Origin of the sequence: Virgibacillus oceani (assembly GCF_041521345.1) — a bacterium.
In the GTDB taxonomy this organism is placed as follows: domain Bacteria; phylum Bacillota; class Bacilli; order Bacillales; family Amphibacillaceae; genus Virgibacillus_N; species Virgibacillus_N oceani_A.
In genome coordinates this window covers 1-90,587 of the sequence record NZ_JBGOHB010000019.1, presented here as the reverse complement: position 1 = coordinate 90,587, position 90,587 = coordinate 1, and the positions used below count along the sequence as shown (strand labels likewise).

At 39.6% G+C, this 90,587-nt stretch carries 101 protein-coding genes; 19 read left to right on the top strand and 82 right to left on the bottom strand.

Annotated features, from left to right (window positions below; all coding sequences use genetic code 11):
• Positions 1 to 208: 208 nt before the first annotated feature.
• Entirely contained in the window at positions 209 to 784 is a 576-nt protein-coding gene (locus ACDX78_RS14725; RefSeq protein ID WP_486028915.1) for a superoxide dismutase family protein, read from the bottom strand.
• A gap of 89 nt (positions 785 to 873) precedes the next feature.
• Positions 874 to 1,059 carry a hypothetical protein gene (locus ACDX78_RS14720; RefSeq protein ID WP_486028914.1) on the bottom strand — a complete coding sequence of 62 codons (186 nt, stop codon included), beginning with the start codon at positions 1,057 to 1,059 and terminating at the stop codon, positions 874 to 876.
• 202 nt (positions 1,060 to 1,261) lie between these two features.
• Between ACDX78_RS14720 and kapB the strand changes: the two genes are divergently transcribed.
• Complete coding sequence (gene kapB, locus ACDX78_RS14715) at positions 1,262 to 1,654, top strand: kinase-associated lipoprotein KapB (protein WP_486028913.1); 393 nt, start codon at positions 1,262 to 1,264, stop codon at positions 1,652 to 1,654.
• A gap of 208 nt (positions 1,655 to 1,862) precedes the next feature.
• Here the strand turns inward: kapB and ACDX78_RS14710 are convergent, their stop codons facing one another.
• Complete coding sequence (locus ACDX78_RS14710) at positions 1,863 to 2,045, bottom strand: hypothetical protein (RefSeq protein WP_486028912.1); 183 nt, start codon at positions 2,043 to 2,045, stop codon at positions 1,863 to 1,865.
• 135 nt (positions 2,046 to 2,180) lie between these two features.
• A complete protein-coding gene (locus ACDX78_RS14705) occupies positions 2,181 to 2,444 on the bottom strand; it encodes a phosphocarrier protein HPr (RefSeq protein ID WP_486028911.1) in 264 nt (87 codons plus the stop codon).
• Between the two features lie 206 nt (positions 2,445 to 2,650).
• Between ACDX78_RS14705 and deoD the strand changes: the two genes are divergently transcribed.
• From deoD to ACDX78_RS14690, 3 genes are all read left to right on the top strand, one after another.
• Entirely contained in the window at positions 2,651 to 3,358 is a 708-nt protein-coding gene (deoD, locus tag ACDX78_RS14700; protein WP_486028910.1) for a purine-nucleoside phosphorylase, read from the top strand.
• A gap of 524 nt (positions 3,359 to 3,882) precedes the next feature.
• Entirely contained in the window at positions 3,883 to 4,470 is a 588-nt protein-coding gene (locus ACDX78_RS14695) for a biotin transporter BioY (RefSeq protein ID WP_486028909.1), read from the top strand.
• Between the two features lie 138 nt (positions 4,471 to 4,608).
• Positions 4,609 to 5,082, top strand: coding sequence for a divergent PAP2 family protein (locus tag ACDX78_RS14690; RefSeq protein WP_486028908.1), 474 nt, complete (start codon positions 4,609 to 4,611; stop codon positions 5,080 to 5,082).
• Positions 5,083 to 5,138: 56 nt separating this feature from the next.
• Here the strand turns inward: ACDX78_RS14690 and ACDX78_RS14685 are convergent, their stop codons facing one another.
• From ACDX78_RS14685 to ACDX78_RS14675, 3 genes are all read right to left on the bottom strand, one after another.
• Positions 5,139 to 5,831 carry a 3D domain-containing protein gene (locus tag ACDX78_RS14685; RefSeq protein WP_486028907.1) on the bottom strand — a complete coding sequence of 231 codons (693 nt, stop codon included), beginning with the start codon at positions 5,829 to 5,831 and terminating at the stop codon, positions 5,139 to 5,141.
• Between the two features lie 60 nt (positions 5,832 to 5,891).
• Positions 5,892 to 6,203: a YuiB family protein gene (locus ACDX78_RS14680; protein ID WP_486028906.1), complete on the bottom strand. Its 312-nt coding sequence runs from the start codon at positions 6,201 to 6,203 to the stop codon at positions 5,892 to 5,894.
• Positions 6,204 to 6,311: 108 nt separating this feature from the next.
• On the bottom strand, positions 6,312 to 7,529 hold the full coding sequence (locus ACDX78_RS14675; protein ID WP_486028905.1) for an NAD(P)/FAD-dependent oxidoreductase: 1,218 nt from the start codon (positions 7,527 to 7,529) through the stop codon (positions 6,312 to 6,314).
• 361 nt (positions 7,530 to 7,890) lie between these two features.
• Here ACDX78_RS14675 and ACDX78_RS14670 point away from each other — a divergent pair, with 361 nt between their 5' ends.
• Positions 7,891 to 8,877: an NAD(P)/FAD-dependent oxidoreductase gene (locus ACDX78_RS14670; protein ID WP_486028904.1), complete on the top strand. Its 987-nt coding sequence runs from the start codon at positions 7,891 to 7,893 to the stop codon at positions 8,875 to 8,877.
• Between the two features lie 300 nt (positions 8,878 to 9,177).
• Here ACDX78_RS14670 and ACDX78_RS14665 read toward each other — a convergent pair whose 3' ends face one another.
• A complete protein-coding gene (locus ACDX78_RS14665) occupies positions 9,178 to 9,597 on the bottom strand; it encodes a GlcG/HbpS family heme-binding protein (RefSeq protein WP_486028903.1) in 420 nt (139 codons plus the stop codon).
• A gap of 210 nt (positions 9,598 to 9,807) precedes the next feature.
• On the opposite strand from ACDX78_RS14665, the gene ACDX78_RS14660 reads away from it, so the two are divergent.
• On the top strand, positions 9,808 to 10,074 hold the full coding sequence (locus ACDX78_RS14660; RefSeq protein ID WP_486028902.1) for a hypothetical protein: 267 nt from the start codon (positions 9,808 to 9,810) through the stop codon (positions 10,072 to 10,074).
• A gap of 16 nt (positions 10,075 to 10,090) precedes the next feature.
• Here the strand turns inward: ACDX78_RS14660 and ACDX78_RS14655 are convergent, their stop codons facing one another.
• The 3 genes from ACDX78_RS14655 to ACDX78_RS14645 form a co-directional block, all read right to left on the bottom strand.
• Complete coding sequence (locus ACDX78_RS14655) at positions 10,091 to 10,621, bottom strand: Crp/Fnr family transcriptional regulator (protein WP_486028901.1); 531 nt, start codon at positions 10,619 to 10,621, stop codon at positions 10,091 to 10,093.
• A 41-nt stretch (positions 10,622 to 10,662) separates the two neighbouring features.
• Positions 10,663 to 10,785 (bottom strand): hypothetical protein, encoded by a 123-nt coding sequence (locus ACDX78_RS14650; RefSeq protein WP_486028900.1) that lies wholly within the window; start codon positions 10,783 to 10,785, stop codon positions 10,663 to 10,665.
• A 77-nt stretch (positions 10,786 to 10,862) separates the two neighbouring features.
• Positions 10,863 to 11,219 (bottom strand): HesB/IscA family protein, encoded by a 357-nt coding sequence (locus ACDX78_RS14645; protein WP_486028899.1) that lies wholly within the window; start codon positions 11,217 to 11,219, stop codon positions 10,863 to 10,865.
• A gap of 394 nt (positions 11,220 to 11,613) precedes the next feature.
• Here ACDX78_RS14645 and ACDX78_RS14640 point away from each other — a divergent pair, with 394 nt between their 5' ends.
• Positions 11,614 to 11,838: a NifU family protein gene (locus tag ACDX78_RS14640; protein ID WP_486028898.1), complete on the top strand. Its 225-nt coding sequence runs from the start codon at positions 11,614 to 11,616 to the stop codon at positions 11,836 to 11,838.
• A 67-nt stretch (positions 11,839 to 11,905) separates the two neighbouring features.
• Here ACDX78_RS14640 and ACDX78_RS14635 read toward each other — a convergent pair whose 3' ends face one another.
• Together ACDX78_RS14635 and ACDX78_RS14630 are read right to left on the bottom strand one after the other, a co-directional pair.
• Positions 11,906 to 12,874 carry a 2-hydroxyacid dehydrogenase gene (locus tag ACDX78_RS14635; RefSeq protein ID WP_486028897.1) on the bottom strand — a complete coding sequence of 323 codons (969 nt, stop codon included), beginning with the start codon at positions 12,872 to 12,874 and terminating at the stop codon, positions 11,906 to 11,908.
• A gap of 26 nt (positions 12,875 to 12,900) precedes the next feature.
• A complete protein-coding gene (locus tag ACDX78_RS14630; RefSeq protein ID WP_486028896.1) occupies positions 12,901 to 13,872 on the bottom strand; it encodes a protein kinase family protein in 972 nt (323 codons plus the stop codon).
• An 83-nt stretch (positions 13,873 to 13,955) separates the two neighbouring features.
• Between ACDX78_RS14630 and ACDX78_RS14625 the strand changes: the two genes are divergently transcribed.
• Together ACDX78_RS14625 and ACDX78_RS14620 are read left to right on the top strand one after the other, a co-directional pair.
• Positions 13,956 to 14,468: a phosphatidylglycerophosphatase A family protein gene (locus ACDX78_RS14625; RefSeq protein ID WP_486028895.1), complete on the top strand. Its 513-nt coding sequence runs from the start codon at positions 13,956 to 13,958 to the stop codon at positions 14,466 to 14,468.
• A 154-nt stretch (positions 14,469 to 14,622) separates the two neighbouring features.
• The gene (locus tag ACDX78_RS14620; protein ID WP_486028894.1) at positions 14,623 to 14,763 is read left to right on the top strand and encodes a hypothetical protein; all 141 of its coding nucleotides are present in this window, start codon (positions 14,623 to 14,625) and stop codon (positions 14,761 to 14,763) included.
• 262 nt (positions 14,764 to 15,025) lie between these two features.
• On the opposite strand, the gene ACDX78_RS14615 is transcribed toward ACDX78_RS14620, so the two are convergent.
• The 3 genes from ACDX78_RS14615 to ACDX78_RS14605 are packed head-to-tail and all read right to left on the bottom strand — an operon-like array spanning position 15,026 to position 16,934.
• Complete coding sequence (locus ACDX78_RS14615; RefSeq protein WP_486028893.1) at positions 15,026 to 15,799, bottom strand: TIGR01457 family HAD-type hydrolase; 774 nt, start codon at positions 15,797 to 15,799, stop codon at positions 15,026 to 15,028.
• Between the two features lie 44 nt (positions 15,800 to 15,843).
• Complete coding sequence (locus ACDX78_RS14610; RefSeq protein ID WP_486028892.1) at positions 15,844 to 16,482, bottom strand: helix-turn-helix transcriptional regulator; 639 nt, start codon at positions 16,480 to 16,482, stop codon at positions 15,844 to 15,846.
• Positions 16,483 to 16,493: 11 nt separating this feature from the next.
• Positions 16,494 to 16,934, bottom strand: a complete 441-nt coding sequence (locus ACDX78_RS14605; RefSeq protein ID WP_486028891.1) for a DUF86 domain-containing protein — start codon at positions 16,932 to 16,934, stop codon at positions 16,494 to 16,496.
• Positions 16,935 to 17,045: 111 nt separating this feature from the next.
• Between ACDX78_RS14605 and ACDX78_RS14600 the strand changes: the two genes are divergently transcribed.
• Positions 17,046 to 18,494 (top strand): amidase, encoded by a 1,449-nt coding sequence (locus ACDX78_RS14600; RefSeq protein WP_486028890.1) that lies wholly within the window; start codon positions 17,046 to 17,048, stop codon positions 18,492 to 18,494.
• A gap of 67 nt (positions 18,495 to 18,561) precedes the next feature.
• Positions 18,562 to 18,858, top strand: coding sequence for a hypothetical protein (locus ACDX78_RS14595; protein WP_486028889.1), 297 nt, complete (start codon positions 18,562 to 18,564; stop codon positions 18,856 to 18,858).
• Positions 18,859 to 19,030: 172 nt separating this feature from the next.
• On the opposite strand, the gene ACDX78_RS14590 is transcribed toward ACDX78_RS14595, so the two are convergent.
• Entirely contained in the window at positions 19,031 to 19,303 is a 273-nt protein-coding gene (locus ACDX78_RS14590) for a YutD family protein (protein WP_486028888.1), read from the bottom strand.
• Between the two features lie 433 nt (positions 19,304 to 19,736).
• On the opposite strand from ACDX78_RS14590, the gene ACDX78_RS14585 reads away from it, so the two are divergent.
• The gene (locus ACDX78_RS14585) at positions 19,737 to 20,291 is read left to right on the top strand and encodes a YhcN/YlaJ family sporulation lipoprotein (protein WP_486028887.1); all 555 of its coding nucleotides are present in this window, start codon (positions 19,737 to 19,739) and stop codon (positions 20,289 to 20,291) included.
• 178 nt (positions 20,292 to 20,469) lie between these two features.
• Positions 20,470 to 21,447, top strand: coding sequence for a M23 family metallopeptidase (locus ACDX78_RS14580; RefSeq protein WP_486028886.1), 978 nt, complete (start codon positions 20,470 to 20,472; stop codon positions 21,445 to 21,447).
• A 55-nt stretch (positions 21,448 to 21,502) separates the two neighbouring features.
• On the opposite strand, the gene ACDX78_RS14575 is transcribed toward ACDX78_RS14580, so the two are convergent.
• The 14 genes from ACDX78_RS14575 to ACDX78_RS14510 form a co-directional block, all read right to left on the bottom strand.
• Positions 21,503 to 22,858: a sodium-dependent transporter gene (locus tag ACDX78_RS14575; RefSeq protein ID WP_486028885.1), complete on the bottom strand. Its 1,356-nt coding sequence runs from the start codon at positions 22,856 to 22,858 to the stop codon at positions 21,503 to 21,505.
• Between the two features lie 755 nt (positions 22,859 to 23,613).
• Positions 23,614 to 24,414 carry a sporulation protein YunB gene (gene yunB / locus ACDX78_RS14570; RefSeq protein WP_486028884.1) on the bottom strand — a complete coding sequence of 267 codons (801 nt, stop codon included), beginning with the start codon at positions 24,412 to 24,414 and terminating at the stop codon, positions 23,614 to 23,616.
• Between the two features lie 243 nt (positions 24,415 to 24,657).
• Positions 24,658 to 24,960: a YunC family protein gene (locus ACDX78_RS14565; protein ID WP_486028883.1), complete on the bottom strand. Its 303-nt coding sequence runs from the start codon at positions 24,958 to 24,960 to the stop codon at positions 24,658 to 24,660.
• Between the two features lie 85 nt (positions 24,961 to 25,045).
• Positions 25,046 to 26,443, bottom strand: a complete 1,398-nt coding sequence (locus tag ACDX78_RS14560; RefSeq protein ID WP_486028882.1) for a bifunctional metallophosphatase/5'-nucleotidase — start codon at positions 26,441 to 26,443, stop codon at positions 25,046 to 25,048.
• A gap of 12 nt (positions 26,444 to 26,455) precedes the next feature.
• Positions 26,456 to 27,271: a sulfite exporter TauE/SafE family protein gene (locus tag ACDX78_RS14555; RefSeq protein ID WP_486028881.1), complete on the bottom strand. Its 816-nt coding sequence runs from the start codon at positions 27,269 to 27,271 to the stop codon at positions 26,456 to 26,458.
• A gap of 422 nt (positions 27,272 to 27,693) precedes the next feature.
• Positions 27,694 to 27,978 (bottom strand): nucleotidyltransferase substrate binding protein, encoded by a 285-nt coding sequence (locus tag ACDX78_RS14550; protein ID WP_486028916.1) that lies wholly within the window; start codon positions 27,976 to 27,978, stop codon positions 27,694 to 27,696.
• Between the two features lie 445 nt (positions 27,979 to 28,423).
• Positions 28,424 to 29,821, bottom strand: coding sequence for a Fe-S cluster assembly protein SufB (gene sufB / locus ACDX78_RS14545; RefSeq protein ID WP_486028880.1), 1,398 nt, complete (start codon positions 29,819 to 29,821; stop codon positions 28,424 to 28,426).
• Between the two features lie 42 nt (positions 29,822 to 29,863).
• Positions 29,864 to 30,295, bottom strand: a complete 432-nt coding sequence (gene sufU / locus ACDX78_RS14540) for a Fe-S cluster assembly sulfur transfer protein SufU (RefSeq protein ID WP_486028879.1) — start codon at positions 30,293 to 30,295, stop codon at positions 29,864 to 29,866.
• Entirely contained in the window at positions 30,285 to 31,505 is a 1,221-nt protein-coding gene (locus ACDX78_RS14535) for a cysteine desulfurase (protein WP_486028878.1), read from the bottom strand. Before ACDX78_RS14535 ends, sufU begins: the two co-directional genes overlap by 11 nt.
• Positions 31,505 to 32,812: a Fe-S cluster assembly protein SufD gene (gene sufD / locus ACDX78_RS14530; RefSeq protein WP_486028877.1), complete on the bottom strand. Its 1,308-nt coding sequence runs from the start codon at positions 32,810 to 32,812 to the stop codon at positions 31,505 to 31,507. Before sufD ends, ACDX78_RS14535 begins: the two co-directional genes overlap by 1 nt.
• Positions 32,813 to 32,828: 16 nt before the next feature.
• Entirely contained in the window at positions 32,829 to 33,614 is a 786-nt protein-coding gene (gene sufC, locus ACDX78_RS14525; RefSeq protein ID WP_486028876.1) for a Fe-S cluster assembly ATPase SufC, read from the bottom strand.
• A 186-nt stretch (positions 33,615 to 33,800) separates the two neighbouring features.
• A complete protein-coding gene (gene uvrA, locus ACDX78_RS14520; protein ID WP_486028875.1) occupies positions 33,801 to 36,677 on the bottom strand; it encodes an excinuclease ABC subunit UvrA in 2,877 nt (958 codons plus the stop codon).
• 6 nt (positions 36,678 to 36,683) lie between these two features.
• On the bottom strand, positions 36,684 to 38,666 hold the full coding sequence (gene uvrB, locus ACDX78_RS14515) for an excinuclease ABC subunit UvrB (protein WP_486028874.1): 1,983 nt from the start codon (positions 38,664 to 38,666) through the stop codon (positions 36,684 to 36,686).
• Between the two features lie 243 nt (positions 38,667 to 38,909).
• Positions 38,910 to 40,013, bottom strand: coding sequence for an MGDG synthase family glycosyltransferase (locus tag ACDX78_RS14510; protein WP_486028873.1), 1,104 nt, complete (start codon positions 40,011 to 40,013; stop codon positions 38,910 to 38,912).
• 82 nt (positions 40,014 to 40,095) lie between these two features.
• On the opposite strand from ACDX78_RS14510, the gene ACDX78_RS14505 reads away from it, so the two are divergent.
• Positions 40,096 to 40,962: a metallophosphoesterase gene (locus ACDX78_RS14505; RefSeq protein ID WP_486028872.1), complete on the top strand. Its 867-nt coding sequence runs from the start codon at positions 40,096 to 40,098 to the stop codon at positions 40,960 to 40,962.
• Here the strand turns inward: ACDX78_RS14505 and ACDX78_RS14500 are convergent.
• The 28 genes from ACDX78_RS14500 to ACDX78_RS14365 all read right to left on the bottom strand — a co-directional run bounded on the left by ACDX78_RS14500 (position 40,959) and on the right by ACDX78_RS14365 (position 68,345).
• On the bottom strand, positions 40,959 to 41,510 hold the full coding sequence (locus ACDX78_RS14500) for a YkoP family protein (RefSeq protein WP_486028871.1): 552 nt from the start codon (positions 41,508 to 41,510) through the stop codon (positions 40,959 to 40,961). The genes ACDX78_RS14505 and ACDX78_RS14500 overlap by 4 nt on opposite strands.
• Positions 41,511 to 42,120: 610 nt before the next feature.
• Positions 42,121 to 43,341 (bottom strand): PDZ domain-containing protein, encoded by a 1,221-nt coding sequence (locus ACDX78_RS14495; protein WP_486028870.1) that lies wholly within the window; start codon positions 43,339 to 43,341, stop codon positions 42,121 to 42,123.
• Between the two features lie 122 nt (positions 43,342 to 43,463).
• On the bottom strand, positions 43,464 to 44,927 hold the full coding sequence (locus ACDX78_RS14490; protein ID WP_486028869.1) for a S41 family peptidase: 1,464 nt from the start codon (positions 44,925 to 44,927) through the stop codon (positions 43,464 to 43,466).
• 273 nt (positions 44,928 to 45,200) lie between these two features.
• On the bottom strand, positions 45,201 to 46,703 hold the full coding sequence (locus ACDX78_RS14485; RefSeq protein WP_486028868.1) for a murein hydrolase activator EnvC family protein: 1,503 nt from the start codon (positions 46,701 to 46,703) through the stop codon (positions 45,201 to 45,203).
• A gap of 144 nt (positions 46,704 to 46,847) precedes the next feature.
• Positions 46,848 to 47,744: a permease-like cell division protein FtsX gene (gene ftsX / locus ACDX78_RS14480; RefSeq protein ID WP_486028867.1), complete on the bottom strand. Its 897-nt coding sequence runs from the start codon at positions 47,742 to 47,744 to the stop codon at positions 46,848 to 46,850.
• A complete protein-coding gene (gene ftsE / locus ACDX78_RS14475) occupies positions 47,734 to 48,420 on the bottom strand; it encodes a cell division ATP-binding protein FtsE (protein ID WP_486028866.1) in 687 nt (228 codons plus the stop codon). Before ftsE ends, ftsX begins: the two co-directional genes overlap by 11 nt.
• Before the next feature lie 479 nt (positions 48,421 to 48,899).
• Complete coding sequence (gene cccB / locus ACDX78_RS14470; protein WP_486028865.1) at positions 48,900 to 49,274, bottom strand: cytochrome c551; 375 nt, start codon at positions 49,272 to 49,274, stop codon at positions 48,900 to 48,902.
• A 542-nt stretch (positions 49,275 to 49,816) separates the two neighbouring features.
• Positions 49,817 to 50,918 (bottom strand): peptide chain release factor 2 gene (gene prfB, locus ACDX78_RS14465; protein WP_486028864.1). Its coding sequence is split into 2 segments (ribosomal slippage): positions 49,817 to 50,845 and positions 50,847 to 50,918, totalling 1,101 coding nucleotides; the frame shifts between segments, so codons are not numbered across the junction.
• A 261-nt stretch (positions 50,919 to 51,179) separates the two neighbouring features.
• Positions 51,180 to 53,693, bottom strand: a complete 2,514-nt coding sequence (gene secA / locus ACDX78_RS14460) for a preprotein translocase subunit SecA (protein ID WP_486028863.1) — start codon at positions 53,691 to 53,693, stop codon at positions 51,180 to 51,182.
• Between the two features lie 253 nt (positions 53,694 to 53,946).
• On the bottom strand, positions 53,947 to 54,126 hold the full coding sequence (locus ACDX78_RS14455; RefSeq protein WP_486028862.1) for a hypothetical protein: 180 nt from the start codon (positions 54,124 to 54,126) through the stop codon (positions 53,947 to 53,949).
• A gap of 302 nt (positions 54,127 to 54,428) precedes the next feature.
• Positions 54,429 to 54,986, bottom strand: coding sequence for a ribosome hibernation-promoting factor, HPF/YfiA family (gene hpf, locus ACDX78_RS14450; protein ID WP_486028861.1), 558 nt, complete (start codon positions 54,984 to 54,986; stop codon positions 54,429 to 54,431).
• A 181-nt stretch (positions 54,987 to 55,167) separates the two neighbouring features.
• Positions 55,168 to 55,581, bottom strand: a complete 414-nt coding sequence (locus ACDX78_RS14445; protein WP_486028860.1) for a flagellar protein FliT — start codon at positions 55,579 to 55,581, stop codon at positions 55,168 to 55,170.
• Entirely contained in the window at positions 55,521 to 55,922 is a 402-nt protein-coding gene (gene fliS / locus ACDX78_RS14440) for a flagellar export chaperone FliS (RefSeq protein ID WP_486028859.1), read from the bottom strand. Before fliS ends, ACDX78_RS14445 begins: the two co-directional genes overlap by 61 nt.
• A gap of 50 nt (positions 55,923 to 55,972) precedes the next feature.
• Positions 55,973 to 57,454, bottom strand: coding sequence for a flagellar hook-associated protein 2 (locus ACDX78_RS14435; protein ID WP_486028858.1), 1,482 nt, complete (start codon positions 57,452 to 57,454; stop codon positions 55,973 to 55,975).
• Between the two features lie 13 nt (positions 57,455 to 57,467).
• Positions 57,468 to 57,818, bottom strand: a complete 351-nt coding sequence (gene flaG, locus ACDX78_RS14430; protein ID WP_486028857.1) for a flagellar protein FlaG — start codon at positions 57,816 to 57,818, stop codon at positions 57,468 to 57,470.
• Positions 57,819 to 57,978: 160 nt separating this feature from the next.
• Positions 57,979 to 58,209 carry a carbon storage regulator CsrA gene (gene csrA, locus ACDX78_RS14425; protein WP_486028856.1) on the bottom strand — a complete coding sequence of 77 codons (231 nt, stop codon included), beginning with the start codon at positions 58,207 to 58,209 and terminating at the stop codon, positions 57,979 to 57,981.
• Between the two features lie 2 nt (positions 58,210 to 58,211).
• Positions 58,212 to 58,661 (bottom strand): flagellar assembly protein FliW, encoded by a 450-nt coding sequence (fliW, locus tag ACDX78_RS14420; RefSeq protein ID WP_486028855.1) that lies wholly within the window; start codon positions 58,659 to 58,661, stop codon positions 58,212 to 58,214.
• Positions 58,662 to 58,676: 15 nt separating this feature from the next.
• Positions 58,677 to 59,240, bottom strand: coding sequence for a DUF6470 family protein (locus tag ACDX78_RS14415; protein ID WP_486028854.1), 564 nt, complete (start codon positions 59,238 to 59,240; stop codon positions 58,677 to 58,679).
• 79 nt (positions 59,241 to 59,319) lie between these two features.
• Positions 59,320 to 60,216 (bottom strand): flagellar hook-associated protein FlgL, encoded by an 897-nt coding sequence (gene flgL / locus ACDX78_RS14410; RefSeq protein ID WP_486028853.1) that lies wholly within the window; start codon positions 60,214 to 60,216, stop codon positions 59,320 to 59,322.
• A gap of 5 nt (positions 60,217 to 60,221) precedes the next feature.
• Positions 60,222 to 61,703 (bottom strand): flagellar hook-associated protein FlgK, encoded by a 1,482-nt coding sequence (flgK, locus tag ACDX78_RS14405; RefSeq protein WP_486028852.1) that lies wholly within the window; start codon positions 61,701 to 61,703, stop codon positions 60,222 to 60,224.
• Between the two features lie 250 nt (positions 61,704 to 61,953).
• Entirely contained in the window at positions 61,954 to 62,442 is a 489-nt protein-coding gene (locus ACDX78_RS14400) for a flagellar protein FlgN (protein ID WP_486028851.1), read from the bottom strand.
• A 16-nt stretch (positions 62,443 to 62,458) separates the two neighbouring features.
• The gene (gene flgM / locus ACDX78_RS14395; protein ID WP_486028850.1) at positions 62,459 to 62,719 is read right to left on the bottom strand and encodes a flagellar biosynthesis anti-sigma factor FlgM; all 261 of its coding nucleotides are present in this window, start codon (positions 62,717 to 62,719) and stop codon (positions 62,459 to 62,461) included.
• Positions 62,720 to 62,789: 70 nt separating this feature from the next.
• Positions 62,790 to 63,188: a TIGR03826 family flagellar region protein gene (locus ACDX78_RS14390; RefSeq protein WP_486028849.1), complete on the bottom strand. Its 399-nt coding sequence runs from the start codon at positions 63,186 to 63,188 to the stop codon at positions 62,790 to 62,792.
• Between the two features lie 32 nt (positions 63,189 to 63,220).
• Positions 63,221 to 63,895 (bottom strand): ComF family protein, encoded by a 675-nt coding sequence (locus ACDX78_RS14385; protein ID WP_486028848.1) that lies wholly within the window; start codon positions 63,893 to 63,895, stop codon positions 63,221 to 63,223.
• Between the two features lies 1 nt (position 63,896).
• Positions 63,897 to 65,306: an ATP-dependent helicase ComFA gene (locus tag ACDX78_RS14380; protein WP_486028847.1), complete on the bottom strand. Its 1,410-nt coding sequence runs from the start codon at positions 65,304 to 65,306 to the stop codon at positions 63,897 to 63,899.
• 88 nt (positions 65,307 to 65,394) lie between these two features.
• A complete protein-coding gene (locus ACDX78_RS14375) occupies positions 65,395 to 66,237 on the bottom strand; it encodes a DegV family protein (RefSeq protein WP_486028846.1) in 843 nt (280 codons plus the stop codon).
• A gap of 159 nt (positions 66,238 to 66,396) precedes the next feature.
• Positions 66,397 to 67,086, bottom strand: coding sequence for a response regulator (locus tag ACDX78_RS14370; protein WP_486028845.1), 690 nt, complete (start codon positions 67,084 to 67,086; stop codon positions 66,397 to 66,399).
• Positions 67,087 to 67,205: 119 nt separating this feature from the next.
• Complete coding sequence (locus ACDX78_RS14365) at positions 67,206 to 68,345, bottom strand: sensor histidine kinase (protein WP_486028844.1); 1,140 nt, start codon at positions 68,343 to 68,345, stop codon at positions 67,206 to 67,208.
• A 140-nt stretch (positions 68,346 to 68,485) separates the two neighbouring features.
• Here ACDX78_RS14365 and ACDX78_RS14360 point away from each other — a divergent pair, with 140 nt between their 5' ends.
• Positions 68,486 to 69,118, top strand: a complete 633-nt coding sequence (locus ACDX78_RS14360) for a YigZ family protein (RefSeq protein ID WP_486028843.1) — start codon at positions 68,486 to 68,488, stop codon at positions 69,116 to 69,118.
• 883 nt (positions 69,119 to 70,001) lie between these two features.
• Here the strand turns inward: ACDX78_RS14360 and ACDX78_RS14355 are convergent.
• From ACDX78_RS14355 to ACDX78_RS14280, 16 genes are all read right to left on the bottom strand, one after another.
• Complete coding sequence (locus tag ACDX78_RS14355; RefSeq protein WP_486028842.1) at positions 70,002 to 70,418, bottom strand: hypothetical protein; 417 nt, start codon at positions 70,416 to 70,418, stop codon at positions 70,002 to 70,004.
• 278 nt (positions 70,419 to 70,696) lie between these two features.
• The gene (locus ACDX78_RS14350; protein ID WP_486028841.1) at positions 70,697 to 71,095 is read right to left on the bottom strand and encodes a hypothetical protein; all 399 of its coding nucleotides are present in this window, start codon (positions 71,093 to 71,095) and stop codon (positions 70,697 to 70,699) included.
• Between the two features lie 29 nt (positions 71,096 to 71,124).
• The gene (locus ACDX78_RS14345; RefSeq protein WP_486028840.1) at positions 71,125 to 71,391 is read right to left on the bottom strand and encodes a hypothetical protein; all 267 of its coding nucleotides are present in this window, start codon (positions 71,389 to 71,391) and stop codon (positions 71,125 to 71,127) included.
• Complete coding sequence (locus ACDX78_RS14340) at positions 71,384 to 71,551, bottom strand: hypothetical protein (protein WP_486028839.1); 168 nt, start codon at positions 71,549 to 71,551, stop codon at positions 71,384 to 71,386. The genes ACDX78_RS14345 and ACDX78_RS14340 overlap by 8 nt, the downstream gene beginning before the upstream one ends.
• 108 nt (positions 71,552 to 71,659) lie before the next feature.
• The gene (gene nagB, locus ACDX78_RS14335) at positions 71,660 to 72,388 is read right to left on the bottom strand and encodes a glucosamine-6-phosphate deaminase (protein ID WP_486028838.1); all 729 of its coding nucleotides are present in this window, start codon (positions 72,386 to 72,388) and stop codon (positions 71,660 to 71,662) included.
• 250 nt (positions 72,389 to 72,638) lie between these two features.
• Positions 72,639 to 72,935, bottom strand: a complete 297-nt coding sequence (locus ACDX78_RS14330) for a hypothetical protein (protein ID WP_486028837.1) — start codon at positions 72,933 to 72,935, stop codon at positions 72,639 to 72,641.
• A 343-nt stretch (positions 72,936 to 73,278) separates the two neighbouring features.
• The gene (locus tag ACDX78_RS14325; protein WP_486028836.1) at positions 73,279 to 73,542 is read right to left on the bottom strand and encodes a hypothetical protein; all 264 of its coding nucleotides are present in this window, start codon (positions 73,540 to 73,542) and stop codon (positions 73,279 to 73,281) included.
• A gap of 127 nt (positions 73,543 to 73,669) precedes the next feature.
• The gene (locus ACDX78_RS14320; RefSeq protein WP_486028835.1) at positions 73,670 to 73,807 is read right to left on the bottom strand and encodes a hypothetical protein; all 138 of its coding nucleotides are present in this window, start codon (positions 73,805 to 73,807) and stop codon (positions 73,670 to 73,672) included.
• 193 nt (positions 73,808 to 74,000) lie between these two features.
• Entirely contained in the window at positions 74,001 to 74,402 is a 402-nt protein-coding gene (locus tag ACDX78_RS14315) for a VanZ family protein (RefSeq protein WP_486028834.1), read from the bottom strand.
• Between the two features lie 165 nt (positions 74,403 to 74,567).
• The gene (locus ACDX78_RS14310) at positions 74,568 to 74,900 is read right to left on the bottom strand and encodes a helix-turn-helix domain-containing protein (protein WP_486028833.1); all 333 of its coding nucleotides are present in this window, start codon (positions 74,898 to 74,900) and stop codon (positions 74,568 to 74,570) included.
• Positions 74,901 to 74,970: 70 nt separating this feature from the next.
• Complete coding sequence (locus ACDX78_RS14305; RefSeq protein WP_486028832.1) at positions 74,971 to 75,105, bottom strand: anti-repressor SinI family protein; 135 nt, start codon at positions 75,103 to 75,105, stop codon at positions 74,971 to 74,973.
• Between the two features lie 233 nt (positions 75,106 to 75,338).
• Positions 75,339 to 76,001: a hypothetical protein gene (locus ACDX78_RS14300; RefSeq protein ID WP_486028831.1), complete on the bottom strand. Its 663-nt coding sequence runs from the start codon at positions 75,999 to 76,001 to the stop codon at positions 75,339 to 75,341.
• A 29-nt stretch (positions 76,002 to 76,030) separates the two neighbouring features.
• Positions 76,031 to 76,597: a signal peptidase I SipW gene (gene sipW, locus ACDX78_RS14295; protein WP_486028830.1), complete on the bottom strand. Its 567-nt coding sequence runs from the start codon at positions 76,595 to 76,597 to the stop codon at positions 76,031 to 76,033.
• Positions 76,594 to 77,319 carry an amyloid fiber anchoring/assembly protein TapA gene (gene tapA / locus ACDX78_RS14290; RefSeq protein ID WP_486028829.1) on the bottom strand — a complete coding sequence of 242 codons (726 nt, stop codon included), beginning with the start codon at positions 77,317 to 77,319 and terminating at the stop codon, positions 76,594 to 76,596. The genes sipW and tapA overlap by 4 nt, the downstream gene beginning before the upstream one ends.
• Before the next feature lie 225 nt (positions 77,320 to 77,544).
• Positions 77,545 to 78,105 (bottom strand): TasA family protein, encoded by a 561-nt coding sequence (locus tag ACDX78_RS14285; RefSeq protein WP_486028828.1) that lies wholly within the window; start codon positions 78,103 to 78,105, stop codon positions 77,545 to 77,547.
• 79 nt (positions 78,106 to 78,184) lie between these two features.
• Entirely contained in the window at positions 78,185 to 78,868 is a 684-nt protein-coding gene (locus ACDX78_RS14280) for a TasA family protein (protein WP_486028827.1), read from the bottom strand.
• A 509-nt stretch (positions 78,869 to 79,377) separates the two neighbouring features.
• On the opposite strand from ACDX78_RS14280, the gene ACDX78_RS14275 reads away from it, so the two are divergent.
• The 3 genes from ACDX78_RS14275 to ACDX78_RS14265 all read left to right on the top strand — a co-directional run bounded on the left by ACDX78_RS14275 (position 79,378) and on the right by ACDX78_RS14265 (position 83,528).
• Positions 79,378 to 79,959 (top strand): class D sortase, encoded by a 582-nt coding sequence (locus ACDX78_RS14275; protein WP_486028826.1) that lies wholly within the window; start codon positions 79,378 to 79,380, stop codon positions 79,957 to 79,959.
• Positions 79,960 to 80,222: 263 nt separating this feature from the next.
• On the top strand, positions 80,223 to 81,161 hold the full coding sequence (locus ACDX78_RS14270; protein ID WP_486028825.1) for an LCP family glycopolymer transferase: 939 nt from the start codon (positions 80,223 to 80,225) through the stop codon (positions 81,159 to 81,161).
• Positions 81,162 to 81,503: 342 nt separating this feature from the next.
• Entirely contained in the window at positions 81,504 to 83,528 is a 2,025-nt protein-coding gene (locus ACDX78_RS14265; protein WP_486028824.1) for a penicillin-binding transpeptidase domain-containing protein, read from the top strand.
• 150 nt (positions 83,529 to 83,678) lie between these two features.
• On the opposite strand, the gene ACDX78_RS14260 is transcribed toward ACDX78_RS14265, so the two are convergent.
• Entirely contained in the window at positions 83,679 to 84,113 is a 435-nt protein-coding gene (locus tag ACDX78_RS14260) for an IDEAL domain-containing protein (protein WP_486028823.1), read from the bottom strand.
• Between the two features lie 310 nt (positions 84,114 to 84,423).
• Here ACDX78_RS14260 and ACDX78_RS14255 point away from each other — a divergent pair, with 310 nt between their 5' ends.
• Complete coding sequence (locus tag ACDX78_RS14255) at positions 84,424 to 85,554, top strand: CAP domain-containing protein (RefSeq protein ID WP_486028822.1); 1,131 nt, start codon at positions 84,424 to 84,426, stop codon at positions 85,552 to 85,554.
• Positions 85,555 to 85,653: 99 nt separating this feature from the next.
• Here the strand turns inward: ACDX78_RS14255 and ACDX78_RS14250 are convergent, their stop codons facing one another.
• The 6 genes from ACDX78_RS14250 to ACDX78_RS14225 all read right to left on the bottom strand — a co-directional run bounded on the left by ACDX78_RS14250 (position 85,654) and on the right by ACDX78_RS14225 (position 89,537).
• A complete protein-coding gene (locus ACDX78_RS14250) occupies positions 85,654 to 87,126 on the bottom strand; it encodes a protein adenylyltransferase SelO (RefSeq protein ID WP_486028821.1) in 1,473 nt (490 codons plus the stop codon).
• A gap of 362 nt (positions 87,127 to 87,488) precedes the next feature.
• Positions 87,489 to 87,692 carry a cation transporting ATPase C-terminal domain-containing protein gene (locus ACDX78_RS14245; protein WP_486028820.1) on the bottom strand — a complete coding sequence of 68 codons (204 nt, stop codon included), beginning with the start codon at positions 87,690 to 87,692 and terminating at the stop codon, positions 87,489 to 87,491.
• Positions 87,693 to 87,841: 149 nt separating this feature from the next.
• A complete protein-coding gene (locus ACDX78_RS14240; protein WP_486028819.1) occupies positions 87,842 to 88,057 on the bottom strand; it encodes a hypothetical protein in 216 nt (71 codons plus the stop codon).
• Entirely contained in the window at positions 88,005 to 88,205 is a 201-nt protein-coding gene (locus ACDX78_RS14235) for a hypothetical protein (RefSeq protein WP_486028818.1), read from the bottom strand. Before ACDX78_RS14235 ends, ACDX78_RS14240 begins: the two co-directional genes overlap by 53 nt.
• Positions 88,202 to 88,372, bottom strand: a complete 171-nt coding sequence (locus ACDX78_RS14230; RefSeq protein WP_486028817.1) for a hypothetical protein — start codon at positions 88,370 to 88,372, stop codon at positions 88,202 to 88,204. The genes ACDX78_RS14235 and ACDX78_RS14230 overlap by 4 nt, the downstream gene beginning before the upstream one ends.
• A gap of 118 nt (positions 88,373 to 88,490) precedes the next feature.
• Positions 88,491 to 89,537 carry a hypothetical protein gene (locus ACDX78_RS14225; protein WP_486028816.1) on the bottom strand — a complete coding sequence of 349 codons (1,047 nt, stop codon included), beginning with the start codon at positions 89,535 to 89,537 and terminating at the stop codon, positions 88,491 to 88,493.
• Between the last annotated feature and the right edge of the window lie 1,050 nt (positions 89,538 to 90,587).

The following is a 90,587-nucleotide window of genomic DNA, read 5'->3' as shown; positions in this document are numbered from 1 at the left end:
CTTTAGTCTAATTGTAAATAAATCCCAAATGGATGGAGCCACCTTTGATTGGGTATTTACTTTTTTGGCTCTAATCCAGAAAGTGATAAAAACAGAAAATTAAATCAATATTTATGCAACGCTAGTGGTAATCTGTATTTAAGTTTTTACCTTGCATTATGATGGAATTCATCCACAGTCACATTTATCGAAAAATGCAAAGTATTCTTTATTCTTCCTGATCCTCATTAAACTGTGTCGGGTCTGTCGGCGTATCATCGGCCTCCTCTGCATCAGGATCAGTCAAAATTTCACCACAGATAATCCGCTCGCCTGCATTACCGCCAGGCTGGCTGACACCATCATCCTGGCCAGCGTGGATAACCAAAGAGCTTCCCTCTTCGGATAAAATGGAGTTCTTTCCATCCAGCATCGTTGCTTCGGCAAGCTTTAATTCAGCCTCTACAAGTCCTTCGTCATCTGCTTCAATATTTGGCAAATCACCAAGGTGGGGCCCATCCGGATGCATTAATCCATGCTCATTCCCTTCCGGATTCAAATGATTCCCGGCACTTGTAAAGTCTGGCGACTCACAGGTTGGGTTTTCATGTACATGTATTCCATGAAATCCCGGCTCCAATCCTTCCAGTTCAAGTTCTATTTGAACCCCGTCTTCCTGCTCCGATAAATTGGCAGTACCGACCATATCACCAGATGTATTATACATTTCAACCGTTCTTGAGGATAGGTCACCCGTCTGGCAGGAAGCCAGGAAAAGAACAATAAGGAAAAATACAAAACGCATAATTCTTTCTCCTTTTCATAACTTTTCCTGTTAGTATTTACAAATAAAGAAATGCTAATCAACAAAACCTCTTTATTTAAGAGGTTTTGTTAGTGTCGATCTTCAGCTTCACTGATGCGCTGGCTATACTTTTCATTAAATTTCTCTTCATCTTTTTTGGATTTTTTATATATAAGATACATTGCTATCCCTGCTAAAATTATAAAGACGATTAGCGCAATAACCGCTGGAATATATTCTGATTTATCTTCAGGGAAATAGAGAAAAGGCATCATATTACGTTCACATCCTTCATTGGATATTATATCAGAGATTGTAATTATTCTAAACCAATGAAGATAAGTTCACTAATCTGTTACATTTTTTTAAATTAGGGACCCTGGCACAATAAATGGAGTAATCATTTTTGTTTACTGTTGTATTTTATTCGCTAATCTGCTGTATTTTTGGCACAATTAGGATAAGGAGGTTGCTATTATGGCAGAGGTAAGTATTGGCGAAATCGTACGCGCACATTATAATTCAGGCACATATATAGGTGAGGTAAAAGAAGATAGAGGGGAACGCTATTTGATCGAAGTCCTAGCTGTTTATAAACATCCGATGCAGGGTGATATTCATAACCCCGGTGAAGTGAAAGGGGTATTTTTCCATGAAAGAAAAGCACTGGCCCATCATGAAAAAATGAATGTCAAAAAACCGGCAGTACATCCTTTTGACGAGGTGATTCCGGAATACGGTACATCCTTGAAACAGGCTGTACAGGTATATAGAGAAAAGCTGGAGGCAAAGGAATCGGAATTTAATCAGGCAGCACTTCAAAAGCTAGAAGGACTGGAAGAAAATATTTATAAGAAAAAATACTATTAATCCTATTCGAATTCGCTTATGAAATAATATTTCATGAGTGAATTTTGTATTTTCAGCATAAACAAGAGAGCTAATAACAGAGTCGCGATCGACAATGATTTATATATAAACTATTTTTATACTGAGCCAATCTTGAAGGTCCCTAGAAGCTCCCCCTATATTTATAATCTTTCTCATAAAAATTTTCTAAACAGTCTCCCACTTGCTACTAATGCAGCCACTTACCCACTTTGCCGGCTCCCCCATTATTAGCATGGGTTCCTTCATCCTGCATTTTTTGTAATTCCCTATCCAGTTTTAATTTCGCATAAAGTTCTTTGATGATATCTTCCGTAGTTACATTATTTGGCATATCTTTTATTAACCTAATTACTTCTTCTTTCGTTCTCAACCTATCACGACCTTCTGCAAATTATTTAAGTTGAAAATATCGAACAGTTTAATTAACCTTCATTTGACTTACCGCATACAAAAAAAGAAGTATAAGAAATCTTCATTCATTTCCATACTTCTTTAAGCAATTTGCTTATTCACCGAGGTGTTCTTTAATAACGCTATCTATCCCTGTCATTGCTTCCTCTTCATCTCCGCCGTTTGCTGTTATTTTCACTTCAGCCCCTTTAGGAATTCCAAGAGACATAACACCCATGATGGATTTAAGATTTACGGTCTTTTCATTATATATTAACTCTATTTCGGCTTCATATTGACCTGCTTTATTTACAAGCAATGTTGCAGGACGTGCATGTACGCCAGTGTCTGCAGTAATTTGGTACGTTTGTTCTTTCATTGAAATCGCATCCTTTTCCATATTTTAACCTTATTTCAACTTTGTAATAGAATTAGTGAATAACTGAACTATACCTATTATATACAATAATCCCCTATTTTTAAAATAATAAGAGTTGATTTCCTCCATTCCATGACCACTCTATGTAATCGTTTGTTTTTGGCCACGCCTTATGATAACTTAATTTTAAAAAGGAGGAATAAATTGTGAGTGTACATATTGGTGCAAAAGAAGGAGAAATTGCGGATAAAATATTACTCCCTGGTGACCCGCTGCGGGCAAAATTCATTGCGGAAAACTTTTTAGAAGGCGTGTCTCAATACAACAATGTACGCGGCATGCTTGGGTATACGGGAACATATAAAGGAGAACGTGTGTCTGTTCAAGGGACGGGAATGGGAGTTCCATCGATTTCCATTTATGTAAATGAATTAATCCAAAGCTATGATGTAAAAAAACTAATTCGTGTAGGAACCTGTGGTGCAATTCAGAAGGATGTGCGTGTTCGCGATGTCATCCTAGCTCAGGGTTCTACAACTGATTCACAAATGAACCGGCTGATTTTCGGTAACATTGATTATGCTCCATTGGCAGATTTTGATTTATTGAAATCTGCTCATGACGCAGGTACGGAAAAAGGGCTTAATCTTAGAGTGGGTAATGTTTTCACCAGCGATACGTTTTATCGTGATAATGCGAAAGAGGTAAATGAATTATTGGCTAAATATAATGTTTTGGCAGTGGAAATGGAAACCACAGCACTTTATACACTCGCTCAGAAATTTGATCGCCAAGCTTTGTCCATTCTCACCGTTTCCGATCATATTTTAACCGGAGAAGAAACAACCGCGGAAGAAAGACAGACGACATTTAACGAAATGATGGAAATTGCGTTGGAAGCTGCTGTGAAATAACTTTCATGTGAGGCTAATCAGATCATAGCCTCACCTTTTTTATTTATAAAAATCAATATATGTTAACTTGGTTACCGTGATAGCTAAGTTAGGTTCAGATGCTATATCTACCTTCCAGGCTATTAAAAAATAATAGCGAAGTTTGCTGTAAACAGTTTTTTGATACATCATTTTCGATTTTTAAGCTTTTCATGTACCATTAACTAAATTTACGATACATCATTTCCAACTTTTAAGACTTTCATGTACCATTAACAAATTTAATGATACATCATTTCCAACTTTTAAGACTTTCATACTACCATTAACTAAATTTACGATACATCATTCTCGTTTTGGGATTTTAATGTACCATAGACGAATCCGAGAATGTGACGAATGAACCACACGCACTGTCCGGGAATATTTTGTACCCTACTTGTTTTTGTCTCTTCATTTCAACCCCTCGTTGTCAACCTAATTAAATTTAGGTTGACAACCGCCTGACTTCCCTATATTATCATCACAAAGGGGAGAAAATGGAGATGAGAAAATTACGTGCAATTGATTTAACCTATGGGGCAGTATTTGTTTGTTTGATGGCCATTGGGGCAAATATTACCGTTTGGTTTCCGTTTTTGGCTGTGCCAATTGGCGGGGCGAGTGTGCCGCTATCACTACAGACCTTCTTTGCTATTTTAGCAGGATTGATGCTCGGAAGAAGACTGGGTACCATTTCGATGATTACATACATACTAGTTGGTTTTGCAGGGGTACCAGTTTTCTCTGGGCTGATAGGTGGTCCTATGGCATTTGCCATGCCTACTGGAGGCTTTATCATATCATTTGTCTTTAGTGCTTTTATTACTGGCTGGATTGCGGAGAAAAATAAAAGGGAGAATTTTTCCTTTTATTTAGGAGCCTCAGCAATTGGACTGATTATCAACTATGGTATCGGTGTAACCTATATGTATTTTGCCATGAATCTGTGGCTGGAATTGCCGATTACCTATGGATTGGCATGGGCAAGTATGACTCCATTCCTTATAAAAGATGCAGCACTGGCCAGTCTCGCTGCTATGTTTATGGTAGGTGCAGCCAAGCGAATTTCAGCAAGCTTATCCCGGGCTTGATTTGTATAAAGTACCGAAGCAGGACTCACACACACCTTATTTTGAATATTTTTCGTAATACCGCACGGGCATGCTTTTCCCGCTCAATTATGGTAAAATAACCTTAAAATAATACTCAGCAGGAAGGGTGTGCACACTATGGAGATTTTCCTCAATTACCCACTATGGGCTGCACTATCAGCTATCGTATTTGCCCAGGTAATCAAAATTCCGTTACGATTGGCCGTTACAAAAGAATTCAAGCCTGAATTGGCCTTTAGTACCGGCGGCATGCCCAGCAGTCACTCAGCAGCTGTAGCAGCGCTTTCCACAGCAGTTGGTATTATGGAAGGTGTCACCTCCACCATGTTTGGTATATCTGTCGTTTTTGCCATTATTATTATGTTTGATGCCTCTGGTGTGAGGAGACAAGCAGGGGAGCAGGCGATTGTCCTAAACCAACTGCAGAAGGATTTTCAAATGCTTGTAGAAACATCAAAAGACTGGAATAAAAAAGAAGAAAAAGAAATCAGGGAGGATTTGAAAGAACTGCTCGGCCATCAGCCGATTGAAGTATTCTTCGGCGGCTTGACGGGCATTGCCATTGCCTTCTTATTGTATCCTTTATATTAAACAAAAAACCCCGGGATTGTCTTTAAGAGCAATCACCGGGATTTTTCATCATATCATTAATATTCTTCAAACATCTGCTGTCTGAATACTTGCATGGATTCATCCTCATTTAATGTAAGTAAATCATCGTCTGTTAAACTTCCATCGCCCATTTCCACGATATAAACGTCAAGTTCTCTTTTACCCCATTCGGAAAATACATCCTCTACGGTTTCATAATACAAATCAATTTTTTCCCCTGTAATGGCACTGCCTTTATCAGCAACCACGCCATAACCATAATCGGGAATATACATTACCGTACCTATAGGATAAATATCCAAATCAGCTGCTATAGTAGAATACAAGTCTCTGGTAACTTGTACACCGGAAAAAGTAATGCCATATAGTGGATGGTCCGATGTTTTCCCGGTTGATTCCACTCCAGCGGTATATCCAGTGGCAATAACATTTGCACTTGGATACTCCTCCATTGCAATTGCTTCCTCCAGTGTTTGCGGGCCTTCAATATCTTCACTGGAAATTAATTTTTTATCTTCTTCCATATGATTTAGTCTTTTTTCCTCTAATGCTATATGTCTACGCGTTTCCTGTTCATCGGACAGGGCAAGCGTCCCAAGTGAATTCCCTTGTGCCCACGCTTTGATATGTGTAATTGGCACGTTGGAAATAGATGATAATGTTACAAAAAGAGCAGCTGAAATTAACATCACCATCGTTGTTCTTTGAATAAAATTCCTTAATTTCATGTAAACACCTCACTGGATGTCATCATACCCTTTATAAGAGAATTTTATTCATAAAACTAGTTAAAACATGCGATAACCGCTTCTCCGTAGTAGTTTAATAACAATTCCGGATACAATTGCACCAACTAAACCTGAAGCTAGAATGATCCAATCGATTGCTGTAATTTCAGCGATTCTGGAAAAAGCTGTCTGTGCAGAAGAAATTGGACTGGTAAAATATACCGATACAGGCAAATCATCTATAATCAGCAGCACAACGACCGGATATAAAAAAGCCATAAGCCAAGTGGTTCTTAAAAGCATATTTAAAATAAATGCAATACCAAAGAAAATAACAAAATAAAGTAAAACAGATACAAATAATTGGATCAATGATGAAACTCCTCTCCACTACATACAGCTTTCATTTTAAATTGAAAAAAAGAAAAAAGCAAAGACAAGTTCTTGCCTCTGCCTATTTTTTCTCGATAAAGCAAAATCTCAATAAAAAATATTGAACTTACCGTTTTTCATGAGGAGGTTTACCCCACCCAGCTTGAATAAATATCGATTGTCAATCATCTTTTTCATAAATGTTGCTTTCCAGCCAAGCAGTTTTTGATTATTTTGGAAAACACCAATGGCGTCATTATTCCCTAAAGAAGCAACCGTGCCGGCATTTTTCGGTGTGAATGCTTCCAAATCTTCATCATGTACAATTGCTTTTACATTATCTGCTGCTGTTGCGGCCTGCTGAATCGCCATTTGTGCAGTAGGAGGATATGGTTTTCCACTTTTTACATTTTTAATTAAAGCACAATCCCCAATCACAAACACATCATCATATTCAGGTGTGCGCAAGTCATGACGTACTTCAACTTTTCCGCGGTTTGTTTCCATGCCGGATTCTTCCACAATGGAATTGGCACGAACTCCGGCAGTCCAGATAGCAGTCATGGTTGGCAGCTCGAATTCGTTTCCGTCCCGTTCATAAACAATGCTTGCTGATTTACATGCTATTAATTTCGCACCAGTGATGAATTCTACCCCTCGTGCTTCCAATGAATTCATCGCATACTCGGCGAGAAATGGGTCAAAATCAGGTAAAATAGAATGCGCTGCTTCAATATTTATAATCCGCACCAAATTTTTATCTATATCATATTCCTCGCACATTTCAGGAATACGGTTAGCCAGCTCACCTAAAAATTCCACACCTGTGAAACCGCCCCCGCCAACGACAATATTCAGACGAGCCTGATTTGCTTTATTTTCATTATGAAACATGGCAAAATTATAATTCAAATGCTCTCTGATCAGTCTTGCGCTGTTTATATTATCAATCGTAAATGCATGTTCTTTTAACCCAGGAATACCAAAAGTGGCAGCTTCAAATCCCAAGCCGACAACCAGAATATCATATGCTAGTTCAGTAGATTCAAGTTTTACTTTCTTCTCATCCGGTTTTATCGATATGACTTTGTCCAGGACAAAATTTATTTTACTCAAATTAATAATATTCCGGATGGGAATTCTCGTCTGGTCATGATGCAAGGTTCCTGCAGCATTTTCATGCAGCCATGTTGTCTGGTAGTGATAATCATTCATATTAACAAGCGTTATATTCGCATCATTTATATTTAAGGTTTTTTGTAGTTTTACAGTTGTCATTATACCGCCATAGCCAGCACCCAAAATGACAATATTTGGCTTATTCATGATGGCACCACTTTCGTTTTAGTTAATTAATTGGATTTAGTTATATCCAACAGCTCTCGCGTAGTTATGCATTAGTATATTTTGAGTATCTTTTAGTGGGTGAGCATTTATTGCAGACCCAATTCTTTTCAGTGGAACGAGAACTTTTCGCATTCCCTGAAATTGTAATAAAAAGATTATGTTTTTGTTATCTTATTGTAACATACCCAAAAACCATCATAGCTTTTTCAAGGTGATTTTTCAACCCCTAATTCCAAAACTTGAATATTACTCGCGAATTGCATTATTATTCATTTATCGACTTAATGTGGTACGATAAAAGAGGTTGTCTTTTAACACTCAGATTGACGGGGGTAATTCCATGGACGAAAAAATATATGACGTCACCATTATTGGCGCGGGTCCGGCAGGCTTATTTACAGCCTTTTACGGAGGAATGCGCCAAGCAAGTGTGAAGATTATTGAAAGCTTACCGCATACCGGCGGGCAATTAACCGCCCTGTATCCGGAGAAAGATATATATGATGTTGCAGGATTTCCGAAAGTGCGAGCACAGGATTTGGTTGATAATCTGGAGGAACAGGCTAATATGTTTGATTCGACAATTGTGCTTGGTCAGGCCATTGAAAAAGTGGAACGGCTGGAAGATGGTACATTTAAATTGACTTCAAATACAGATGAGACCCATTTCACCAAGACAATCATTATAACAGCAGGAAACGGAGCATTTCAGCCGCGCCGGCTTGGCATTGACGGATGTGATCAATTTGAAGGCATTAATCTTCATTACCATGTAAATGATATGAATCGCTATAAGGACCAGAATATTGTCCTCTTGGGCGGAGGTGACTCTGCTGTCGACTGGGCGCTAATGCTTGAGCCTATCGCTAAACAAGTAACCCTTGTTCACCGCAGGGATAAATTCCGGGCACATGAGCATAGTGTGGAAAAACTGATGCATTCCTCGGTGGATGTGTTAACACCCTATGCACCAATAGATATAGTCGCCAGTGATAAAATTGACCAAATCATTCTGGAAGAGGTTAAAGGAGATAAAAAAATAGAGTTGGATGTGGATTCCGTTCTATGTAACTATGGATTTGTCTCTAAACTGGGACCAATTAAGGACTGGGGCCTGGAGATTGAGAAGAACAGCATCGTAGTTAATACGAAAATGGAAACAAACATCCCGGGCATTTACGCAGCCGGCGATATTTCTACATTCGAAGGCAAGGTAAAACTAATCGCCACCGGCTTTGGCGAAGGTCCAACAGCCATTAATAATGCCAAACAGTATATTGATCCAAAAGCAAGACTACAGCCGAAGCATTCAACCGCAATGTTTTAGGGGCACGAGAACAGGAGATGCAGAGACAACTCTTTACGATGAGACGAGTATTTAGCACAGTCCCAGGTTCCTTGTCCCAATCTTTTTAGAGAGGCAGCGCAAATCAAGTTCTGCCTCATTTTTTGTATCATATACCTATTACAATAAAATTCATCATCCGAGGTTCTCTAGTAATGGAATTGCCTATAAAAGGGGACTATTTTCTATTAGCAAGTTCAGTTTTCACTAAAATTCGTACGGTCAAGTTTTCGAATAGTAATATGTGTCCAAAATACATCTTTAATCAGCCAATTACAGTTCTTAATTTGATTTTAATTGTTCAAAAACATCTACTGCCGCCTGTGCTACTTGAATATCATTATCTACAGTACTTCCACTAACCCCAACTCCGCCTATAACCTGATCGTTCATTTCCAGCGGAATGCCTCCTCCGAAGATAACTATTCTCCCATTATTCGTTGTGTTTAACCCATATAATTCAGCATGAGGAACAGTAGCTTCTGCTAATTCTTCCGTTGGCATTTTTAATGCAACTGAAGTCCAGGCTTTATTATGGGCGATATCAATGCTGGCCAGCCATGCATCATCCATACGATGTATTGCGATTAGATTTCCTCCTTCATCTACGACGGATATGACCATGGAAACACCAATGTTTTTTGCTTCTTGCTCAGCACCTTTAATAAGTCGTTTCGCTAATTTAAGTTTCATTTTTCCCATCATATGATTCCTCCTTTTCAGAAAGCTTGGCAGAAGCGCACTTTGCTTCCTGCTATGACAATCGATAATTTAGTTCTAAACACCGTTGCCAACAATTCCTTTCTGTGCATGTGATAGAACATAGCAAAGTTCATAAGAAGCTTTGCCGATACTTCCATTGTATGCAGTCAATTATGAAAAATTATCAAACTTTATTAAGAAAGGAAGATTATGTATGACAAAACATGCGGTTCTAAGAGAATACTAAAAGGTATTATTTGGCGAAGTATGTGGGTGGTGTTGTATGGACTTAAACAACATGATAAAGGCAGTTATGATGGGGATATGTACCACTTGCCCTACATTCACAAAAACTATCGAATGCTGGAAAAGCGGGAAGAACTAACAATAGAAAAGGAATGGATTTGCCAAGGAAAAGGAAGAACATCCTTCTTATCGACAAATCCACTCATACGCATCCGCAAGCTTTTGAAATAGTGAACCGCCAGTTCGGTTAACCCGTAGCTAATTCGGAAATTGATTCCCTATCCAATATTTTTATATTCCAATGGCCTTTTAGCTCAATCCAGCCATTTGTCTGGAAATTGGAAGGCCTTCTGCTGATCGTTTCCTGGGCGGTACCCAGATATGAGGCAAGATCTTTTTTTCTCATCGCAAGGACAATTTCTGGAGATTCTTTTTCACCCGCAAGCCTTAATAAATGGCTAATTGTTCTCATTTCTACATCCTTGGAACTGAGCTGACCGACAAGCCTTTCTGTATCATCCAGCCGGTTGCTGAACTGCTCCAGAATTTTCACGGCAATAGAGTTATGGGTTCGCATCAACCCCTGCATATCATCCCGGTAAATTGCACAGATTTGCGTCTTCTCCATCGCCTCTGCATAGGTCTTTTCTGTATACAAGAGAAGTTCTCCCATAGATTCACCAGGTTCCACAATACGAAGAAAGAGCTGCTCTTTACCTGACTCAAACAGCTGGTAATTTTTCACTCTCCCCAGATGAACAATATAGAGATATTCCAAAGGATAACCATCACTAAAGATGATTTCTCCCTTTTTAAAATTTAAATGTCTGCAACAATTTCAAGCATTTCCTCTGTATCCAATTGATAAAAAAATGGAACTTTCGCTACACATAATTCTTTGCTGTCTATTAATTGTTTATGGCGATCGGAAATTTCACTCATGTGTTTCCTCCTGTATGAACTCTACAAAAATATATAAGAAAAGCTGGAACGTTTTTTTCCGCTCCAGCTTTACATCCTTAACAATCTCCTGGCGCACCCACTTTATCCTTTGTCCGGAATGAAGATCCACACCCGCAGGATACGATGGCATTCGGGTTGTCTATACTAAACCCGCCACCCATCATGTTTTGTTTGAAATCTATTTTTGTACCTTCAATAATGGGTATATCCTGGTTGGTTAATACGATAGGGATGTCATTGATCTCATCCAAAGTTTCCAGCTCATTGTTAAATTCATACTCAAAACCTAATTTATAAGATAACCCACTGCAGCCGCCACCTTCAATACCAAAGCGCAGGCGAGCGCCTTCAGATTCATCCTTCATCATTTCCTGGATTTGCTTGCTTGCATCATCCGTAATAGTAATGGTCATGACAAGATCCCTCCTATTTATAGTTTATTTAGCTGTTCAGAATAAGTATATTAATACTATTAGTATACTAATATCATCCTATTCATTCAAGCCATTGAATTTTAAGTCAGAAAAAAACGCCGCAACCTCATACGTGTGTCAGCTGCATGGTCATATAAACTTTGAAAACGCTAGGCTCTAAATATAATTATTACCCAGTTTATTCATTTCCGTGAAAATTTTTCCATACCTCTTCTATAAAAGGACCCACTTTTAAAATATTGGTTTCAATTATTTTACAAAACCTTTATGAAAAGTTAAAATAAATGTAATTGAATTAGAAAAAGTGCTTAAATGGATGGATTTTTATTAGCATTCGTTTTATAATAAGACATAAGAAAGGAGAAGATGGATGATGCAAGAGCAAGTACAAGAAGTATTAAACAAGCTGCGCCCATTCTTACTTCGTGATGGTGGAGATGTGGAACTAGTCGATGTTGATGAAGACGGCATTGTGCTTCTTCGTCTGATGGGGGCTTGCGGGAACTGCCCAAGTTCAACCATTACATTAAAAGCCGGAATTGAACGAGCCTTGATGACTGAAGTTCCGGGAGTTTCTGAAATTGAACAGGTATTCTAATAACATATAATATATAGTGAGGCTGACTGTAAGAATAGCTTACGTCAGCCTCATTTCATTTCGACCTTTAATCCTTTACCGGTGTCTTTGCACCGTTCCCGGAAAAAAATCCATCGATATTTTCCAGACAAAGCTTCAGCATGGCTGATCTTGTTTCCTCCGTTGCGGAGCCAATATGTGGCATACAGACGATTTCTTCGTGCTGCATAAAAGGATGATCCGCTGATATTGGCTCATTTTCAAATACATCAAGTCCAGCACCTCTTATTTGCTTATCTTTAATTGCTTCTGCCAGCTCTGTTTCATTCACTACCCCGCCACGGGAAATATTGACGAAAATAGCGGAGCTTTTCATTTTTTGAAATGCTGCTGCATTAAACATCTTTTTTGTTTCGTCTGTCATCGGTAATACGGAAATGACAAAATCCGCTTCTTTGAGCAGCGTATCGAATGCTGCATATTCCGCCCCCAACTCCTGCTCAGCATCAGGCTTTCGTGACCGGTTATAATACATAACAGACATGCCAAAGCCTTTTGCGCGTCTGGCAATCGCTTGCCCGATCCTTCCCATTCCCGCGATGCCCATTGTTTTATGATGAACATCTGTCCCGGCGAGTAAATAGGGTGACCAATTTTTCCATTGATCCTTTTTGATATTCTGGTTTGCCTCAATCATTCTTCTCGCTGTTGTCATCAATAAAGCAAGTCCCATATCAGCCGTTGTCTCAGTAAGCACATCCGGGGTATTTGTAACCGTAACTCCATATTTCTTTGCTGCGGGAATATCAATGTTATCATAGCCCACCGCCATATTGGCTGCCATTTTTAAATTCGGTGCACCCTGAAGCAAATCTTCATCAATTTTATCCGTTAATACGCATAACAAACCTTCCGCCTGGCTGGCTTCTTTTTTCAAAATTTCTCTTGGAACAGCCTCCTCTTCTTTTTCCCAAAGATGAAAATCAAACTGCTCCTTATATGGTCCCAATAAGTGATCCGGAATTTTTCTCGTAATATAAATACGTGGTTTTCCCATAACCCGGCCTCCATTCAAATATGCTTTTACAGCCAGTGTACCACAGGTATGTTTAATGCTTCATTCTCTAGCCCTGCATCATTGAAAAAGGTCCGCAGTGTTTTTTCATATTTATCCTGATGTTCAATAAGATGGTTAAAATGTGTATATCTTTTTTCATTATCTGCTATTGCAGGAGCATAAACGGCATCAAAGAAATGAATGGGAAAAAGCAGTCTGGCATATAACAAACGCCAGCTGAATACAGACAGCGAACGGACAGACTGATAGTCTTGCAAAAATTGATATATTTTTTCTTTGCTTACATTATGTGTTATGCTGTAACGTATCCATTCAGCCAAATCTCTCACCGGATGATCATACACAAGGTCATGTGTCCAGATAAATGGCTGATGCAGCTGGTTAACATATCTGCTGAAAGCGATTGTTCCTTCGTCTGATTCATGGAACCGATAATCCTTTTCACTTTCCTGGAGAAACTGAATGGCATTTTCGCTTACACCGATAATATATGGTAGACTATCCATAATCAGCAAGTTTAATGGCGTTGGGTTTTCTGTGGCTTCTTCTTCCGCCCTATGTTCAAATTGTGTTAATTTGCTAATCCACAATTGTTTCCATTGTCCATAGCTGGAAACATATTGTGGCTGATACTGATACTTGCTGCCTGTTTCATGAAAATAAGCAAGTGTTTCACCCGCTGAAGCTTCGGAATCTCGGGAATACTGATTAGCCCGGATGACCATATAATTTCTTTCCTGATGGGTGGTAAACCAGTCTCCATGGATATTTTGAATGGGAACTGTCGTCTGGTCAAATTGATTTTCTGTTAGATAGTAGGCTAATGCGGCCTGTTCCATGTATATCATTTCCCTATTATCTGCCGGGATGATAAAATAAATATATTCTGATTGTTTGTATCCCTCTTTTCCATAAATCTGCCGCTTATCCTCTGTCTGAATCTCATAATGGGTCAAAAGCATATGTTGAAAAGGCAAAATGGATTCCCCCTTTTTATCACATTACTAAATATATGAGTAATTATGTATATTTTAACTAAATATTTTAAGGAGATGAGTATATGGAGGAAAACACAAAACAAAATGAATTGGAACAAAAAGCAAGAAAATGGTTAACGGACCGCGGAGTAAGCATGAATGATATTGCGGAGCTCGTTTATTACCTGCAATCCAAATACCATGATGACTTAAAAATGGAAGACTGCAGATATAATGTGGAACGTGTCCTTACTAAAAGAGAAGTGCAAAATGCCATTCTTACAGGCATCCAGCTGGATGTGCTGGCAGAGCAGAAAAAACTGGATCAGCCATTGCAGAAAACGATCGATACGGATGAAAGTCTGTATGGCATCGATGAAGTAATCGCATTATCCATTGTAAATGTATACGGTTCTATTGGGATGACCAATTATGGCTATATTGATAAACAGAAACCTGGAATTCTGGAACGGTTAAATGATAAATCAACCGGTGAAGTGCACACGTTCCTGGATGATATTGTCGGAGCCATTGCAGCAGCAGCTTCAAGCAGGCTAGCTCATGCGACTGCGGATGATGCATTGTTGGATGATTAGTCTGCAGGCTAGATAAGAAGGGGTAATAGGAAAAAGATATGCTCCTAAATTTTGAGAGCATGTCTTTTTTATTGAAGCGGTAATTTTTCATACTTGTTGAAAAATTTTATGATATAATAGAATTATCCCCCGATAAGAAAGGGGGTGAGTAGATGTGGTAGAGGTTTTAGCCCTGATTACGACTGCGGTAAACTTGGCTATAGCCGTTATTAATTTAACGGTTGTCCTTTCATCAAAGCGTAAACAGGAAAAGGACTTTCATTCTGATGCTGACAGAAGAAAGTCCAAAGACTAAGGCTTGGAGAGGATTAATTTCCTCTCCACCATATTCTACGCTTATTATATAATGAATATGCAAAATAAGCAAGAAATGAGGTAATATTATGGTATGGATTGCCTTAATTATTTCACTTATTACTTTAGGAATTTCACTATATACACTTAGTTTGGTGCTAAAAAAAGATTAAATGGATGACATACGCTGATAAAGGGATATCTATTTAAAGCTTAATTTGCTTTCTCAGTTTCCCTTATCCTTTGGATGCAAGCCCTTCGTTTTAAATCAACGCCATCCACTCCCGCAAACTCTCAATTTTATATGTTGGCTTTACTTCCAGGCCAGGTAGCTCCTCCACCGTAGTTACCCCGGTGAACACCATAATCGTATCCATTCCCGCATTGATTCCTGCGCGAATATCCGTATCATAATTATCACCGATCATAGCTATACCTTCCTTATCTAAAGCAAGCTTGCTTACAGCCGCTTTCATAATAATTAATTCCGGTTTTCCAATAATAACCGGCGCTGCCCCTGTACTTACAGAAACGACAGAAACCAGCGACCCATTCCCCGGCAAAAGCCCTCTTTCCGTCGGGATGGCTTTATCGCTGTTTGTTGCGATGAATTTTGCACCTTTACGAATGGCCAGACAGGCTTTTGCGAATTTTTCATACGTTACATTCCTGTCAATCCCCATAACTACAAAATCACAATCATCTGTTTCTGTAATTACAAGTCCTTCATTTTCCAATGCCTCATGAAGTCCTTCTTCCCCAATAACATAACAGCTAGCTCCTTTTTTCAGCCCACTCAAATAGATTGCTGTCGCTACAGCAGAAGTGACAACTTGTTCGGGAGTCGATCGAACGCCCATGTTATTCAATTTTAGTGAAATATCCTCCTGCGTCCTGGAAGAATTATTAGTCACAAACACAAAGGGTATCCCTTTTTTATGTAGTGTATTCACAAATTCTTTCGCTGTTTCGATAGGCTCATTGCCCCGGTACATCGTTCCATCCAAATCTATTAAATATCCATTATATGTTTTCAAATTAAATCTCTCTCCTTAAAGTCTTAAAAAAACCAAAAGTAACATCAATGTGTTCCTTCTGGCTTTTTAATGACCCATCTGCAGAAATTATGCCCCTTTGTTATACATGTTTGGGAAACAACTTCACTCGTGTCAAATACTTCTTCAAATACCTTTTTTTCATTTGCGCAAACCTGATTGTAGGCAGAAGCGATATTTGATATGGGGCAATTATAATTGGTGAAAATATAGTCGCCATCATCAAAGGTTTCAATCTCCACCATGTACCCCTTTTCATTTTGGATACCGGCTACCTTGTTGACTTTTTCTTCAAAGCTCTCTTGCCCAACTGTTCTTTCCATTTCTTCCTGCTCTCTTTCCATTCGCTTGGATAAAAGAGCCTCCACTGCCTCTTTCCCCTGCAGCTCCTCCAGATCATGCAAAAGCTCAACCGGCAGCTGTTCGTATTGGTTGGGAAATGTGCCGTGTCCTTTCCCGGTAAGCTCATACGTATGATGCGGCCGCCCCAACTTTTGTTTGACGGTATTCTTCTTGATAAATCCCTGCTGCTCCAGTTCGTGTATATGTTTTCTTACGGCAATTTCCGATATAGTGAAGCCTTCCATAATTTCACCAATCGTAGAAACGCCGTCTTTTTTTAAGATATTTAGCAGTTTTTGCTTTGTGGAAGTCATTTTTTTCATTCTGCTCACCTTCAGTTTTCTTTTGAAAATGCATTTGCCACACCGAGCTCGTTATTCAAATATGTACGTATATGCGTGCTGAATATTTCCAATACGGCTTGATGTTCTATAAGTGTATTTTTCAAAAGCTCATGGTCAGCCGCTGTATAGTCATTCACAATGTGCTTCCTTAATTGAATAAGACGTTTGTAAGCCGCTTCTTCCCTTTCAGGCAACACTTTTTCATCAAGTAAAATATCAATGATATCCTCATAACTTCCCGGGTCACGCATAATAAAGCCGTCTATCATCATATTACCAACGTCAAGAATGCTCTCGATTAATACATGTACAGCTCTTTCCAGACTTAATTTATCAAAAAATGATGTAAAGGATTTTTCTTTTACTTCCTGTAAAATCTCTTCCATATATAAAAGTGTATTTTCTATTTTACTTCGGTCTACAAAATACATATTGCATACCCCCAAACTCTCTCTAGTACCATCATACCATATCTTTCATGTGTTTTTGAAGGTTTCGTGGTATAGTTTAGAAAAAAGAAACAATTACAGAGGGGAGCAATAATGATGGTTACAAAAACAATCACTAAAAACGATGTACTCGCAATGGATGCAATCGGTATTGCAGCCTTAATTAAAGAAGGAAAAATATCAGTTTATGAAGCTGTATCCATTTATATCAAACATATTAAAAGCGTGAACCCTTCCCTGAATGCCATGGTGGAAACACGTTTTCAGGATGCTTTAAAAGAAGCAGAGGAAAAAGATACGGAGCTTGAAAACAATAAAGAAATCACCGCCCCTTTATATGGCGTGCCGATCAGCATAAAAGAATCTTTCCATGTTGCTTCCATGAAAACAACCGGTGGTCTAGTACATCGGCATGATCTGATTTCCCGGAAGGATGCAGCAGCTGTTACCCTGTTAAAAGCGGCGGGAGCGATTGTTTTAGGAAAAACAAATACACCTGCTTTATGTTTTTGCCAGGAGACAGAAAATAAATTATATGGCAGAACAAACAATCCTTGGGGTGTAAATCGGACTGCCGGTGGTTCCAGCGGCGGGGAAGGCGCACTGCTTGCTGTTGGCGGAGCTGCTGCAGGGCTTGGCTCAGATATTGGCGGTTCCATCCGATTCCCTAGTCACTTTAACGGTATTGTTGGTTTCAAACCGGGAATGGATAGTGTTTCGACAGACGGGCATTTTCCACAGGCAGGCAATGACCTGCAACAAAGAATGCTGACCATTGGACCAATGGGCAAATCTGTTCGCGATATGGAAATCCTTTACGGGCTTCTGTCATCACGGAACAGTTCGAACAGCACATTAAAAAACTTCAAAATCGACATTTTACCAGGTAATATTAATTATCCTTTATCTGATAAAACGAAGGAAAAGCTAGATGACATCAATGATTTTTTAGCGGGTTCCTTTCTGACAAACCGGCGTATGCCTCCCTGTTTTGAAGACAGTGCTTTACTATGGCAGGAAATGATGTCCAGTGATGGCAGTAAGCTAGTCGAAAAGGAAGCCTTTAACAATGATCGGTCCAGTGTACTTAAAGCATTTACAAAAGAAAAAATAACACAAAAAACTTCTATTCATCCTTATTTATCCTGGGCTATTCTTGGATCCAAGCTGTTCAAGCCATCCAAAAGCAGAATGCAGGAAATAAAGCGTATACTTGAAAAAGGAGACCTGGAAATTCAGGATTATTTACAAAACCGTCTACTCATTTTCCCAGTTTACCATACTGGCGCCCTGGCGCATGGAAAGGTATTTCAGGAAATTTTCTCCATACGAAAAACATTTATGCAGTTTATGCCATATGCGGCCTATGCAAATGTATGGGGACTGCCTTCTTTAACCCTTCCTGTTGGCCGTGATGAAAATAATATGCCAATTTCCATTCAACTGATGGGTAACATTGGAAACGAAGATGCGCTCTTTCGTCTGGGTAAAATGCTGGAAAGAAAATTCCGTGGCTATGTGCGTTGTAATACGTGGGATTAACACCTGTTAGTGGTCTTATATATTTTTCTCTTCTGGGTAAGCTATTGGGAGAAAGGGTGTGCAAGCAATGTCACGCAGAAATGTGAAAAAATTCTCTGATTTTTCCAATGTGCATAATCAAAAAAACTACCTGATCCCTGAAGAGTTTCCGGAAGGCTCCTTTGGCTCTCCCATTGATCAGGAAGAAGCTGTATATAGTAAATCTACCCCATGGGAAAAAGGACAGCGCCGGGAAAGCTCGTTTGTTTATCCGTATAAGGAAATGCACGAAGACCTCCCACGTCAAACACCCGGAGCACATGTTATCCATGATGAACCCGGAGATGTCCATCCGCAGCATGAAGAGTTTGAAGGAGAGCAGTAGTTGCTCTCTTTTAAATCTCTATATATGATATGAATTCAGAAAATGAAATCAGCTAATTTGCCGATTTGCGACTGTGGTACAGTGGTTCCTCGTGCCACCATAAAGGTCTCTTGTAACCTGGCTTCTTGCCTCTGATTTCTGAAAAGACGAGGCTGCAGCTAATTTTTTTGATTTATGCTTTTTTCTTAATTACAAAATAAGCACAGCCGAAATTACAGTATTCATATAAATAATCATCCAAAGTACTAATTTTGCCATCGATCGGTGCTTTTTTTTGGTCATCACGGTAAAATCCTTTAAGGCGTAATTGATCATAGCCCCAATCCCCAACGATATAATCATATTTTTCCAGCACTTCGGAATAACGTTCCTCAATCGCTTCTTTCTGAAAACCATCTTTTATATTTTCGATTAATTCATAATGTTTTCCCTGTAATTCAATCATGCTTGTCACCCCCACCTTGCTGTATCTAGTTTACCATATACCTGCTTCATCAACCAAAATTTATTTTCCGGCGTTATTGTGTGGCATCTGCGAACAAGATGAAACTAGAAAAGGCATATAGGTTAGGGCAATTTTCCTGTTATGTCATTTAGTGAACAGATTGACAACCTTGAGAACGCCGCTCGGATACGTCATGGAGCGAATAATGCAGATTGCCGACCTCGAGAACACGGCTCGAAAATATGAAATGACGCATCAGACAAAGCACCTCTGGTACATCTTGGAACGAAAAATAAATAGCACCCTGCCTTAGACACCTGCTTTGCCATGCATTTTACTAAAGCTCTATTCTATTATGCACCTAAATTTCCGTATGAATTATACCGAAAAACATAAACTAACCAAGAAAATACTTCGAAAAAGGATGAAATATATGAAAAAAATAATGATAGCGTTATTTATTATGCTATTGGTCATGACAGGCTGTGATACAACAAATAATACACTGAATGAAAGGGAGCAGCGTGCCAATGAACTAAACCCGGATAGAGAAGAACTTCAGAATCCAGGAGATCAGGAGATAAACGACCAATTGGGCTATGTTCATTATACACAAGAGCAATTTGAACAAAACGAGGATGAAGATCAAATTGTGACGATGGACAGAAATGAAATGGCCAGTATGATTACACGAATCATCCTTCGTAATGAAGCATTTGATCAAGTCGCTACACTGGTTGCCGATGATGAAGTTTTAATCGCATATGAAATTGGTGATGGAACAGATGAAAATAATGCAGCTGAAATTGCCAGGAAAACAGCAGAGTCAGTTATGCCACGATACTTTGATATTGTTGTATCTGATAATCCTTCACTTATTCCCGATATACAAAGTCTGCATATTTCTAGAACGAGTCATCCGAACTACCAGAATACAATCGACAAGTTAATGGAGGAAATGAAAACATCTCCACAGGGTGAAGATTAATGGCATAGGAAATTTACTTTTTCACCCGCAAGAGGAGTTACTTTACTACCAACGAAAGAACTATTCCTCCTATAGTTCTTTCTTTTACCTCTATTTCATGGTATAAAATGTAAGTTATAAACCGCCTTGATTTACAAAGACTACGTATTGTTACACAACAATTAAAGGGTGAATCAAATTGAATCCTAAATACCATATATTCATTTATGCTATCTTGCTGCTTGTGTGCCTTTCATACACTACTTCCTCTGAAAAAGCAATTGCTGAGGAAAGTGATGATTCAATCCACGAAGAACGAATGGCTTTATTTAAAAAGACAGAAGCATTAACACAAATTCCATGGTATTATTTTGCTGCTATTGAGAATTATGAACGAAATATTAATAAAGAAGCAGACGAAGAACAAGTGATAAACATAGAATTTGAGCCTGAAGATTGGTTTGGGGCAGGAAACAGCTCCATGCTGACTGAAGCGCATGCCATTACCGTTCATAATGGCATCGGAAAAGACGGTACAGGTAACGGGCATGCCGATCCTGATGACCCGGAAGATGCATTGTACACGATGGCTCATATTTTACTCGAGTACGGCAATACAAAAGATGAAATTAAAATTGCGTTATGGAATTATTATAAAAGGGATTTGACCGTACAGACGATCATGAACACGGCAAAGGTTTTTGATAAGTTTCAGGATATAAATTTAACTGATCGTTCTTTCCCGCTGGCAACAGAATATAACTACACTTACAATAATAACTGGGGAGACCGGCGCGGCTTTGGCGGTCTGCGCATCCATGAAGGATCAGATATTTTTGCTGATTATGGCACCCCGGTTAAGTCCACAACTTACGGTGTCATTGAAATGATGGGCTGGAATTTATACGGCGGATGGCGGATTGGCATTCGCGATATTTTCAATATTTATCATTACTACGCGCATATGAGCGGGTATGAGGAGGATATTGAAATGGGACAAGTGGTAAAACCCGGCGACGTCCTTGGCAGTGTCGGATCCACCGGTTACGGCCCGCCTGGAACATCAGGGAAATTCCCGCCGCATCTGCATTATGGCATGTATAAAGATAATGGACATACCGACTTCTCCTTTGATCCATATCCATATTTGCAGAGATGGGAACGCATGGAAAAATAAAAGGAAGAGGCCGCATATCAATGTGGCACTCTTCCTTTTTTTATATTTTCCAGTCCTACGCTTCGACTCCGAAAAGATTTGCAAGTAAAATAATGATAATCATGATCGGTGCAACGTATCTAATCAGAAAGAGCCACATTTTTCCAAGCCCTGGATTTTTAAAGTCTGCTGTTTCAAAAGCTTCTTTCGCTTTCCAGCCCCAACCAACAAAGAGGACGACGATTAATCCGCCAATCGGCAAGAAATAGCTGTCTGTAAGAACATCAACAAAATCAAGGAACGGCAGACCGGCGATAAGGAAGTCACCGAGTGGCCCACCTTGACTTAAAGCAGATGGAATACCAAACAGCGTGATTAGACCACCTACGATAAGGACCGCTTTTTTCCTCGTCATATTCACTTGCCGCATCGCAAAGGACACACTAACTTCTGACAGTGAAATAGCAGATGATAAAGCAGCGATAAAGACAAGGAAGAAGAAAAATATCGCAAAGAATGTTCCTCCAGCAGCCATCTGGTTAAACACTTCCGGCAGTACAACAAACACCAAACCGGGTCCTTGGGCAGTATCCATACCTATGCTGAATACAGCTGTGAAAATTACGATACCAACTACAATGGCAAACAGCGTATCCAAAAGAACAATTCTGGTTGCAGTCCCTGGCAAACGATTCCCTGTATCTTTTGAAAGGTAGCCACCATAAGTGACCATGATACCCATCCCGAGAGATAGCGTGAAGAACGCCTGCCCAATGGCCGCTAAATAAAGAGAAGGATCGCCTAACGAACTCCAGTCAGGAACGAACAAAAATGATAATCCCTCTCCGGCACCATCCAATGTTAATCCATATCCAGCCAGTATCACTAGTATAACAGCAAGTAATGGCATAAAGATTTTACTGCTGAGTTCGATCCCTTTTTTAACTCCAAAATATAAAACGCCAACAATGATAGCCATAACGATTATCTGCCAAATTACCGGGAGAAAATTATGACCGATGAAGCCCCCGAAATATTCTTCAACGCCACCTGCTTCCACTTGCTGGATACTTCCTGTCAAATAACTGAACAGATAGTACAAAACCCAGCCAGCAATAACGGCATAAAATGATACGATTAAAAAAGATGTTATAACACCTAACCAGCCGCCAATAACCCATGGCTTAGAACGCGTTGTTTTAGCAAAAGATCCAACTGCATCCAACTGCCCACGTTTACCAATCGAAAACTCCGCGATCATTGTAGGAATACCAATAATTAAAATACAGATCACATAAACGAGTAAAAATGAAGCGCCTCCATACTCTCCCGTAATATAAGGAAAACGCCAGATGTTACCAAGACCGACAGCCGAGCCGACAGCAGCCAAAATGAAACCGCTACGTGTTCCCCATTGCTCTCTAGCTTGCATCTCAAAAACCCCCTGAAAAACAAAATTTTAAATATAATTTCAATTAAAGCATGGTCAAACATCAATCAAACACAAAAAACATCCAGGAAAATATTTATAATCCTGTAATTTCCTTTCTCAAAATACAACCGCTTTCAGTTAAATAAAACTCACTATTATTCTCTATAAATTACATTTGAATATCAGACCTCCCTCTTTTCTCCCTTCTCATAACTTATATGTATGTCTTGCTATAAAACGGGATTACAAAATTTACTTTTTTCAGATATTTGATTTTATTATAACTTGAGTTTTCTTTGTTGTCAAAGAATATTCAAGTTTAAAACAACATTCCTATTCTTTCTAAAATGAATAGTATTATAATTATGATTACTAATTTACAGGCTGACTCTCCTTTATCTTTATACTTATACGATTTCTGCTTGCCTATGAAATAATTCTCACGAAAACATCATTTATTGTTTCCCTGCATTGCTTATTTTGATTATTTACAAAATAATCAAATAAATAAGCAGCAATATATTAGTAGGATATACAGTTAATTGCCATTATTGTTACCTGTACTTTGCAAACAATAAAGACAATGACTTAAAATAATCCGCCATTGTCTTTACGTTCAATCCATACTTAAAAAGTACCTAAATAACAAATGTAGATTATGACGAGACCTCTTTAAACTTCTATCGTTTTCTGGCTGCCAGTTTTATTTTCACGTCGACGCATCAATTTAATAAAACTCATAAAATTACGTAACCTTAATCATTTTGCAAATCATCATTCTCATCATCCCCAAATTCATCACTCGGGATGGCTATTGACGGGTCATCTCCATTACCACTATAAAAATCCGGCACATCCCCCATTATTGCCCCACCATCAACGTAAATTTCCGTGTGCACTGTCGTTACCTCAGTTGTAAATGGGACTACAATCTGAACATCCGATTCCACATGAACATACAGTGACACCCATGAGCCATTAATGCCAAGCGGCTCTGTATCACGCACAATATTTGTCCGAACGTTTCCTACCAGTTCCAGATTCACCGGAATCCTTGGACCTAAATTAGCCAGTACCGTATTGCCGGTGACCTGACCTAATGGTATTTCAACTAACGTGGGATCCTGCATTGCCCTATCCTCTGCTCCTTCACCATAATCATAAGGTTCATGAAGAGAATAATCATATGAAATTGGATCGCCACGATTAACGTTTAGCAAAAACTCCTCAACACGGTCTGTTGCTACCCTGTTAATTTCACTAACGATAGCTGGATTATGGTTATATGTCGCAACATTTCCTTCCGCATTATACGTAATATCCAATACTTCTGTAAAATCATAGCCTTCAGCAAAACGCACAGCATGATTAATCGCTCGTGTAGCAATTTCGTCAACTTTAGTCTCGGCAATCTCTATTAAAACTGGCTTAATTCCATAATCAACTATCCAAATACTCAGCCCGCTGAATATGCCAAATAATATTACTGTAATAATAAAAATACCTTTCCCTGGAGGTGATGCAAATTTCTTACGGTAGCGTTTCTTTCTTATCAATCTAAACCCCCCCTTAAAACAAAAGTATGCTTGTTTTAAAAGGGGTAGAAGAGAAATTTTAATTTGTTGTTACTGGAACATTCGGATCTCCTTTAATGAGAATATAATCTACAATCGGCTTTAGTTTGTCATCATTCCGCGCAATATACCCCCTTCTTTATTTAGGGCTTTTTAATGTTTCCCCAACCAAATATATTACTTGTTATCCATCTATAAAAGCCTCCCATAAAGGAAGGCATCATCTCAAGCTATTTTCAAAAGTGCATCTTTTCCTATCATTCCCGTTTCCCAGCCAAAGGCTTTTGAAGCTTCCGTTACTTTCTCCAACGGGGCGTATAATAAATCATCAATGGTTCGCACGCCTGATGCTCTGCCCGCAATCACATTCCGATCTTTCAGCTTGTCATTTAACACATCCACATCAAGTGCCGCACACATAATGTAGCCGACTTCATTTGAAATCATTAGTAAATTGGTTTTTGGAAGTTCTACCCGAATGGCTGTAAAATGCATTCCTTCGACTTCCAGTGGATTTACCGTTAACATGAATCCAATGCCTCCTTCAATCTGTACATTAATAATGTATGCATTTGAAAAAGGCAGCGTCACAGCTGAATGCACGGAGATCCGATTAACCTGAAAAGGATCGACGCAATGTATCTGCCAGCAGATCCCGCAAAAACTCAGGCAAAATATATTGCTTTGTTTCCGATTTGGCTATTTCCGGCAGCAGCCGGCCAAAGGTGAATGTATCCGCAGTTGCAACCGAATACATGGCATCCGGATCCAATGCTTTATTGTGAAATAACACGTTTTCCACATGTTCCTCCCCATCTTCATGCACTGACGTTTCCACCGTTAACCCGGAAAATATCATTCTCCCCAGCACTTCACCACGAAAGCCAAAGCCCTTTAATTTTAATTCCGTAAATGACTTGGCAAGTGAACCGCGAACAACTTCCAGCAGCTCGTCCCCTTTTAATTCGACGACACAGGGATTAATCGGATGCGGACAGATCCGGTGAATATCAGAATACGTAATATCACCCATCGGAAATTCATCGAGCAAAAGCCCAGCGTTAAGCATGGTTACGTCTGTTTCCGTCCATTTTTTTAATGTATGGGTCAGCTCCTGCATGATTTTCGTTTTTTTAAACCAACCTACTTCTATGGGAGATGCCGTATGAACGACCACTTCCCCCAAAATTTCTGCCGCCCTGTCATTCAGCTGCTGCAGGCTTTGCTCCGTTCTCAAATCCTTTGCCAAATGAGTAACATCGGTAGCATATGCTTCTTTATTTACCAATTGTTTTTTCTCATGATCCCATGTCAAAATTACTTCTCCCACGTAGGAACAATGCTTCCCCGCAGCCGTGATGATCGTGTTATTGACCTGCTCCCCTGTCCGCAGTAAATGATGGGTATGCCCCCCGATAATCACATCAATTTCCGGGAATCTCCGGGCAATTTCCTGGTCCTCGCTGATCCCTAAATGAGATAATAAGACGATTACATCCGTCTGTTGCTTTAATCCTTGTATATAGGATTCCAGCACACGATACGGGGAGGAAACATGCCAGCCCAAAAGTTCATAAAAGGCATTAAAAGGAGCAGTCAAACCGATAAACCCAACCCTGAGGCCCTGAATGGACTTTACTTGTACCGTATGCTGCAGCCAATGCGGCTCCTTCTTATCCTGACTCACCAAATTAGCACAAACAACGTGAAAACCGGCGTCATCATATAAATGAAATAAATCCTCATGCGGTAGCGTGATTCCTTCGTTATTTCCGATCGTCACGACATCATAATCAAGTTCATTCAATAATGCTACATTGGCTTTTCCCATAAAAGCCTCAGCAATTGGGTCTACTCGATCCACATGATCCCCGATGTCAATCAGCCAATAAGAATCATTCGCAGCAGCTCTTTTCGCTGTCTCTTGTTTTAAAAAAGAAGCAACCCGCGGCCATTGTTCAAAATTACTGTGTAAATCATTTGTATAATAAAAGTAAAGTTTTTCCTGCATATTAGATACTCCTTACGTCAGCCCTTGGAAAATCATTCGTGCACCTATAATAACTAATACGATCCGTAATATCCATTCCAGCGTATTCCCTGTCAACCGCTGATTCACAAAGGCGCCAAGCTTTGCGCCAATCCAGGCTCCCGGGATGAAAATGAAAACATACTCCCAGGCAATATGCCCTAACGCAATATGTGTCGAAGCACCAATAATACTCACAAAGAAAATCATAAACATGGATGTAGCCGTGGCAATATGAATGGGAAAGCCGAATAACAGAATCATGGCAGGCACCATAACCGAACCGCCGCCAATGCCAAATAAACCGGAAACCATGCCGACAGCAAGGGAAACGATCACAGCGACAGGAATGGAAATACGATAATAAAACTTCTCCCCGCCTATTTCAAAAGATCGCACCCCTTTTTGTTCTGGTAATATACGCCTTCTTTCTTTCCGTTTCAGGAAAAACAGCATGGAAATTAATATCGTTACCATTCCAAAATACAGTAGAAAGGAGTCCGTATCAAAAAACTGATTCAACCAGGAACCAAATATACTCCCGGGAATACTGCCAATCAAAAATAACGCGCCTGATTTATAATCCACACGTCCCACTTTTAAATAAGCGAGCGTCGAGGACAGGCCCGTAAAAATCATAATCACTAAAGACATCCCAACAATAGTTTGCGGCGTCGCCCATGCAAAAGCCTCTGAGAATTCATGCAAAAGCAGCAAGGTGGGTACGAGAATAAGGCCACCACCCAACCCCATTAAACTGCCAAAAAAAGCTGTAGCAATACCGATGATAAGGCAAATAATAAATATCAATCCATTCCCCTTCAATCTTATATGTAGTCATTATTCATACTATCATTAATAAGTGGGAATTCCTAATCTGGGATTTTTACTCTATATTGGAGGATTTATTTTAAGTCCCGCGCTATAAAACGGAAGTGGCTTTGCGTATGAAAAAAAATCCTCCACTGCTATAATGACAATGGTTTCGCAGGCCAATGCCAGATAGAGGAGGACATCTATTATGGATAAATCAAGTTTATCACCTATAATTGTACCATATTGTGCTTACTTGCCAAAGTATAGACGTATGGAAGATGTACAGAAGAAAATCAAAAAGTTTTTCAAGTAAAAATGAATCGAAATTGCCGAAGGATGTAAATCAATTGAACAAGCCTATCTATGATGGGATATTTGGAAGGCAAAAGTGCATGAATAAAATTTGAACTTTCTATTCACGTGTCTACTCTTTTTGTAATTCGATCCATCCATTTACGCAAAAGTTCATAATACGTGGTTAAAGTTGCAAAAATTTCTACCGCTAAGTCCTCTTTATAGGTAAGTACGGTCAAATTGCGATGGTCTACCATGTTTAGCCCGAGTATGGATTCTTCTTCAGAAAATAGACCAACTTCCCGAGATGACCGAATTACTCCTTTCGGAGAGCCAATATCAATACCTTCTATTTTATACAGAAATTGTTTTGAAGCTTTCCAGCATGCTTCAAAGCTATATTCCAGTGAATTCTTACAATATATCGGTTATAAATAAATGTCCGAAATACACTGGCACAATTCACAAAAAATGAATACATATTCGTTCGTTTATTTTAAAAAGCAAAAAAGAACAAGTGGCCTTTTATAATATACAGACCCGATTGAACCTGTGAGAAGTAGTTGTATTCTAATGATTCTGAGATAAGAATTTTGCTAGATGAAGGGAGAGCTGCAGCTAATCGATGTTGACCATTTATTTGAAAATTTTATTGGCTATATTATACTGTATTTTCTTCCAGAACTTATATTGTAGACATTTTCTTGGATTAATTTCGTTAAAATGTCTGCTTGAACAAACATTGAAGACTTTTTTTAATAGCATATATATCAGGATCAATATTAAACAAGCTATTCTTTTTTAGAAAACAAAACCCCTGCCACTAAAGTGACAAGGGTTATAACAAAAATATTAACCAATAGACCCTTCCATTTCAAAGCTGATTAAACGGTTCATTTCCACCGCATACTCCATTGGAAGTTCTTTTGTAAACGGCTCGATGAAGCCCATGACAATCATTTCAGTTGCTTCCTGTTCATCCAGGCCTCTGCTCATCAGATAGAACAGCTGCTCCTCGGAAACTTTGGAAACTTTTGCTTCGTGCTCTAAAGAAATATTGTCATTGTGAATTTCGTTATATGGAATCGTATCAGATGTTGATTGATTATCCATAATTAGCGTATCACACTCGATGTTAGAGCGGGCACCATCTGCTTTTTTTCCAAAGTGTACTAGTCCAAGGTAGGATACTTTCCCGCCACCTCTGGAAATGGACTTGGATACAATCGAAGAAGAAGTGTTTGGCGCCAAGTGATGCATTTTAGCTCCTGCGTGCTGCAGCTGACCTTTACCTGCTAATGCAATAGATAGCGTGTTTCCACGCGCACCTTCTCCACGAAGAAGGATAGACGGATATTTCATCGTTAATTTAGAACCGAGGTTACCATCAATCCATTCCATGTTTCCATTTTCCGCAACGGTAGCACGCTTTGTAACCAGGTTATACACATTATTTGCCCAGTTTTGAATGGTTGTATAACGGCAATAAGCATCTTTTTTAACAAAGATTTCAACTACTGCACTGTGCAGAGAGTTGGTTGTATAAGTCGGCGCAGTACAGCCTTCTACATAGTGGGCAGATGCACCCTCATCAACGATAATCAAGGTTCTTTCAAACTGTCCCATATTTTCCGAGTTAATTCGGAAGTATGCTTGTAATGGCGTAGAAGTCTGAACTCCTTTTGGCACGTAAATGAATGAGCCGCCTGACCATACAGCAGAGTTTAGTGCCGAGAATTTATTATCTGTTGCTGGAATTACTTTTCCGAAGTATTCCTTGAATAGTTCTTCATGCTCTTGGAGTGCTGTATCGGTATCTGTGAAAATAATACCCATATTTTCCAGGTCCTCTTGCAGGCTCTGATAAACAACCTCAGACTCATACTGTGCAGAAACCCCTGCCAAATACTTTTGCTCTGCTTCAGGAATACCAAGTCTATCAAAAGTTTGTTTAATCTCTTCCGGAACTTCATCCCATGTTCTTCCTTGTCTTTCTGATGGCTTAACATAGTAGACAATTTCATCAAAGTCTAGTTCTGAAAGATCTCCGCCCCACTGTGGCATTGGACGCTCATAAAAATGCTCCAACGCTTTCAAACGGTAATCCAGCATCCATTGTGGCTCTTCCTTCATACTGGAAATTTCTTCTACTATTTCACGGGTTAACCCTTTTCCTGAGCGGAAAACAGACACGTCTTTGTCTTGAAACCCATATTTATAATCTTCAACTTCAGGCAAATTTTTTGCCATATATAAAAACCTCCTTTAGGTGATTGCAAATGACAGTTCTAACTACTCTTCCTTCACACCTTTTTCCATTGCCTTCCATGCAAGTGTAGCACATTTTATACGTGCAGGGAATTGGGATACACCTTGCAATGCTTCAATGTCACCTAATTCCATTTCAGTATCAACATCTTCGCCAAGCATCATCCGGGAAAACACTTCTGACATTTGCAATGCTTCATCGACGTTTCTCCCTTTTATTGCCTGGGTCATCATGGAGGCAGAAGACATGCTGATGGAGCAGCCTTCCCCCTCAAATTTGGCCTCTTTTACTGTTTCATCTTCCACTTGCATTTGCAGCTTAATGCGATCTCCACACGTAGGGTTATTCATATCTACGGTTAGAACATCCCCATCAATTTCACCTTTATTACGCGGATTTTTATAATGATCCATGATTACTTGTCTGTATAGTGTATCCAAGTTATTAAAAGACATCACCAAAATACTCCTTCGTCTTTATAAGTCCTTCCACCAGACGATCCACATCTTCTTTTGTGTTGTATAAATAAAAACTGGCGCGTGCTGTCGCTGTTACATCCAGCCACCGCATTAACGGCTGGGCACAATGATGCCCGGCGCGGACTGCAATCCCATCTGCATCCAGTGCAGTGGCAGTATCATGCGGGTGGACATCATCCAAGTTAAATGTGACAAGCGCCGCACGCTTCTCAGGTCCGTAGATTGTTATTCCATCTATTGTACGTAATTGCTGCATCGCATAATCAGCTAATTTTACTTCATGTTCTGTGATGGCATCCATTCCAACTTCGCTTAAAAAATCAATCGCAGCACCTAAACCAATGGCACCTGCTATGATCGGTGTGCCGCCTTCGAATTTCCAGGGAAGCTCTTTCCACGTAGAGTCATAGAGATTAACGAAATCAATCATTTCCCCGCCAAATTCAAATGGCTCCATGCTTTCCAGTAGCTGTTTTTTTCCGTATAATACACCGATTCCGGTAGGTGCACCCATTTTGTGACCGGAAAATGCATAAAAATCACAATCAAGATCAGCGACATCCAGTTTTAAATGTGGCGCACCCTGTGCTCCATCCAAAAGAATGACTGCTCCATTTTTATGGGCGATTTCCGCAATTTTCTTCACCGGATTGATCGTACCAAGCACGTTGGATACATGGGTAACAGCAACGATTTTTGTATTGCATGTAATCGTTTCTTCTGCATCTTCAAGCTTGATTGTGCCGTCCGGTTGCAGTGGCATATATTTTAACGTTGCACCAGTCGCTTTGGCAACCTGCTGCCAAGGGATAATATTACTGTGATGTTCCATCGGTGTGATCACAATTTCATCCCCGGCAGTTAAGTTTTCTCTTCCATAACTGTGTGCAACCATATTAATTGCAGTTGTTGTACCTCTTGTAAAAATAACTTCCTGCGTACTTGCCGCATTAATAAAACGTCGTACTTTATCCCTTGCTCCCTCATATTTTTCGGTTGCCCGGGTCCCCAGTGTATGCACACCGCGATGAACGTTCGAGTTATCATGTCGGTAATAGTTTTCCACAGCCTCAATGACAGCCTGCGGTTTTTGCGAAGTCGCAGATGAATCCAGATAAACTAAGGGATGTCCGTTTACTTCCTGCTGTAAAATCGGAAATTGCTGCCGTATGGCTTGCACATCCATTAGTATACCTTCCTTTCAATTACTTGTGTCAGCTGTTCTTTTACGGATTCAATCGGCAGTTGATTTACAACGGGTGCCAGGAATCCATGAATGATCAGGCGCTCCGCTTCTTCCTCTGTAATACCGCGGCTCATTAAATAATAGAGCTGCAGTGGATCAACTCGGCCGACGGAAGCTGCGTGACCTGCAGTAACATCGTCCTCATCAATTAATAGAATTGGGTTGGCGTCCCCACGTGCTTTTTCGCTCAACATCAAAACACGGGATTCCTGCTCCGCATTAGCTCTTGTAGCTCCATGCTCAATTTTTCCGATACCGTTAAAGATAGCAGATGCCTGTTCTTTCATAACCCCATGCTGCAGAATATATGCATCGGAATCCATGCCATGGTTTACAATTTTCGAGTTGAAGTTCTGGATTTGTTTCCCTCGACCAACACTTACTGTTTTTGCATTGGAAACGGAATTGTCTCCGATTAAATGTGTAACATTTTCATTGACCGTATTTCCATCATTCATTGCACCAAGTGCCCAGTCAATAACAGCATCACGGTAAGCAACACCGCGGCGGTTATTATAAGCCGTTGTGCCTGCAGCAAAGTTATCCACTGCACCAAAGTCAATGTTGGCATTATCTTTTGCAATAACTTCTGCAACCACATTAGCAACTGTTTCCTCATTCTCATTATGTGACAAATAGTTTTCCACATAAGTTAAAGAACTGTTCTCTTCTGCAACGACAAGCACATGATTAAACATGGATACTTCCGGGTCTTCCTGCCAGAAGATAGCCTGAAGCGGAACTTCCACCTGTACATTTTTAGGAACATATACAAAGGCTCCGCCATTCATCAAGGCTGCATGCAGTGCGGTTAAGCGGTGCTCATCTACAGAAACAGCATCCTGCATATAATATTTTTTCACCAGATCTCCATGCTCCTGCAATGCAGTAAAGATATCTGTGAATATAACTCCTTTTTCTTTTAAATCATCACTGAGTGATGCATAAGCAACAGTGTGATTACGTTGGACAAGCAGGTTATCAGGTTTTTTATCTGCGTCAAAAAATGCCTGAAGCTTACTTGGCAGATCTTCTAAAGCATTCACTGCCTCTCCTGTTGCTGTATGTTTAAATTTATTGAAATTCCATTTTCCAATTTTCGTTTTATCCGGCTCAGGCATGTTAAGTGAATCTGCCTGTTCCAAAGCCTGTAGTCGAAATTCATGCATCCATGCTGGTTCATTTTTATCCTTTGAAAACTGATCTATATAATCTTTGTCGTATGGCAATTTTGTTTCCACCGTCATGTAATCCCTCCTTGCTTTATGCGTTTTGGCCAACTGTATGATCTTCAATACCAAGTTCTTCTTTGATCCACTCATATCCTTCTGCTTCCAGACGCTGTGCTAATTCAGGTCCGCCTGATTTCACAATACGTCCTTGCATCATAACATGAACATGATCCGGCTCAATATAGTTTAACAAACGCTGATAGTGAGTAATGATTAAGCAACCAAAATTCTCATCACGCATTTGATTAATTCCTTTTGAAACAACTTTCAATGCATCTATATCCAAACCGGAATCAATTTCATCCAGGATGGCAATTTCAGGTTTTAACAGCATTAATTGAAGAATCTCGTTACGTTTTTTCTCCCCGCCCGAGAATCCCTCATTTAAATAGCGCTGTGCCATGTTTTTATCAATCTCAAGGGCATCCAATGTATTGTCCATTTCTTTGATGAATTTCATAAGCGGGATTTCATCGCCTTCTTCACGCTTTGCATTAATAGAAGAACGCAAGAAGTCTGATGTTGTTACACCGCTGATTTCACTTGGATACTGCATTGCAAGGAAAAGCCCTGCACGAGCACGTTCATCCACTTCCATTTCGAGTACATCTTCCCCATCCAAATGGATGCTGCCTTCCGTAATTTCATATTTCGGGTGTCCCATTACTGCTGAAGCCAAAGTTGACTTCCCTGTACCGTTTGGTCCCATTACTGCGTGAAATTCTCCACCCTTTATTGTAAGGTCTAATCCCTTTAATATCTCTTTGTCTTCAATGGTAACATGAAGATTCTTAATTTCCAGTGTTGATCCTGCCATGTCGATACCTCCAAATACTATTTTGTATAATTGATTTATGAATGAATCCTATTTCATTCTCAATCTATTCTCATTACAATTTTAAATCATTTCAAAAGTAATATCAACTCTTGCGAATAAACCAGCTAAGAGGACTGCAGATTCTCATCATTTCATTTCCGGTAGTTATTTCAACTTTTACAGCGGTTATTTTGTTAAAGCCTTCTGTTTTTTCTCCAGACTTGCATTCATCCGCTTTTTATCCCGTTCCAGAACAGATTTTAAATAATATCCGGTATAGGATCTTTCTACTTCTGCGATTTCCTCCGGTGTACCGGTGGCAATAACTTCTCCTCCGCGGTCACCGCCTTCAGGCCCCATATCAATAATATGATCTGCTGTTTTAATTACATCCAAATTATGCTCAATGATTAGAACGCTGTCTCCGTTTTCCACAAGTCGCTGCAGCACCTTTAAGAGACGGTCAATATCATCTGTATGCAGCCCGGTTGTTGGTTCATCGAGGATATAAAAGGATTTCCCATTAGAGCGGCGGTGCAGTTCACTGGCCAGTTTTACACGCTGCGCCTCACCACCTGACAGCGTTGTTGCCGACTGTCCTAATGTGATATAACCAAGTCCGACATCATAAATTGTCTGCATTTTGCGTTTGATTTTAGGAATATTCTCGAAAAAATCCAGTGCTTCTTCAATCGTTAATTCCAGGACATCGGCAATATTCTTTCCTTTGTATTTCACTTCCAGTGTTTCCCGATTGTATCGTTTTCCGTGACAGACCTCGCATGGTACATACACGTCGGGCAGGAAATGCATCTCTATTTTAATGATCCCGTCCCCGCGGCATGCCTCACAGCGTCCGCCTTTCACATTAAAACTGAAACGTCCTTTCTTATAGCCGCGCACTTTTGCTTCATTTGTCTGGGCAAATACATCTCTGATATTATCAAATACGCCGGTATACGTTGCCGGGTTTGATCGTGGTGTTCTTCCGATCGGCGACTGGTCAATATCTATGACCTTTTCGACATGGTCGATACCTTTTATTTTTTTATGCTTGCCAGGCTTCAGCTTGCTCTTGTTCAACGATTTTGACAGTGACTTATATAAAATTTCATTCACGAGGGTACTTTTACCAGATCCTGATACACCGGTGACGACTGTCAAAACACCGATTGGAAATTTAGCTTGAACATTTTTCAAGTTGTTTTCTGTGGCACCGAGGACTTCAATATTCTTTTTACTTCTCTTTCTTCGTTTTGCCGGAACCGAAATGAATTTTTCTCCTGTAAGGTATTTCCCTGTTAATGATTGCTTGTTTTTCATTACCTCTTTCGGCGGACCGCTCGCGACAATTTCACCGCCATATTCTCCTGCTCCAGGGCCAATATCAATGAGCCAATCTGCTGCCATCATCGTGTCCTCATCATGCTCTACGACAATTAGCGTATTATCAAGATCCCTCATCTTTTTTAGTGTATCAAGCAAACGATTGTTATCTCGCTGGTGAAGACCAATTGATGGCTCATCCAATACATAAAGGACACCAGTCAAAGCCGAACCAATCTGTGTCGCAAGCCTGATCCGCTGGGCCTCACCACCGGAAAGTGTTCCGGCCGCCCTGGATAATGTCAGGTAATCAAGACCGACATTATTTAAAAATTCAAGCCGGTTATCAATTTCTTTTAAAATCATTTTAGCAATCTTACTTTCTTTTTCCGTCAAAGAGAGACCCGCAAAAAAGTTCTTCGCCTCCACGATGGAAAAATCGGTTACTTTGCTTATATGAAGGCCGTTTACGAGTACAGCCAAGGCTTCTTCATTCAGCCTGTATCCGGCACATGTGGGGCAAGCCTTCTGTGCCATGAATTTCTCCAAGGTTTCCCGGATAAAATCAGAGCTTGTCTCATGATAACGTCTTGAGATATTATTTAATACCCCTTCAAACATAATATGTGTATCACGGATTTTGCCAAAGTCATTTTTATAATAGAAATGAATTTTTTCCTTGCCGCTCCCATGTAAAATCTTATCCATTTGATCTTTTGGAATATCCTTAACAGGGATGTTCATGTCAATGCCATAATGATCGCAAACACATTTCAACAGCTGCGGATAATATTGTGAACTGATCGGCTTCCAAGCATCGATAGCATGCTCATTTAGCGTTACATCCCAATCGGGAATGACCAGATCAAGATCCACTTCCAGATTGGAGCCTAATCCATCACAAGTCGGACAGGCACCAAATGGACTATTAAAGGAAAAGAGACGCGGTTCCAAGTCACTAATTGAAAAGCCGCAAATAGGACACGCGTGATTTTCACTGAAGGTTAATTCCTCTTCGCCAATGACATCCACGATGATATTTCCATCGCCTAATCCCAACGCTGTTTCGATGGAATCACTCAGTCGGCCGGCAACCCCTTCTTTGATAACGATCCTGTCAACGACTACTTCAATGGAATGTTTTTTATTTTTTTCAAGCTTAATCTCTTCCGATACTTCCCGCATTTCATTATCAACACGAATGCGGACATACCCTTCCTGTTTCAGCTTTTCAAATACTTTCACATGCTCCCCTTTTCTTCCGGAAACAATCGGTGCAAGAATCTGCATTTTTGTTCGTTCAGGATATTCCATAATCCGGTCCACCATTTGCTGCACCGTTTGCGAGCTGATTTCAATGCCATGTTTAGGGCAGGTTGGTCGGCCTACCCTGGCATATAAAAGCCTCAGGTAATCGTAAATTTCCGTCACCGTTGCAACAGTAGAACGGGGGTTTTTGCTAGTTGTTTTCTGGTCAATGGCAATTGCCGGGGAAAGACCTTCAATCACATCGACATCAGGCTTGTCCATCTGCCCGAGAAATTGCCTTGCATAAGCGGAGAGGGATTCGACATAACGGCGCTGTCCCTCCGCATAAATGGTGTCAAATGCCAGGGAGGATTTCCCCGACCCAGATAAACCTGTTACTACTACAAGATTATTTTTCGGAATAGTTACATTAATATCTTTCAAGTTATGTGCCCGTGCACCTTGGATTTGTATATTTTTAGCAGGCATGCTTAATCACCCTTCAGCTTTAAGTTCGAGTATAACATCACGAAGCTCGGCAGCTTTCTCGAAGTCGAGTGCTTTTGCCGCTTCCTTCATTTCCTTTTCCATTTGGTCGATGACCTTTGTTTTTTCCTTTTTCGAAAGCTCTGTTAAACTCTTCGTTGTTTCCTTGTATTCTTCCTGTTCCTCTGCAGCTACCGTTGCCCGGATCACATCACGGACTTCTTTTTTAATCGTTGTTGGTGTAATATTATGTTCTTCGTTAAATGCCATCTGGATCTCACGACGGCGGTTTGTTTCATCAATTGCTACCCGCATTGAGTCGGTAATTTTATCGGCATACATCACCACTTCCCCGTTTTCATTTCTCGCAGCTCGACCCATCGTCTGGATCAGCGAGCGTTCGGAACGAAGAAAGCCTTCTTTATCTGCATCCAGTATGGCAACCAGAGATACTTCCGGGATATCAAGCCCTTCCCTAAGCAGGTTGATTCCAACGAGTACATCGTATTTGCCAACACGTAGATCGCGGATGATTTCAATTCGTTCCAGTGTCTTAATCTCCGAATGTAAATAGGCAACCTTGATACCCAATTCCTTTAAATAATCGGTCAAGTCCTCCGACATTTTTTTGGTCAGTGTGGTGACTAAAACACGTTCATCGCGTTCGGTTCTTTTATTTATTTCACCAATTAAATCGTCTATTTGTCCCTCAATTGGCCTTACATCTACTTCCGGGTCAAGCAGTCCCGTCGGCCGGATGATCTGCTCGGTTATGTCCGGGGAGTGTTCACGCTCATAAGGTCCCGGTGTGGCTGAAATATAGACGAGCTGATTTGTCTTTTTCTCAAATTCCTCAAATTGCAATGGACGGTTATCCAGTGCAGAAGGCAAGCGGAATCCATGATCTACCAGCACCTGCTTACGGGCTCTGTCCCCATTATACATTCCTCGAACCTGTGGCAAGGTTGCGTGAGATTCATCCACAATAACGAGAAAATCATCCGGAAAAAAATCTATTAATGTATAGGGCGTATCCCCTTCATTCCGGAATGTTAAATGACGGGAGTAGTTTTCAATTCCCGAACAAAAACCCATTTCATCCATCATTTCCAAATCATAATTCGTACGCTGCTCCAAACGCTGTGCTTCCAGCAGTTTATTCTCCGCACGGAACGCTTTCAATCGTTCCTGCAGTTCCGCTTCGATATTTTTAATGGCTTTTTTCATTTTGTCCTCCCGGGTGACGAAGTGGGATGCCGGGAAAATAGCCACATGTTCTCTGTCGCCGACTATTTCACCTGTTAATGCGTCCACTTCACGGATCCGGTCAATTTCATCCCCAAAAAATTCAATGCGAATACAGCGTTCCTCCCGTGAAGCAGGAATGACTTCCACCGAATCACCTCGAACGCGGAACGTTCCACGAATGAAATTGATATCATTTCTTGCATATTGTATGTCAACGAGATCTCTTAATAATTGATCCCGGTCTTTTTCCATGCCCATCCTTAAGGATAAAACCTGACTCTCATATTCTTCCGGTGAACCTAAACCATATATACAGGATACACTGGCAACGACCAATACATCATTCCGTTCAAAAAGAGCAGAGGTTGCCGAGTGACGCAATTTATCAATCTCATCATTAATGCTTGCGTCCTTTTCAATAAATGTATCTGATGAAGGCACATAGGCTTCCGGCTGATAGTAATCATAATAGCTGACGAAATATTCTACAGCGTTATTTGGAAAAAAATCTTTGAATTCACTGTACAATTGCCCTGCCAGTGTTTTATTATGAGCCATCACAAGGGTTGGCCGATTAATCTCTTTAACAACGTTGGACATCGTAAACGTCTTTCCTGTACCAGTTGCCCCTAGCAAGGTCTGGTGGCGCTGACCGGCTAGAATTTTTTCGGTGATTTCTTTGATGGCCTGTGGCTGATCACCTGCGGGTTTATAAGGTGATATAAGTTCAAATTGATTTTCCACTGCTTCTGCCTCCGTTCTATTTCCTGTCTTTCCATTATAACATAATAACAAATCTATTTTAACAAAAAACGAACAAATATTCTATTGGTTTTACTTACGGTACTTACTACCATTTTACCCTTATTTTTGATTTTGGAATCATTGAGCAAAGCGAAAAAGCATTAGTCCTGCGCGACTACTAATGCTTTTCTATTATATCGTATTTATATTGTTTCTACTATAATCTAGCTTACTTCATAACAGCTACTGCAGCAATTCCTCCAGCAGTAAATCCATTGACCTTATTTCCATATGCTCATGATATTCATCCAGCTTTTCTTCATACTTTCTTTTCTCTTTGCAGCCTGACAAAAAAGCAAAAAGCTGTCCGGTTATATCTGTTTCATCCGTCTCCAGCAGCAGCCCCATTTCTTGTAATTGCTGTACATTGACTCTTTCCGGGCCGGGAAGTGCCGAACAAATAAATAACGGCTTCCGTTTCATCAGACTTTCGCTAATGGTTACTCCACCTGCTTTGGCTATCACTGCATCAGCAGCATCGTATAATTTATTCATCTCATATTTTGAATGGATGTAAGGAATGGGCTCTATATGCGGGTTCTGCTTTTGTAATAAACGCTCATATAAAACCCGATTAGTGCCGCATAAAACGATAAAATGCAGATCTGATGTATCATCCGGCAAGATTTTTTCTAGCTGCCCTGTTCCTAAACTGCCTCCGGTAACAAGGATGGTCTTTGTATTCCTTCTTCTGATTATTTTTTCCCTGTTCCGAAAAGCTTTATGTACAGGAATCCCGGTAACAAAAATCCGATCCTCATCCACCCCGGCTTCCAATAAATACTTTTTCACCAAAAACGAAGGAGCAAAATGATAATCAATCGTCTCCAGCCCCCAAACATTATTCACAAAATAATCGGTGTACACATTTACCGTAACAGTCTGAAGCATTCCCTGTTTTTTCAATACATTCGCCATATTGGAAGGCAGGCAATGTGTGAAAAATAATACATTTGGCTCGTGCTGGCTCATTAGTTTTTTAAAAAAAGGCATAAACAGCCACTCGTAATGGTAGTGCCGCTTTCGTATGTTTCTCTGTCTGCGGGCCATCTCTCGGTATAATCTATCATAAAAGTCCGGTATGTGTTTAATGCTATTTAAATACATGGAAGATACCATTTTTTCCATTTTCCCGTAACTGTAAGATAAAATATCAACCTTTTTGCTCTCTGCTTTGTGATCTATCTGTCTCAGGTCATCCATCAATGCATCTGCTACATGATGATGACCAGTTGGTATTTGCATAAAAGGCATAAAGAGTGCTTCATTTCTTTTAGGTATTTCCATTATTTTCAGCTCCACATCTGCCTTCAATTACCAATGAAACAGCCTACTTGTAGGTGTTATAATTTAATCAGGAGGCGAAATAATGATTTATATTATCATTGGTATTGTTGGCATTCTAGCTTTTCTCATTTACCGTGCATATAAAAACACAAAAGATCTACAAATCAATAAGATTAAGATAGATGATAACGAAAATTCCGGAGATCCATCATTATCCATTCTTCATTTGTCGGACTTACACCTGGAAAATATATCGATCCGTCCAGCCGAATTGGCTGATAAAATAAAGAATGAAAAACCGGATATCATTGCTTTAACAGGTGACTTTCTCGACCGAAAGCGTACGATTCCAAAATTAAGTCCTTATTTACAAGTACTGCAGGATATGAAGCCAAAGCATGGGATTTATGCAGTCTTTGGCAACCATGATTATGTGCTAAAAGGAGACGATTTTTTAGAACTTAAAAATCTGCTGCTTGCATATAGTATTCATGTTTTACAGAATGAGAGCAGGATCATTAAAATTAATAACCAGGTGATTAATATTATCGGTGTAGATGACTACAGCACCAACAAGAGTGATCTTGCTGCAGCATATAAGCAGACGATACCGGGAATGAATATTGTGCTGACCCATGATCCAACAGTAGTTTTAAATATGAACAACTACAAGTATGATTATTTATTGGCCGGACATTTCCATGGCGGGCAAATTTGCTACCCAAAGGCATATCACCTCGTCAAAATGGGAGAGCTTGCCAGAAAGAATGTAATCAAAGGGCTTCACATGCATAACAGCTCTCCATTTTATATAAGTGAAGGATTGGGACAAACCGGGTTTAATATTCGCGTGGGAAGCCGACCGGAGATTACCTTTCATGATGTTGCGGTAAGTGCCACCAACACAAATAACAATTTACAGGATGTTACCTATGCTAAAAATGCTTAAGTATGGGTAACAGAACTATATTTCTTGTTCAATTTATCTTTAGACATGAATAGATATACAGGATCCTCATAACGTTTGTTGCCAGCCACCAGATTGATTGGCAAAAACGTTATTTTTTTGTATATCCGATAATATTTGTTCTGGATGGACACAATATCAAAGCCCAGGCGACCTGACCCTTTATACAGACTTGTTATCCCGATAATTGCTTTTATTTCCTTATATTGCGGATGTAGCATGAGGTATTCCATTAGTTTAGGCAACGATTTTTTGACGGCATGATAAATGAAAACCGCTCGCTTCATATCACTGTTAATCATGTTCAACTCATTGAGCATCTTCACATTGTGCAAATGAATTTTTAATAAAATATCGTTTTTCTTGATGGAGGTACCGTCACTAAGGGTTATGGCAGAGCCTTTGTATCGCGTAAGTCTTACGCGGAATACCGTGTTATGCTGATTCGTGTCAGGTACATAACACAATCGGCTGAATGTGTAATAAATAGGATCAATTATATTCCAAACACCTAACATATAACTTTTCATTTCTATTCCCTTTCTTATTTTTCTGTGCATCATTAGTTTGTTTTAAAGATCGGGGAATTATTGAAGGTATTTTTTGGATTGGAAACACATATCTTAACCAGGTGCAGGTTATAGCTGGGATTCTTACTGCAACCGATAAAATTATAGTTGATGAATACGCCAAAAAAGTAAAGGAGTCGTTAAAAATGACAAAGGTAGGCAGGGCTTTGGAGAAAGAGAAACAGGTAGCTGTTAAAAGAGCAATAAAAGAACGGGACCGGGAATTCGTCAAGTCTTTAATAGGTGTAAGTTTTAATGATACATGAAAGAGCAAATATCGTTCGATCATGTATCATAAAGAGATTACCGTGATTATCTAATAAATCGCTGAAGCAATTGATTTGATTTTTGAAGGATTTAATGAGGATAAGCTGGTTTTCTCGCCATAAAACGTTTACATTTAGCAGTGTTTTTTCATAATAAATCATTCATTTAGAAAGAAGTTAGGAGCGGGGTTATGATACATAGGCAGAAGGAAATCATGCGTGGTCGCAGTAAAGCGTTATTTCTGACGCATCAATCAAAAAACAGGCTGACCCCGAAAATTTACGGTGACGCCTGTTGTTCTAATTTATTCTGCTTTTTTCTTTTGATTATTTTTATGGGGTTCATCCGTGAAAATCAGTCCTAATTCATGATGTTCCCCTTCATACAAGGCTCCCTGTACAATTCTTTTTTCAAGCGCATCATCAAGGATTTCCAATTTAAAGGAAGCTCCGCTTTTTTGTAATGCCTGATAAAAATCATCCATACCGGATATTTTCGTACCGTTTACTTTTACCACTATTTCCCCCGGAAGGATATCCAACCGTTCTGCAGGCGTTCCCGGGATAATAGCCAACACCTTGCATCCATCGTTAATTTGCCGGAAGAAAGGAATCTTTTCATTTTCCCTGATCCGGTACCGGTAATTAATAAATTCTCTCCCTAAAATGGCAACAATGACTGCAGCCAAGGTCAGAACAGGGATATAAATACTGCCAATAGCAATCGCCAGTACCAAAATGCCCAAATAAATCATCGGCTTTGCGAGTTTTTTTACAGCCAATGAAGGCAAATCTCCTTTCACCTTATGATCATAGGCTATGATAAAAGGGAAGAGCAGCAATCCGTATGATTCACCGCCAATGGAAAAATACGGCCAGAATGGGGCAACAGGTTCAATCAAGCCAGCTGGTATCAGGACAAAAAAGGGAATAATAGCGAGCTTTTTTACATGATGCAGACCTATCCACGCCCCGCGATTTCCAAGTGTCAGCCCGGGATATGTATCATTACGTCTCGTTCTCGTTAACATAATTCCTTCAATAATTAAAAATATCCCCAGCAGAATTACTAAAGCAGTCAAATTCATATTTGATAACAGTGCTGTATCCAGTGTTGTCTGCTCCTCCAATAATATGGGCAATAACAAAAGAAGTAAATAAGTTATTCCAATCGTGTAGCTTGCTGAAAGAAATGTAAGCTTACCTGCAATGCTAAGTATTATGATGACAGCACATAGCAATAAAATGACGTCGTAGGAAAAAACCATCCCTGCTCGAAGTGTTACGAGACTGATGCCCAAACCAAATAATATGGAAGCCTTCCACGTATATCGCCACTCGGAAAACACATCAAATACTTTAAGCCCAAAATCAAATCGCTCTTTTTTTATTCGCTGCCAGCCTGTCCAAAATACTAATATGATCGCCCAATATAATAGAGGATTCAGAAAAACTTTCCCGATTCCTTTTCCTATTTCCCATAACCATGCTTCTAACACATCATCACCCGCTCCTGAAACTGTCAAAAATAAATAATCACTTTATTTGTCGAAACATTTCCTTATTATCATAACATTTTTTCAGCTTTAAGGCAGGTATTTCTTCGTATAATGTAAGAAAATCCGCATGAATGCCATGCGGATGTATCTTACTCGTATATTTCCTGTAAAGCCCTTTCCAATTGTTGGTCATCTTCTCCACTTCGAATATGATCAACCAGTTCTGCTTCAATCATACCAGCTGTTTCCTCGTCAATCTCACCGGTAGCTTCCAGATCATGTTCCTCCTGAAAAGCAGTTACAGCATCTATGGTTGCATCATCAAAGTAACCATCTGTACGGCCAGGTTCATAACCAAGCCCATCCAGCATTAATTGTACACTTTCAATGCGTTCATCTGCCTGGTCATATGTTAAAGGCTCATCAATTTGCACCGGATTTGTATAGTAATAATCAGGCTGTTTCTCTTCTATACTTGGCTCCACACCAGTCTCATGAATCCATTCTCCATTTGGCGATAGCCATTTATAAAAGGTTAATTTTATGGAACTGCCATCACCCATTGGGACTGCCTGCTGAACCGTTCCTTTTCCAAAGCTCGGCTGCCCGACCACATCATGACCCATTTCCTTTAAAGCTACAGCAAGGATCTCGGAAGCAGAAGCACTACCTTCATCTATGAGGACACTGATCGGATAATTCTTTTCCTCACCCTCACCAAGCTGGGAATAGTATGGCTCCTGGTTTCCATCCTGATCTTCAATTTGCAGGTATGGTACATCTTCCGGTATAAACTGCATTAAAATATCTTCGACCACATTGAGCAATCCACCCGGATTTCCACGTACATCAATAATCAAGCCTTCAATACCTTCATTTTCCAATTGTTCCAGCTGCTCTGTGAATTCTTCCGCTGTATGTTCGGAAAAATTGGTGACTTCCAATATGCCTGTCAGTTTTCCATCAATTGTTTCTGTTTCATTATACACCGTCTCTACTGGGATTGTATCACGGACTATTGTTACATCGAAAGGTTCAGTGGCTCCGGACCTTAGAATACTCAATGTGACTTCAGAGCCTTTTTCACCACGGATTTTTGCCACAGCTTCATTTAAATCAAGCCCTTCCACACTTTCATCATCCACCGCCAGCACTTGGTCATTCGGACGGAGTCCTGCCTGCTCTGCAGGTGAATCTTTTATCGGAGACACAATGGTTACAGTGCCATTAACCATGCTGACCTCTGCACCAATGCCTTCAAATGAGGATTCAATCTGTTCATTAAATTCCCCCATCATTTCCACGTCCATATAGGAGCTGTAGGGGTCTTCCAGCGTGGTAAGCATACCTTGTATTGCACCTTCAATCAATTGCTGATCCTCTACATCTTCCAGGTAATTCTCCTTTATTAGTTGAAAGGCTTGGGCAACTTTTCCAACGTCCTCCGGAGGCTCTTCACCATTTTCTTCCCCCGCCGTTTCAGCTGGCAGCTCGACTTGCTGCTGAGCATCATCTTCCGGCTGGGCCATCAGCACCCCGCCGTATGCGCCAACAAAACCCAAAGCAAGCGCAGCAACCAGTATAATAGCTATATGCAATTTCGTTAATTTCATTTTTTCACCTCAAATAAAACTTTAAATATGTGTTCAAAAAGGAGGATAAAAGTACTGATATTACCGAAAAATCACAGACACAGCATATCCACGATCCATAAGTCATTGTTACCGAACTTTTTGAACAACACCCTTAACAATATAAAAAGCATACCATGAACTTCTTCTTATGACTATGGTTTTGGATTAATATTTATGAAAAGGAAAACACAGCATAAAAGAAGAAGGCATTAACCCGATAAAAGGGTAATGCCTTTTCCTTTATTATTGTACTTATCTGGATGGTAAATATTTCGTTGGATTTGCATGGTTATTATACCCGCCAGGATGTATTTCAAAGTGCAAATGTACCCCTGTAGAAACCCCGGTGGTTCCCATTCCAGCTATTCTTTGTCCTTGGCTGACAGTTTGTCCCTCGGATACAGAAAAACTGTTCAAATGAGCATAGAGCGTGGTATAAGTCGTTCCATCGATTGTGTGGGTAAGCATGATCGTATTACCATAACCACTCATACTTCCAACATAACTAACTACACCGGAAGCAGCTGCCTTTATATCAGTCTCTGAACTATTTGCAATATCTATACCATTATGGAAACTTCTGCCGCCACGAACCGGGTGCGTTCGCCATCCGTAAGGTGATGATAACCTGCCTTCTGCTGGCCAAACAAATGTAGCATTGCCCCCGCCACCAGAGCCTACATTACCGGAATTACCACCTGAATCGCCGGATGCACTGCTGGAGTTACCGGAATTACCGCCTGAATCGCCGGACCCACTGCTGGAGTTACCGGAACCTCCTGAATTGGAACTTTGTTCCTGTTGTTGAGCTGCTTTTCTCTCACGCTCTTTTCTTTCAGCTTCTTCTTTTGCTTTCTGTTCCAAATTACTTTTTTCCGATTCAGCAAGCTGTTTTGATTGTTCCACGGCATCAGCCTGTGCAGCTATAAGTTCCTGCTCTTCTTCTAAAGTGAGCATTTCTTCTTCCAGGCCTTGATGTTCTTCTTGAAGCTGTGCCATAAGCGATTCTTTTTCTTCCATTTGCTCATCAAGCTGAGCTACTAAGGAGACAAGTTCGTCTTTTTGATCTTCCAGCACGAGCTTCCTTTCTTCCACTTCTTCTTTGCTTGCTTCCACTTCTTCTTTGCTTGTCTCAACTTCTTGTTTACTTGATTCTAACTCTTGTTTATCCTTGGCCTGCGCTTCCATGATCGATTTGTCCTGATCCATGATCGTGTTAACTGCAGTAGCTCTGCTGATAAAATCACCAAAACTTTGTGCGCCCAGGATTACTTCTATGTAGTTCATATTTCCGCCGCTTTTTTGAATGGAACGGAGCCGGTCTTTCAGCAATTCATCCCTTTTTTCAATTCGTTCCTCAAGTACCGTGATTTGATGGGTTAATTCTTCTATTCTATCTGTCAACTCTTCTATTCTGTTTGCTAATTCTTCCAACCGATCATTTGTTTCAGTAATCTCATTTTCTTTAGCTTCTATGTCTTGTGTGGTTTCTTGAAGATGACCATCAATTTCGTTAATCTCTTGCTCCACGTCACCCTGTTCACTTAAGTTTTCATCAATTTGCCCTCGGGTATCATTCCTGTCACTATCCAGGTCTCCTCTTTGATTCTCCAATTCCTGCCTCTCTTGTTCCAGCTCATTAATCTTTTCTTTTAAACTGTCAATCGAATCTGCTTTTACCGTATCCGCTTGGAATGCGCCTATAGTGACTGCCATAACAACTGCAAGCATTATTGGAATAAATTTTTTTATCAACTCGCGTTCCCCTCTCCCTGGATTACTTTTTTCTCTAAGATGCTTTTCGTTCGAGTTTATTCTAACGGCTGTCTAAAAGGACGGAGAGAGAATCGACGTTCAAGCTCCATCCTGTTAGAACCTTTTGATGAATCTATTGCTCTATTAAACTTTTAAAAACTTCCGGACACTCATGACACTTCCCCAGATACCAATAAAGGCACCGATGACCAGTATGATGATTGACAACTGCCAGGCAAAAGGATTGAATGGCAGCAGCTCAACAAAACTGTAATTAATCCGTTCGCTGATATTGGTATCTACATAATAGTAACCGCCTAATACAATTCCAATTGGGATAATTGATCCTAGTACACCAAGCAGCAAGCCTTCAATAAAGAATGGCCATCTTATAAAACTGTTTGTGGCACCTACTAGCTTCATAATGCCGATTTCTTCACGGCGTGCCATAATTGTAATTTTTATCGTATTGGAAATCAGGAATATTGCAGTGAACACCAAACCTAAAATCAGCACTAATCCAATAGTTCTGGCATATGTGTTAAATTCAAACAACCTTTCCACGACACCTTGACCGTAATTAACTTCTTCTACACCTGCAAAAGTTTCAATTTCCTCGGCAACGGGTATAGTATCTTCAGGAGAGAACGTTCTTACGATAAAAACATGATTCAGCGGGTTGTCCTGTTCATATAATTGCCAGGCTTGTCCTTCTTCTCCCATACTGAAGATTAGCTTTTCCAGTTCATCATCTCTGGATGAGAAAATAACACTCTCCACCTTATTAATCTCGGCAATTTGTTCACCTAACGCAGTTATTTTATCTTCTTCAGTGAAAGTCGGATCGATTAATGTATTTACTTCAACATCATCTTCTATATTATCTGCCATCTCATTAAGGTTCAGCATTACCGCCAGAAACACAGCCACTAAAATGAGCGTTGTTGTTACGGCACCAATGGAAGCAATAGTCATCCAGCCGTTCCGGGTGATATTTTTTAATCCTGACCGCAAATGTCTTGTTAATGTTCTAAACTTCATAACCGTAATCACCCCGGTGCTCGTCTCTTACAATTAAACCATCTTCAATTGCAATAACTCTTCTCTTGATTGTGTTTACTATTTCCTTGCTGTGTGTGGCCATAAGAACGGTGGTTCCTCTTGAATTAATTTCTTCAAACACATTCATAATTCCCCAGGATGTCTCTGGATCAAGGTTACCGGTTGGTTCATCCGCAATGACTATTTTGGGGTTATTTACGATTGCTCTGGCAATCGTCACTCGTTGCTGCTCCCCACCGGATAGCTCATTTGGCATGAATCTTGCCTTGTTTTTCAATCCAACAAGCTCCAGTACATCCATTACACGCTTACGGATATTTCGAGATGATTCTTCAATCACTTCCAAGGCAAATGCAATGTTTTCATAGACTGTCAGTTTTGGAAGCAACTTAAAATCCTGAAATATTACCCCTACATCTCTTCGTAAAAAAGGAACATTTTTTTCTTTCAAATCACTCAAATCCATTTTATTTATTATAATTGAGCCTGTTGATGGCTTTACTTCCCTGTAAATCAATTTAATAAATGTCGATTTCCCTGCACCACTGGGGCCGACTATATAGACAAATTCTCCCTGATCTATATTTATATTTATCCCATTTAGTGCAGTAACACCATTGGTATAAGTTTTATATATATCTTTCATTAAAATCATATAGATATCACCTTTATAGTTAATGTTATAAATCTAAGATGTCTAATCCTTTCTTATGTATTTAGCTTGTTGAGTAACGCGTCAAGCCTCCAAATAATTCTTATTCATTATAACATCTTTTCCGTCGATTTTTGGCTAATTTTATATTACATTTGTGTTTCAAAATGGAGGGATATGAAACCTTTTGTCATATAATGAAGTATGATATGTCATTTACTAAATTCTTGCTTGATAAATGACTGATCTTAAGGTATAAACCAGATATTACAATTGAAATTTTTTTGTAAAAGATGGAAGGAAGAAAACTTTGGAAGAATGCAACATGTGCTAAAACGAGACGGTAAGAGTGGAGGCGGTTCCCCTGCTTCATAGGTGACTGACTCTCCTGCTAATGGAAAAAAAGAATCTCCCTCTGTTCACACAAAAAAACCTGACCTTTTATGAGAAATAAGAGATCAGGTTTTTTAACTTTTAATTCATTATTCCATTTCTGCTAACCAGTTAGCAAGCAGGTCTACATCATCACCTGTTGCTGTTCCAGCTGGCATAGAGCCTTTTCCATTTTCGATAATGTCCGCAATTTCATCTGATGAATAATTAGAACCTGCATCAGTTAAGTCAGGACCTGCTCCACCAGTTAAGTCAGCACCATGACATGATGCACAACTTTGTTGAAATGCTTCTTCAGCAGCTGCAACATCCACAGAACCGCCATCGCCGTTATCGTCTGCAGATTCTTCAGTATCCGTATCGCCGTTATCATCAACTGGCTCATCGGCACCATCATCATCGCCGCCGCATGCGCCCAATACGAGTGCGGAACCAAAGACGATTGTTAATAACCACTTTTTCATCTATAAATCCCCCTAACCAATATTTAGTATCATCATATCTTATTATAACCTTATATATATTTTTTAAAACCCTCCATATACATAATTGATATGGTAAAAATGGGGAAAAGCATTGGCATTGCAGTGTATTTTGCAATTTGTGTCAAATTCATGAAAAATGTTCAAAACTGTTGCTATAGCAATGTATTGTGATACCTGTCATGAAAATTGTTTAAAAATAATAAAATCTAACACCTTATAAGGTTTTTTACGTTTAAGGAAAATTACAATGTTAGGTACCTGAAGGGGAAAACGTCTATTGTGTGTCATAGAAAAAACAAAACGAAGCATCATAGAATGGCATTATATAGTGTTGAGGACAAAGCCGGTATATGGATGAGTAGTTATTGATCTTTGCCTAAACGAGCGTGTGATTCTCTAGTATAATAATCTAACCTTAGCTGCATGTTGATATACATATGAATTTTCAAGAAAAACCACAGTGATACACACTGTGGTTTTTCAAAATACTATAACACAACCCAATCATTATGGCAGACATCCTAATTTATTTGTGAACGCAAGTATGCATCAATAAATAAATCGATTCCGCCATCCATTACGGCTTGGGTATTTCCGATTTCCTTATTGGTTCTATGGTCTTTTACCATAGAATAAGGGTGAAATACGTAAGACCTTATTTGACTTCCCCAGCCAATTTCTTTTTGCTCTCCGCGTATTTCGGCTAATTCTTCTTGCTGTTTCTCGATTTCAAGCTGATATAATTTGGATTTTAGCATCTTCATGGCAGCTTCCCGGTTTTTAATTTGGGAACGTTCATTTTGACAGGTTACGATTACATTTGTCGGTAAGTGCGTAATTCTAACAGCAGAATCCGTAGTGTTCACATGCTGTCCTCCTGCACCGCTTGCACGGTACGTATCGATTTTAATATCCTCTGATTTCACCTCGATGTCTACATCATCATCCATTTCCGGGGTAACTTCACATGAAACAAATGAAGTGTGACGCCGTCCAGATGAATCAAAAGGGGAAATTCGAACTAGACGGTGTACGCCTTTTTCTGCCTTCAAATTCCCATAAACATTATGTCCTTTAATGAGCAGTGTTACACTTTTAACGCCAGCTTCATCACCCGCGAGATAATCCAGTATTTCCACTTTGAAATTCTTGCTTTCCGCCCAGCGCTGATACATACGCAGCAGCATACTTGCCCAGTCCTGTGATTCCGTTCCGCCGGCTCCCGGGTGTAATTCCAAAATAGCGTTATTCGCATCATACGGCTCACTAAGCAGCATTTGCAGTTCAAAATCGTTAATAGCTTCTTTTAATCCGGTTATTTCCGACTGCAGCTCATCAAATAATTCCTGATCGTTTTCCTCTTTAACAAGTTCATAAGAAACTTCGACATTGTCAAGCCGTTCTTCCAAATCATCAAAATCACTTACATAGCCCTTCAGCCCGTTTACTTCACTTATTACTTTTTGTGCAGCATCCTGATCATCCCAAAATGAAGGTTCAGTCATTTTTAAATCAAGCGCTTTGATCTGCTCTTTCTTCTCATCCAGGTCAAAGAGACCCCCTGAATTCATTGATTCTGTTGGTCATTTTTTCAAATTCACTTTTAATTTCTGCCATTTCCATCCTTATCCACCTCAATTGTTTATTTGGAAAGCAATATTTTATTATAGATTATATCATTTAAACCCGCAGCCCGAATACACTTCGCTTTCCGCGGGCGAGTGGCGAGCCTCCTCGGCTTTCGCCCTGTGGGGTCTCGCCATTCTCGTACTTCCCGCAGAAATCTACGTGTATTCGGGCCGCTCAGAACACTTAAAAGGGTACTTGTATTCTCATACAATAGCAATAGGCTTTAAACCAACCTAATAAGATTTTTAAAAAGTGTTATTTTCCATGACAATTTTTGTATTTTTTACCGCTTCCGCATGGACATGGATCATTGCGGCCAGCAGTCTCTGTTTTCACATATGGCTTGCGTGATTTTTTCTTTTCTTCCTGGCCACCTGAAACCGCCTGTGTATTTTTTACTACTTCTTGTCGCTGTAGATTATCACGGATTTCCGCCTTCATTATATATTTAGACACTTCTTCTTCAATATCTTCAATCATAGATTCAAACATGGAGAAACCTTCCATCTGATACTCGCGCAGTGGGTCATTTTGACCGTAGGCACGTAGATGAATACCCTGGCGCAGCTGATCCATCTGATCAATGTGATCCATCCATTTCGTATCAACCGTGCGGAGTAAAATCACTTTTCCAAACTCGCGCATTTGCTCTTCGGATAATTCTTCTTCCCTCTCATCCAGACGTTTGCGGACTTTCTCCAAAATCAGTTCATTGATTTCTTCCGGTTCTTTTTCTTTAATATCATCTTCAGAAATATCATCCTGACTCAAAAGGTTTCCATGAACATAAGCAGTGATGGCGTTTAAATCCCATTCATCCTCATCGTCATCCTGGGTATGGGTAGCTACCACCCGCTCCAATGTAGAAATTATCATATTTTCAATAATCTCTCTCAGGTTCGTATCTGCATCAATAACATCAAAGCGTTGCTTATAAATGATTTCACGCTGTTCTCTTAAAACATCATCATAGGAAAGAACGGTTTTACGTGCATCAAAGTTATTTCCTTCTACACGCTTTTGTGCTGATTCCACTGCACGGGAGACCATCTTGCTTTCAATTGGCTGGTCATCATCCAAACCAAGTCGTTCCATCATGCCTTTCAGATTATCCGAGCCAAATCTGCGCATTAACTCATCTTCCATGGATAAGTAGAATTGGGTTGTTCCCGGATCACCCTGACGACCGGAACGTCCGCGCAGCTGATTGTCGATCCGGCGTGATTCGTGTCGTTCTGTACCAACGACAGCCAGGCCGCCAAGTTCTTTTACACCATCTCCCAATTTAATGTCCGTACCGCGGCCGGCCATATTGGTAGCAATCGTAACCGTGCCCTTTTGTCCGGCATTTTCAATAATCTCCGCTTCTCTATAGTGATTTTTCGCATTTAGCACGTCATGCTTTACGCCGGCTTTTTTCAACAGCTGAGAAATTAATTCAGATGTTTCTACAGCAACGGTACCGACAAGCACCGGCTGGCCAGCCTCATGCCGTTCTTTAATTCCTTCGACAACCGCCTTAAACTTTCCTTCAAATGATTTGTAAATCAAATCTGCCCGGTCATCACGAATGATCGGTTCATTAGTTGGGATTGCAATAACATCCATATTATAAATATTCCTGAATTCTTCTTCCTCTGTTTTTGCGGTACCGGTCATGCCAGAGAGTTTATTGTACATACGGAAAAAATTCTGGAATGTAATGGAAGCCAGTGTCATACTTTCATTTTGAATTTGCAGCCCTTCTTTTGCTTCTATTGCCTGGTGGAGACCGTCACTGTAACGGCGGCCTTTCATGAGGCGGCCTGTAAACTGGTCGACGATAACGACTTCGCCTTCCTCCACCACATAGTCTGTATCACGGGACATAGATACATGTGCTTTTAACGCCTGATTAATATGATGGGTTAACGTAACATGACTTAAATCAAATAGGTTTTCAATATTGAAATACCTTTCCGCTTTATTAATACCTTCTTCAGTCAGCTGGACACCCTTTGTTTTTTCATCAAAGGTATAATCCCCTTCCTTGTTCAGCGTACCGACAAAACCGTTCGCCTGCTGATAATGGGATGCAGTTTTTTTGGCTGATCCGGAGATAATTAACGGGGTTCTTGCCTCATCAATTAAAATGGAGTCCACTTCATCAATGATGGCAAAATTCAACGGTCGCTGTACCATTTGTTCTTTGTACAACACCATATTATCCCTTAAGTAATCAAAGCCATATTCATTATTTGTACCATAGGTAATGTCACTATGATAGGCTTCTCGCTTTTCTTCTTTTGATAAGCCGTTGCCGTTTAAGCCTACTGTCAAACCGAGGAAATTATATAGTTCACCCATTTCCCTGGCATCACGCTCTGCCAAATAATCGTTGACAGTGATGATGTGTACGCCTTTTTCACTGAGTGCATTTAAATATGCAGGCATGGTGGAAGCAAGCGTTTTTCCTTCCCCTGTTTTCATTTCTGCGATATTTCCGTTATGCAACGCAACAGCACCAACCAGCTGGGTCGTGAACGGCCGCATGCCCAACACGCGCTTTGATCCTTCCCGAACAACTGCATATGCTTCTACGAGAATATCATCCAGACTTTCTCCTTCTTCCAGCCTGTTTCTAAATTCTTCCGTTTTATGCTGAAGCTTCCGATCAGACAGTTTTTCCATCTCCGGTTCCATTGCTTCAATCTCATCTACTTTTTTCTGTATTTTTTTTAGCTGTTTTTGAGTCCCGTCCCCAAAAATCTTCTTCAATAAAGTTGCCATTATATACGCTCCTCAAATTTATCATTAACATGGTATATTTTTCTTCATTAAAGCACTTGTCATAAAGGCGGATGAAAAGGACGAAGAAATTCAATGCGTCATCTTCACCGGACTTTTTGACTTAAAGATAACATCCTATAAAAAGAGTTTAGTCCAACTCTAATCATAACATTACACGAAGAAAATTGACAACTGCTTTGAAACAAGGGGGATGGTTCTTTTGTTGCGAAGTATTTGAAAATGGATACCTCTTTTACATATGAATATTTTTATGAACGTTCGATCGTTTCTCTTTCTCCTGTTGTCTGTATATTACGTCGGTAATTCTCCGGTTTGTAGCTGCAATAATTTCGACAAGCTGAGTGATTGTGTGTTCCTGCTGTTTTACTTTCCTTTCTAAACTATTTAATGTTTTTCGTTCTTCAGGCATCATAGTTATTCCTCCCAGGACTTTTGCCATAGTTATAGCACAAATCAGAGGAATGAACCAAATATGTAATTTTGAATTTTTGTTATGTTAAAGGGAGAGAATATTACTGGAAATTAAAAAATGGAGGGTATTTTTAAAGAGAATATGAAAATCTTAATAAATTGAAACTTCAATATAGATTTTTTGCTTTTTATTCGACAAGTTTCGCAGTTTTCAACTTACTTAGAATGTATCGCTCATAATTAAAACCAGCACGCAAAAGCCTTAAGCTTTCACATGCTGGTTTATCTATTTATCTTTCAAAATTATGCATTTGGTTCAATTAAGCCATATTTTCCGTCTTTACGGCGATAAACAACATTGGTATCTCCGCTGACAGCGTTTGTGAAAACGTAAAAAGCATGACCCAACATGTCCATTTGTAAAACGGCTTCTTCGGAGTCCATTGGTTTTAAGTTAAATCTTTTCGTACGTACGATTTCGATTTCATCTGTTGCATCTTCAACCGCCACATTATTTGCTTCTATTTCCATTTCAGCAAATATATGTTTTGGTGCCCCGTTCTGCCTGAACTTGCGGTTTACTTTAGTCTTGTATTTGCGAATTTGTCTTTCCAGCTTATCAACTACTAAGTCGATGGCAGCATAAAGGTCTGAATGTTGCTCTTCTGCTCGTAATAACAGGTCGGTCATCGGAATGGTAACCTCTATCCTCTGCTCATCATTGTAGACACTTAAATTAACGTGTACATCAGATGCTGGTGTAGTGTCAAAATACCTTTCCAGTTTACTGATCTTTTTTTCCACGTAATCTCTTAATGACCCGGTCACCTCAAGATTTTCACCACGAATGTTAAATTTCATTAAAGTGTCCTCCTTTCATCTTATACTTAATATTATACTACGTTTCGCCCTATATTTCCTCCCTAAACTACGAATTTCCTATGTCATTTCCCAGAGTGGGCAGGCGAAACGCGTATACATCACGTTTACATTCATTTAATTATTTTTACGTTTTTTTAATATTGCTCATTGGCATTGTAAATTATTTTTTACTGTCCATAAACATACCATCTGTATTCCGGACATTGGCATACGGATTTATATAGGAACGATTTGACTTTTTTTGCTTCCTCACATTTTTTAATTCCAATTTCAGCTCAGCATATAACTGCTGCATTTTTGTGTGAATTTCTGCATTTAATGAAATGAGCTTCTTTCCAATCTCCATTTCTTCGTTTGTATATGGCGGCTGGAGTGCATTTATGTAATTCTCACGCTTATCCACAAGTACATTTGTCTCTTCAATAATTTCAGCTCTGTTTTTGTCCGTAACTTCCTTGTTAAGCAGTTCCTGCAGTGCTTCTGAAATTTCGTAAACTGTCTGTACACGGTTCATCAGGCCTGTGCTCCCTGCGGAAATTGCTGCTGGCGTGATTTTAAAATAACCTGTTTCCATGTATCCCTGAACTCCACGGCAAAACCCAATACCTCTTCAAGTAAAGCAGGGTCATTTTTAATGTTTGCTTCTTTCAGCTGAAATTGCATATATTCATATAAAGGAAGTATCTGATTCGATATTTCTACTTTTTGATCTAAAGTAATCATCAATTCCCGTATAATATTTTGTGCTTTTTGGATGTTCGTGTTTTTCGCATCAAAATTTTTGGCATTCATTTCTTTTATTGCCTGTTTTATAAATTTAATACACCCGTTATACAACATTAACGTTAATTCTCCACCGGAAGCAGTGTTTACCGCGTTATCCTGATAGGCTTTGTAAGGGTTATTTGCTGACATGGTTCCACTCCTCTTTTATAAATAATTGATTGTGTGCCTTTTATCCCGTCCTACATACCCTCGCCGAACTGGGACATTAGCTGGGCTGATTGCTGATTCAATCGGGAAATTGCCGACTCCATCGCTGTAAATTGATTCCAGTATCGTGTTTCAACTTGCGTAAGTCGCTGCTCAAATGAAGAAATACGGTTGTTTAAGTCCTTCATCCGTTTTCCTAATGTATAATTATCCAAAGAGGGTGAATTGCTATTACCTGCGCGGTCACCTATTTGCGACATAGTCGTATCAAGTGCATCTTCAAGCCTGTTTACAAGACCGCGGCTTTCTCCATCTGCATTATTGGAGAAAAGCTTCTGCACGTCATTCGGGTTTTGCTGCAATGCTTCCCGCAGTTTATCCTCATCAACTATTAATTGTCCTCCATCCATATAATTAGGGGAGGTGTTGATGCCGATTTGGGTCAAGGAATTAAATTCTCCACTATTTTCTACAGAAGAATACCAGCTTTGCCGCATATTAAATAATCCACTGGAAATAACAGTTTCTCCTTTTAGGATCCCGCTTTTTGCCTGTTCTTCCCACAATTCAATTTCATTTTCGGACATTTCCTCTTTCTGTTCGTCTGTCAGCGGCGGATAATCCCGATGACGCTCTTCTCGCTGAGATTCATTCAGTGTTTCGACGACTTCGTTATATGTATCGACGAAAGCCATGATTTTGTCAAAAGCATCTTCGGTATCATTCACAACGGTTATTGCTGCGTTGCCTTCTGTAACATTGGTGAATTGGAAGTTAATACCGTTTAGATTGTAGGAATTATTCTTTGATTCCATTGTTAAACCATTGTATTGAAACACTGCGTTTTTCGCGCTTCTTTCTTGCTGGAGTTGCAAAACATCTGTAAAAAATGAGTTTTCCTCATCAAAAACTATTTCAGCTTCCCCATCTGTGTTATGAACACCCGTTCTAGTTGTTTCCATTATTACCTTGTCTAAGCCTTCATCATAAAAGGCACGCACATTATTATCATCTGAATTAATCCTGCGTAAGACATCGTTTAGTGTGTCTTCTTCACTTACCGTGAACTTATGTGCCGGGTTCTGTTCGCCATTTTCATTATACGTATAAAATTCAAACTCATTAGTCCCAATAACATGTCCTTGGGAACCTAAAGTTTCATTAGGTTTAATATTAATTTGTTCATGACTAATAAACATGGCCGAGCTAGCCAACTCTTCAACATTAATATTATAAGTCCCATCAAAAGCACTCGTTGTAGCAGTTGCCGTCACTGCCCCCTCTTGAGAAGAAGTAGCGATTTTCGAATTATATGTGTGACTCAGCTTCATATCAAGCATCATATTATCCAATTCGGACAATTTTTTGTTTATATCCCTGAAACCGTCCCGCTGCCACTCCAGCATCGTGCGGTCCTGATGCATTTTATTTAGCGGAATCCGCTCTGCATCCATAAGCTGATTTACCATTTGATCAATGTCCATCCCTGATGCCAAACCGCCAACCCTCATCATAGGCAATCACTCCCTAAACTTTTTCGTCGATTAATAATCCCATTCGTTCAATCATATCTGCATACATATCCAGAAACTTTTTAGGTGGTATTTCTTTTATCTTTTCGTTTGTAATTGAGTCTACAACAGTAACATAATAATCATTTAATTTTTCATGGAGTTCAAATTTCAAATTTGTACGCACTGGCTCTATAAACTCGTTTAATTTGGACACTACTGTTTCTACTTGTTCTTTATTGATAACATTGTCCTTCTGTAAGGCATTATCTTCTGTCATACCTTTTCTTATTTGTAATGCAGCTGTTTCAGCTGTTATTTTCTGTCCTGCCGCTAAAGCCCCTTGTATTTCATTTCCTAACCGCATAATACCAGCCCCTTACCCATCCTGGTTTATTTTTTATATCGGCACAGATTGATGAATTGTAAATAGACTTTGCTTAAAACCTGGCTTTTTAAAAAATTCTCATGATACATAAAAACCATCTTCCTGTTTACGGCATGATGGCTTTCTCCGATCCGCTCACCTAATTATTGTTTTTATTTTTCTCTAAAACTTCAAGCACATCCAGAGAACTACTTGCCGCCTCACTATTTTCTTTTTGAATCGCTACGTAAATTTCTTTCCGGTGAATATCAATTGACTTTGGTGCGTGAATGCCAAGTTTAATTTGGTCCCCCTCGACGCCAAGTACTTTAATTTCAATATCTTCGCCAATCTGGATGGCTTCATTTTTTTTACGCGTTAAAACAAGCATTATTATTCTCCTTCCGCACGCTGGGAATACTGGGGTGTCATTGCTGCTTTAGTTTCGTATTCATCATGATTGATAATATACTGCTTCCCTTTTTTGCTGACAGGATTAATAATAATTGGAGCTTTTAAATTAAGTGTGCTTTCTTGAAAAGGATCTTTTATCGTAACAATGGTTAGTACAACAACTTCTTTTTCATTCTTTATTTGGAGTGTCTCCAACATATTATCGTCCAATTCAAATGTATACTTCGGATAAATCTGATGCGGATTAGTCACGATAAAAGCTACATTCACCGATGTCACGGATTGCAGGATTTGAAAACCTGCATTTCCCGGAATGTCCATGAGGACAAATTCTGTTTCCTCATTAAACCCTGGAATTCCAGCTGCAAACGTAATGATATTCGCACTTTTTATTTTTGCTTCACCTAAATATTTCGTTTGTATCCTCATTACAATCTTCCTTTCTTAGGCATAAAGATTGATAAAATCAATGTTCAGCTCCTGTAATTGTTTCATACGGATATCTATAGAACCTGGTTCATAATGGATTTCGGGATCGTTTCTCAGTACTTCAATCACTGGCTCATTCCGCTGTACATCTATATCAACCTCTGACGGCTGATAATTTATTTTCACCGAAAAAGGAGAGGGAATGAATGTAATTCCTAATTGCTTGGCTGGATTAAGACTGTTCGTAACCGCTTGGCTGACGATTGGATTACCTTCTTGTTCAACCATCATAAGCTGTCTTCCTTGTGCTGCTTTTCTCGAAATGCCCTCCTGTACAGCCTGTAAACCTTCTGCGGCAAATTGTTCATTTCTTCTCGTGATATGCATTAAGTTCATATCTTCCCAGGCTTGAGTCTGATCAATTTGCAATCTGGATGGGGTAGTATGGATTGAAAGTGTTGCAGCTGGCTGTTGAATGGACATTTCCGCTTTCGGTTGTTCGATATACTGTTTTGCAGCAGTTTGATTGATTTCAATCTGTGCCATTTGTGAGTGCATGCGTATCTGCGGGATATTCATATGCATCCCTTCTTTCATCATTATAGATTCTAAAAAAACCCTTACCCTAATAAAAACGGGCAAGGGTGGTGGGAAGCAATTAACGTAAAAAGTTAACCAGAGACGGCTGAATAATTCGGGAACCTGCTGACAATGCAGCACGGTGGAGGCTTTCTTGCGTAATTAATTTCGTTATCGCCTCTGCATAATCAACGTCTTCATTATCAGACATTGTTTTTGTAGCAACAATTTCCTGATCAGCCAGTCTGTTTTCTACTAATTCAAGACGATTCATCCGTGCTCCGAGACCTGCCCTCGTGTTGATTACCTGATCAATAGAATCATCAAGGTCTTTTATGCTTTCTTCAATTCCAGCTTGATTGTTATTTTCCAATGCATTTATTAAGCGATCAAGCTTACCCGGATTATCAGGGTCATCAGGATTACTAAATAACTCATTTCCAAATACCTCTTCTGGATTTACATTTGCATCCACTTTCATGCCGCCGGCTACATCTATCTGTACTTTTTCTGTATTTGGCGTAAACTCGCCGGCATCATTAAATGGAGATTCGTTCGTATTTGTGCCATTAAAAATATATTTCCCATTCACATTTGTCTCCGCAATACCTTCAAGGTGCTGCTTTAATTGCACAGCTTCTTTCTTGATATTTTCCCGCTCTTGTTCGTCATACGTATCATTACTAGCCTGCACGGCAAGTTCGCGGAGTTTTTGCATCGCCTGTGTCGCTGTATTTAGCGCTGCATCGGTATTATCCATCCAGTTATGCACTTCACTCGTGTTGCGTTGAAATTGCTGAATTTCCGATACTTGACTGCGATAATTCATCCCATTCATGGCAACAACCGGATCATCGGAAGGGCGGTTTATTTTTTTGCCGGTAGAAAGTTGATCCATATATTTACTCATGTTTGTATTGCTGTTTTGCAGATTTTTCAACATATTATTGGAGAGCATTCCTTGTGTTACCCGCATATCATTTACCTCCCTACTAATCCCATATTGTTGATTATCCTGTCCAAAAGTTCATCCATTGCCGTCATACTTCTGGCAGAAGCGTTGTAAGCATGTTGGAACTTAATCATATTGGACATTTCTTCATCCAATGAAACCGAGCTGACCGACATGCGCTGATTTTCCACTTGCGTACGGAGGATTTCCGTGTTGTTCGTCATTCGGTTTGCTTCTTGTGCTGCTACACCAAGTTTGCTGATAAGTGATTGATTGAAGCTGTTCACCGATGTGTTTTCCCCCAATGGTGCACCATCTAAATCTCTATCATTAAAAATATCTGCCAGTTCGGATGCATTGGCACCATTCCCTGTTGTACCATCTGCACTTGCTGCTATTTTGTCAGGGTTATTTAAAATTTCCTCACGAACCGTCAGATCAGCCGCTCCAGTAATTTCCGATTCAAAAAAATTCTCTTTGCTTCCGTCAAGACCATAACCTTCACGATGTACCTCATTAAATGCTTCAGCAAAAGTAACAGCCATCTCATCCAGGTCATCCAGCATCGATTTCAAATTAACAGCATCCTCATTATCATCATGGCCGTATGCTTCAATCAAACCGGTAATGGACCCATTTGAACTAGTAATATTGCGAGGTTCTCCTTCTGCGTTAACAACTGTTATTTCGTTATAAGGCGGCTCAACCTTAATCTCATTTGTGCCTTCTTCTCCAGGCTCTCCATTCACTAATATTACTGGCGGTTCAAAAGATTTTCCTTCGTTATCTACGGCTTCAATTGTGCCAGGGTAACTTTCTCCATTAACTGAAGCCCCTGTCTTTATATTCATCATACTGGATAACTTATCCATTAAACGGTCACGTTCGTCATATAAATCATTTGGCAAATAGCCATGAGGCTCAAGCTGATTAATTTGTTTATTAACACGGTCGATATCACCGATAATTGAATTAGCATCCATGACAGTTATTTCAATTTGGGTTTCCAGATCCGAACGAATGGATGTTAATGAATCAGCAAGATAATTAAATGTCTCACTGACAGCCAGCCCCCGCTGGGCAACAACCGATCTGGCACCGGAATTATCCGGATTCACTGCAAGTTCCTGAATCGCTTGCCAAAATTGATCCATTGTATGTGATAACCCGCTTTCAGAAGGTTCATTCATCAAATTTTCCATGCGGGCAAGTGCATCGGATTTTGTTTCCCAGTAACCTGCTTTACTATTCTCAGCACGATATTGTTTATCCAGAAATTGGTCACGTACACGCTCAATCGACCCAGCCTCTACCCCTGTTCCTATTTGACCCGGGATTTCCGGACGATTTCTGGCGCCGGCAGGATAGGGACTCATCGTTTCAAAATTCACCCGCTGCCTCGAATAGCCTTCCGTATTCGCATTGGAAATATTATGACCCGTCGTATGTAGAGCTGAACGCTGCGCAAATAAAGCCTGCTTCGCCATCTCCAAACCATGAAAAGTACTCATATATGTAAACTCCTTTACTATTTGTAAACAATGGGACGGTTCTCGTGTTTCAGAATTTCTCTTTTGGCCAACTTGAGAAAGTCGAAATAATACACGGTTCCAGCGATTATTCATACATTATCAATGAACCCTGCCAGGTGAATCAACACTCAATTGAAATAGGCAGTCGACCTCTCGTAACATGTCACTCACAAAAAAATCCGTTCCTTTGTTCGACCTCTTCGTGAAACAGAAGAACCATCCCTCTGTTTTAAGCCTGGGAATCAAAAACCGATCGGTTCATTGGTGTTGCTTTCTGCTTCTGTTTCCCGTAGTTAATTTCTTTCAGGGCGGGGTTCATCATGCTCATGTTCAGTTGCACAAACTGCATGGATTGATTTAACAACGCTTGATTCAGCTCTTCCTGCTGCTTCATCTTCGTAATCATTTTTGTCAGTTTAATCGTTGTTTCTTCCAGTTCTTTTTTCTCCGCATCATCTGTCAGTATTTCGAACATGCCTGTGATGGTTGCATCCTGATGAGCCTGTCTTTCCCGAAACCATGTATCCACCTCGGCCTGACGCTTTTCTTCTGCTTGCTCCAATAGCCGGATTTCTTTTCTTTCTTTTACAAGCAATGACTGCAGTTCTTCAATCGCCCCGTCCTTAATTAGCACTGTTTTTTGTTCCGACATACCGAGCAGCCGTTCATGGAATGAAATCAATGCTTCCAATGAAACGATAATTGGTTGTGTGGACATATTCCTATACTCCCTTTTACTGCTTTGACCAAAAATCAATCATTTTTTGGGCAGTTTTTTCATAGTTAATTTTATATTCACCAGCGTCTACTTTATCTTTAATATCCTGTACATAGGCTTCCCGCTTTGGATCAGCCTTTTCACTCTCCAGCAGTTCTTTTGCCTGATTGGATATTTCAATCTGATCCTGTTTCATATCTCTTTTCAGATCCGCTTGTTTTTGTATCTGGTTTTTATAGGGGTTGAAATTTGTCTGGTTCGGACCATTTATCTTCATCATTTCACCTCTTTTTTCTTCGCCGCTATTATCTACTCTATATATCGGCACATTTTTTCACATGTGAAGTCTATGAATCAAACATATAATACGTTTTTTTCTTTTTTTCACTTTCCTGTAATTGCTGTTTTTCATGCAGCTTGAGGTCTTCCTTTATTTCCTCTGAGCAGCTAGTGCATAGGCGCCCCCGAACAATTGGTTTCTCGCACTTCTCACAAGGATAATTCAACTTGGGGAATTGAGAAGTAAGCAGTCTTTTTTCTTTGATGAATTTACTGATCCACGATTCTTCCACCCCTGTTGCTTCCACAATTTCCACCATCGTTGCTTCCCTGTTTTTTCGTTGACGCAAAAATTGATAAACCGTTTCAAAGGCTTTTTCTTCTTCCTTATAACAGTTTTGACAAATATCACGAATTTCTTTTATAAACACCGTATCACAACGAGCGCAATTAGCCAGTTCTGCCATGATTTCTCCCTCCAATTATAACATAGCAGCAGCTATCCCCGAATTAAAGTAAGACTGTAAATTTCGGGCGTTCCATGTTTCTTTAAAAGCGCTGCTGCATGCCGGATCGTTGTACCTGTTGTATATATATCATCGACAAGTATGACCGGTTTTTTAATAGGCTTGGTCAAAATGAATGGATTATCTGTAAAAATTCGCTCGTTGCGTGTCTTTTTAGACTGTTTTTCCCCGTGTACCCGTTTTAGAATCTCCTCAGATTTGCCAGGCAAAAAATCGGCCATCATTTTCGCCTGATTAAATCCCCGCTCTGTAAGTCGCTCCTCACTAAGCGGAATTGGCACAACTATTGGCCACATTTTAAAGAATTTATACGAGAAAGCCTCCATTAACGGTTGTTTAAAAACATTCCCAAGCTGATAATCTCCTCGGTATTTCCACTTGGCAATCACATCCTGTATAAAGGAATTATACGTATAAATTGAATGGTTATATGCCAATACATCCTGCCCAGTATGACGCAGCCACCAAATACAATCCGAACAGACCTCCTCCTCCGATATACGACTGCATCGGCTGCAACGGTTCCCAATCAGCTCATCCAGCTTTCCTTCACACTGATTACAAAGTGTTTTAGGTTTAAAAAGGACGACAATATTTTGCCAGTTCATTTGTGGCGTGATTTGTTCAAAACACCATAAACAGTGCATATTAATGCAGTCCTCCTCTTTTATTCATTTGTTTTATCGCATCAATCGCCCGTACCATTGCTTCAGTTTTTCCGTCATGAATAAAGACGACTTCCCCAGTCGGATCATCTGCACTTCTTCCAGCCCTGCCGGCAATTTGCACGAGTGCTGCCTCATCGAACACTTCATGTCCTGCATTAAAAATTGCCACATCAACGGAAGGAAAAGTAACCCCTCTTTCCAATATCGTAGTCGTAATGATAACTGTGAGTTCTTTTTCCCTAAATTGCATTACTTTTTCTGTTCTGTTCGGATCCTCAGCGTGTACAAAATCGATCTTTTTCCTATTATCTATTACTCTTTCTTTTAAAAGTACCTCCGCTATATTTTTCAGCAATTTTTCAGCCAAAGAAATGGTAGGTACAAAAATAAGCAATTGCCTGTCTTGATTTTTTCTTTTCTTTAACCAGGAAATTAATGTAGAAGGTGGCATATCTTTTTGTAAGTCTTTTTGCAGCGAGAATGACATTTTCATTTTTGGAACGGGTAAGGCATAGCCATGATAACGGACAGGTACAAATATATGAGGGAGCTTTTTTTGCTGGATTCGTGATTGGTGATTTTTTCTTGGGGTAGCTGTTAAGTAGATCGTTGTACTCGTCGGTTTTTTTGCTCGGCTGGCGGCAAATGGCAAGGAAAGATCTGAATGGAATGGGAAAGCATCAATTTCATCGATAACTATCATGTCGAAAGCTTCTTTCATACGAAGCAATTGATGTGTTGTCGCAATCATGAGCTGTGCAGTGCCGTCTTTATCCTCACTTCCTCCATATAAAGCTTGCACTGGAACCTGTTGGAAAGCATGCTGGAGACGGGGCTTCAGCTCTCGTACAACATCTGCTCTCGGCGTAGCAATGCAGATACGCATTCCCAGCTTGAGTGCTTCAGTGATCCCGGGAAAAAGCATCTCGGTTTTCCCTGCGCCACATACTGCCCAGACAAGGAGCTCATTTTCCTTCATTTTCACAGCAGCTGTAATCCTCTCTGCTGCCTGTTGCTGCTTCGGCGTCAGCTCCCCTTCCCATGAGCATGGATCTTCATGTTCAGACCATGACGGCTTATCTCCGGACCAGTAATAAAGGGGTTCACATTCCATCACCCTTCCCATATCAATACATTTTCTGCAGTATATATATGTTTTATGACAAAGTTGACAGGGGATATCGGCAAATAAATTGCGTTCCTGATTGCCGCATCGGTTACACTGATAGGAAAGAAAATTTCTTATGATGGATTGGGTTGGGGTGAAAATTTTGGCGGATAGCATTTGTTGAAAAGTGTTTTCATCAAGGGGTATTTCATTTCTTAGCAGGAGCTTTCCTGAAAACCGCTGTGCCAGTGCATCTATATTTAATTCCATGATTTCTTCCAATATTTATTCCTCCTCTGATTATAAAGCAGGAGATTCAGATGTTTCTTCTGAACCTCGCGTTATTAGCTGTGGCTGCTCTGATGTTAAACTATTTCACATACCATCCAATACCAAGCGCCCCTTGACCTACATGTGTGCCGATAACCGGACCAAAATAGCTGATGGATGTTTCCGTATCCGGATACTTTTTTAAAAATTCTTTTTCCAGCTCGACCGCTGAATGCTCATCATTTCCATGAATAAAAACAACGCGCATTGCCTTTCCTTTTGCTGCTTCTTCTTCCAGTAGTCCCATTATCCGGTTAATTGCTTTTTTTCGGGTGCGGATTTTTTCAAAGGGAACAATGACTTTATCTACAAAATGAAGAACAGGTTTAATTTGAAGCATGCCGCCAAGTAGAGCCTGAGCACTGCTGAGTCTGCCTCCACGCTGCAAATTGGTTAAATCGTCCACCATAAAATAAGCACGCAGACTATTTTTCATCTCGTCCAGGCGCTTTACAATTTCCTCTGCTGTTTTACCTTCTTTAGCCAGCTCTACTGCTTCGAGTGCGTAAAACCCCTGAGGCATGCAGCTGATTTCAGAGTCGAACGGATAAACCTCAATATTTTCTGCCATCTCCCTGGCACTTACTACTGCCTGATATGTGCCGCTGATTCCGCTTGATAGATGAATAGAGATAACCGCATCATAATCCGCTGCAAGTTCCTCCAGCTTTTTTGTCACATCACCGATAGATGGCTGGGATGTTTTAGGAAGGGTCTTGGATTCTTTCATTTTTTGGTAAAACTCTTCCGTTGAAATATCCATTTCTTCTCTGAATGATTCACCTTCAAATACTACACTCAAAGGAACCATGTGAATTCCATGCTTTTCCCTGACCTCCTTGGGAATATATGCCGTACTGTCCGTCATTACAGCAACTTTCATCATTTCCACCTCTAATATAAAATTATAATTATTTTTATGATTGTGTCTAATAGGCTATTCAGCTATTATTTTACACGAATCTATGAAAAAATGCATCCGGATAGACACCAAAAAGAGACGGTTCTTTTTGCCAACAAAAGAACCGTCTCTTTGTTTTACTTAGCCTACTTCTACCCAGCCTTTGCGAATGGCGGATACTACGGCTTGTGTACGGTCATTCACATTCATTTTCTGCAGGATGTTACTGACATGATTCTTCACCGTTTTTTCGCTGATGTACAGTGTTTCTGCTACTGAACGATTGCTTTTCCCATCTGCCAGCAGCTGTAAAATCTGGCATTCGCGTTTTGTAAGGATATGCAGTGGTTTTTGAACTTCCATTCCATTTTCCCCGTAAACGACAAAATTTTCTTTTGCAAGACGCCGATACTCCTGTACCAGATTATGGGTTACTTTCGGGTGCAAGTATGACCCCCCATCTTTTACTACTTTAATAGCCTCAATTAAGGCCTCAGAATCCATCTCTTTCAATAAATAACCTTGCGCCCCTGTCTTCAGTGCATGGGTAACATAGCTTTCATCATCGTGGATGGACAAAATAATTACCCTCGTATCAGGGAAATACCTGACTAAATCTGCTGTTGCCTGAACGCCATTGATATGAGGCATATTAATATCCATTAACACTACGTCCGGATTATGTTCCTTTACCAGTTTTGCAGCAACAGAACCATCGTCCCCTTCAGCAAGTATTTCAAAACCCTCTTCTAAGTCCAGAATTCGTTTTACACCTTCACGAAATAACTTATGGTCATCAATCAAAACAATCCCAACACGTTTGTCTCCCATTTTTCTTCCTCCAAATTTTATATCTTTTCCTATTAACTTCTCTATGATAGATAATTTTAACGTTATTTCTCTCTCTATTTATAGATTGGCATATATTCCAATAAACATTCAGCCCCAAATTATGTATGCTGATATGGAACCTGAATAAAAATCATCGTGCCTTTTCCGGGCTTGGAATCAATACTGAATTTCCCTTCCAGCATTTCCACCCGCTCGCGCATTCCGATTAAACCAAATGACTTGTCTCTTTTTATAGTCGGGTCAAATCCTTTTCCATTATCCTTAATAAGCATCGATATATTTCTTTTGCCTAACTCCAGCTTAACATCTATGAAAGTAGATTCAGCGTGTTTCACAGCATTTTGTACTGCTTCCTGAACAAGCCGGAAAAATGCAACTTCATACTTCTGATTTAAGCGCTTATCTTCGCCTATAGGTGTAAAATTAATCTCTGTATCATTATAATCTGCAATCGTTGTAACGTATTTTCTAATCGTTGGAATTAAACCAAGATCATCCAGCGCCATCGGTCTCAAATCGTAAATTATTCGCCGCACCTCGTATAAAGAGGAACGAATCATTTTACGGACACTTTTCATTTCAGAAAGCGCCTGATCTATATCGTTTTTACGATAATTCATTTCTACCAGCTCTGAGCGAAGTAGTATGTTTGCAAGCATTTGTGCGGGTCCATCATGAATTTCTCTTGAAATCCTGCTGCGCTCTTCTTCCTGTGCTTCAATAATTTTCAAGCCGAATTCCTGTTTCTCCTTTGCATCTTCTATCATTTCATTGACTTGTTTGAAATCATCATGCAAATAATTCAGGATCACGGAAATCTTTCCCGCAAGTCCTTCTGCCCGTTCAATTGTTTGGCTTAATGAGATTAACCTTCTTTCCAGATCGTCCCGTTTTTCACGCAACCCGTTTTCTTCCTGCCGCATGACTGCCAGCCTTGTTTGCATTTCATGTGTTCTTTCATAAACGGCTCGGACATCTGTTTCTGTGTAGCGGTCAAAATGTCTGCTTACTTCTGCCAAACGTTGCCTGGAATACCTTACCTTTTGCTCAAGCTGATCACCATCCTCAATATGTTTTGCGACTTTCACTTTGGTGATTTTTAATTCGCGAACAAGATGCTCATGTTCTTTGCGCGCTTCTTCACTGATATTAAATATTTCATCTTTGCTGTTTTCTACTACTTCTATCATTTCATTGATGATAAAATCCAGCGCCGACTCGCTTATTCTTTTCACCATAGCTTCTCCACCAACCTATGATATAATTATACGTATATTTACAAATTTTTTATAGGGTCTTTCTACATATTATAGGAATTTTTCTTCTATTACTTTGTACCTGCTATTATACTATAATGCAATGATTTGGAGGTAATATCATGTTAGAAACTTATTATACAGTAAAAAAAGAAGGTATGGATGAAATCATTTTACAGAAATCCAGATTCATTGGCTACGTCAGACGTGTCGAGAGCGAGGAGGCAGCACAGCAATTTGTTCAGGAAATTAAAAAAAAACATGCGGATGCCACACATAACTGTTCCGCGTACATGATTGGTGAACATGACCAAGTCCAAAAAGCGAATGATGACGGTGAACCAAGCGGTACTGCCGGTGTACCGATGCTTGAAGTGTTAAAAAAGCAAAATTTGAAAGATACTGCTGTTGTCGTGACAAGGTATTTTGGCGGCATCAAACTGGGAGCTGGCGGACTAATCCGTGCTTATGGAAACACCACATCCCAGGCTATTCAGACGACCGGTGTTGTAAAGCGACAGCTTATGCAGGGCTTCTCCGTCACCGTTGATTATACCCTGCTTGGCAAATTGGAAAACCAGCTCAGAAATTCCGAGCATATTTTAGAAACAATTAATTATCTGGAAAAAGTAGAATTTGTGGTTTATGTAGTAAGTGGAAATGAGGAAGAGTTTCACGAATGGATCGTCAACTTGACAAGCGACCAGGCAGAAATTAAAGAAACCGAGAAAAAATATGTAGAAATGGATGTGTGAAACAGCGGCACGGTTCTGCTGTTGCAATAGGGTGGTGAAGTGCTCGTTTGATTCCGTTGCACCGAAGCACAGGTGAACGTGGCTCATTAGGGTTTATCAGCGTTCCATGTTTATTCCAAAATCAAAATCGGTCAGCACCTCGCAAGATGCTGACCGGTTTTTTTCGTTTTAATGTCCGCTTACTTCCTCGCCATCACCCAGTCCGTCTTCTGTTACTTTGAGAATTCCTACGCCGCTTTTAGTGGCATGGTTAAATTATTGGGTTACATATGGGTACTACCTTCTTCTGCTTCGTGAATTCTACAACCTCTACACCACTTGCAGGAAGCAATACTGTCTGCGATCCTTCCATATGGTTAGCAGGGTTACTGTCAATATATACATCATCAAAGATGGTTCCTAAATTGTGTGGTGGAAGGATGTTCAAGCGCCATCTCTAGTTTTTATTGAAAACATTTTTGAAAAAGTTCCCCCAAATTCCTTCTATAACTCCTGTTGGAGACTTTTACATGCAGCGCCCATACAAACGTCTTCCATATTAAATAAAATATTTCCATCCTATCCCGATGCAATAAATAAAAAAACACCTAGTGAAAAGTAACGGTTTTACTTGCAAGGTGCAAAACGTTAAATTACATCATAATTCACAAAAGTGATTCGCACTATTTTTACAACTGATTTCACAGTATAAATCTCATTTAAAAGGCTTAAAGAAATTTTTCTCTAAGCCTTATTTGTTATAATTGATTCTTAAATCAATGCACCGGTTTGTGAATCCCACCTTATTCGATTTGCTTTTAAAGCAAAAGAAGTAACAATCGCATTCTTTAATTGAACAGAATAATTAGTTTTACTTTTCATTTTCAAGATAGGTTACTTTTTTCTATTTTTCTATAAATTGGTAGGGTCTTCCTTCATCTAATTTAAATAAGAAGTTTTGAAAATGGCTTATTTTATCCGTATCAGTCATTTTATAATCAGCATCATTAATTTCTGCTAAATACGTACTAGAATCTTCATTACTTTCTTCAAGTGTGAATTCTATTTCTAAAAACTCATTCTCATTTTCAAACTGAATAATAAGTTTATCTTCTTTCAAATCATAGGTTCCTTCTTCATAACCCTTCGTATTTTTCACTATATTCCCATCTAAAAATTCTAATGTTATTTCAGAGTAATATTTATCGTGAGGTCCCGAATAAGAAACATCAAAAGTTTTTCCAGATAACTCATCGCTATTGTTACAAGCCGATAATAAAAGTACAAATAAGAGCAATGGAAACATTATCTGTTTTTTCATAATGTACCCCTTTTTCTAATTTATTTATTAATATATACGAGTGGATGCAGTAAAAAGTTTCATTGAACATAGTTAAAAAGACCGAATAAAACTTCTTATAAACATTTTAACAAAATCTCATTTTCCCTTCTTAAACTCTTCTGCTTCGTTGAATAATTAATTTACTGATTATATATAATTTTAACACAAAAAACGAATGTTCCTATAAAAAAATCGCCTTTTCTAAAGACGATTTCATTTGAAACAGAGTATACCATTCATTTTAAATTGCTTGTCTGTTAAACCAATTGTTGTGCTGGAGTTTTTCTACCCCCTTTTGTATTATTAGCTAAACAAAAATTGTAATAGATTCTTAAAATGGTGACAGCCATTTGTGCATATTTAGGGTTAAAGTTAGCATAAATATAACTCTTCCTATCATCTCTGGTGGTTAAAAGCGGTCTTTCGAGTATTGACAGTCTCCTTCTTATATTCTGCATAAAATTATTTGCAGCTCTATCACTAACTTTCATAATCATATTAGCTAGGTATTCTTCATCGACTACGCTTACATCCTTTTTACAATCTACAAGAAAATCACCTTTGTCTTTTGGTGGTAAGGGGTAATCAATCGGATTTTTTGCCCAAACCTTGTAGGTTAAATGACTATCTGTTTCAACTTTGTGAAATTGATGCAATTTTATTTGCTATTCCAATCTTTTATAAGCTAATGAATGGACTTAGTATCTTCGCCAGTTAATTCTCCCCAATATTTTAAATCCTTTCTGCCATATATAAATTCTTGATACGCATCTTGTAAACTCTTATTCCGGTCAACTTTACACAAAAAATGATGTGCATTACCTTCTCTGACTTCTTTGCTGAATACTCGATAAATCTCGCTCATAATAGTGGAGTCTTCACTATCCAAAAGGGGAGCATTGATATTTACAATTCCATCATTTGAGTGAGCTAATCTCTTTAATTTAGTCAATATTAGTTTCCTCCGTATTGTAAATTTGACTCATTATCCGTTTATTATCGCGTTTGCCTTCAATCCACTTTTGAAAATACTTATCCAGCAGGATATTATTTAAAAATTCATCGACAACTCCCTCTTCGGTATGCTCTGTGTATTCCGCATAGTATTTCACGATTGATCGAGTTCTCTCAGATATTTTCCAATTCACCTGTGAAGTCTGCTTACTCAGGAACAACTATATTTTCTCGACTTGCAACAAAAGATCTGTCCCCGTGTTTCACTATTTCACTTTCGAATATGCTGCTTCGTCTGTAATGATTGTTACGTTTGGGTGCTGATGTATGATGGATGCCGGGAAATCTTCATTGACTTTTCCTTCCAGAAGCCTGGCCACTGTATCGGCTTTGCCTTCTCCGTAGATCAGCATCATGATTTCTTTGCTGTTCATAATTGTTTCTACACCCATAGTAATCGCCTGTGTCGGAACTTCCTCAATCGAATTGAAGAAGCGGGCATTTGCCTGACGGGTTGATTCATCCAAATCCACAATTTGCGTTTTGTTTTTAAAGGAAGTTCCAGGTTCATTAAAACCGATATGTCCATTTAATCCGATGCCCAGCACTTGAAGATCAATCTTTCCTGCTCGATCGATTTTCTTTTCGTACGCTTGGCACTCCTCCTGCAAATCCTTCGCTCTACTATTCGGCAGATGCGCATTTTCATCACGCAGGTCGATATGGTTAAATAAATGATTTTTCATGTAATACGCATAACTGTTCGGATCATCTTCATACAAACCCACATACTCATCCAAATTAAACGTCTGTACATCCGAAAAAGAAACTTTCCCGTCTTTATATTTTTCCACAATGTATGCATACATGCCTTCCGGAGTAGAGCCGGTCGCAAGTCCCAGCACTGCTTCACCCTTCATATTCACCCTGTTAATAAGCAATTCCCCTGCACGCTGACTCATTTCCTGATAATCTTTCACAGTGATTATTTTCATTGATTTATGTCCCTCCTTAAAAGCGATAACGCCGTTACAAATCGTATATTTAATATCCAGTTCTTCACTCACTAAAAGAACATCCGCACCCTTTCCAACTGAAATACCTCCCTTTCTTTCCCATACTCCTAGTTGATTTTCCGAGTTTTATGAGGTCAGCCGTACAATATGCTGCATCACTACATTTGAAAGCTGGAGCATTCGCCTTGCTCCTTCATTCATCTTTAAAATACAGCCTGCCAATGTGCCATCAGCTAAAATTTTTGCTGTCTTCTGAAACAGTTACAGGCTCGCCGCCCGGCACCTTTTCTAAACATTTTGCCCGCATGGCGCCCGTAATGAAAAGCAAACGCTCACTTCCCATATTAGCAAAAATCAAAGAAAGCATTTCTGGGGACACATGAATCCCGTCAGCAATTAGCGCTGCCCGTACGCTTTCAGAAAAAAGGCAGCACCCACAACACCCAATATCCCGATGATGAATACCTGTCATGGCATTACATAAGTGGGTAGCCTGACGTACACCATGGAATACGGCCTTTTTCATATCGGAAAATCCGGCATGATTCCACTCTCGTATAAATATTTAATAAGCTTCCCGTCCATATCCACTTACGGCGCAAGTGTGATAGTCTTAATCCGGTTCCCTGAGAACTGCTGCCAAGCCTTAAATTGCGCTATATCCGGTTTTATTATGTAACCTTAAGGTTGTACCCCCGCCTTGGTCTTTTCAATAAAAGGTCCTTCCAAATGGGCGCCAAGTATCTCCGCCTGCCCTGTTTTGGAATTCTAACCCGCAATATTCCTTAAAGCAGCATCAATCTTTTCAGATGCCTGCGTAATCGTTGTTGCCAGAAAGCTGGTTGTCCCTTTTTCGGGCAGCACCCTCACTATTGCATTGCATCCAGCGCCTTTTCAGTTGCACCCATCATATCAGCACCGTTCGCCCCATGGATATGACCATCAATAAACCCAAGGATAGCCAGCAAACTAGTAGCATCCACTATTTGCACGTGTGCAGGTATAAAAGTTATTCTACCGGATTTCACTTCTGTTATCTGGCAACCTTCTATCAGGATGGAACCATTTTTAATAATCTCATCATCTAAATAAATCGTTGCATTTTTAATGTACGTTGATGAGGCTCTTTTCATGACAAACCATCCTTTCACGTTTCATTAAAAAATTAGCACAAGTTAATGGATTGTCTATATCTGATGATTCCGAACTTCCGTTGTGCAACTCAACGTTTTTATTTCGATATGCTTTCTGCTGGCACCGTTACCCTGTTTTCGTTCTCAATAACTTGATCTCGTCAATTAACGTTTTAATCATTTCTTCAGATGAATTAATTTTTTCATTTTCTGTTTCTGTAATCATTTTAGCCATCAGATCTTTATACCATTCCTGCTCTCTCATCGTGTTCCCGCCTTTTTTCTATTTATTTCATTTTTGTAGTTAAATAGTACCTTATCACAATAATTCGAGTATTGTTGTCGAATATTGACGCAAAAATATTTTTTTCATAGAATATTGCTACATTATATTCAAAGCATACATGAAAATAAAAGATTATAACAGAAAATCAAATAACCCACTTGGGACTTGTATCTTATATCTCTCTTGAAATCCGTATTTTCCTGTACCGGATGGCAATAAGCAAAATGACTGCTGCACCCCCGCCAAATGAGTCCAGCAAAACATCGCCGATATAAGGCGTTCGATTTGGCGTAAATCCCTGGTGAATTTCATCTGTTATAGCATATGCAACAGTTGTAATAAAAGATATGGCTGCTGCCTGCTTAAATAGCAGCTTCGTTGATTTTCTGATCGCAATAAAAAAGCAGCAGGTTAGTAGAAAAAACACTGCCACATGTGCGCCTTTTCGGATAAAAAACTCGATAACCCCCTCCACCCCATGCGTAGCCACGCTTACAACCGACCCGTTATATGTGAATGTAATCCAACCTAATAGCGGCTCAAAAAAAGACAGATCCAGTCTGTCCGAAAGCATCGGCTTTATATCCTGATCTTCATATGACTGGCTAAAGAAGCATAAAAAATGACTCCCATCCAGAAAAGAGGCAGGAGCCAATACATATATTTACACATTTTCAGTTCAATCTCCTGTTATTTATAACCAAATCTTTAAAATCACTCTCATGAATAAATATATTTATCAATTACCTTGCCTGCTGCGCCATTTATTAAATTCAAGATATTCCTTGAACTGTTCTTTGGACACGCCCGATTCCATTGCTTCCTGTACGATTTTCAGCCATTCTTCATCCAACTCATCCTGGTCTACCTTTTCACTATCATCACGAATCATTTCATTTACAGAAACATTCAGTACGGCACTTACTTTTTCTATAAACTGGATCGATGGATTTGTTTGAAGACTTCTTTCAATAGAGCTTAAATACGATTTTGCTACGCCGGCTTTTTCTGCTAGTTCCGAAATGGACATTTTCTTTTCTTTTCTCAACTGCTGAATCTTTTCACCGATCAAGTTCTCACCTTCTTTCAACGGGAATTATACCACAAAGACGGTAAGAAGTTCTATTTATATAATAAAATAATTAAGCATTCTCTTCATTGCCTGCTTCTTTCAGATATGCACGTATCTCTTCCACTGTCATGCCCAATGTTTTTGCTTTTTGAATTAATGAGACCCACTCGGAGTCTAAGGTTACTTGCTTCACCGTATTTTGCATAAATTTTACCCCCACTTTTTCTCATTTTACCCGCCATGGCATGTCACTATGAAACCAGGACTCCATGCCCGTTTTCTAAGTATGTATAATTAATTCCCCCTATGACTATCATACTATTTTGAGAGCGGGTTTTGGATAGGTTGTTTTGTCAAAATGAAACTAGTATTGTAGCTTATCCAATACTTTTATGTCGAAATTCTTTAATGAAATAACACTGCTCAAGACTCACTTTTTTACGCACGCTTTCTCCGTTTGTTATACATATATAACAATATGCCGTTTACGAGTAAAATGGCTCCCAAAATAAGAAATAAAAAAATATTGGTTGCCGTGTCAGGAAGAACTCCTCCGCCGCCAACTGAAGAAGAACCGCTGCCTCCCAGTGCAAATGAATCGTCATCGCTTCCTACAAAACCATCTACCTCTACAGACGTATCATCAATCTGGCTGTCTGCCGTAAAAATAAAGCTGAATACTGAATTCAAGCCTTGGAAATCATTGCCGAGATGCTCTGGAAAACGAATGGTAATCTCCAATTCTTCCTCTTCTTTCGGTTCCAGATTTCTTTCTTCCAGATTTTCAAAATCTGCAAGTTTTCCATTATATAGCTCTGTTTCAGAAACGGTGATCTCTAAAAGTAGCTCATTGAAAAGTTTATTCGTGTCTTCACTTTGAATGTACATACTATAGTAAAAAGCTTTCTGCCCATTATTTTGTATAACTGACGTTCTTGGTGCCCAATCTCCCGGCTTCATATTTTCCACTTGAAATAAAATATCCTCCGGCGTTACATCAAGTGAAATACCATCATCCGCAAAAGCAGATTTAGCCAGAAACGGTGAAAAGCCAATGAACAGAACGGCTATTAGAGAAAGTATTAATTTTTTGCGTTTCATAAACATCTTCCTCACTTTAAGACTTTATATTAGTCTGTACTGGCAGCTTTCTTTGACTTTTCCAGCTCTCCAAGTGCTCTCCAAATCGTAATAGAGGAGTAGCCTATCATCAGCACGCCAGGCAGGACAAGAAATGCTAAGGCACCGTTTGGTGTCTGGGCAAAATTAATGATGTAACCTACATATGGCAACGTAAACCCGGAATAACCAGCAACAACATTTTCAGCCAAAACCGGGCTGGAATCCGCTGCATTGTTGTTATCCCCTTTTGTCGTATAAATGACCCCATCACTTGTTTCATTGACTTCCACAACTCTGTGGGTGATCAGTTTATCCTCAGCTTCCATAAAGGTAATCACATCGCCTTCAGCAAAGCCAGAGCCATCTTCCACCGTTTCCACTGCAATAATCGAACCTGTTTGAATTTCCGGCTCCATCGACCCCGACAGCACCGTTTTTAACTGATAGCCTAAAACTTCCGGCTCACCGCCCGAAAGTTTTGTATAAACAAACACCGTAGCAACACCAATTAATAAAACTATGAGTACGCCGCTGACAAAACTGTTCATCCACTTTAAAAATTTACGTTTCTTCATGATTCGTCACCTTCTTCCGCTGTTTCTTCCTCTTCTGTTTTATCTATGTCTCCGCCATCTTCAGTAGTTTCTGTTTCTTTTTCTGGTTCTTCTTTATCGTCTTCTTCGTTGGATTCTGTTTCTTGGTTTTGTTCATCTTCAGTTTCAACTTCTGCAGGATCCTTTGTTTCTTCTTCCACATCCTGTTTTGCCTGACCTGGAGGACAATTAACTATTGCCCACATACTCCATACAGTGTCTTCCTCTGGATGTCCTTCAGGCTGCTGGGCTAAAAAGGCATATACACCAGGTTCTTGCGCAAGATATGTGATTTCAGTTGATTCATTGCTGTTAAGTACAGGTATGTTTCCTTCTCCAAGCTTCTCTCCGTGTTTTTCCGGATTGCCATTTTCGATATAATAAATATCAAAAGAGCTACCGCTCACCATGTCCTCATCACCAACATTTTTAATTTCCATGGCTACCTCTACAGGATCATCACAAGCTTTAATGTTCTCATTTCCATCTTGTATAAACGTCAATGAGCTTCCGTCCCAGCCATCAGCCCAATACCCTGCAAGGACTTTGGCATCCGCTTCCTCCATATCAAAAAAATGTGCAACAGTTCCCGATGTTAAATAGCTGAAAGAAAAAACAACTAAATACCAGATCAGTACAAGTTTTACTAGAAAGAAAGCAACAGGAAAATGCCTTCTAAACCTTCTCAACCGTTTACTTCGCATCCTCATTCTCCTTTCGAGCTGGAATATCTTTTGTTATGTAAATAACCCATCCGGCGAAAAACCTTCCTAATGAAACGCATTTCTGTGTACTCATAAATACACAACTTGTCATATATTTATGAATGCACATAAATGAAGAGAAATAATGTAAGTATGTGACTTGGAAAATTTGCAACTTCCCAAGTCACATGTAGAAGGAAGGAGAACAACCGGCAGACTTACGAATCAGTCTTCTGTCTGCATTGCCTCAAATGTCCATTCCAGCTCAATGGAATTGCCCTGGTATTTATTCTGGCTTTTGTCTGTTTTGATGAATTTAAATTCCACATAAACATCTGCGTCTTCATCCCCGGAGTCAAAGTTCTCGATAAGGATCATTTCGTCATCTTTGAGATCAGCCAATGTGATCCCTTCTTCTATTAAATCCTCACCATTTACTTTGACTGAAGTAAGCAGTATCTGTTCATCGAAATTGTTATCCGTTAATTCCCCGTCTTTATCGCGGGTAGTATGTTCTGAATAGAGGGTGACGTCCTTGATATCCAGGGAGCCTTCATTTCTCATGCTGAATGTATAATCAAACGTATCCCCAGGCTTTTTGTTTTCAAACTCAAACAGTACCCCTTCGTCATCAATATTCGTTACACCAAGATCCAATGTTCCGGCAGTTACATTGTTGTTTGTCTGCACCGAATCACTGAAATAGGCAAAAGTGCCGCCGCTGACGAGTGCAACTCCCAAGAAGCCGATCAGTATGCTCATTCCAAGCTTTTCCTTAATGGCCATGTGTTCTCCCTCCCGTACACATTGTAATAATTGGAGAAACGGGGTTGCCCGTTTCTCCAATTATATTTTTGTCAGCTGTTTATTTTTCTTCACCGTCTGTTTGGAAACCTTCGAAAGTCCACTCAAGGTCTAAAGTTAAACCTTGCAGCTCATTTTGTGCTTCACCAGTGTCATTGAAGCGGAATTGTACATCAAAGTCTGCAGTATCTTGTGCTTCAATACCTGTTACTTCCGTAGGTACATTTTCATATACTGGACTTCCAATCCATCCGATAATTGGAATCCAAATCTTACCAGGTTTTTTCATAATTTTTTCAATATCAACTTTAGTAGCTAAATCTTCTGGACTCAGATTCTTTAAATCATATAAAGATACTTCTGCAATCACTTCATAGTCTTCATCCCCAGATGTATTACTCAAAAATTCAACATATAGCTGTTTAGCGTACTCGTCTGCAAGATCTCCACCAAGGATATCTCCTCTACTGGTATAAACTGTATATTCAGTATTAAGATCCACATACTTCATATCTAAAGAGCCATTATTTTGAAGTTCAAACGATCTTGGCATCCAATCGCCCGGCTTTATATTTTCCATTGGAACTTGAACCGTAGGATCAACATCCAAATCAATCGTCCCCGAAGCAAATGTATTCGTCTGCTCAGCTGTATCACTAAAGTAAGCAAATACGCCGCCGCCAATTAGTCCGACACCCATTACTGCTGTTGCAATCCCCATACCTAATTTTTTCTTTAAATTCATTTGTCATTCCTCCTAATAATTTAAAATAAAATCAACTATTTCCCGCTGATATCGTGATGAATGATACAATTCTCACCTGAATTTACCGTTAAATTTTCTGTGAATTTTATATATTCAGCGATCCTCCCCCTTCCATATGTATCCGTTCGTTAGTAATTATTATTGTTTTCTCTTTGCTGCTGTCCAGCATGTGTTCTTACATACGGTCTAAATTGTAATCTATAACGAACGACCTATTTGCAGTATAGGATAAATTTCCTAGAAATAAAAACTCCAAAAAGAACGTTTTATACTTTATTGAGAACATTTTCCTGTAAATTTCTTTATTTTACTCCTAATTACTTAGATTTTCATCTTTTTTAAATTTATCTTGTGTTTTATTGAGAACAGTAAATTGCTTCATATCAGTAGTTCAGATAGCTTTCCTATATATTTACGGAAAATAAACTTTTCTAATTACCAAAAAGAATATATACTGATAATAAAAAGAATGTGAGGAGTTTATTCCTATGAAGCAGCTCTCCATCATTTTTGTTTTAGTCGGCCTTTTGTTTTTAGGTTATGGAGGATATCAACTGTTTAAGACAGAAGCGGCGCAGAAGGATAGTTTAGCTGAAGCGCAAGCGTTCATTGAACGAGAAAAATCAACACAAGAAACAGATCAGGGTCAGCAGGATTTTTATCCGGAAAAAGGGGATGCTGCTGGAATTCTACATATACCAAAGCTGGAGGCTGAACTGCCGATTATTGAGGGGACCCATGAAGATGAACTGGAAAAGGGGGTTGGGCATTATGAAGGCACAGCTTATCCACAGCAAAATGACCAGATCGTTTTATCAGGACACCGTGATACCGTTTTTCGTGATATGGGAGAATTGGAGATGGGAGATATTTTAACTGTGGAAGTACCGTACGGAAGTTTTTCCTATGAAATTATTGACACAAAAATTGTGGATGCAGATGACCGGACGATCATCGTGCCTACAGCTCCTGATGAGGTGTTGACATTATCGACGTGTTATCCATTTAATTATGTAGGAAGTGCACCAGATCGGTATATCATTACCGCGCTTCCAGTAGAAGAAAATTAAATACCCTGTCCTTTTAGGTATTTTTACCCTTGTTCGATATATTTTTCATATTTTCAAAAACCGTATAGACGAAATGGACTATTTTCGATATAATCTATTCAGATATGATAATTTTTTGCAAACTTTGCGAATGGGGACATAAGGGACACTTTTTTCGATGGGACGAGCATTTATGCGCAGCCCAAGGTTAACTGTCCCACAAAAATGGGGACGCAGTACCTGTCCCTGTGTCCCAGTGAAGACTTGCACAGAGGAGAATACGAGTGAGTTCAAGAGTGAGTAAACACAAAAATAAACGTAAATGGCCTTATTGGATTGGTGGAATATTTCTTGCATTAATTTTACTTGTTGGCGGTTTTGCCTTTTACATGTGGAATCAGCTAGGGGATACTGTAGAAACGATGCATGACCCGCTGGAAAGAGACAGTGATCCGGAAAGGCAAAAAGAATTGGAAGCTATCTTTCAAGAAAGTAAATCACTTAATGTTCTTTTACTTGGTGTGGATTCGCGGGAAGGAGATGGGGGACGATCCGATACGATGATTCTTTTATCGCTGAACCCGCAAACAGATTCCATGCTCATGTTCAGCATTCCCCGTGATACTTATGTAAATATCCCGGGGCGCGGGATGGATAAAATTAATCATGCCTATGCTTTCGGTGATGTGGATTTGTCGGTACAAACCGTAGAAGAAGCATTTGATCTTCCTGTCCACTATTATGCCAGAGTGAATATGGAAGGATTCCAGCAGGGAATTGATGCGATCGGCGGGGTCACCGTTACAAATTCGATGACATTTTCCCAGGGAGGTTCGAATTTTCCTGAGGGACAAATTAGCTTAAATGGATCAGAAGCACTTGATTATATCCGGATGCGTAAAGAGGACCCCCGAGGAGACTTAGGCCGTAACGAGCGTCAACGAGAAGTGGTTCAAGCAGCGTTGAAAGAAGGAGCCAGCTTCTCCAACATTACAAAAGTCGGGGAAATCCTGGATATTCTGGGTGGCAATGTGAAAACCGACTTGAATATGAATAATATGCAATCCTTATTCGGCAGTTATCGTGGAACACCGCGAAACTCTACTACCTTGGAAATAAACGGAACTGGTGAAAGAATTGATGACATATGGTATTATATCGTGTCAGATGAAGAGTTAAGCCGAATCACTTCTGAAGTAAGAAACCATATGGAAGCAAGTTAGTACAGACAAGGAGTAAAGGCAGAATCACCCGGTTAGCGACGTACGGAGGTCAAGAAAGTCTGGGACTGTGCAGTATTCGTTTCACACCACGAAATCCGCTATCGCTGAGCTTTGACCCGGACAAGTCTAATAAATTTACCAATTAATCTACAGTTCAGAGATTTCACAGTATGCTAAGCAGCAAAAAAGTCACCTGGAGCAACTACCAGTGTGACTTTTCCATTTAGAAGAACTTACGGTGCAATGAAAATATTGGATGATCGAAAATTAACTTTTTGTTCATTTTATTGCATAAAAAAAGTGCTATAATATAAGTATGTACAATATTGTGGGGGAGTTAGTATGAAAAAGCTATTAATCTGTTTATCTATTCTTATAGTTGCTTTATTGGCTGCTTGTTCAGAAGAGGAAGTAACACCAAATGAAAGATTTGAAACCTATGTTAACCAATGGAATAATTTCGAATTCGAAAAAATGTACAGTATGCTTACACCGGAATCCACTGAAACATATCCTATCGATCAATATGCTGATCGTTATAATAAAATTTATGAGGATTTGGCAGTGTCCGACTTACAAGTTGAATTTAATCCAATTGAGGAAGAAACACTGGACACAGCCATGGAAGAAGGAACGGCAGCCATCCCTTTTACAGTGGATATGGAAACACTGGCAGGCGAGGTTAATTTTTCTTACGAAGCAACACTCCATCAGCTTGAAGAAGAGGAAGAAGAACAAGACTGGTTTGTCGAATGGGATCCAGGATTTATTTTCCCTGAATTAAAAGATGGCGGTGAGATTAGCATTCAAACGACCAATCCACAACGGGGAGAAATTTTGGACCGGAACCAGATGCCGCTGGCAATCAATGATATTGTTTATGAAATTGGCATTGTACCTGAGAGTATGGATAATCCGGAACAAAGCATCAGTCAAGCTGCAGAACTTTTAGGCATAGCGGAAGAAAATATAGAAACATCATTAAATGCCGATTGGGTGGAACCCCATTTATATGTCCCACTGAAAGAAGTATCGTCAACGGATGAAGAAACATTAAATCAGCTATGGGAAGTTCCCGGGGTTGCCGGAAAAGAAGTAACCGGTCGTGTGTATCCTGCCGGTGAAGCGGCCGCTCACCTTGTCGGCTATATCGGGGAGATAACGGCAGAGGAATTGGAGGAAGCAGAATCGGGTGCTTACAATGCAACAGACATGATTGGTAAGCGCGGTCTCGAACAATGGTATGAAGACCAGTTACGAGGCGAAAAAGGGGTTACCGCTGTTATTACGAAAGAAGATGAGGAAGATGTTGTTTTAGCAGAAACACCTGTTCAGGACGGCGAAAATATATCTGTTACGATTGATTTAAATATACAGGAAAAAATTTATGAAACATACGAAGGAGAGGATGACAGCGGTACAGCTGCTGCCATTGATCCGGGAACAGGAGAAACACTTGCACTTGTCAGCAGTCCTGCATTCGATCCAAATGAAATTTTATACGGTACAACAGCAGGGTTATGGGACACATTGCAAAATGATGAGCAAAACCCGTTACTCAATCGTTTTTCCGCAACATTCGCACCGGGATCTGTCATCAAACCGCTGACGGCTGCGGTTGGCCTGGCAAATGGCTCGATTGATCCGGATGAAGGTATTGAAATTGATGGCTTAACCTGGAGTAATGGTGAAGGCTGGGGTGACTATGAAGTACGCCGTGTTTCAGAATCAAGTGACCCGGTAGATTTAATGGATGCCATGGTTCGCTCTGATAATATTTATTTTGCCATGCAAGGTGTTGAAATGGGTAGTGAAGCATTTGTCGGTGGCATGGAAAGCATCGGTTTTGGCGAAGAGCTGCCATATGAATATCCAATCAGTACTTCAACCGTTTCAGAAAGCGGAGAAATGGATGATGCAGTCATGCTTGCCAATGCCAGTTATGGACAGGGACAGCTGGAAATGAGCTCACTGCATTTAGCTGCAGGCTATACGATGTTCATTAATGAAGGAAATATGCTCAAACCAACATTTTTATCCAGTGAGGAAACAAACCAGATTTGGCAGGATGATGTCATTTCAGCAGATCATGCAAATTTGATAGCTGATTCTTTAAGAGCAGTCGTGACAGACGGTACTGCTTCTGCTGCCAATGAAGCGGACTTTCCGATTTCCGGGAAAACTGGAACGGCAGAATTAAAACTGACCGGAGAAGATGACTCAGCACAGGAAAACGGCTGGTTTGTCGGCTATCCGACAGATAACCCCGACATTCTGATTGCTATGATGATTGAAGGAACACAAGATCGCGGCGGCAGCGGATATACTGCCGAAAAAGTTACGGATTTACTTATCGATATTGATTAATCCATAATGAGTTAAGTAATACGAGCATGTTCAGGTTTCAAACAATGAGAATATGGGAAAATAATTAAGACCTGATAGATCAACCTTCTATCAGGTCGGCTTTTTCTTCACTGATCATAGAATATGATTCGCTAGAATGTTTCAGGGTGCTTAAAGTAATTTCAGCAGCTTATAAAAAATTTCCTTGTCACCCTTGTCCAGTGCTTTATCAATAAGCCGTTTAATATTTAATCGTTCTAATTCATCGATAACCATGTCGATATCATAAATCTCAGCAGAATGATTCTCGGGATAATAATAAGGTTTTGCAATACGATGCAGTTCAACAAGAAAGTCGGTCATTTGTATAAAACGTGTAAGGGTTATGTAAATAATATCGTGATCACGATGAAAAGCAAAAATATCTTTTGGGTTCTCAATTAACCTACTTTTCCGGTTTATTTTTATTTTCTTTGCTTTTAGTGGGATAAACTGATATTCCTTACTATTGATAAGTATCGTAAAATCACTTTTTGCTAAAACAATGTTCAAATAATCAACATTAACTTCTATGTGATATGGTTTAATTGTTTTAAATGCAAGCATAATTTTCTACCCTCCTTGATTTTACATTATTTTTTCATAAATTTTCTATACCCTTCTTTCATACAAATGAAACTTATTTCTTACTTAATTCAAATTTATAGTTCTTTAAAAAGAACTATAAATTCATTGTAGTATAAATTACCTAGAAAGAAAAGAGAAACATTTGAAGTTTTTATTTATTTTTAAAATTCCATCAGCGAAATGAACTATAAATTGATGGTTCTATTCATGATTATGCGTATATACTGGAATTAGGGCGTTCTTCAAATAGGCAAAAGAAACAAGTGGGAATTCGAAAGGGAGTGAGCCGATGCCTAAATTACGACATATTGTCTTTTTATTACTCTTCGCTGGTTTGTTTTGGCATTTTTATGGTGATTCCTTTCAGCGTGATGGTCTTCAGGGTGTAGCTTCTTCGGTGGAATCCGATGTAGTAAACATGCTTCAAAATCCAACCGTGAATGAGACAATACAGTATTTGAATAATGAAATTGAACAAATTTACAGCAGATTAACCGGGAATGAACCGGCTGAAGATCAGCCAGAAGTTGCTGAAGTGGAGCAGCCTGAACTGGGAGAACCGACGGAACAGTCCTTCTCCATTCATAATGTCGAAATTGGTGATAAACGTGCTGAGGTGGAAGATAAAGCCGGCAGTGCAGAACGGGCTACTTTTAATGAATATGGCACGGAATGGGTCACTTATCACGAAAATTATCAAAACTTTTTTATGGCTGCTTATGATGAAGAGGACAAGGTCGCTGGTTTATATACAAATCAGGATCTTCTTGCTTCAAAACAGGGAATAAACTACGGCAGTTCCAGCGATACGGTTCTTGCTGAGCTGGATACACCAATTACAACAATCCGAAAGGGCCTTACAAACTATGAAATCGAAAGCAACGGGGAATATAACACATTTGAGCTGGATAATAATTATGTAACGATCTTTTTTGACCTACATGAAAACGATACAGTAACAGCAATTCAAATTATAAGTAAAAATTTAGAAGAAGAGAAGGAAGGATTTTTCGGCGAACCACGAGAGGAACTAAAAAAAGGCTTTGAATATCAATTATTCGACATTACTAACGCAGCAAGGGTGGCTCGTGATCTTCCGCCACTGGAGTGGCATGAACCGGTTAAGGAAACAGCACGCAGTCATAGTAATGACATGGCGGATAATAACTATTTCAGTCATACAAACCTTGATGGTGAATCACCTTTTGACCGAATAGAAGCGGATGCAATTTCCTTTCAAATGGCTGGTGAAAATCTTGCCGCTGGCCAGACGAGCAGCATATTTGCCCATGAAGGCTTGATGAATTCTGCCGGCCACAGGGAAAATATATTAAAGTCGGAATATCAGGAATTAGGTGTTGGTGTCGCTTTTAATGAAGATGCCCAGCCCTTTTATACGGAAAAGTTTTTGACGGAATGATAAAGCATGCTGCTTACTAGATTTATGCAGCATGCTTTTTGTGGCAGGATTGTTTTTTGAATTATTTGTTAAATGAAACAGAAGAACCGTCCCTCTGTTTCACGTCCCGCAGTATGTTTGGTACGGTATGTCGGTTGGCTCTGGAAGTTGGCAGTAGGCTTCCTGTTCTTTATTATAGGCATAGGGTCTGGATAGAACATCGAGCAGTCGGTGCATGACGGTATAATCCTGGTTTTCAACAGCTGCTTCCAGTGCCTCTTCTACTCGGTGATTTCTTGGAATAATGAATGGGTTATATGCTTTCATGATTGATTGGATTTCCTCATTTGATTCAGACTGGTGCTCCTGTCTTTCTTGCCACTTTGTTTTCCATTCTTTGAACGCTTTACTGGTAAATAAGCTGCTGTCATCTAATTCGTTTAACGTGAGTTCCCGAAATGTATTTGTAAAGTCTGCCTCATGTTTCTCCATCAGCTGCAAAAGCTCTTTTACAAGCAATTCATCCCCCTCTTTTTCACCGGTTAATCCTAATTTTTTTCGCATGCCGGATAACCAATCATGCTTGTAAAGTTTTGCATAATTGGCCAGTTCATCTTGTGCCAGTTCCACCGCTTTTTCTTTTTCATCATGAAATAATGGCAATAATGCTTCTGCAAAGCGGGCCAAATTCCATTCCCCAATTCCCGGCTGATTCCCGTATGCGTAACGGCCATTCACATCAATGGAACTAAATACGGTTTTTGGGTCATAATCGTTCATAAATGCACAGGGTCCATAATCAATCGTTTCCCCGCTGATCGTCATATTATCCGTATTCATCACTCCGTGGATAAAACCGGTCAGCTGCCATTTGGCTATTAAAGAAGCCTGCCGCTCAATCACTTTTTTATATAGGGATAAATAAGGGTTTTCTTCTTCTTTTATTTCAGGAAAATGGCGATGGATGGTATAATCAGCGAGTGCTTTCAGGTTTTCGATCGTTCCAAAGCGGGCTGCATATTCAAATGTGCCTACCCGAATATGACTGGAGGCAACTCGGGTTACGATGGCACCAGTCAAAAAGGTCTCCCTTGTCACTGCCTCCCCCGTAGTGGTCACCGCCAGACTGCGTGAAGTTGGTATACCTAATGCGTGCATTGCTTCACTGATGATATATTCCCGAAGCATTGGGCCGAGTGCAGCCCGGCCATCTCCTCCACGTGAATATGGCGTTCTGCCAGCACCTTTTAATTGAATGTCAAACCGCTCCCCTGATGGGGATAATTTTTCACCAATTAATACCGCACGACCATCTCCGAGCATTGTAAAATGACCAAATTGGTGGCCAGCATAAGCTTGGGAAAACGGGTCTGTTTCTTCAGGCAGCTGATGACCCGAGAATACATTTGCCAAAGCTTCCTCATTCAGCTTATCTGTTTCAAGTCCCAGGGATTTTGCGAGAGAATGATTAAATATAACCAACCCCGGATCTTCTACTTTCCCCGGCTGCTGTTTTGTATAAAAAAATTCCGGTAATTCTGTATAGGTCGTCTCTAAATTCCACTCTATATTATTGATTGCTTGTGTGACCATCAATGATTCACCCTTTATGTTAGCAAAAGTTTATTTATTTCAGGGTAACATATTTTATGTTCTCCTGTTACTTTACTATTCCCTTTAAAGGAAGAATCCATGTTGGTTATATGTAAGAATTTATTCTTATGCTAAAAAATATTTACCAGGCATTATAGGGCATTCGAATGCTTGCTCGAGGATGTCATTGAGCGCTTTAATTACGATGAGGTATCCGAGACGACTTCTCGAGGAGGTCATTGAGCGTGTTGCTTGCGATGTGGTTCTGATGCTTGATCGAGTACCTCTCTTTATATTTTTGACGCAATCAAGTAGAAATCAGAATACTCTGCTCATCTTAAACTACCTGCCCTCCCGCTCCCTTACCTGCTGTCTTTTTTTAATAGCTTGCCAAAACGACTAGTACGTGTGATATACTTCTCTATCTCCACGACGATAAAAACAATCAAGCCTGCAAGCACTTGTATTTCCCAATAATCCAGCTCCATGGAGGCCGTACTAAAAGCCGCTTGTAATATAGGTACATGCGTCAGGCCTAGCTGGAATAAAATGATTAGGGACTTCAAATTGAAACAAAAGAACCGCCCCTATGTTTCACTGTTTGTTGTAAGATTTTTATGCCAGTTTTTGCCTTGCAGTGCTTCGCTTGCTTGTTCCGGGTAGGTAATTATGAATTCTCTGTCAGGGCCTGATTTGGCAAAATCTATGCCTGCTCTTATTTTGGGAAGCATGCTGCCGGGGCAAAGTGCCCTTCTTTAAGCAGCTGTACGATATCCTCAGTTCGAATGCTGTGCAATGCCTGTTCAGCCGGCGTGTTGAAATTGACATAAGCGTAATCTACTTCTGTCAACATTAACAGCATATCAGCATTGATTTCTTCAGCAAGTTTTCTGTGATGCAAAATTTTTATCAATAATACCATCGACGCCAATATATCTGCCTCTTCTGTAAATCACCGGCACCCCGCCACCACCGGCGCCAATAACGACGAGACCATTGTCCATACGGAAAAAATCATTTGGGCTAATATAGTTTATATACAGCATGTTTGCATCCCGATTTGTTTTTTCCAATTTCACATAACCGCCTGCCAAGAGAAAAATTTTTCCCGCGGGTCTCCTTCTGTAAACAGCAGCTGATTTTTCTTGTAGGCGCGTTCAAATAGCATTTTTTTAAACGCAGCCTGTTCTTCATCATTAAAATATGATAGGAATTCAAAGAGAACTGCCCGTGGTGATATCCGCATGACAACTCCCCACCTTAAGGTCTTTTCTTGCTTAAATCGTAACATAAAATATAAGGTTTGATATTGATTCAAGTCCTTAGTGGGAAAATGGTCATAAACTTCATACGGGTACAGACCTCTACTGCACGATTATTTTTTGTGTTATAAAATCAGTGATATTTTTTATTTCTTCAGATGTAAAATGGAATTGCTGCTCTATCGCTTCGAGATATTCACCTGCTTTTTTTATATTTTTGACCCCATTTTTCATATAGGACTTATAGCGGTCGTGTACTTCTCCTATCTCTTTTGCATACTTTTCATCCGTTCCAGGGGTTACTGCTATTTCATATATATCGATTATTTCATCCTGCTCTCTTTCAGGTGAGAATTCATGCGGGTCCGTACTGTCAAAAATGCAGAAATCCAGTTCCCTTACAAGAACCATATCAACGCTGTTTGGGTCAAAGCTGCAGTAATATTGTTCTATGTCAAAACCATGTTGACTACACGCTTCTGCAATTTTTTTCATAAAAGTGGATTTTCCTGTGCCTGCTCTGCCTTTGATATAGTAGGCTTTTGACACCTGATTAGTAATATGGGGTACCTCATTCACTACGCCATCTGCAGTGTTTGTGCCAAATAGACGGTAATAAACCTCTGATTCCCCTGACTTTTGAAACTGGTTTTTCAAGATGTCTTCAATAAACCTATCAGCAAGTGCATTCGCTTTTTGAAAATCCATTTCGTTAATGTAGATTTCTTCCAGGTCATCATGGAATTTCAAGCCTGTTTGGAAATTATCGTAAGCTAATTCAGTGTATTTTTCAGCCAACTCCTTCTCTTTATGAAGATCGGCGGGCAAGTCTTTATTTATAAATAAGTTTAAGTCGATTTCAATTGCACCAGGGAGATCTGGTGTTGCGATATCATCAATGATAACGGCAAGCTGTTTTTCCCGGATAATGACGCCGTCAAAATACTTATTTTGCTTTGAACTTAAAAGGATTTCCAATTCATTGTCTTTGTATCTTTCCATTAAATTATTGATAACGGCGGTTTTTAATGTGTAGGATGGATGTTTTAATATGATAACTTTTTTAAAGTTTTTTACGTTAGATGGCAACAAATTGATAAAGCCTTGTGCTGTGTTTGCGCTGACGTAATATTTTTTAATTATGGACACATCCTTTTCTCTTTTTTGTAGTTTATGTATATTTGGGTGGATAGGTGAATTATACAATGGAGTTATGTTTATTATAAGGAAAGAACCTGTACATTATTGACTTTTATTTACATAGAGTAGTGCAAATTTTATTATAATTGGGTTTAGTACTTAGGTTGTCTTTTCACTACTGTTATATTCAAATTAATAAAAAATAGTTAGACTTTATATTACACTACGTTTTTAAAAACCAATTCATTAGCGATCCTGAATGCTAACTGATTACAGCCATTAAGTTGACCCAGTTATGCCATCTTTTTGATCCACTTATGACAAAGGTGATCCACTTGCTAGAAAATAACACCATCTTAACCACAGCTTTAGTTGCTTGCCCTTGACCGCCGTGCTACTTCTTAGTGATCGCTGGAAGGGGGCGGGGCCCCGCCAGCGGAACTTAGAAGTAATTGTCCGTGGTACGCTATTGATGCGAATGAGCCTCAAAGGCTTTATTTCTGCCATTCGTCATCAAAACCACTACCACGGACACAAACAAGGTCAAGGGTGGTGGGATTTTTGCTGGCTCTAACTTGACAATGGTGGGTCAATATCGTGTCTTAACTGGGTCAAAAAGATGACTGAGGTGGAACTATCCTGTGTCCTTCTTCACTAACTTTACACCCTTAATATCCCTCTATATTCAAATAAAATAAAACGGAGTTGATCATAAGAAAAAACGTATAACTTTCCCCTCTCTATATCCCTCTAAGTTCAGATAAAACGAAATCGTTCATGCTGTTCAGGTCATCTTCATCGAACTTTATATCCCTCTAAGTTCAGATAAAACTTTAATTTATAAAAGTCTTGCTGCAGTTGATCGATAACCTTTATATCCCTCTAAGTTCAGATAAAACTTCCGTCGTATTTACAGATAGACTGCGACAAATTGAATAGGTTACACTTAGTTGGACAGAACAGTTAAGGTCATATAAACTTGGTTCAATTAAAAGTTGAGGAGAATTACTATGACCCGTAGAGCAAGAAGGAACTTTTCAAAGGAATTCAAGGAACAAA

Excerpts from the sequence above, each read along its gene's own strand:
- ACDX78_RS14390 (WP_486028849.1), bottom strand. The coding sequence starts at position 63,188 with ATGGCAGAACTGGCTAATTGCGCTCGTTGTGATACGGTGTTTATAAAA.
- ACDX78_RS14265 (WP_486028824.1), top strand. The coding sequence starts at position 81,504 with ATGAAAAAGCTATTAATCTGTTTATCTATTCTTATAGTTGCTTTATTG.
- ACDX78_RS14385 (WP_486028848.1), bottom strand. The coding sequence starts at position 63,895 with ATGCACTGTTTATGGTGTTTTGAACAAATCACGCCACAAATGAACTGG.
- uvrA (WP_486028875.1), bottom strand. The coding sequence starts at position 36,677 with ATGCCTGCTAAAAATATACAAATCCAAGGTGCACGGGCACATAACTTG.
- ACDX78_RS14275 (WP_486028826.1), top strand. The coding sequence starts at position 79,378 with ATGAAGCAGCTCTCCATCATTTTTGTTTTAGTCGGCCTTTTGTTTTTA.
- ACDX78_RS14500 (WP_486028871.1), bottom strand. The coding sequence starts at position 41,510 with ATGAAAAGTTATATGTTAGGTGTTTGGAATATAATTGATCCTATTTAT.
- ACDX78_RS14365 (WP_486028844.1), bottom strand. The coding sequence starts at position 68,345 with ATGGTGAAAAGAATAAGCGAGTCGGCGCTGGATTTTATCATCAATGAA.
- csrA (WP_486028856.1), bottom strand. The coding sequence starts at position 58,209 with ATGCTTGTTTTAACGCGTAAAAAAAATGAAGCCATCCAGATTGGCGAA.
- ACDX78_RS14230 (WP_486028817.1), bottom strand. The coding sequence starts at position 88,372 with ATGCGGATATCACCACGGGCAGTTCTCTTTGAATTCCTATCATATTTT.
- ACDX78_RS14610 (WP_486028892.1), bottom strand. The coding sequence starts at position 16,482 with ATGAAAAAAATGACTTCCACAAAGCAAAAACTGCTAAATATCTTAAAA.
- ACDX78_RS14645 (WP_486028899.1), bottom strand. The coding sequence starts at position 11,219 with ATGACCATTACTATTACGGATGATGCAAGCAAGCAAATCCAGGAAATG.
- ACDX78_RS14375 (WP_486028846.1), bottom strand. The coding sequence starts at position 66,237 with ATGAAAGTTGCTGTAATGACGGACAGTACGGCATATATTCCCAAGGAG.
- ftsX (WP_486028867.1), bottom strand. The coding sequence starts at position 47,744 with ATGAAGTTTAGAACATTAACAAGACATTTGCGGTCAGGATTAAAAAAT.
- ACDX78_RS14320 (WP_486028835.1), bottom strand. The coding sequence starts at position 73,807 with ATGAGAGAGCAGGAATGGTATAAAGATCTGATGGCTAAAATGATTACA.
- ACDX78_RS14445 (WP_486028860.1), bottom strand. The coding sequence starts at position 55,581 with ATGGAAACAGGTTATTTTAAAATCACGCCAGCAGCAATTTCCGCAGGG.
- ACDX78_RS14720 (WP_486028914.1), bottom strand. The coding sequence starts at position 1,059 with ATGATGCCTTTTCTCTATTTCCCTGAAGATAAATCAGAATATATTCCA.
- nagB (WP_486028838.1), bottom strand. The coding sequence starts at position 72,388 with ATGAAAATAATCACTGTGAAAGATTATCAGGAAATGAGTCAGCGTGCA.
- ACDX78_RS14650 (WP_486028900.1), bottom strand. The coding sequence starts at position 10,785 with ATGAGTGAAATTTCCGATCGCCATAAACAATTAATAGACAGCAAAGAA.
- ACDX78_RS14625 (WP_486028895.1), top strand. The coding sequence starts at position 13,956 with ATGGAGGAAAACACAAAACAAAATGAATTGGAACAAAAAGCAAGAAAA.
- ACDX78_RS14635 (WP_486028897.1), bottom strand. The coding sequence starts at position 12,874 with ATGGGAAAACCACGTATTTATATTACGAGAAAAATTCCGGATCACTTA.
- ACDX78_RS14535 (WP_486028878.1), bottom strand. The coding sequence starts at position 31,505 with ATGGATGTGCAAGCCATACGGCAGCAATTTCCGATTTTACAGCAGGAA.
- fliW (WP_486028855.1), bottom strand. The coding sequence starts at position 58,661 with ATGAGGATACAAACGAAATATTTAGGTGAAGCAAAAATAAAAAGTGCG.
- ACDX78_RS14300 (WP_486028831.1), bottom strand. The coding sequence starts at position 76,001 with ATGAAACGCAAAAAATTAATACTTTCTCTAATAGCCGTTCTGTTCATT.
- tapA (WP_486028829.1), bottom strand. The coding sequence starts at position 77,319 with ATGCGAAGTAAACGGTTGAGAAGGTTTAGAAGGCATTTTCCTGTTGCT.
- secA (WP_486028863.1), bottom strand. The coding sequence starts at position 53,693 with ATGGCAACTTTATTGAAGAAGATTTTTGGGGACGGGACTCAAAAACAG.
- ACDX78_RS14415 (WP_486028854.1), bottom strand. The coding sequence starts at position 59,240 with ATGAATATCCCGCAGATACGCATGCACTCACAAATGGCACAGATTGAA.
- ACDX78_RS14260 (WP_486028823.1), bottom strand. The coding sequence starts at position 84,113 with ATGCTTGCATTTAAAACAATTAAACCATATCACATAGAAGTTAATGTT.
- ACDX78_RS14370 (WP_486028845.1), bottom strand. The coding sequence starts at position 67,086 with ATGGGAGACAAACGTGTTGGGATTGTTTTGATTGATGACCATAAGTTA.
- ACDX78_RS14510 (WP_486028873.1), bottom strand. The coding sequence starts at position 40,013 with ATGGAAATACCTAAAAGAAATGAAGCACTCTTTATGCCTTTTATGCAA.
- ACDX78_RS14280 (WP_486028827.1), bottom strand. The coding sequence starts at position 78,868 with ATGAATTTAAAGAAAAAATTAGGTATGGGGATTGCAACAGCAGTAATG.
- ACDX78_RS14490 (WP_486028869.1), bottom strand. The coding sequence starts at position 44,927 with ATGAAATTAACGAAATTGCATATAGCTATTATACTGGTTGCTGCGCTT.
- ACDX78_RS14560 (WP_486028882.1), bottom strand. The coding sequence starts at position 26,443 with ATGCAGGAAAAACTTTACTTTTATTATACAAATGATTTACACAGTAAT.
- ACDX78_RS14435 (WP_486028858.1), bottom strand. The coding sequence starts at position 57,454 with ATGATGAGGGTTGGCGGTTTGGCATCAGGGATGGACATTGATCAAATG.
- ACDX78_RS14255 (WP_486028822.1), top strand. The coding sequence starts at position 84,424 with ATGCCTAAATTACGACATATTGTCTTTTTATTACTCTTCGCTGGTTTG.
- ACDX78_RS14640 (WP_486028898.1), top strand. The coding sequence starts at position 11,614 with ATGCAAGAGCAAGTACAAGAAGTATTAAACAAGCTGCGCCCATTCTTA.
- ACDX78_RS14325 (WP_486028836.1), bottom strand. The coding sequence starts at position 73,542 with ATGAAAAGAGCCTCATCAACGTACATTAAAAATGCAACGATTTATTTA.
- ACDX78_RS14250 (WP_486028821.1), bottom strand. The coding sequence starts at position 87,126 with ATGGTCACACAAGCAATCAATAATATAGAGTGGAATTTAGAGACGACC.
- ACDX78_RS14330 (WP_486028837.1), bottom strand. The coding sequence starts at position 72,935 with ATGAAAAAGGCCGTATTCCATGGTGTACGTCAGGCTACCCACTTATGT.
- ACDX78_RS14455 (WP_486028862.1), bottom strand. The coding sequence starts at position 54,126 with ATGATGCCTGAAGAACGAAAAACATTAAATAGTTTAGAAAGGAAAGTA.
- cccB (WP_486028865.1), bottom strand. The coding sequence starts at position 49,274 with ATGAAAAAGTGGTTATTAACAATCGTCTTTGGTTCCGCACTCGTATTG.
- ACDX78_RS14590 (WP_486028888.1), bottom strand. The coding sequence starts at position 19,303 with ATGATTGAATTACAGGGAAAACATTATGAATTAATCGAAAATATAAAA.
- flgK (WP_486028852.1), bottom strand. The coding sequence starts at position 61,703 with ATGAGTACTTTTCATGGTTTGGAGATGGCGAAGCAGGCTTTATTTGCG.
- flgM (WP_486028850.1), bottom strand. The coding sequence starts at position 62,719 with ATGAAGATAAATGGTCCGAACCAGACAAATTTCAACCCCTATAAAAAC.
- ACDX78_RS14565 (WP_486028883.1), bottom strand. The coding sequence starts at position 24,960 with ATGTTAACGGTAAATCCACTGGAAGTCGAAGGAATGCATTTTACAGCC.
- flaG (WP_486028857.1), bottom strand. The coding sequence starts at position 57,818 with ATGCGGTTAGGAAATGAAATACAAGGGGCTTTAGCGGCAGGACAGAAA.
- ACDX78_RS14705 (WP_486028911.1), bottom strand. The coding sequence starts at position 2,444 with ATGAAAGAACAAACGTACCAAATTACTGCAGACACTGGCGTACATGCA.
- ACDX78_RS14355 (WP_486028842.1), bottom strand. The coding sequence starts at position 70,418 with ATGAAAAAACAGATAATGTTTCCATTGCTCTTATTTGTACTTTTATTA.
- sipW (WP_486028830.1), bottom strand. The coding sequence starts at position 76,597 with ATGAAGAAACGTAAATTTTTAAAGTGGATGAACAGTTTTGTCAGCGGC.
- ACDX78_RS14400 (WP_486028851.1), bottom strand. The coding sequence starts at position 62,442 with ATGTCCACACAACCAATTATCGTTTCATTGGAAGCATTGATTTCATTC.
- ACDX78_RS14285 (WP_486028828.1), bottom strand. The coding sequence starts at position 78,105 with ATGGCCATTAAGGAAAAGCTTGGAATGAGCATACTGATCGGCTTCTTG.
- ACDX78_RS14665 (WP_486028903.1), bottom strand. The coding sequence starts at position 9,597 with ATGGGAAAAATGAAACTTAAATTAGCGAAACGACTTATTAAAGGTGCT.
- sufB (WP_486028880.1), bottom strand. The coding sequence starts at position 29,821 with ATGGCAAAAAATTTGCCTGAAGTTGAAGATTATAAATATGGGTTTCAA.
- ACDX78_RS14605 (WP_486028891.1), bottom strand. The coding sequence starts at position 16,934 with ATGTATTTTGTAGACCGAAGTAAAATAGAAAATACACTTTTATATATG.
- ACDX78_RS14670 (WP_486028904.1), top strand. The coding sequence starts at position 7,891 with ATGGACGAAAAAATATATGACGTCACCATTATTGGCGCGGGTCCGGCA.
- ACDX78_RS14305 (WP_486028832.1), bottom strand. The coding sequence starts at position 75,105 with ATGCAAAATACGGTGAAGCAAGTAACCTTAGACTCCGAGTGGGTCTCA.
- ACDX78_RS14600 (WP_486028890.1), top strand. The coding sequence starts at position 17,046 with ATGATGGTTACAAAAACAATCACTAAAAACGATGTACTCGCAATGGAT.
- sufU (WP_486028879.1), bottom strand. The coding sequence starts at position 30,295 with ATGTCTTTTAATAACTTGGATACACTATACAGACAAGTAATCATGGAT.
- ACDX78_RS14660 (WP_486028902.1), top strand. The coding sequence starts at position 9,808 with ATGTATGACAAAACATGCGGTTCTAAGAGAATACTAAAAGGTATTATT.
- flgL (WP_486028853.1), bottom strand. The coding sequence starts at position 60,216 with ATGCGGGTAACACAAGGAATGCTCTCCAATAATATGTTGAAAAATCTG.
- sufD (WP_486028877.1), bottom strand. The coding sequence starts at position 32,812 with ATGACGGTGGAAACAAAATTGCCATACGACAAAGATTATATAGATCAG.
- ACDX78_RS14690 (WP_486028908.1), top strand. The coding sequence starts at position 4,609 with ATGGAGATTTTCCTCAATTACCCACTATGGGCTGCACTATCAGCTATC.
- ACDX78_RS14685 (WP_486028907.1), bottom strand. The coding sequence starts at position 5,831 with ATGAAATTAAGGAATTTTATTCAAAGAACAACGATGGTGATGTTAATT.
- ACDX78_RS14675 (WP_486028905.1), bottom strand. The coding sequence starts at position 7,529 with ATGAATAAGCCAAATATTGTCATTTTGGGTGCTGGCTATGGCGGTATA.
- fliS (WP_486028859.1), bottom strand. The coding sequence starts at position 55,922 with ATGTCAGCAAATAACCCTTACAAAGCCTATCAGGATAACGCGGTAAAC.
- ACDX78_RS14360 (WP_486028843.1), top strand. The coding sequence starts at position 68,486 with ATGTTAGAAACTTATTATACAGTAAAAAAAGAAGGTATGGATGAAATC.
- hpf (WP_486028861.1), bottom strand. The coding sequence starts at position 54,986 with ATGAAATTTAACATTCGTGGTGAAAATCTTGAGGTGACCGGGTCATTA.
- kapB (WP_486028913.1), top strand. The coding sequence starts at position 1,262 with ATGGCAGAGGTAAGTATTGGCGAAATCGTACGCGCACATTATAATTCA.
- ACDX78_RS14595 (WP_486028889.1), top strand. The coding sequence starts at position 18,562 with ATGTCACGCAGAAATGTGAAAAAATTCTCTGATTTTTCCAATGTGCAT.
- ACDX78_RS14315 (WP_486028834.1), bottom strand. The coding sequence starts at position 74,402 with ATGCTTTCGGACAGACTGGATCTGTCTTTTTTTGAGCCGCTATTAGGT.
- ACDX78_RS14505 (WP_486028872.1), top strand. The coding sequence starts at position 40,096 with ATGATTTATATTATCATTGGTATTGTTGGCATTCTAGCTTTTCTCATT.
- sufC (WP_486028876.1), bottom strand. The coding sequence starts at position 33,614 with ATGGCAGGATCAACACTGGAAATTAAGAATCTTCATGTTACCATTGAA.
- ACDX78_RS14695 (WP_486028909.1), top strand. The coding sequence starts at position 3,883 with ATGAGAAAATTACGTGCAATTGATTTAACCTATGGGGCAGTATTTGTT.
- ACDX78_RS14575 (WP_486028885.1), bottom strand. The coding sequence starts at position 22,858 with ATGCAAGCTAGAGAGCAATGGGGAACACGTAGCGGTTTCATTTTGGCT.
- ftsE (WP_486028866.1), bottom strand. The coding sequence starts at position 48,420 with ATGATTTTAATGAAAGATATATATAAAACTTATACCAATGGTGTTACT.
- ACDX78_RS14725 (WP_486028915.1), bottom strand. The coding sequence starts at position 784 with ATGCGTTTTGTATTTTTCCTTATTGTTCTTTTCCTGGCTTCCTGCCAG.
- ACDX78_RS14585 (WP_486028887.1), top strand. The coding sequence starts at position 19,737 with ATGAAAAAAATAATGATAGCGTTATTTATTATGCTATTGGTCATGACA.